105 protein-coding genes, 1 pseudogene and 3 riboswitches (1 of these 109 running past the window's edge) are annotated in these 115,343 nt (G+C 35.6%); of the genes and pseudogenes, 32 read left to right on the forward strand and 74 right to left on the reverse strand.

The features are described from left to right. Positions 1 to 45: 45 nt before the first annotated feature. The 3 genes from JMM81_RS14465 to JMM81_RS14475 all read right to left on the reverse strand — a co-directional run bounded on the left by JMM81_RS14465 (position 46) and on the right by JMM81_RS14475 (position 1,853). Positions 46 to 546 carry an endolytic transglycosylase MltG gene (locus JMM81_RS14465; protein WP_256242269.1) on the reverse strand — a complete coding sequence of 167 codons (501 nt, stop codon included), beginning with the start codon at positions 544 to 546 and terminating at the stop codon, positions 46 to 48. Next, positions 536 to 919, reverse strand: coding sequence for a hypothetical protein (locus JMM81_RS14470; RefSeq protein WP_256242376.1), 384 nt, complete (start codon positions 917 to 919; stop codon positions 536 to 538). The genes JMM81_RS14465 and JMM81_RS14470 overlap by 11 nt, the downstream gene beginning before the upstream one ends. Positions 920 to 1,271: 352 nt before the next feature. Further along, positions 1,272 to 1,853, reverse strand: a complete 582-nt coding sequence (locus tag JMM81_RS14475; protein WP_256242270.1) for a DUF1836 domain-containing protein — start codon at positions 1,851 to 1,853, stop codon at positions 1,272 to 1,274. A 132-nt stretch (positions 1,854 to 1,985) separates the two neighbouring features. On the opposite strand from JMM81_RS14475, the gene trhA reads away from it, so the two are divergent. The 5 genes from trhA to JMM81_RS14500 all read left to right on the forward strand — a co-directional run bounded on the left by trhA (position 1,986) and on the right by JMM81_RS14500 (position 7,011). Then, positions 1,986 to 2,633, forward strand: a complete 648-nt coding sequence (trhA, locus tag JMM81_RS14480; RefSeq protein WP_256242271.1) for a PAQR family membrane homeostasis protein TrhA — start codon at positions 1,986 to 1,988, stop codon at positions 2,631 to 2,633. Between the two features lie 272 nt (positions 2,634 to 2,905). After that, positions 2,906 to 3,523, forward strand: a complete 618-nt coding sequence (locus JMM81_RS14485) for a YitT family protein (protein ID WP_256242272.1) — start codon at positions 2,906 to 2,908, stop codon at positions 3,521 to 3,523. Positions 3,524 to 3,676: 153 nt separating this feature from the next. Next, the gene (locus tag JMM81_RS14490; protein ID WP_256242377.1) at positions 3,677 to 4,897 is read left to right on the forward strand and encodes an MFS transporter; all 1,221 of its coding nucleotides are present in this window, start codon (positions 3,677 to 3,679) and stop codon (positions 4,895 to 4,897) included. A 14-nt stretch (positions 4,898 to 4,911) separates the two neighbouring features. Beyond that, entirely contained in the window at positions 4,912 to 5,199 is a 288-nt protein-coding gene (locus tag JMM81_RS14495; protein WP_256242273.1) for a hypothetical protein, read from the forward strand. Between the two features lie 330 nt (positions 5,200 to 5,529). Next, positions 5,530 to 7,011, forward strand: a complete 1,482-nt coding sequence (locus JMM81_RS14500) for a spore germination protein (RefSeq protein ID WP_256242274.1) — start codon at positions 5,530 to 5,532, stop codon at positions 7,009 to 7,011. A 75-nt stretch (positions 7,012 to 7,086) separates the two neighbouring features. On the opposite strand, the gene JMM81_RS14505 is transcribed toward JMM81_RS14500, so the two are convergent. From JMM81_RS14505 to JMM81_RS14515, 3 genes are all read right to left on the reverse strand, one after another. Next, on the reverse strand, positions 7,087 to 7,362 hold the full coding sequence (locus JMM81_RS14505) for a YqhV family protein (RefSeq protein WP_256242275.1): 276 nt from the start codon (positions 7,360 to 7,362) through the stop codon (positions 7,087 to 7,089). Positions 7,363 to 7,806: 444 nt separating this feature from the next. Beyond that, the gene (locus JMM81_RS14510) at positions 7,807 to 8,349 is read right to left on the reverse strand and encodes a histidine phosphatase family protein (protein WP_256242276.1); all 543 of its coding nucleotides are present in this window, start codon (positions 8,347 to 8,349) and stop codon (positions 7,807 to 7,809) included. Beyond that, entirely contained in the window at positions 8,331 to 9,101 is a 771-nt protein-coding gene (locus JMM81_RS14515; RefSeq protein ID WP_256242277.1) for a phosphosulfolactate synthase, read from the reverse strand. Before JMM81_RS14515 ends, JMM81_RS14510 begins: the two co-directional genes overlap by 19 nt. A 652-nt stretch (positions 9,102 to 9,753) precedes the next feature. Here JMM81_RS14515 and JMM81_RS14525 point away from each other — a divergent pair. Next, positions 9,754 to 9,873: a DUF4023 domain-containing protein gene (locus tag JMM81_RS14525; RefSeq protein WP_256242278.1), complete on the forward strand. Its 120-nt coding sequence runs from the start codon at positions 9,754 to 9,756 to the stop codon at positions 9,871 to 9,873. A 148-nt stretch (positions 9,874 to 10,021) separates the two neighbouring features. On the opposite strand, the gene JMM81_RS14530 is transcribed toward JMM81_RS14525, so the two are convergent. From JMM81_RS14530 to zupT, 4 genes are all read right to left on the reverse strand, one after another. Beyond that, entirely contained in the window at positions 10,022 to 10,177 is a 156-nt protein-coding gene (locus JMM81_RS14530) for a hypothetical protein (protein WP_256242279.1), read from the reverse strand. A gap of 18 nt (positions 10,178 to 10,195) precedes the next feature. Beyond that, the gene (locus JMM81_RS14535; protein WP_256242280.1) at positions 10,196 to 10,708 is read right to left on the reverse strand and encodes a DUF3231 family protein; all 513 of its coding nucleotides are present in this window, start codon (positions 10,706 to 10,708) and stop codon (positions 10,196 to 10,198) included. Between the two features lie 291 nt (positions 10,709 to 10,999). Further along, on the reverse strand, positions 11,000 to 11,554 hold the full coding sequence (locus JMM81_RS14540) for a polymer-forming cytoskeletal protein (protein ID WP_256242281.1): 555 nt from the start codon (positions 11,552 to 11,554) through the stop codon (positions 11,000 to 11,002). A gap of 396 nt (positions 11,555 to 11,950) precedes the next feature. After that, complete coding sequence (gene zupT / locus JMM81_RS14545) at positions 11,951 to 12,760, reverse strand: zinc transporter ZupT (RefSeq protein WP_256242282.1); 810 nt, start codon at positions 12,758 to 12,760, stop codon at positions 11,951 to 11,953. Positions 12,761 to 13,261: 501 nt separating this feature from the next. On the opposite strand from zupT, the gene JMM81_RS14550 reads away from it, so the two are divergent. Beyond that, complete coding sequence (locus tag JMM81_RS14550) at positions 13,262 to 14,155, forward strand: LysR family transcriptional regulator (protein WP_256242283.1); 894 nt, start codon at positions 13,262 to 13,264, stop codon at positions 14,153 to 14,155. Positions 14,156 to 14,912: 757 nt separating this feature from the next. On the opposite strand, the gene JMM81_RS14555 is transcribed toward JMM81_RS14550, so the two are convergent. Together JMM81_RS14555 and JMM81_RS14560 are read right to left on the reverse strand one after the other, a co-directional pair. Then, a complete protein-coding gene (locus JMM81_RS14555; protein ID WP_256242284.1) occupies positions 14,913 to 15,950 on the reverse strand; it encodes an amidohydrolase family protein in 1,038 nt (345 codons plus the stop codon). 55 nt (positions 15,951 to 16,005) lie between these two features. Further along, positions 16,006 to 16,920, reverse strand: a complete 915-nt coding sequence (locus JMM81_RS14560; RefSeq protein WP_256242285.1) for a VOC family protein — start codon at positions 16,918 to 16,920, stop codon at positions 16,006 to 16,008. 319 nt (positions 16,921 to 17,239) lie between these two features. Here JMM81_RS14560 and JMM81_RS14565 point away from each other — a divergent pair, with 319 nt between their 5' ends. After that, positions 17,240 to 18,796, forward strand: a complete 1,557-nt coding sequence (locus JMM81_RS14565) for an ABC-F family ATP-binding cassette domain-containing protein (protein ID WP_256242286.1) — start codon at positions 17,240 to 17,242, stop codon at positions 18,794 to 18,796. 190 nt (positions 18,797 to 18,986) lie between these two features. Here JMM81_RS14565 and helD read toward each other — a convergent pair whose 3' ends face one another. The 9 genes from helD to JMM81_RS14610 all read right to left on the reverse strand — a co-directional run bounded on the left by helD (position 18,987) and on the right by JMM81_RS14610 (position 30,790). Beyond that, positions 18,987 to 21,332 carry an RNA polymerase recycling motor HelD gene (gene helD, locus JMM81_RS14570; RefSeq protein WP_256242287.1) on the reverse strand — a complete coding sequence of 782 codons (2,346 nt, stop codon included), beginning with the start codon at positions 21,330 to 21,332 and terminating at the stop codon, positions 18,987 to 18,989. 107 nt (positions 21,333 to 21,439) lie between these two features. Then, positions 21,440 to 21,673 carry a group-specific protein gene (locus JMM81_RS14575; RefSeq protein WP_256242288.1) on the reverse strand — a complete coding sequence of 78 codons (234 nt, stop codon included), beginning with the start codon at positions 21,671 to 21,673 and terminating at the stop codon, positions 21,440 to 21,442. A 204-nt stretch (positions 21,674 to 21,877) separates the two neighbouring features. Beyond that, on the reverse strand, positions 21,878 to 22,147 hold the full coding sequence (locus tag JMM81_RS14580; RefSeq protein WP_256242289.1) for a C40 family peptidase: 270 nt from the start codon (positions 22,145 to 22,147) through the stop codon (positions 21,878 to 21,880). Positions 22,148 to 22,303: 156 nt separating this feature from the next. Further along, positions 22,304 to 24,184: a selenocysteine-specific translation elongation factor gene (selB, locus tag JMM81_RS14585; protein WP_256242290.1), complete on the reverse strand. Its 1,881-nt coding sequence runs from the start codon at positions 24,182 to 24,184 to the stop codon at positions 22,304 to 22,306. 205 nt (positions 24,185 to 24,389) lie between these two features. Further along, positions 24,390 to 27,530: an SbcC/MukB-like Walker B domain-containing protein gene (locus JMM81_RS14590; protein WP_256242291.1), complete on the reverse strand. Its 3,141-nt coding sequence runs from the start codon at positions 27,528 to 27,530 to the stop codon at positions 24,390 to 24,392. Continuing rightward, positions 27,527 to 28,672: an exonuclease SbcCD subunit D gene (locus JMM81_RS14595; protein ID WP_256242292.1), complete on the reverse strand. Its 1,146-nt coding sequence runs from the start codon at positions 28,670 to 28,672 to the stop codon at positions 27,527 to 27,529. The genes JMM81_RS14590 and JMM81_RS14595 overlap by 4 nt, the downstream gene beginning before the upstream one ends. A gap of 137 nt (positions 28,673 to 28,809) precedes the next feature. Further along, complete coding sequence (locus JMM81_RS14600) at positions 28,810 to 29,010, reverse strand: cold-shock protein (protein ID WP_256242293.1); 201 nt, start codon at positions 29,008 to 29,010, stop codon at positions 28,810 to 28,812. A gap of 204 nt (positions 29,011 to 29,214) precedes the next feature. After that, complete coding sequence (locus JMM81_RS14605; protein ID WP_256242295.1) at positions 29,215 to 29,586, reverse strand: hypothetical protein; 372 nt, start codon at positions 29,584 to 29,586, stop codon at positions 29,215 to 29,217. Positions 29,587 to 29,599: 13 nt separating this feature from the next. Then, complete coding sequence (locus tag JMM81_RS14610; protein ID WP_256242296.1) at positions 29,600 to 30,790, reverse strand: ParM/StbA family protein; 1,191 nt, start codon at positions 30,788 to 30,790, stop codon at positions 29,600 to 29,602. Between the two features lie 192 nt (positions 30,791 to 30,982). Between JMM81_RS14610 and JMM81_RS14615 the strand changes: the two genes are divergently transcribed. From JMM81_RS14615 to JMM81_RS14625, 3 genes are all read left to right on the forward strand, one after another. Then, positions 30,983 to 31,807, forward strand: coding sequence for a CsxC family protein (locus tag JMM81_RS14615; protein WP_256242297.1), 825 nt, complete (start codon positions 30,983 to 30,985; stop codon positions 31,805 to 31,807). A 343-nt stretch (positions 31,808 to 32,150) separates the two neighbouring features. Next, entirely contained in the window at positions 32,151 to 32,924 is a 774-nt protein-coding gene (locus tag JMM81_RS14620; protein ID WP_256242298.1) for a CsxC family protein, read from the forward strand. 184 nt (positions 32,925 to 33,108) lie between these two features. Then, entirely contained in the window at positions 33,109 to 34,530 is a 1,422-nt protein-coding gene (locus JMM81_RS14625) for a hypothetical protein (RefSeq protein WP_256242299.1), read from the forward strand. A gap of 194 nt (positions 34,531 to 34,724) precedes the next feature. On the opposite strand, the gene JMM81_RS14630 is transcribed toward JMM81_RS14625, so the two are convergent. The 3 genes from JMM81_RS14630 to megL form a co-directional block, all read right to left on the reverse strand. Beyond that, positions 34,725 to 35,483 (reverse strand): CsxC family protein, encoded by a 759-nt coding sequence (locus JMM81_RS14630; protein ID WP_256242300.1) that lies wholly within the window; start codon positions 35,481 to 35,483, stop codon positions 34,725 to 34,727. Positions 35,484 to 35,695: 212 nt separating this feature from the next. Then, positions 35,696 to 36,181 carry a nitroreductase family protein gene (locus tag JMM81_RS14635; protein ID WP_256242302.1) on the reverse strand — a complete coding sequence of 162 codons (486 nt, stop codon included), beginning with the start codon at positions 36,179 to 36,181 and terminating at the stop codon, positions 35,696 to 35,698. Between the two features lie 264 nt (positions 36,182 to 36,445). Next, the gene (gene megL, locus JMM81_RS14640) at positions 36,446 to 37,630 is read right to left on the reverse strand and encodes a methionine gamma-lyase (protein ID WP_256242304.1); all 1,185 of its coding nucleotides are present in this window, start codon (positions 37,628 to 37,630) and stop codon (positions 36,446 to 36,448) included. A gap of 205 nt (positions 37,631 to 37,835) precedes the next feature. Between megL and JMM81_RS14645 the strand changes: the two genes are divergently transcribed. Next, positions 37,836 to 38,204 (forward strand): cytochrome-c oxidase, encoded by a 369-nt coding sequence (locus tag JMM81_RS14645; RefSeq protein ID WP_256242305.1) that lies wholly within the window; start codon positions 37,836 to 37,838, stop codon positions 38,202 to 38,204. A 203-nt stretch (positions 38,205 to 38,407) separates the two neighbouring features. After that, a complete protein-coding gene (locus JMM81_RS14650) occupies positions 38,408 to 40,690 on the forward strand; it encodes a nitric-oxide reductase large subunit (protein ID WP_256242306.1) in 2,283 nt (760 codons plus the stop codon). 161 nt (positions 40,691 to 40,851) lie between these two features. On the opposite strand, the gene JMM81_RS14655 is transcribed toward JMM81_RS14650, so the two are convergent. The 15 genes and pseudogenes from JMM81_RS14655 to JMM81_RS14725 all read right to left on the reverse strand — a co-directional run bounded on the left by JMM81_RS14655 (position 40,852) and on the right by JMM81_RS14725 (position 53,684). Next, positions 40,852 to 41,178 (reverse strand): AzlD domain-containing protein, encoded by a 327-nt coding sequence (locus tag JMM81_RS14655; RefSeq protein ID WP_256242307.1) that lies wholly within the window; start codon positions 41,176 to 41,178, stop codon positions 40,852 to 40,854. Next, positions 41,169 to 41,393, reverse strand: a complete 225-nt coding sequence (locus tag JMM81_RS14660) for a hypothetical protein (RefSeq protein ID WP_256242308.1) — start codon at positions 41,391 to 41,393, stop codon at positions 41,169 to 41,171. Before JMM81_RS14660 ends, JMM81_RS14655 begins: the two co-directional genes overlap by 10 nt. A 207-nt stretch (positions 41,394 to 41,600) precedes the next feature. Then, complete coding sequence (locus JMM81_RS14665) at positions 41,601 to 43,496, reverse strand: XylR N-terminal domain-containing protein (RefSeq protein WP_256242309.1); 1,896 nt, start codon at positions 43,494 to 43,496, stop codon at positions 41,601 to 41,603. Positions 43,497 to 43,511: 15 nt separating this feature from the next. Then, entirely contained in the window at positions 43,512 to 43,778 is a 267-nt protein-coding gene (locus JMM81_RS14670; RefSeq protein ID WP_256242310.1) for a 2Fe-2S iron-sulfur cluster-binding protein, read from the reverse strand. Positions 43,779 to 44,046: 268 nt separating this feature from the next. Further along, a complete protein-coding gene (locus JMM81_RS14675; RefSeq protein WP_256242311.1) occupies positions 44,047 to 44,967 on the reverse strand; it encodes a catechol 2,3-dioxygenase in 921 nt (306 codons plus the stop codon). 561 nt (positions 44,968 to 45,528) lie between these two features. Further along, entirely contained in the window at positions 45,529 to 46,179 is a 651-nt protein-coding gene (thiE, locus tag JMM81_RS14680; protein ID WP_375162392.1) for a thiamine phosphate synthase, read from the reverse strand. 5 nt (positions 46,180 to 46,184) lie between these two features. After that, positions 46,185 to 46,991, reverse strand: coding sequence for a bifunctional hydroxymethylpyrimidine kinase/phosphomethylpyrimidine kinase (thiD, locus tag JMM81_RS14685; protein ID WP_256242313.1), 807 nt, complete (start codon positions 46,989 to 46,991; stop codon positions 46,185 to 46,187). 16 nt (positions 46,992 to 47,007) lie between these two features. Continuing rightward, positions 47,008 to 47,814, reverse strand: coding sequence for a hydroxyethylthiazole kinase (thiM, locus tag JMM81_RS14690; RefSeq protein WP_256242314.1), 807 nt, complete (start codon positions 47,812 to 47,814; stop codon positions 47,008 to 47,010). A 123-nt stretch (positions 47,815 to 47,937) separates the two neighbouring features. Then, positions 47,938 to 48,048: riboswitch (TPP riboswitch) on the reverse strand. 53 nt (positions 48,049 to 48,101) lie between these two features. Continuing rightward, a complete protein-coding gene (locus tag JMM81_RS14695; RefSeq protein WP_256242315.1) occupies positions 48,102 to 48,530 on the reverse strand; it encodes a cell wall hydrolase in 429 nt (142 codons plus the stop codon). Positions 48,531 to 48,687: 157 nt separating this feature from the next. Next, positions 48,688 to 49,083, reverse strand: a pseudogene (locus JMM81_RS14700) (DsbA family oxidoreductase); the annotation flags it as partial. 184 nt (positions 49,084 to 49,267) lie between these two features. After that, positions 49,268 to 49,900 (reverse strand): branched-chain amino acid aminotransferase, encoded by a 633-nt coding sequence (locus JMM81_RS14705; RefSeq protein ID WP_256242316.1) that lies wholly within the window; start codon positions 49,898 to 49,900, stop codon positions 49,268 to 49,270. A gap of 316 nt (positions 49,901 to 50,216) precedes the next feature. After that, entirely contained in the window at positions 50,217 to 50,408 is a 192-nt protein-coding gene (locus tag JMM81_RS14710; protein WP_256242317.1) for a 4-oxalocrotonate tautomerase, read from the reverse strand. Between the two features lie 61 nt (positions 50,409 to 50,469). Beyond that, the gene (locus JMM81_RS14715; RefSeq protein WP_256242318.1) at positions 50,470 to 51,252 is read right to left on the reverse strand and encodes a 2-keto-4-pentenoate hydratase; all 783 of its coding nucleotides are present in this window, start codon (positions 51,250 to 51,252) and stop codon (positions 50,470 to 50,472) included. A gap of 48 nt (positions 51,253 to 51,300) precedes the next feature. Continuing rightward, positions 51,301 to 52,080 carry a 2-keto-4-pentenoate hydratase gene (locus JMM81_RS14720; RefSeq protein WP_256242319.1) on the reverse strand — a complete coding sequence of 260 codons (780 nt, stop codon included), beginning with the start codon at positions 52,078 to 52,080 and terminating at the stop codon, positions 51,301 to 51,303. A 119-nt stretch (positions 52,081 to 52,199) separates the two neighbouring features. Next, entirely contained in the window at positions 52,200 to 53,684 is a 1,485-nt protein-coding gene (locus tag JMM81_RS14725) for an aldehyde dehydrogenase (protein ID WP_256242320.1), read from the reverse strand. A 283-nt stretch (positions 53,685 to 53,967) separates the two neighbouring features. Here JMM81_RS14725 and JMM81_RS14730 point away from each other — a divergent pair, with 283 nt between their 5' ends. After that, complete coding sequence (locus JMM81_RS14730; protein WP_256242321.1) at positions 53,968 to 54,744, forward strand: IclR family transcriptional regulator; 777 nt, start codon at positions 53,968 to 53,970, stop codon at positions 54,742 to 54,744. Between the two features lie 390 nt (positions 54,745 to 55,134). Here the strand turns inward: JMM81_RS14730 and JMM81_RS14735 are convergent, their stop codons facing one another. The 9 genes from JMM81_RS14735 to JMM81_RS14775 form a co-directional block, all read right to left on the reverse strand. Continuing rightward, positions 55,135 to 55,479, reverse strand: a complete 345-nt coding sequence (locus tag JMM81_RS14735; protein ID WP_256242322.1) for a metal-sulfur cluster assembly factor — start codon at positions 55,477 to 55,479, stop codon at positions 55,135 to 55,137. A gap of 190 nt (positions 55,480 to 55,669) precedes the next feature. Next, positions 55,670 to 58,228 carry a DEAD/DEAH box helicase gene (locus JMM81_RS14740; protein ID WP_256242323.1) on the reverse strand — a complete coding sequence of 853 codons (2,559 nt, stop codon included), beginning with the start codon at positions 58,226 to 58,228 and terminating at the stop codon, positions 55,670 to 55,672. A 191-nt stretch (positions 58,229 to 58,419) separates the two neighbouring features. Continuing rightward, positions 58,420 to 59,172 (reverse strand): exodeoxyribonuclease III, encoded by a 753-nt coding sequence (locus JMM81_RS14745; RefSeq protein WP_256242324.1) that lies wholly within the window; start codon positions 59,170 to 59,172, stop codon positions 58,420 to 58,422. 187 nt (positions 59,173 to 59,359) lie between these two features. Then, the gene (locus JMM81_RS14750) at positions 59,360 to 59,869 is read right to left on the reverse strand and encodes a dUTP diphosphatase (RefSeq protein ID WP_256242325.1); all 510 of its coding nucleotides are present in this window, start codon (positions 59,867 to 59,869) and stop codon (positions 59,360 to 59,362) included. Between the two features lie 83 nt (positions 59,870 to 59,952). Beyond that, positions 59,953 to 60,948 carry a zinc-dependent alcohol dehydrogenase family protein gene (locus JMM81_RS14755; protein WP_256242326.1) on the reverse strand — a complete coding sequence of 332 codons (996 nt, stop codon included), beginning with the start codon at positions 60,946 to 60,948 and terminating at the stop codon, positions 59,953 to 59,955. A 93-nt stretch (positions 60,949 to 61,041) separates the two neighbouring features. Further along, positions 61,042 to 63,711, reverse strand: a complete 2,670-nt coding sequence (gene ppdK / locus JMM81_RS14760; RefSeq protein ID WP_256242327.1) for a pyruvate, phosphate dikinase — start codon at positions 63,709 to 63,711, stop codon at positions 61,042 to 61,044. 2 nt (positions 63,712 to 63,713) lie between these two features. Beyond that, on the reverse strand, positions 63,714 to 64,532 hold the full coding sequence (locus JMM81_RS14765) for a pyruvate, water dikinase regulatory protein (protein WP_375162393.1): 819 nt from the start codon (positions 64,530 to 64,532) through the stop codon (positions 63,714 to 63,716). Between the two features lie 418 nt (positions 64,533 to 64,950). Continuing rightward, a complete protein-coding gene (locus tag JMM81_RS14770) occupies positions 64,951 to 65,406 on the reverse strand; it encodes an SRPBCC family protein (RefSeq protein WP_256242329.1) in 456 nt (151 codons plus the stop codon). A 181-nt stretch (positions 65,407 to 65,587) separates the two neighbouring features. Further along, positions 65,588 to 66,103 carry an HD domain-containing protein gene (locus JMM81_RS14775; protein WP_256242330.1) on the reverse strand — a complete coding sequence of 172 codons (516 nt, stop codon included), beginning with the start codon at positions 66,101 to 66,103 and terminating at the stop codon, positions 65,588 to 65,590. Between the two features lie 349 nt (positions 66,104 to 66,452). Between JMM81_RS14775 and JMM81_RS14780 the strand changes: the two genes are divergently transcribed. Next, complete coding sequence (locus tag JMM81_RS14780) at positions 66,453 to 67,385, forward strand: manganese-dependent inorganic pyrophosphatase (protein WP_256242331.1); 933 nt, start codon at positions 66,453 to 66,455, stop codon at positions 67,383 to 67,385. Between the two features lie 47 nt (positions 67,386 to 67,432). On the opposite strand, the gene JMM81_RS14785 is transcribed toward JMM81_RS14780, so the two are convergent. From JMM81_RS14785 to JMM81_RS14810, 6 genes are all read right to left on the reverse strand, one after another. Further along, positions 67,433 to 67,906 (reverse strand): N-acetyltransferase, encoded by a 474-nt coding sequence (locus tag JMM81_RS14785; RefSeq protein ID WP_256242332.1) that lies wholly within the window; start codon positions 67,904 to 67,906, stop codon positions 67,433 to 67,435. A 204-nt stretch (positions 67,907 to 68,110) separates the two neighbouring features. After that, the gene (locus JMM81_RS14790; protein WP_256242333.1) at positions 68,111 to 68,548 is read right to left on the reverse strand and encodes a peptidylprolyl isomerase; all 438 of its coding nucleotides are present in this window, start codon (positions 68,546 to 68,548) and stop codon (positions 68,111 to 68,113) included. Positions 68,549 to 68,629: 81 nt separating this feature from the next. Next, complete coding sequence (locus JMM81_RS14795; RefSeq protein ID WP_256242334.1) at positions 68,630 to 69,451, reverse strand: uroporphyrinogen-III synthase; 822 nt, start codon at positions 69,449 to 69,451, stop codon at positions 68,630 to 68,632. Positions 69,452 to 69,611: 160 nt separating this feature from the next. Continuing rightward, positions 69,612 to 70,412, reverse strand: coding sequence for an HAD family hydrolase (locus JMM81_RS14800; protein WP_256242335.1), 801 nt, complete (start codon positions 70,410 to 70,412; stop codon positions 69,612 to 69,614). Positions 70,413 to 70,444: 32 nt separating this feature from the next. Next, positions 70,445 to 71,536, reverse strand: a complete 1,092-nt coding sequence (locus JMM81_RS14805) for a branched-chain amino acid aminotransferase (RefSeq protein WP_256242336.1) — start codon at positions 71,534 to 71,536, stop codon at positions 70,445 to 70,447. A gap of 140 nt (positions 71,537 to 71,676) precedes the next feature. Beyond that, positions 71,677 to 73,842: a transglycosylase domain-containing protein gene (locus tag JMM81_RS14810; RefSeq protein WP_256242337.1), complete on the reverse strand. Its 2,166-nt coding sequence runs from the start codon at positions 73,840 to 73,842 to the stop codon at positions 71,677 to 71,679. Positions 73,843 to 74,181: 339 nt separating this feature from the next. Here JMM81_RS14810 and yhfH point away from each other — a divergent pair, with 339 nt between their 5' ends. Continuing rightward, entirely contained in the window at positions 74,182 to 74,316 is a 135-nt protein-coding gene (gene yhfH / locus JMM81_RS14815) for a protein YhfH (RefSeq protein ID WP_256242338.1), read from the forward strand. Between the two features lie 489 nt (positions 74,317 to 74,805). Here the strand turns inward: yhfH and JMM81_RS14820 are convergent, their stop codons facing one another. Both JMM81_RS14820 and JMM81_RS14825 read right to left on the reverse strand, forming a co-directional pair. Next, the gene (locus JMM81_RS14820; protein WP_309143501.1) at positions 74,806 to 74,997 is read right to left on the reverse strand and encodes a cold-inducible protein YdjO-related protein; all 192 of its coding nucleotides are present in this window, start codon (positions 74,995 to 74,997) and stop codon (positions 74,806 to 74,808) included. A gap of 440 nt (positions 74,998 to 75,437) precedes the next feature. Then, positions 75,438 to 75,632 carry a hypothetical protein gene (locus JMM81_RS14825; protein WP_256242339.1) on the reverse strand — a complete coding sequence of 65 codons (195 nt, stop codon included), beginning with the start codon at positions 75,630 to 75,632 and terminating at the stop codon, positions 75,438 to 75,440. 342 nt (positions 75,633 to 75,974) lie between these two features. On the opposite strand from JMM81_RS14825, the gene JMM81_RS14830 reads away from it, so the two are divergent. Next, positions 75,975 to 77,597 (forward strand): ABC-F family ATP-binding cassette domain-containing protein, encoded by a 1,623-nt coding sequence (locus JMM81_RS14830; RefSeq protein WP_256242340.1) that lies wholly within the window; start codon positions 75,975 to 75,977, stop codon positions 77,595 to 77,597. Between the two features lie 43 nt (positions 77,598 to 77,640). On the opposite strand, the gene JMM81_RS14835 is transcribed toward JMM81_RS14830, so the two are convergent. Both JMM81_RS14835 and JMM81_RS14840 read right to left on the reverse strand, forming a co-directional pair. Then, the gene (locus JMM81_RS14835) at positions 77,641 to 77,772 is read right to left on the reverse strand and encodes a YuzL family protein (RefSeq protein WP_256242341.1); all 132 of its coding nucleotides are present in this window, start codon (positions 77,770 to 77,772) and stop codon (positions 77,641 to 77,643) included. A gap of 116 nt (positions 77,773 to 77,888) precedes the next feature. After that, positions 77,889 to 79,073 carry a DHH family phosphoesterase gene (locus tag JMM81_RS14840; protein WP_256242342.1) on the reverse strand — a complete coding sequence of 395 codons (1,185 nt, stop codon included), beginning with the start codon at positions 79,071 to 79,073 and terminating at the stop codon, positions 77,889 to 77,891. A gap of 358 nt (positions 79,074 to 79,431) precedes the next feature. On the opposite strand from JMM81_RS14840, the gene JMM81_RS14845 reads away from it, so the two are divergent. The 3 genes from JMM81_RS14845 to pflA all read left to right on the forward strand — a co-directional run bounded on the left by JMM81_RS14845 (position 79,432) and on the right by pflA (position 83,346). After that, positions 79,432 to 79,887, forward strand: coding sequence for a cupredoxin domain-containing protein (locus JMM81_RS14845; RefSeq protein WP_256242343.1), 456 nt, complete (start codon positions 79,432 to 79,434; stop codon positions 79,885 to 79,887). A 338-nt stretch (positions 79,888 to 80,225) separates the two neighbouring features. Then, positions 80,226 to 82,502 (forward strand): formate C-acetyltransferase, encoded by a 2,277-nt coding sequence (gene pflB / locus JMM81_RS14850; protein WP_256242344.1) that lies wholly within the window; start codon positions 80,226 to 80,228, stop codon positions 82,500 to 82,502. A 103-nt stretch (positions 82,503 to 82,605) separates the two neighbouring features. Then, on the forward strand, positions 82,606 to 83,346 hold the full coding sequence (gene pflA / locus JMM81_RS14855; RefSeq protein WP_256242345.1) for a pyruvate formate-lyase-activating protein: 741 nt from the start codon (positions 82,606 to 82,608) through the stop codon (positions 83,344 to 83,346). A 52-nt stretch (positions 83,347 to 83,398) separates the two neighbouring features. Here pflA and nadE read toward each other — a convergent pair whose 3' ends face one another. Then, the gene (gene nadE / locus JMM81_RS14860; RefSeq protein WP_256242346.1) at positions 83,399 to 84,220 is read right to left on the reverse strand and encodes an ammonia-dependent NAD(+) synthetase; all 822 of its coding nucleotides are present in this window, start codon (positions 84,218 to 84,220) and stop codon (positions 83,399 to 83,401) included. A 36-nt stretch (positions 84,221 to 84,256) separates the two neighbouring features. Beyond that, positions 84,257 to 85,732 (reverse strand): nicotinate phosphoribosyltransferase, encoded by a 1,476-nt coding sequence (locus tag JMM81_RS14865; protein ID WP_256242347.1) that lies wholly within the window; start codon positions 85,730 to 85,732, stop codon positions 84,257 to 84,259. 583 nt (positions 85,733 to 86,315) lie between these two features. Between JMM81_RS14865 and yidC the strand changes: the two genes are divergently transcribed. Together yidC and JMM81_RS14875 are read left to right on the forward strand one after the other, a co-directional pair. Then, on the forward strand, positions 86,316 to 87,101 hold the full coding sequence (gene yidC, locus JMM81_RS14870; protein ID WP_256242348.1) for a membrane protein insertase YidC: 786 nt from the start codon (positions 86,316 to 86,318) through the stop codon (positions 87,099 to 87,101). A gap of 222 nt (positions 87,102 to 87,323) precedes the next feature. Then, positions 87,324 to 87,926, forward strand: a complete 603-nt coding sequence (locus JMM81_RS14875; RefSeq protein ID WP_256242349.1) for a YhcN/YlaJ family sporulation lipoprotein — start codon at positions 87,324 to 87,326, stop codon at positions 87,924 to 87,926. A gap of 84 nt (positions 87,927 to 88,010) precedes the next feature. On the opposite strand, the gene JMM81_RS14880 is transcribed toward JMM81_RS14875, so the two are convergent. After that, positions 88,011 to 88,214: a DUF6501 family protein gene (locus JMM81_RS14880; protein WP_256242350.1), complete on the reverse strand. Its 204-nt coding sequence runs from the start codon at positions 88,212 to 88,214 to the stop codon at positions 88,011 to 88,013. A 270-nt stretch (positions 88,215 to 88,484) separates the two neighbouring features. On the opposite strand from JMM81_RS14880, the gene sda reads away from it, so the two are divergent. After that, positions 88,485 to 88,616, forward strand: a complete 132-nt coding sequence (gene sda, locus JMM81_RS14885) for a sporulation histidine kinase inhibitor Sda (protein ID WP_256242351.1) — start codon at positions 88,485 to 88,487, stop codon at positions 88,614 to 88,616. Positions 88,617 to 88,838: 222 nt separating this feature from the next. Here sda and sucB read toward each other — a convergent pair whose 3' ends face one another. Both sucB and JMM81_RS14895 read right to left on the reverse strand, forming a co-directional pair. Continuing rightward, entirely contained in the window at positions 88,839 to 90,107 is a 1,269-nt protein-coding gene (gene sucB / locus JMM81_RS14890) for a dihydrolipoyllysine-residue succinyltransferase (protein WP_256242352.1), read from the reverse strand. Between the two features lies 1 nt (position 90,108). Beyond that, positions 90,109 to 92,934 carry a 2-oxoglutarate dehydrogenase E1 component gene (locus tag JMM81_RS14895; RefSeq protein ID WP_256242353.1) on the reverse strand — a complete coding sequence of 942 codons (2,826 nt, stop codon included), beginning with the start codon at positions 92,932 to 92,934 and terminating at the stop codon, positions 90,109 to 90,111. A 470-nt stretch (positions 92,935 to 93,404) separates the two neighbouring features. Further along, positions 93,405 to 93,519: riboswitch (SAM riboswitch) on the forward strand. 160 nt (positions 93,520 to 93,679) lie between these two features. Here JMM81_RS14895 and JMM81_RS14900 point away from each other — a divergent pair. Genes JMM81_RS14900 through metH form a run of 4 tightly spaced genes read left to right on the forward strand, consistent with a single transcriptional unit; the run spans position 93,680 to position 101,269 of the window. Then, positions 93,680 to 94,798: a methionine biosynthesis PLP-dependent protein gene (locus tag JMM81_RS14900; protein ID WP_256242354.1), complete on the forward strand. Its 1,119-nt coding sequence runs from the start codon at positions 93,680 to 93,682 to the stop codon at positions 94,796 to 94,798. Further along, entirely contained in the window at positions 94,791 to 95,972 is a 1,182-nt protein-coding gene (metC, locus tag JMM81_RS14905) for a cystathionine beta-lyase (RefSeq protein WP_256242355.1), read from the forward strand. Before JMM81_RS14900 ends, metC begins: the two co-directional genes overlap by 8 nt. A gap of 4 nt (positions 95,973 to 95,976) precedes the next feature. Beyond that, a complete protein-coding gene (locus tag JMM81_RS14910; RefSeq protein ID WP_256242356.1) occupies positions 95,977 to 97,848 on the forward strand; it encodes a bifunctional homocysteine S-methyltransferase/methylenetetrahydrofolate reductase in 1,872 nt (623 codons plus the stop codon). Then, positions 97,826 to 101,269, forward strand: a complete 3,444-nt coding sequence (gene metH, locus JMM81_RS14915) for a methionine synthase (RefSeq protein ID WP_256242357.1) — start codon at positions 97,826 to 97,828, stop codon at positions 101,267 to 101,269. Before JMM81_RS14910 ends, metH begins: the two co-directional genes overlap by 23 nt. A gap of 77 nt (positions 101,270 to 101,346) precedes the next feature. Here metH and JMM81_RS14920 read toward each other — a convergent pair whose 3' ends face one another. From JMM81_RS14920 to JMM81_RS14935, 4 genes are all read right to left on the reverse strand, one after another. Further along, on the reverse strand, positions 101,347 to 101,532 hold the full coding sequence (locus tag JMM81_RS14920; RefSeq protein WP_256242358.1) for a hypothetical protein: 186 nt from the start codon (positions 101,530 to 101,532) through the stop codon (positions 101,347 to 101,349). Between the two features lie 149 nt (positions 101,533 to 101,681). Continuing rightward, positions 101,682 to 102,758, reverse strand: a complete 1,077-nt coding sequence (gene mnmH / locus JMM81_RS14925) for a tRNA 2-selenouridine(34) synthase MnmH (RefSeq protein ID WP_256242359.1) — start codon at positions 102,756 to 102,758, stop codon at positions 101,682 to 101,684. 128 nt (positions 102,759 to 102,886) lie between these two features. Then, positions 102,887 to 103,162 carry a hypothetical protein gene (locus JMM81_RS14930; protein WP_256242360.1) on the reverse strand — a complete coding sequence of 92 codons (276 nt, stop codon included), beginning with the start codon at positions 103,160 to 103,162 and terminating at the stop codon, positions 102,887 to 102,889. 531 nt (positions 103,163 to 103,693) lie between these two features. Further along, positions 103,694 to 103,975 (reverse strand): late competence development ComFB family protein, encoded by a 282-nt coding sequence (locus tag JMM81_RS14935; protein ID WP_256242361.1) that lies wholly within the window; start codon positions 103,973 to 103,975, stop codon positions 103,694 to 103,696. Positions 103,976 to 104,271: 296 nt separating this feature from the next. On the opposite strand from JMM81_RS14935, the gene JMM81_RS14940 reads away from it, so the two are divergent. Then, entirely contained in the window at positions 104,272 to 104,427 is a 156-nt protein-coding gene (locus tag JMM81_RS14940; RefSeq protein ID WP_256242362.1) for a YpzG family protein, read from the forward strand. 142 nt (positions 104,428 to 104,569) lie between these two features. On the opposite strand, the gene JMM81_RS14945 is transcribed toward JMM81_RS14940, so the two are convergent. Beyond that, the gene (locus JMM81_RS14945; RefSeq protein ID WP_256242363.1) at positions 104,570 to 105,727 is read right to left on the reverse strand and encodes an acyl-CoA dehydrogenase family protein; all 1,158 of its coding nucleotides are present in this window, start codon (positions 105,725 to 105,727) and stop codon (positions 104,570 to 104,572) included. 405 nt (positions 105,728 to 106,132) lie between these two features. Between JMM81_RS14945 and JMM81_RS14950 the strand changes: the two genes are divergently transcribed. Continuing rightward, a complete protein-coding gene (locus tag JMM81_RS14950) occupies positions 106,133 to 106,342 on the forward strand; it encodes an aspartyl-phosphate phosphatase Spo0E family protein (protein WP_256242364.1) in 210 nt (69 codons plus the stop codon). Positions 106,343 to 106,404: 62 nt separating this feature from the next. Here JMM81_RS14950 and JMM81_RS14955 read toward each other — a convergent pair whose 3' ends face one another. The 4 genes from JMM81_RS14955 to JMM81_RS14970 form a co-directional block, all read right to left on the reverse strand. Beyond that, complete coding sequence (locus JMM81_RS14955; RefSeq protein WP_256242365.1) at positions 106,405 to 107,193, reverse strand: N-acetylmuramoyl-L-alanine amidase; 789 nt, start codon at positions 107,191 to 107,193, stop codon at positions 106,405 to 106,407. Positions 107,194 to 107,445: 252 nt separating this feature from the next. Beyond that, a complete protein-coding gene (gene yknW / locus JMM81_RS14960) occupies positions 107,446 to 108,111 on the reverse strand; it encodes a YknW family membrane protein (RefSeq protein WP_256242366.1) in 666 nt (221 codons plus the stop codon). A 116-nt stretch (positions 108,112 to 108,227) separates the two neighbouring features. Beyond that, positions 108,228 to 109,043: an alpha/beta hydrolase gene (locus JMM81_RS14965; protein WP_256242367.1), complete on the reverse strand. Its 816-nt coding sequence runs from the start codon at positions 109,041 to 109,043 to the stop codon at positions 108,228 to 108,230. Between the two features lie 305 nt (positions 109,044 to 109,348). Further along, the gene (locus JMM81_RS14970) at positions 109,349 to 109,774 is read right to left on the reverse strand and encodes a hypothetical protein (RefSeq protein ID WP_256242368.1); all 426 of its coding nucleotides are present in this window, start codon (positions 109,772 to 109,774) and stop codon (positions 109,349 to 109,351) included. Between the two features lie 468 nt (positions 109,775 to 110,242). Between JMM81_RS14970 and JMM81_RS14975 the strand changes: the two genes are divergently transcribed. Further along, positions 110,243 to 110,584, forward strand: a complete 342-nt coding sequence (locus JMM81_RS14975; RefSeq protein ID WP_256242369.1) for a cupin domain-containing protein — start codon at positions 110,243 to 110,245, stop codon at positions 110,582 to 110,584. 97 nt (positions 110,585 to 110,681) lie between these two features. Here the strand turns inward: JMM81_RS14975 and JMM81_RS14980 are convergent, their stop codons facing one another. Together JMM81_RS14980 and proB are read right to left on the reverse strand one after the other, a co-directional pair. Continuing rightward, positions 110,682 to 111,926 carry a glutamate-5-semialdehyde dehydrogenase gene (locus JMM81_RS14980; RefSeq protein WP_256242370.1) on the reverse strand — a complete coding sequence of 415 codons (1,245 nt, stop codon included), beginning with the start codon at positions 111,924 to 111,926 and terminating at the stop codon, positions 110,682 to 110,684. 14 nt (positions 111,927 to 111,940) lie between these two features. After that, complete coding sequence (gene proB, locus JMM81_RS14985; protein WP_256242371.1) at positions 111,941 to 113,047, reverse strand: glutamate 5-kinase; 1,107 nt, start codon at positions 113,045 to 113,047, stop codon at positions 111,941 to 111,943. Between the two features lie 578 nt (positions 113,048 to 113,625). Further along, a riboswitch (glycine riboswitch) is annotated at positions 113,626 to 113,701 on the forward strand. Between the two features lie 224 nt (positions 113,702 to 113,925). On the opposite strand from proB, the gene JMM81_RS14990 reads away from it, so the two are divergent. After that, on the forward strand, positions 113,926 to 114,201 hold the full coding sequence (locus JMM81_RS14990; protein ID WP_256242372.1) for an ACT domain-containing protein: 276 nt from the start codon (positions 113,926 to 113,928) through the stop codon (positions 114,199 to 114,201). A 22-nt stretch (positions 114,202 to 114,223) separates the two neighbouring features. After that, a protein-coding gene (locus JMM81_RS14995; RefSeq protein ID WP_256242373.1) for a PFL family protein crosses the window boundary here: on the forward strand, positions 114,224 to 115,343 show its 5' portion. 245 nt of this gene lie beyond the right edge of the window; only the first 1,120 of its 1,365 coding nucleotides appear in the window; the start codon lies at positions 114,224 to 114,226; its stop codon lies beyond the right edge, outside the window.

Here is a 115,343-nt window from a genome sequence, read left to right on the forward strand (position 1 = left end):
TTGTAGCCACCAAGCGTTCGATATCAAACGATATTTACTTATTCACTATTGAAAAATAACTGAAATAACTTCATCTAATGACATTCCGCTCTCAACTTCAAACATACCAGGACGTAATTTATTTGCTATTCCCCGTTTATCAATTTCTTGTGAAAAAGCAAATGCATCATCAATGATATTGGTCTGCTCAAGCGCTCTCCCAACATCAATACTTGTCATACCTGAAGAAACAGACAACATCGTGTGGTATACAACCTTTTCTTCTGTTTCCTTTTGCTCTTTATTTTCATTATTAGCTGTTTCAGCAGCAGAAAGTTGTTCACTCCACTCTTCTTCTGTATGAATGACATAGCCTTCAGCAGAAAGAAGGGTTTTCATTTCATCTACTGAAACTTTTTCGATAGTTTCAGTGGTTTCTGTAGACTCTTTCGTCTCTGTGGTATCTATACTCTTTGCTTCACCTGAACCAAAGAAATATACAGCACCGCAAATACTTGCTGCAACGATAAGTCCTCCGGCAAAGCTGCGCATTGAATTAGAGGTCATTTGCAACTTTACTCCCTTCATCTTTGACCTTAATATAAGGAGTAAGCAACTGCTCCACTTCATACTTTGTTAGCTGTGTTTTCGTAGCAATGCTTTCAAAGGAATACTTACGCTTATACAAATCAAGCACATCACGTAATAAATGTCGGTGTTTAGAAGAGTTTGCCAATAAATTTGCTTCTGTTACAGTAATTTCAGCATCTAGTTCAATATTCCGAATTTGCTGTTGTAGTTTATTCAATTCATCCGTAAATGTAAAAGAAACCTCTTCTATTTGTTGTTCTACTTTTTTCGATGATTGCTTCGTTTTAATAAACGATAAAATGAGAAGCAAAACTGCTGCACCAAACAAAATGGCTAATGCCCATTCCATCACTTGATAATCCTCCCTAACCTAAATCTATTTTTCTTGCATTCTCTTATTATACATTGATCCCTACAAGAATTCGATTTAAAACGATAAAATACCACAAAAGTCGTGTTTTTATGGCAAATAAAACCTAAAAGAGGAATTCCATTAAATTATCGCCAAGTGCCATTACATCTTTCATCTGGATTCGCACTTTTCATAAGGTCTGCCTGTAACTACAACAAATTGGATCCTGAGACCCATTGTTTTTTTAATCGCTTGTGCATTTTCCTTACTTCCCCTTCTTCATTTAAAAGTATTCCATCTAAATCTGTCGCTATGAGCTTCATTTTTTTGCCTCCCCCATTCATTGTTGTTATTCTTGTCGCTCTTCAAGTATGATTTGATCGACTAACTTTTCTGCAGCTTTTCGATATAAATTGCTCTGATTTACAAGTGAAGTAATGAGTAAAACATTCTCCAAATAAGCAGTATTTTCATCTTCTAATTTCTCCACTTCTTCATGTACACCCTTTTCCTTCGCCTGAACATCCTCCTTAAACTGCGCTATATTTTGATCAGCTAGATGGAGATAACTGTTATAAAAAAGAGCTAAATTAAAATTTCCCTCGGCTACCTTTTTGTTTACTCCATCTAATACAGCCTTAATATCATTAATGGAAAGAGCTCCTTTTAACTGATAAATCAGACTAATTAATAAAAGGTGCTCCTTGGAGTATTTCTTATTTTTAATCGGTATAAATAACTTTCCCTTAGCATAATTGTTTACCATTGTTTTTGTTAAAACTTTTTCATTTTCGTTTCTTTTCATATTCTTATACTTATTTTCAAATAATTGAATGACTTGATCCATATACAAATCTATATCAGGGATATCCTCTAATGTTATATTGTTTTCAGGACCAAATTGTCTAATAATACTCTCCATATTTTCCATTCCAAACCTCTATTATCATTTTTTATTCATTTTAACCGAAAACCTTATAAAAGTAAACGTTGACTACTTATTATAGTTCATATAATATTATAAGTAGTTATAAAAACTATGTATTGCAATAGGAGGATTAAAATGAATCAATATATTAGAGAGCCGATTAATGGACTCACACACTTAGCTGGTGCCATTCTTTCTTTTGGCGCATTGCTTGCTATGGTAATCAAAGTTGCACTTTCAAATGGTTCCGCACTTGCCATTACAGCAGTCATCATTTTTGGAATTAGCATGATCCTATTGTATTCAGCATCGGCCACATATCATATGGTCAAAGCAAAAGATAAAGTCATCTCCTTTTTAAGGAAACTAGATCATTCCATGATATTCATACTAATTGCCGGAACTTACACCCCTTTTTGTCTTATCAGCTTAAATGGTGTGACAGGTTGGACATTGTTTACGATTATTACAATCATTGCTTTATGCGGGGTTATTTTTAAAATGGTTTGGTTTAATTGTCCTAGATGGTTATCAACAGCTCTCTACATTGCAATGGGCTGGATGGTCGTCTTTGTTGTTCCACAATTATCTCAAAATATAAATGCTATCGGATTATTTTTGTTAATCCTTGGAGGATTATTCTATACAATTGGAGGCATGATTTACGGTGTAAAGCCTAAATTTCTTGAGTTTAAACATTTAGGTTTCCATGAAATTTTTCATATTTTTATACTTCTTGGTAGCTTAGCACATTTCTTATCTGTATTTTTATATGTGATTTAGAATGATATTAACTGATACATCCAATAATAAGGGCATTACTCCCTACGAATGTTGGATGTATTTTTAAAAGAACTTGTCCTTATTCGACTCTCTCATACATAGTAATAAAGAAAGAATTCTTTTTTAGTTGGATGGAGTCCGAATGGTAAAAAGTCCAAGCCTTTATAACTTGTAGATATGAATAAAACTTTGAAAAAACATAAGAATCTAGAAGATAGGAAGGGAAGAAGGATTTATATGGAGATGTATTTCAGGGATGATTCTAATAAACGATGAATAACTCGCTATTAACTTATTTTTATTTACTATTTGGAGCCCTTTTACAAGGATTATCAATGTCATTATTCTTATTTCCACACTCCATCCCCTCTGGAGGAGCTGCAGGCATAGCGATCTTGTTGAATCATTGGTTCGGTCTATCCCTCGGTTTTTCCTTATGGTTGGCAAATATTGTTTTTTTATTTTTTGCCTTAAATTATTTTGGGTTTACCTGGACCTTTCGTACGATCATTTCAGTTGGAACGACCTCTACTACGGTTACCATCTTGACCTCTCAAGTTTCTCTTCCGCATGTACATATCTTTCTAGATATTTTGGGAGGTAGCATTCTATTTGGGATTGGGGTAGGCTTACTCATTCGAATGGGTGCTTCAAGTGGTGGGATGGTTATTCCAGCATTGATGATTGCCTCTTATAAAAATTGGAGTCCTGGGAAAGTCATGATGGGAATTAATTTTTTCATTTTCTTATTAACCTCCCTTGTTATCGATTATAAAATTGTTGTATATGCGATTATTTGTCAATTTGTCTCAACCACTATCATTGATTTTATTTATCATTTTAAGTTTCAAACAATAAGTATACTATCCTCTAGCTGGCGAAGAAGGTGAGAAATTCCTAATCATAGGATCTACTCACCTTTTTCTTATGAAAAATAGGTCATTGACCTTGTATAAACTAACACTCACATTCAAACAATAATAGCGGATTTATATTCTAACAGTCAGGGGTGTACTTAATTGTCAAAGCAAAAACATAAAGGCATGACCATTGTGGCAATTGGATCCATTCCACTTATTCTTGTCTTAGGAAATTCAATGTTAATCCCCATTCTTCCGAAAATGAAAGCAGAACTGGATATATCTCAATTTCAGACTAGCTTAATTATTTCTGTATTTTCCATTTCTGCTGCGATCATGATTCCGCTATTAGGTTATTTATCTGACCGGTTTTCTCGAAAAGCAGTCGTGATCCCTGCTCTTATTTTATATGGAGCCGGTGGGATTTTGGCAGGTGCTGCAGCTGCTTGGTTTTCCAATGCCTATACATGGATTATTGCAGGAAGGGTTATGCAGGGTATTGGTGCTGCAGGAACTACATCAATGGCGATGGCTCTATCAGGGGATTTATTTAAAGGAGGAGAACAGAGCAAGGTTTTAGGATTAGTTGAGGCATCGAATGGCTTTGGAAAGGTCATTAGCCCAATTATAGGATCTTTATTAGCCCTAATTTTCTGGTATGCAGCATTTTTTGCTTTTCCCATTTTTTGTCTTGTTTCCATCCTTTTAACCATCTTTTTTATCAAGGAAAAGAAAAAGAAAAAAGAGCCTCCTTCTTTGGGTAAATATGTAAAAGGTCTCATATCTGTTTTTAAAACAGAAGGACGTTGGCTATTTGTTGCTTATTTAGCAGGGGCTACATGTTTATTTACTTTATTTGGGATCTTATTTTATATTTCGGATATTCTCGAAAAAGATTATCAAATTGATGGTATATTAAAAGGAAGTATTTTGGCGATCCCCCTATTATTTATGACAACGACATCCTATATAACTGGAAGTAAAATTGGGAAAAATATGAAACTCATGAAAAAGTTAATTATATTAGGATTATTGCTTATGACCATTTCTTTTTCATCACTGATTTTTTTTACAAAATTAGTTCCTTTTTTTGCCGTACTAGCCTTTAGCAGTATTGGAACAGGTCTTGCTCTACCATGTATTAATAGCTTTATTACAGGTTCTGTTTCAGCAGGACAAAGAGGGTTCGTGACTTCCCTATATGGGTCTGTTCGCTTTTTAGGCGTTGCCATCGGGCCACCTGTTTACGGTGCATTAATGGCATGGTCACGCACAGGCATGTTTTTATCAACTGCTGGTTTGACCTTGTTTGTTGGATTTTTGTGCCTAGTGTTTATTCATGTAAGCAAAAAAGAACCTTCAAAAGACAGTGACACACTGTTTGAAAAATTGCAGTTTACTTAAAGGAGTAGATCGATTTGCAAATTTATTTTTCACCTGAGGTCATAACCCCAGAGTTTCAAGTATTAAATGTAGTGGATTCTGATAGTAAGGCTGTTGGAAATGTTGCGTTTTTATTTGACGAAAAAAAACTTTATGTATATGGGATATTAGAGGAAGAAGGCGTAAGTGCTGATTTTAAAGACTTAGTCACTCCCTATATAAAAGGGTTAGCAAAAGCAAAGCCAGGTTTAGATATTTTTTCTTGCCTATACGTAGGTTGTAAAAAAATAAATCTGAAAGAAGAAGAAAAAGAAAAAAAGTAGAGCTATAATTATTCCTATCGCCCTATTCCATCTTAATTATCATGAAGGTAATGCAAGTCCAGCTAGTAAATGCTGGGCTTTTCTTTATGTTTAGCCATAGGTATGCTTAAAAAGATGGATTAATTGGAGACAAAGAATGATTAATCTTGAAGGTAAAATTGGTATAAACAACGGATTGGACTTCAACATTGTTTTCTCGTTTATAACAACAAATGATCCTCTACAACAAAAATTCCAGAATCAAGTATGATTTTTCTTCTTAATGTCTATTATGGAGATAGCCTAATAGAAATAAAAGAAAATATGAACTGGTTATTTTTGAGGTGAATTATGGAAAAAGCAGAAGAAAAAGAAAAAGCAATGGATAAAGAAAAAGTAAAAACCAGTATAGAAAAAAATGTGGCCTATTTGCGTGAAGAATTGGGTGTTGGCAAAAGTTTTGATGTTATTCATTTGGATGTTGAATATGCCGAAAAGAAAATAGCTCTGTTTCTCGTAGATGGTTTAGTAAAAGATGATATCCTCCATCTCTTAATGAAGTTTTTAGCAAACGTAAAGAAAGAAGAGCTCGAGAAGGATGTATTAAAAAGTCTCCTTAAAACATACATCCCTTATGTTGAAATCGATACAACAGATGATTTAAATAAAGTTGTTGATACCGTATTGTCGGGTCCGACAGCTTTTGTCGTAGATGGTATTGATGAAGTCATTTTAATTGATGCACGGACATACCCTGTCCGGGGACCAGAAGAACCGGATACAGAGAGGGTTGTCAGAGGCTCTAGAGATGGCTTTGTCGAAACCATCGTCTTTAATACCGCTTTAACTAGGAGAAGAGTAAGAGACCGTACACTAAGAATGGAATTCATGCAGCTTGGCCGTCGTTCAAAAACGGATATTGTTATTTCTTATATTGAGGATATTGCAGACCTTTCAATGATAAAAGAACTAAAAGAAAAACTATCCAAGATCGACACGGACGGTCTGCCGATGGCCGACAAAACTATCGAGGAATACATTTCCGGAAGCTTTTGGAATCCTTTTCCGGTTGTTAGATATACTGAACGTCCTGATACTGTGGCAACCCACCTATTTGAAGGGCATGTAATCATTTTTGTTGATGGTTCGCCATCTGCCATGATTACACCTGTAACTTTTTGGCATCACCTGCAGCACGCTGAAGAGTATCGGAACAAACCATTAACTGGAACTTACCTTAAATTTGTTCGTTATATGGCAGTCTTTGCTTCCATTTTTCTAATGCCTCTGTGGTTTTTGTTTAATCTTGAACCTGATCTTTTGCCCAACCAGTTCGATTTTATCGGTCCGAATACAGAAGGACAAGTCCCTTTGCTCGTACAGTTCTTATTAATTGAAGTTGGATTGGACATGCTGCGAATGGCAGCTATTCATACACCCACTTCGCTTGCAACAGCCCTAGGTCTTGTTGCAGCGTTAATGATTGGTCAGGTTGCTGTTGAGGTCGGACTGTTTACCAATGAAGTCATCTTATACTTTTCGATTGCAGCAATAGGTACGTTCGCTACACCAAGTTATGAATTAAGCTTAGCAAATCGGCTGATTCGTATTGCTCTTTTACTATCAACTGCCTTATTCCACACATATGGTTATGTTATTGGCGTTGTATTGTTTATTATCATGTTAGCCCGGATACAATCTTTCGGGGTCCCGTATTTGTGGCCGCTGATTCCGTTTAATCCCCGTGCATTTCGTGATGCTTTGATACGTGCACCGATTCCATTAAAAAATCGGCGCCCACGTATTCTAAATCCGCAAGATCCTGATCGGTAAGATCAAGCGCCAAAAGGCGCTTTTTTTATGCACGAAACAATTTTACGCTCATCCCCCTTTAAACTTCCTTATATTTTAATTGCTTTTTACGCCGTAGATGATGCATGCTACCCCGCCAAAGATCCACATTAACTTTGTATAAGATACTTTTTCGGAAATTCCCAATAAACCAATGGAAGTAGTAATAATTAATATCAGAGGACCGATAACAGCAAGAGAGCTATTCACGACAAGGGCTTTTTCAACATCATTATATTTTAAAATCAAAAAAGCAACAAAAATTTCTATGCTACCTGAAAGGATTCGTAATAACGCCATTCCCATAATAGCTTTTTCAAATAATTGAAACATTATGAACTGTCCCTCCTAAACATTTTGCTGTCTTAAATATATGCACTAAATGGTTCAAGAAGGACAAGTTATTTATATTTCTATAAAAAAACAAAAATACAAATGAAAGAAGGGTAAAAGCAAATACTAGAAATCGTCATTTAAAAAGAGAGTAGTCACCGGAGTAAGTATGGGCCCCAGCCCCACCCTATGGCAATAGCATCTAAATCATCTAGACTTTCTTTATGCGAGTTGTGGGAGGGACATTAAGAGAAACCGTTTCAGCTTTTGTATTACTTCACTCTTATTCTGCAAGAGATAAATGAATGAATCATTCTTTGGAATTAGTTAAGCAAGCAGTAAGTAATGGTTTTAAAAAGATAAAAGTAAAATCAATAGGGAATATCTTCTAAAGCCTCCGTTTGATAATGTAAATTTGTTGACTGATTAAGAGTATATTTTTTATTAGTTCATTCTAGGATTCAATGATAATGTGAGATATTCATTGTTTCTGAAGCTCACTTTATTCATATTGTTTATATGACCATATTGTGAATACGAAATTATGGCCCTGATCCACGAACCATGTCCAAATACTAATATATTGGCTGATTCCTTATATTTATCTAAAAACAAAATAATTCGTTCTTCTAAATCATTAATGCTCTCCCCTAAAACTAATTCTATTGGATTTTCTATCCAAACCTCTCCATATGTTTCCATAAGCTTTTCCTTTGGAAGACCTTCATATGGACCAAAGTCCAATTCGTCTAACAAATGTTCTGTTTCAGCTTGATAACCATATAGCTGTGCTGTCTGATGAGTACGTTTTAGGGTACTAGCCAAAGTAAAATCAAATGGAGAATCTTTTACAAGGAGCTTCTGGTTATAGGCAATCTCTCTTGCAACAATATCTGTAATAGGAGAAATTCCGATATCTCGTTTTCCTTGTAGCCAAGTTTTTTTGTTCCACTCCGTTGGGAGATGTCTTATGAGAGTAAGTTGCATTCAGGAGCCTCCAAATAAAAAGTTTCACTTCTTAATCCACGCCTCTGAGCCTCTAAAAGTAATACATCGTTTAGTTTCACATTGCCTAAATTCACATTCGTCCCAAATTCATTAATAAAAAACATTTGATGTTTAGCAGTAGGTGCTTCAAATATCACCTTTTTACTATCAATATCTTTCACTAATTGACTAATCAAATTAGATTTAAGATTACCATCTTTTTCATATATACCAGAAGTACCAGAATCTCTCCCTTCTGTAATCACATATTCACAACCCGATTCAAGTAACGCCTTTATTTCGCTCTTCCATTCCGAAATAGGCATTTCATGATTAGAATCTTTTGAACCAACCTCTGCTATCACATGAAAATCATCTTTTATTTGAGAAATAATTTTGAGACGTTCTTGAAGTGAAATATTTAGTGTTCCATTTGAAACTTCAACCCATTCAATTCCTAAATTGTTTAAACTCGTTAGAAATGGAGAAAGTTTATTTTGTTGATAACATTTTTCAAAAAAGGTTCCCCCACAATAAGGTTTAATATGATATTCCTTATAAATTCGAACTTTTTCCTTTAAATTTGGAGACACATAAGCCGTTCCCATTCCAACTTTGGCAATATCAATAATATGATGATAATCATTTAATATATTTTTCAATTCTCCTATAGGAGTTCCTAAATCAATAATCGAAGTCAGTCCATAAGTTCTATTTCCTGTTGTCCTTTTTGGTAGTTCTAAAAATTCCATTAGGAATACGCCTCCTCTATTCTCTAGGATAGACTATTCAGAAATTGGGTGATGGTGTAAATAATGGGCTTTTCCCTTCTGAAATAGATATTGAACCTTGACTAAAGATCATCATCATTATATTTATTTAGCACAAGTGAAATAAAACAATAACTTCTTTACTATTAAATTCTTTTCTCTAGTACATATTATAATAAAAAGATTATGTATTTTTTATGTAAAGGGGATATTTATTTTGGAGAAATTATTACTCTTTGTTTTATTAATTGTGTTCATTGGTTCCATTAGTACCTATCCATTCATAAGCATGGGGTGGTTATAACTGGAATGATATAGGCAAGAAATATTAAAACGGTCAAAGCTTATTACACTAAATTCAACAACAGAAACGGAAAGCACAACCAATCATCCAAGTAATTTAACAAGTTCAAATTCTGAATCCTTTCAAAACTGCACGGAATTACGGAAAGTATATCCAAATGGCGTCCCGTCCCTTCTGATCATCCTGCATATGCATTAAAGCACGACCTTGATAAAGACAATTGGGCATGCGACAGATAATCTTTAGTCTAAACCCCATAAACGTTTGTACATTTTTTACTGTGAATTGGTTACAGTAACAACTATCACCTTAAAAAGGAGGGATCTATAAATGAAAAATACGCATGAGTTTGTGGAGAAACTACATGAAAAGCAAAAAAAAGACGAACAAAACCGAAAACGCCAAGGTAAAGGCAATGCTAGTAATAAACTACCAAATAAATATCATTAATAAAATCATCTGTTTTTTTACAATAGAAACGCTTGGAGTATCCAAGCGTTTCCATTGTAAAAATCTACCGATCATTCAACTTATTAATAATTCAGAAAGTATCTTCTTCTATCTTTCAACGCACCTATTTCTGATCCTTTAAATTTTATTAAAGATCAGACCTTTTGCCCGATTCTTCCTTCCCCCCAGTTTGGTTACCAGTTGTAGATGTATAACCAACACGATAGTGGAAGTCTTTTTTTTGCTTAAGCGCTTCCGGCATTAAATATTGCTCCTTGTTCTGGAATTCACCCTTTTGTGACATCTTTACTCTCTCCCCCTTCTAACATTCCGATTTATCGACATGTAATGGTGGAGGAACAAGCCAGCCTTTTTCCTTTAGTAGTTTTAAGGTTTTAGCCGCAAATTGAGCTTTCTTCATATGAAATTGCCCATACATCATAGCGATATCTTCACGAATACACTGACCCATTACCGCACTGCAGCTTACAAGTCCTGCTGCAAGGTCAGTGCCTAGCATTGTAGCAATTTCTGGATCCGTGAATCTAGCACCTGCTGGAATGTTTTCCAAACACGCTTTTGGGCGTTCTGGTGGTGTAGGTGGTAATCCAACACCATTTTCTTTCAATAGTGCTTCAATTTCTTCGATTTCAGGCTTTGAACCATTTTCGATAACATCTTCAATTAACTTTTTTAAATCGTCATCACCTGTATGATTAAGCAATGTTTCAAAGCTAGCAACAAATGCTTTAGCTGTGTTTAAATGTATCCATGTTGCGTAGACTTCACCATAATGCATTGGTTCCTCTTTTGGATTTCCACTAAGTATACCCATCAATATCCCCCTTAAATTGTACATAACATTGCCCTTTTTAGTGGCAATACTTATTGTTCCATCTTATGAAAGGATCATGAATGGGAATTGTGACCATAATAAAGATAAAAACAAGCGCTACCTTAATGCCCTCATACACTCAAGACAATTCTTCAACCGTATGATGAACAGAACCAAAAGAAAAAGTAATAATGCCTCCAAAAAAGCCAGTCATCTATTGAATACAGATGACTGGCTTTTTTGGATTGTTCAAACGATTTGATCCGTTCAGACTAACTATTTATATAATCTTTATTTAACTTCTTGAGTTCCTGTTACTGTGCCCTCAATAACTGCAGATTCTTTTACTTCTTCACTTGCAAAGGTAAGATTTCCATCAATTGTAGTGTCTTCAGTAAGAGTAAATCCGTTTGCTTCTACGTGAACATCACCTTTTACTGTACCATTTTGGATTTTAAAGTTTTCACTTTGTACAGTCATTTTTGGTATTGTTAGTGTGAAAGTCCCAGTTACGTTCTTGTCATCATCTTGTGTATAAAGAGCAAGTTTACGATAAATAGCTTCGCTTGCATCATCTTTATTATGGAATTGTCCAGCCACAACTAATTCTTTTTCAATTGTCATATCATTAAGTGCTGCTACAATCCATGTTCCTTCTTCACCTAATGCTGCTACAAATACGTCTTCATCACCTGTAATAGATGCTGCTGTTACGACATCTGTTTCTTCTGTCTCTGTTTGAGTAGTGTCAGTTGTTTGATCTTCAGCCGCTTGATCGTCGTCTGCACCACATCCAGCTAACAATCCTGCTACCAATGTTGATACGAATAATACTTTAAATTTCATGCTGTTAACCCCCAAATTTCTTTTGTATGATTGTTTACATTTAAACTTTATCATAAATTTTATCTATGCCTATATGTAAAGTATGTATATTTTATGAAATGACTATCACCATATACCCATCAATATTGATGGGTATATGGTGATAGTCATTCTCTGAATATTTAATTTATCACGTCTTTATTTAGATGATTTCTTTTAAAAAACGAATAAAACTGAAACTCTATGCTAAGACGCTCTCCTTTTTAAACAGGATTTAGGCATCACTCACAATAAGTCAAAGAGAAATTGAAAAATGATTCCCTTTCACCTTGCATCTCACATCTAGTTAAAATAAAAAAGGTACAACTCTGTATAATTAAGTTGCACCTCGTTATTTTAAACCATTTATAAAGAATCTTATATAAACAGCAATAAGCTAAGTGCCATGACTGCCATTCCAGCGATTAGTCCATAGATTGATGTATGGGCCTCATCATATTTTTTAGCAGCTGGCAATAACTCATCAAGTGATATAAACACCATAATCCCGGCTACAGCTGCGAAAATAACTCCAAACATAACATCGTTTAAGAATGGCATTAAAATCAAATAAGCAAATAAAGCCCCCACTGGCTCTGATAATCCAGATAAAAAAGAAAGCTTAAATGCTTTTTTCTTACTTCCTGTAGCAAAATAAACAGGCACTGATACAGCAATTCCCTCAGGAATATTATGAATAGCGATGGCTGTTGCTATTGCTATTCCAAGTGCTGGGTCCTGCAAAGCAGAAGTAAATGTCGCAATCCCTTCAGGAAAGTTATGAATCCCAATGGCCAATGCAGTGAATGTACCCATTTTTAATAATGCTGCATCCTGTGCTACGTTTACTGGTTTCTTCATCTCTTCAACTCTCTTTAATTCATGGGGATTTCCCTGCTTTGGGATAAATTTATCAATCAAAGCGATTAAAATCATACCGCCGAAAAACCCTCCAACAGTGGCCCAGTTTCCAAGACCTACTCCCATTGCCCCAATAAGTGCATCTTGTGACTTCACAAAAATTTCTATCATCGACACATAAATCATAACACCTGCTGAAAATCCAAGTGCTAATGATAAAAACTTCGTATTAGTAGTTGAGGTAAAAAAAGCTAATATACTCCCAATCCCTGTAGCTAAACCAGCAAATAAAGTTAGCGCAAGGGCAAATAATACATTTTCATCCATCTATTTTTCCACTCCTTTTTAAACCGCTTAAAAAATCACTTGTCGCAAATAGCCGTTGCCATTCAAAAGTCCCATCATCGAATGAGTTAAGGAAATACCCTCCTTTTGAACTAGTATAAAAAAGTTGTATAAAAGCAACTTTTATTTTTAAATTTTTTACTAGTTCAACATATGCAAAGATAAATAAATGTTTCCTATGGTAAACATTTTAATCTAAAGTAAACATATTGTACAATCATTTAGCTTCTCAAATTTTAAAAATACTACTGTTGTAAAATACTCTTAATTAATACCATCGAAAAAAAGCAAACTTCGGTTTATCATTACGACTAAAAAATTATAAAAATTGAAAGTTATGTAGTTAAATACTATTATTATTAATGATAAAGAATTTGCTTTACTTAATAAATGACTATTAAGGAAAAGCACGATTCCAAGTTAAAGATTTTCAATAAAAGAACAAATAAAAGCCGAAGTAACGACTATCTAGGAGGAAACAACTTGGATAATGAACAACTTTTAACGTTTATGACCGTCCATGAATTTAACAATTACTCACGAACTGCAGAACAATTGAATTTAACGCAACCAGCCGTCACAGCAAGAATTCAGAAATTAGAAATGGAATTAAATTGTAAGTTATTTTATCGAGATGGAAAAAAAATCTTATTAACAGAAGAAGGAAATGCCTTACTTCCTTTTGCTCGAAAAATCGTTAACTATATGAATGAAGCAAAACAAACCATTGACCTTTTAAAAACACCATCCTTAAAAATCGGATTATCTCCTGCTATTTCTTCATTTGTTGTCTTACAAGTACTATCTTTACTACGAGAAAAACATAAGTTATCGGTTGATATTATAGAAGCTGATGATTCATTTGAAATTGCTAAAATGATCTTTGAAGGCATGATCGATATTGGTATCGTAAGGGATGTGATTCCCTTTACAAATGTACAATCCGAATATCTTTTTGTCGAAAAACTTGTGTTTATCGCAGGAAAAGATCATCCATTAGCCACAAAATCCGAGGTTAAAAAAGACGATTTAATTGGCCAAACAATGGTATGCTATCGCCGTGAAACACCTATTGCTCAAACAATTGATGAGAGATTGGTAGGAGTAGAAAATTTACATCGTATTGAGGTCGGTAGTTTTGAAATGATCAAGTTAATGGTTAAAAATAATTGGGGCTTTAGCATCTTACCCGAACTGGCATTGGGAAATGAAACAACCACTCCTCAGGAAGACTTTTGCATCATACCTTTTGCTGAAATTGAAAACCTTACTTTTAATTTGACAGGAATTCACAAAAAAGATTCACCGAAATTAGAAAACCTTCAGTTGTTTTTACAGTATTTTGAAAACACTTTGAAAACGATTAAATTCATTTAAAATAAAGAAGCTATTAAATCATAGTGTTGATGGTCTAATACCTTTGGTGTATATGCTCATTAAGTGATTCATACTGAATCAAACACAGCACTACATACATCAAAGGTCATTTATCAACATAAAAAGTAATGAAATTCTATTTAAGAGGTTCATTTTGCTAGCTTTCCAGCAAACAGTTACCTTTTTCGTTATCTATCACTGTGAAAATGATCCTTTTTTGACTAGTTTTGTCGGAAGCCTTGATTTATATAGGGGATATATTAAAATAATAGAAATTAAATGTAAATATAGTGTAAATATTCCATTGAATAGATTGATAGATTAAGGAGGTATGCATTATGAAAGTATCAGAATATTGTGGTATAATGGAGTTTTCTATACTACAATTTGTCTTTTCCCTCACAGATGACATTCGCGAGAAAATAACACAAAAAAAATTATTTTATAAAGAACAAATCATACGCTATATACAAAAGAAAATCGATTTTTTCTTCAGACCGCATCATTTAAAAAGTTCGGTTCTACACAGTTACAAATACGAGGTGTACAATACAATTATGTTTAAACTAAAAGGCACTCTAAAGGAGAATCATATCTTCCAATGTGTATAAACACTTCAATCCCATAAAAAGAGAACTTTCCTTTCTATTAATGAATAGTAACAAGAAAAGTTCTCTTTTTCATTTGTATCTATTAGTCATTCTACTACAGTGTAAAACAAAAAAAGATCCTCCAAGATAGGAGAATCTTTTTTACTTTATTTAACTGTTTCTTTTACATAATCTAACTTATTTAATCCTAAAAACTGAATTGCGTTTTCACCAAGCATTAATTCCTTGTCTTCGTCCGAAACATTTTCTAAAATATCTACAACTTTTCCAGATGGAACTTCACGCAATACGAACGGATAATCAGACCCTGCCATTAATTTCTCTGCACCAAATTTATCAATCATAAATTGGAGGTTTTTAGGATCATAAACAAGCGTATCAAAATAAAGTTTTTGAGCATAATAACTAGGTTTTTCTTCCGTTTTACGAATGTGCGGCCATGATTCCCAAGCTTGATCGATTCGAGCCAATACATAAGGGAATGATCCTCCACCGTGAGAAAAACATATTTTTAAATTCGGGTGTTTCTCTAAAATACCGCTAAAGATTAAGCTAGCTGCCGCAAGTGCTGTCTCTGATGGCATACCAATTGAATACATAAAGTTATGTCTTGGCATTCTTTCCACACCAACAGTAGCCCATGGATGAACAAAAATAGGCACATCCATTTTTGCAGCTGCTTCTAAGAATCTTAAAATCTCAGGATCATCAAGAGTTTTACCGTTTGCATTACTTCCGATTTCAATCCCTTTTAGCCCTAATTCGTTAATCGCTCTTTCCATTTCAGCAATGGCTAAATCCGTATCTTGTAAAGGAACCGTTCCTAAGCCAACAAAACGATTAGGATATTCTGCTACTACAGAAGCAATAAAATCATTTTGTGCTTTAGATAGCTCTAAACATTTTTCTCCATCTGCCCAGTAAGTAAACGTAACTGGAATCGGAGATAAGACTTGAACATCTACACCCTCAGCATCCATTTGTGCAATACGTTTTTTTGGATCCCAAGCATTATCTTCGATTGCTCGGAATGACTTACCATCTTTATAAATTTCCGCACCACAATCACAAGTGTGTTTTAAAGTTGGAAAACGGTTGTCACCATATTTCTCTTCTAAATCAGGAAAATTTTCAGGAATAATATGTGCATGAAAATCTACACGAAAGACTTTTTCTTTTGACACCTTTTTGCCTCCTCTTAGCTGATTCCTCGTTTATGAGAATCTCTTTACTATTCTATTATTGATTAACCTTTTCAAGATCTTCAGTGACTAACTTACCATGCTTACCAAAACCAGGCTTTGGAGATCCGCCCCATTCATCAATAGTGTCTTGACTTGGCTCTAAGCGACGTGGTTCCCTTGCTCCTTCTTCAGGGAATTCTTCCATTCCTTGGCTGTACTCAACAGTAAATCCATCTGGATCTGCAAAGTATAAGAAAATACTTCCAGAAGGATGATGTTTTCCTGGTCCAAATAGAATCGGAACATTTGCATCGTTTAATCGATTCACTTGAATACCAACATCGTCAACTCTTTCAGCTTGGTAGGCGATATGATTCAATTTATTTTCTGGACCTTTTGTAATGGCAAAGTCATGGTGATATGGTGAAGGGAACGCTCTTAACCATGCCCATGCGTCTTCTCTACCTGCAGTATCCGATACTTTGAAGTTTAATGTGTTAGTAAAGAAATCTAACATCTCCTCAAATTGATTTGTTTCATATACAACATGAAGGAATCTTGTAATTCTAGCTTTCTTCGGAACAAATGGTAATCCCATTTGCATCATTCCAACATAGAATTCATACGTTACACCTAAAATTGGATCTTTAAAGCGTAATGTTCTACCTTGAGCTAAATCTTGAGTTTCTTTCACACTCAATTCTACCGGATTTAAGCCTTGTTCTGTTAAATAATCGAAAACACCTTGGAATTGCTCGATTTTTTCAAGTTCATAAGCAACTCTTACCAAACCTGCTTCAGGAGCTTGTTCAAGAATCAAGTTGTGATGGTCTCTACTGCTTCTTAAGAATACGGTTTCATTTACGCGTTCAACAAATTGCATTCCGACAATATTTTCATAAAAATCAACTGATTTATCAAGATCTGTTACATTTAAAACAACATAACCTAATTTTTTATAACGAATCATTTCAATTCCCCCTTATTTATTGTTTCTATAACTAATTGAATATACTCTAAATTTACATTAATTGTAGAAAAATGTCTAATCACATATTTTTGGGATATAATCAACTAATTGAAGATTTATTTTTGATTTTATCTGATTTATCATTTTTTACAAAAATTCTATTTATATGAGCTCTATCCTACTACGATAAAGTTTAATTCTAATTTCCAATATGATGGTAACTAACACCAATTAAAATGTTTAACAAATACTAGTTTTCTAGCGAAAAATCTTGTAAGATGATGCAATGAGTAATTTTTTAAAAGTGAGGAAATGTTAAATGAGCTTATTAACCGTAGATAAATTAAGTCATACATTCGGAGATCGAACATTATTTAAAGATGTGTCCTTCCGATTGCTGGCTGAAGACCACGTAGGATTAGTCGGAGCCAACGGGGTTGGAAAATCAACCTTAATGAATATTATGACAAAACAATTAATTCATGATGCGGGGAAAGTTGAATGGACACCAAACGTTCATTACGGATATCTTGACCAGCATACCGTCTTGACACCAGGAAAAACAATGCGGGATGTATTAAAAGATGCCTTTCTCCCATTATATGAACAAGAAACTGAACTCAATGCAATAACAGCCAAAATGGCAGATGCAACACCAGAAGAATTAGAAAAACTACTTGAGCAAATGGGAGAAATTCAAAATAAACTTGATGCAGGCGGATTTTACACACTTGACATGAAAATTGAGGAAGCAGCACGAGGTCTTGGTTTAGATGCCATTGGACTTGATCGTGATGTAGCAGCATTAAGTGGTGGGCAGCGCACAAAGGTTTTATTAGCAAAATTGCTATTAGAGCAACCACAAGTTCTGCTTTTAGATGAACCCACCAACCACTTGGACGAAGAACATATTCGCTGGTTAACCTCCTATCTTAAAGACTATCCTTATGCTTTTATTTTGATCTCTCATGACACAGAATTTATGAATCAAGTGTCCAATGTGATCTTTCACCTTGAGTTTTCAAAGCTCACACGCTATACGGCTAGCTACGAGAAATTTCTCGAACTTGCTGAACTCAATAAGAATCAACATATTAACGCATACGAGAAACAAAAGGATTTCATTAAAAAACAAGAGGACTTTATTGCTAAAAATAAAGCACGTTATTCGACGACAGGTCGAGCTAAATCACGTCAAAAACAACTTGATCGAATTGAGCGAATTGATCGTCCAGAAACAGCTTTAAAGCCAACCTTTGACTTTAAAGAAGCACGAGGAAGTAGTCGATATGTTTTCGAAGGGAAAGACTTTGAAATTGGTTACACCCACCCACTTCTTCCAAAAATGTCAATTACAATTGAGCGCGGTGAAAAAATTGCCATTGTTGGCTGTAATGGTGTCGGGAAATCAACCTTGTTAAAAACCATGCTCGGTACTGTCCAACCGATCAGTGGGAAAATTGAGCGTGGTGATTTCCTGTATCCTTCTTACTTTGAACAGGAAGTGAAAGCAGAAAATATAACACCAATTGAAGCTGTATGGAATGAGTTTCCTAGTCTTGATCAGCATCAAGTTAGAGCTGCTCTTGCTCGTTGCGGGCTAAAAAACGAACATATTTCTCGCCCACTTAGTCAATTAAGTGGTGGAGAGCAAGCGAAGGTACGTTTATGTACACTGTTAATGAACGAAAGTAATTGGCTTCTATTTGACGAACCCACCAACCATCTTGATGTTACCGCAAAAGAAGAATTACAACGAGCATTAAAAGTATATAAAGGAACAGTTATTCTTGTTTGTCATGAGCCTGAGTTTTACGATGGATGGATTACAAAAGTTTGGAATGTAGAAGAATGGTCAGAAAACCTCAATAAATAATCCATAAACATCTTTGCTGATTTTTTATCCAATCTTCCATATTAAGAATTAGAGTCATCTATTTTAATCTCAACCAGGGTCTGTTTGCTAAGGTGTCAAACACCTTAGCAAACAGACCCTTTTTACTCTGACCGACAGACAGAAAAAGTTCACTCACATCTAGTCAGCAATCGACTTTTTTCCATATCCATTAAAAGGACTGCTCTTCTTTTAAAACCTCATAAGTCTCTTTAGGCTGTCTAGAGATAAACATACTTTCCTCACCAAGAGAAAACAAATGCAACTCATGCATCGCTCTCGTACAGGCTGTATAAAATAGTTCACGTTCCAGTTCACGTCCAAAATTTTGCTGTGAAGCATTGTACATGATTACCGCATCAAACTCTATTCCTTTTGCTAAATAGGCCGGAATAAAAACAATCCCTTTTTCATAATGAATGGAACCTTTTTCCATTAAAAACCCATCAATTTCGTCGGATAACATTTCAAATGCAAACTTCGTTTCACTTGCTGTCTTTCCAATTATAGCAATGGTTTGATAACCAAATTCTCGAAGTTCTCGAATTCTCTTTTGTACTTTCTTCTTCCATTCCACTGCATTGTTTACTCTTGTTAACGTCGGTTTTTTTCCATCGCGATTAAACGGTTCAATTCTTTCACCAGCAATGGTCAATCCTCTCGTGAATTCCACAATTTGTTTCGTTGATCGATAGCTTCTTGTCAATACGATAGTTTCTTTTTCCTTCTCAGAATCCACTTCAAAAATACTCACCATTTCCTTTGAATGTAAAAAAATCGCTTGATTCATATCGCCAAGCAACGTCATTTTACTGTAAGGAAAGAGTTCCTTCAGGTAAGCAAACTGAAAGGGAGAATAATCCTGAGCCTCATCAATAAATACATAACGCAAACTTAAGTTTGCCTTCTTCCCTTCAATCCGATCTTTTAAATACAATAACGGTGTCGCATCCTCGTAAGGAAGAATATTTTTTTCCAATGCGGTCAGTGATATTTGACAAATTCTCGACCATTCTAGAGGATCGTTATAACCCTTATCTGGTTTTTCGGCAAATAATTGCCGATAGATCTTTTTCAAATCAATAAACCGAAGACGCTTTACACTTTTAATAAGTGGCTTCATTTCTCGATTCACAACTTGCTTCATAAGGAATTTCTGTTCTTGTTCAAAATCATCGAAAGTTTCATTCTGATGTTCATATTTTTTCTTATGTGCATTGTAAGCTTCTAAATAATCTTCTTTCTCTAAAAATTGGATTTCTTCCTCAACCCAACTCTTCCTCAGTTCTTTTTTCGCCTGTCTCCTTAATTGCTTAATGATCCAATCCTGCACCATTTGGATTCGATTTGGAATCGAAAAAGAAGAGTCTAGCTGATAAAATTGATCAAGAATATCCATTTTTGAAACAATGACAGTAGAACGAAAAATAATATCTTTAAAATAAAGGCCACCTAAATCAATTGAATCAAGAAATTGATCAATATAAGATTTAAATTGAAGACTGCCTTTAAAACGAATACTGGCCATTCTAGTACGATAATAAATCGATTTTTCTTCTTCGTTTAATAAAAACTCCAATTGTGAAAAAGGATCTTCCACTTTATATTGAGCTCCTAGTTGACGATCTAAATATTCCTGAAAAGTCGTCTGTTTCATGTTTTCTTCTCCTAATTCGGGAAGCACTGTTGACACATAGCTATTAAATAACGAATTTGGCGAAAATAACATGATATTCTCAGATGACAATGTATGACGATTGCGATAGAGCAAATAAGCCACCCGTTGCAAAGCAGCTGATGTCTTTCCACTGCCGGCCACGCCTTGAACAACAAGTAATTTACTTTTTTCATTGCGAATAATTTGATTTTGCTCTCTTTGAATTGTAGCAACAATACTTTTCATTTGTGTACTCGCATTGTGCCCAAGCACTTCTTGAAGTAACTCATCCCCAATTGTAATTCCTGTATCAAACATGCTGACAATATTTCCATTTCGGATAATATATTGTCGCTTAAGCTCCATTTTACCTGAAATTTCCCCTTCAGGTGTCCCATAAGCAGCCGGACCAGGAGGAAAATCATAATAAAGACTTGAGATTGGGGCCCGCCAATCATATATCAGAAACTGCTCCTCATTACGATCCATTACCGAGGCAATTCCTAAATAGATAGATTCAGCTACTTTTTCTCCTTGTTCTTTAAAATCAATTCGACCAAAGTAAGGAGATTCTTTTAATTTTGTTAATATTTTTAATTGAGTATGAATTTGCCCATGGCTCCGTTCGCGCTCGGATAATAGCTCAGCCTGTTGTTTAATACTTGTAAAAGTTTCGACCACATCATCTGGTTCATCCAAGTTGACCGTTACATCCTGCCAAAATGTCTTTCTTAATTCAAGCGTATCTGATTTCACGCCTTTTCCATGTATTTGTAAACGTTTCATTATGTGATCGATTTCAACAATCACTCTATCAATCCGTTGTTGTTCTTCGTTTATGTTCTTCTGTTCTTCACCCATGAGACCACTCCTACGAAACAACCGTTGCTAAAAGTTAAAGATATGTATACGCAACATCTACTTTGAATAAAAGTCAGGCTTAAAACAACGGTTGTATAATCTGTCTATTAGAGATTCTTTAATAGAAGCATCATTTGCTTATATCGTTCCTCTTTTTCTTCATCTGATGCTAAATCGTATTTTTTGAGTAAATGAAACATTTCATTTAATACATTTTGTGTATGTTCCTTTGAAAAAAACTGTTCAAATAAAGGAATCATCTGCTCTGATAGAAACGGAAGTTGTGATTCATATTTTTTCTTTACATCTTCATGACTATGATCTAATTTACAAGTGCTCATTATACGATTCCCCTTTATTCCTATTTAGTATTGGTTATACCTTTACTATTCTTATACTATTCAAATTATATCCATCTTTTATGTGAGTATCAAATTAAAACACAACTGATATCAGGCCCTTGTTTAGATATTTGTCTTTAGAAAAAAGACAAACACTTTAATGAATATAATAAAAGCGTGTTCTTGCGCTAAGTATTTTGTTTTCTAATAAGATAAGTTCATGTCAGTAATCGTAACACCTGTTGATGTTCCGGCATGTATGAATTGATTCTTTCCAAGATAGATTCCAGCATGTGATGACCCATTTCCACTCGTATTATAAAATATGATATCACCAACCTTTGGCGAAGAAACTAATTTTGTAGCATTCCAGATTGTAGCAACCGTTCGTGGGATTGAAATACCCGTATTATTGTAAACATAGTTTAAATATCCACTGCAATCAAATGCAGCAGAGGAGTACTTCCAGCCCATTGATAAGGTACGCCATTATATTTTTTCGCTTCAGTTATTAATGAAGGCTCTTTTCGTAAACTTTGTTGCTTTTCATACTATAAAATGAAAAAAGAAGCCTACGTTAGTAAGCTTCTTTTTAACAAGATATAATGGTCAACCCATTTTTCTCAATGGTTACTTCCAAACCCGTTTATTTTCTACACGTTTTGTCAACTGCGCTCGATCAAGCTTTTCAAGAAACGGTATCATCAGTTTTCGTGATAAACCAAGAATATGCTTCGCTTCCCCTATATCAAACTCAGTTCCTGTTCTAGATCTGAGTTTACTTACAGCTTCGCGAAAAACATCCCCATACCAGTAGTATTGTCCATCGAGTGAAACAATTTGTTCCTGATCTTCAAGAAATTTTTTTAAATCATTCATTAAATACTCTGGAATGCCATCACTTTTAAAATAATCTGCCATATAGCGGACCACAAATCCATCATTCTTTAATTTCTCTAACATATTTTCCGTCTTTTTCGACCAACTACTTGGCACATGTGGTACGAACTCATCTAATGCAATATATTGATCCTTTTTCCTTAACACACTACTTTCCATTGATTGTTCAACTACGTATTCCAACAACGATTTAGGGAACTCCTTTTCTAATGAATGAAAAAGCTCTGCTTTATTAATCCCTGCCTTCATTGGATGTTGAGTGTGATAAAAGGATATACGATCACTAAAATCCTCTTGAATCGTCTCAATAACAGAACGAAGAGTATACTCCTTCTTATCATAAAACACAAACTCATCACTTATGATTTCCGTTAAGATTAATTCTTTATCTAATGAAGTCCGTTTAATTAATTCAGGCAATGATAAACTTTTCGATTCTACCAGAACAGCCGTAAGCCTTTCCTTAGGAGTACCTACCTTTTTCTTTTCCAATTGTTCGATCGTCCGATAACCAAATTTGTATTTTTCCCCACGTGGTTCAATAACCCAACCACCACCTATTGTTTCTTGTGGACTTGGTCGACGTAAAATAAAACGGTCCCCACGTTTCGTGACGATTTCCTCATCAAGCCGTAGCTGGCAAAGAATTTCATCACTTTCTGTTTCTAGTTCATTTCGATCAAAAAAGACGATCCTTCCCATTACTTCCGCTGTTCCAATATGACATTTAATAGGCATTCGCTGCTTTACCATATAATCTAAATCACTGACAATGTGGACTGCTACATCAATCGTTTTTGTGACAATAAAATGCTCGGATGAAACAAGCACATCACCACGTTCAAGTTCCTCCTTTGACACACCCGAAAGATTGATTGCTGCACGTTGCCCAGCAAACGCCTGATTTGCCGACTGATGATGAACTTGAATTTGTCTTGCTCTAACTTCTAGACCTTTTGGCATGACTTTTAATGGCTGTCCTTCTTCAACCGATCCTTCGTATACCGTTCCCCTCACAACAGTACCTTGACCCTTTACCGTAAACACTTGATCGACCGGTAAACGAAAAGCACCACGAATATCACGCATTTCCTGTTCCTTTAATCTTTCAATGATCATTGTCTTTAATTCTTCAATTCCTTTATGGGAAATACTATCTACAAGAACATACGAGGCTTTTTCAAACACGGTGTTTTGCAGTTCGTCAAAAATATCCTCTTTTACAAGTTCAACAAATTCTTCCTCTACACGATCTATTTTTGTAATGGCCACCATTCCACTCTTGACCCCTAAAAATTTCAATATCTCTAAATGCTCTCTTGTTTGTGGCATAACACCTTCATCTGCTGCTACAACTAGTACAACCAGATCGATTCCAGCAACACCCGCGATCATTTGCCGAATAAACCGTTCATGCCCTGGAACATCGATAACCGATATTTGGATATCTTCATCCTCATATAAAGGAGCAAAGCCAAGCTCAATAGATATATTCCGTTCCTTTTCTTCCTTTAATCGATCGGTATCGACATTGGTTAGTGCTTTCGTTAGCGTTGTTTTACCATGATCAATATGACCTGCCATTCCGATTGTAAAATAACGTTTACTCATTGATACCACCTACTTTTCCGTACAATTTTGCTTCTATTATAGCATATTGACTAAACTCCAATAGTTCGTCTGATAGAACTAATATTCTTATGTATCAAATCTTATCTTTTATTATCCTAATACCAACAACACTAAATGGCATACAAGGATGGAAAAAGGTGCCCACTCCTTGTATGCACGAATGCTTCAGAATCAAAATAAAACTTTATTCATTCAAAAATTGAAACTCTGTCCAACTGCCGCTTTGGGTGGCTACAACTTCAAGTCTAGCATCAATTCGTTCCTTTAATTCTGGCACATGGGAAATGATGCCGACAAGTCGACCACTGGATTGGATATCAATCAGAGATTCAATCGATTGATCTAAAGATTCAGGGTCAAGGGTCCCAAACCCTTCATCAATAAACATCGTTTCTAATGATACCCCTCCTGCATATTGCTGAACAATATCGGCCAACCCGAGGGCTAAAGAAAGGGCTGCTTTAAAGCTTTCACCACCAGAAAGTGTTTTTACATGTCGTTCTTGTCCTGTATATTGGTCAAAAACAAGTAATTCCAATCCACTTTGTACATTTCCTTTTGAACGATCGGCTTTTCGGCGTAACGCATAACGTCCACTCGTCATTTTCGCTAAACGCCCATTGGCCTCTCGTAAAATATCATCGAGAAAAGCAGCTAGTACATACCTTTCAAACGTAATTCGATACGTATTCTGTCCCTTCGTCATTTCAGATAAATGACCAATCAACTCATATTTTTCTTCTAATGATTTTATTTCATTGTTAATATGCTCAATTTTGATAGCTGTTTGTTCATTTTCATTTTTTCGAACAAAAAGATTTGTATAACGATCTTGTAATATTTGAATGTCATTCTTTATTTCCTCAAAAGCAGAGTTCAAACCCGAAATGTCTGGTTCTTTCATTCCAGTAAGGTATTTTGTTAATTCTTCAAAGCGATCACATACAGAACGATATCCTTCATGATAGGAACGAACTTCCTGTTGAAGTCTATGAATCTCTTCATCTGATTTTTTTGATTCTTGATAGGAAGCATATTCTTTAAATCCTTGTTCCACCATTTTGGTCATAAATGCTTCCCATTCAACCTTTACCTTCATATCTAATGATTTTACTTGTTTTTCTGCCTCCTCATGACGTACTTTTTCCGTAACAAGCCTGTCATTTATCTCTCGATAACGCTCCCCAGCCTGCTCCAAATTCTTCACTAACGTTTCATAGTGACGTACAGCCATTTGAAGTTCATTTTCATAAGCTGCGATCGACTGTAATCTTTCAGGAATTTTTTCAACCATTTGTAACAACAAAGTATTTTTCTTTGTAAATTGAATGGTTAAATCGTTTACCACTTCTCTTATTTGAGACAATTGATCCGATTGTAAACGACTTTCTTTCTCGTATTTTTCTACATCGTTTATAAGGGTAACAAGTTTCTCCTTTTGCTTTTGTAAATGACCTTGTGTTGTTTGAAGAATTTGTTTTTCTTCCCAAACAGAACTTTTTACCCTATCAAGTTCGTCCGCAACAAAATGAAGCTGATGCTTAACAATCCGGTTCAACAACTCAGTCATGCCTTCTTCTAATGCCTTTTCTATTGACTGTGCTTTAAAAAGGGCTGATTCAGCAGAGCTTTTTTCCGTTTCTAATAGGGTAGCTTGTTGTTTAGCTGCTTTTAAATCCTCTTCATTTGGTATATCTTCTCCCACACTCACTGCCCGATTCGGATGATGCGTTGAACCGCAAACTGGACACGATTCACCGTCTTGCAACTGATTCGCTAAAATTGCTGCTTGACCATGAAGCCATTTTTGCTCTATTTCTACCACGAGTGCCTTAGAATCCTCAAAACGGGCTAAGGAATGCTGAAAATAGTCTAACTTACTCTGCACATCTACAACAGCCTGCTTATAACTTTTATGCTGTTTTTCGTATTGAATAAGCTGGTCATATTCACGTTCCAACTTGTCCATCTTTCGTTCATTCTCGTAAAAGGCAAGCTGATCTTTTTCAATTTGCTGTCTTTCTTCATTTCGTTTTCGAATTTCTTGATCTAAAGCTTTCATCCGTTCTTCGATTCTTTTTTTATCCGTTGATTTCTCCTGTAATTGCTTATCCAACCCTTCCACTTCGAGACGAACCAAAGAAAGCGAACGGACACCCTCTTCCATATTCTTTAAACGATTGATTTGGTCTAATGCTTCATTTCTCTCCGTTTCTCGCTCTTTTTCCTTATTCAACACATTTTCACATTCCGAGTGAATCTTCGTTAGGGACGTCATTTCCGTTGCAATTGCTCCTAAATTCTCCTTTGCATCGCCAAGTTCTCTTTTCAAACGATCGCATAACTCCTCTTGGTTCGTCAGTAATGCAGCTTTCTGGGCACGAATACTCCTTTGTTCCTTTTCTTCTATGATCGGTTTCTGTCCTTCGAGATATGCCTTTTTAGACTGGAGTTCTTCTCTTGACTTGAGCTGTTTCATGATCACTTCCGCTTCAAACAATTGTTGTTGGAGCCTTTCTCGCTCAGCTTCCTTTACTTCCGTTTCTTTTTTCAACTTCAGTAGTTCAGCAGCCGATCGATTTATTTCTTCTTTTAATAATGGAAGGATGACCGTATCATTCGTACTTCCCTCATCTAAAACATTTTTTAATTCATCATGAAAAAAGGCCTGAATATGTCGGATCGCTTGATCTCGATCATTCGTTTGCATTTCTACTAGGTTTTTAAGATCCGTTGCTTCTTTTTTTAGTTTATCCTCAACCCTTTTGTAAATTTCTGTGTGAAACAAACGTTGAAGAATGACTTCCTTGTCTTTGCTATCCGATGTAAGGAGCTTTCGAAACTCTCCTTGAGGAATCATCAGGATTTGCCGAAATTGATTACTATCAATTAGCATAATTTCTTTTATTTTTATATCAACATCACGAACATTGGCCGCAAGCAATTGCTGATTTCCTTCTTCATCGTATAGATAAAGCTCTGCCTTTGCCCCTACAGTTGTAAAGCCTTCCCCACGATCTTTCTTCTTTTCTTGTTGCGGGGAGCGCTTAATATAGTATCTTTTATTTCGCAAACTAAACTCGAGAGCTACTTCAGTTGGAAGCCCCTCCTCAGCAAACTGACTCCGTAAATCAGATCCATTACGATCCTCTCCACTTGCCTTTCCGTATATGGCATAGCTAATTCCATCAAAAATCGTCGTCTTACCTGCACCTGTTTTTCCTGAAATGACAAACATTGTTCGTGAGCCAAGACGAGTGAAATCGATCTCCTCTTTGGAAGCATATGGACCAAATGCCTGCATCATTAATTTTAACGGCCTCATTTCGCTACATCCTCCTTTAATACTTTTCCAATCACTTCACTCATAACTTTCCGCTTATCATCGGTGAATTCTAATGTTGTCATGTCTGTATAAAACTGTTCAAATAACTCTAGCTCCGATTTTTTCTCATCCTGAAATAATCCTATCTGTTGTTTTTCCTTCATATCTGTTACATGTATTTTTTTTTCTAAATGAAGCACATTAGGATATACTTGGCGGAGTTTACCCATTGGATCAAGTAATGCTCCCTCATCAAGCAAGGTTATTTTTAAATAATCATCTCGTTTTTCTTCTTCATAGTATTGCGGATCGAGCAATTCTTCCATATAGCCTTCCATTTCACGCATATCACGTTTCGGAGTAAGGGAACGGTAGCGTAAGTCAAACTGACCTTTTTCATCCATTTCAATAATCGAGACTGATTTATTTTGCTTCGCCTCAGAAAAAGAATATTTTAGTAACGAACCTGAGTATTTCACCGTATTATGTCGAATCGCTTGAGGGCTATGCAAATGACCGAGACCTGTGTATGAAAAAGCATCAAAAAGATCAGCAGAAACACAGCCCGAACCACCAACTGACAACGTTCGTTCTGAATCACTTGTCGTTCCACCTAACACAAAAGCATGTCCAACAAAAACATTTGGTTCATTTACATTTAATGTTTGTTCAATGTTACCAATTATAGCTTTCATTGCATCTTGATGTGTGTGTATCGAATCATCAGCCAATAAATGACGCACAATTCCCGGCTCAGCAAAAGGGACCTGATAAAAATTCACTCCATTGATATGAACCGGACGAATTTCTTTTTCTAGCTTCCCCGTTAAATAAAATTGACTGTGCCGATACCATGCGCTACCAAAAGAAAGACGTTCTGCACTATCATGATTACCAGAAATCGCTACAATCGGAACTTTTAATTCAACGTTTATTTGAAATAAAATATCATCTAAGAGTTCCACAGCATCTGTGGGTGGAACTGAGCGATCATATAAATCACCAGCAATAATAACTGCATCCGGCTTTTCTTCTTCAACAAGATGGACAAACTGCCCCAGAAGAAAACGCTGATCTTCCGTCATATAAACACCATGTACCAATTTTCCTAAATGCCAATCTGCTGTATGGATAAATTTCATTCTTGTCACCCCTATTTTTCTGACTAATAACGATTCTCCTATTATAGCAAATAAGAAAATCAGTAAGGGAGCCTAATTTTGGTGGAAATATAAAAAGCTCAACCATTGGCTGAGCTTTTTATGTTTTGATTATAAAATTATAATTTTGTCACGTTAGCTGCTTGTGGGCCACGAGCTCCGTCTACAATTTCAAAGGATACTTCTTGACCTTCTTCTAAGGTTTTAAAACCTTCCGTTTGGATTGCTGAGTAATGTACAAATACATCATTTCCATCTTCAGTTTCAATGAATCCGAAACCTTTTTCTGAGTTAAACCATTTTACTTTACCATTTTTCATGTAAAAAAATCCTCCTATGGGCCATAGAGCCCTCTGAAATTTACCATTTACAACGTTGATCGCAGTCCATTACTCATCCAATCTAAGATTAAACCTTCGAATAAGCAGCATGCAAAATTCTAACACGATGCATAACGGTTAATTAAATTTTATCAGTTTTAGTTAATAATGTAAAGATTTAGAATATACAATTAATTATATATTCTACCCTCCAAAAGCATCTAAAATTTCTTCTAATTCTTTTATATCCACGTCGACTGGTACTTTTATTTGCTCATGTTGATCCATGAATAAAGGAGCGTCAGTTGTTAAAGTTGGCATTTGTTGCATCATTCTTTTTATTTCGGATAACTCATACAGGATTTCCTCTGTTCCTCCATTCACCTTTTTCGGATGAAGGTAATGAGTAAGAGCTGACATAACAAAATGAATAAGCGTATTGTTTTGTGTATGATAGTCTATTTGATCTTGAACTTTCTGTGATACTGGATGAGACTCTCCTGTTTTAACATCAATGAATTTCTCAGGAATCGTAATCGCTACTTTATTAACGTAATCAGTAAAGATTCTAGACATCACTGTTCACCTTCTAGCCTTCTACTGCTGCATAATCGATTATATTCATTTGATCTTTTTTGATTTGATTCATTTTTGCGAGGGTCATCAATCCAAGAACATTCAACTTTTCCATATCTTCCGGGAAAAGGAGCTGAATCGGGCGCCCTCTTTCAGCCCATTTTACGGCTGCCTCTTGTATTTGTCGTTTAGCTAATTTTGCAGCTCCACCGACAGCGATATACTTAGTGGCACCTTTAATTTCATTTGAACTACTACGGATACGATCAAAATATTCAAGATATTTAATCGCCATTGCTTTTAATTGAGGAATAATGTATTTACTAATATCTTTTTTGACTCCTGCAAAAGGCTCTACGTACCATTCCGATTGTCCCGCTACTAATTTCTCTTCCAATTCAGAACGAGAATCAAATTTATACATTTCATGTTTACTAACTTTTTGAATAATATGATCAAGGAACTGATTAATTCCAAATGACTCTCCCTCAATAGAAGCAACAGGTTTATTATTTTTTATGCCAACAAAATCCACGGAATCTCCACCAAGATCACCAATGATAATCCCTTTTAATGAATCCATTACGATTGCCTCATCTTTAATACCTAACGTTTCCTGATCTCGTGTTAAACCAAGATACGCACAAGCCCCTTCAGCACCAACCACAACATCCTGTACATGGAGCTTAACAACTAATTCTTTTGGTTCTGATAATCCGGGTACTTTATGAAAGATAACAGTATGTGTACCGATTAAGCGCTGTTTAAGTCGATCTTTCTTTTCTTTATATTGTGTAGTAGGCAACGAAACAGCTAATTGATCAATATGGTAATGAACTTCTAACTCTTCAGGGTTTGCTAGGACTGCATGATAGGCTGCGAGCCCAAACAAAAGTACAAAAGTACGATCTTCATCAACCTTCTGATTATTAAAAGAGGTTAAGCTAACATCCCTCTGTTTTGCTGCACCTTTTCCTATATAAAATATTTCTCTTTTATCTACGAGAGCATGACTTTTTATTTCAACGATTAAATTTTCTTCGAAGACTACATCATCATCATCATACGGTTTCTCAAAATATTCTTCATCAAACAAAGCTAATGCATTAGGAATTTGATATTCACTATTGAACCCTTTATCAGAAGCAATCGCTTTATACCAGCTGTTTCCAATATCTACAGCAAGAAAATGTTGGTTATTCATCGGTATCAACCTCCTTTTGAATCTTATGCAAGATAGGCGCTCCCTTGTGCAAGTACCCATTTTTTCTTAAAGTAACAAGTAATTCAATTCAATTCATTATAAATTCCACGTTTGTACTGATTCATATATCTAAGCGGAGACACAAAGATTGCATACGATAAATGGAACATGAAAATAAAAGGAGGAAAAACAGTGACTAAAGATCATAAAAAAGAATGTCTAGATGTAAATGTTTCTGCAACGCTACCAGAAGTTGCTAGTGAAGAAGTCGATACAGAAGACCTTTCGGTAACACCAGGGGGAGATCTACCAGCGACAACAGCAGGAAATGTCATCATGCGAGTTCCTATTACACTTGCAGAAAGAACAATTAGTACGAGTCTAAGTGCTAATATTCATTTTGATGACCCTGTTTTGGAAATCAAAGATGTGAAGAAGAGAGTGAAAATTATACAATGCAGCCTGATGTTAGATCCAGTTACTGATCCTGATGATGTTTTTTCAGATACACCTGGACGCTTATTTATAAGAGGGTTTGTTCGAAAGAATTTCCAATACGCATCACCTACTCATGATTCTTCAGACTCATGTGTGACTTCAGTGATGAAATCCCATACCGTTGATATACCGTTTGAATTTGTAACGATCATTCCAGCGGATGACTTTATCTCGCCTCCAGAGCGTCCATTGTTAAATACTCGTGCAGAATTTGACTTCTTTACGTCACAACCTTTAGGAAAAGGATTCCCTGAAAAGGATCATCTCCTTTCAAGCGATCTATCCCAATTCCATCAAACGAGCACTCAATTTTATAATCAATTCCCTTTCTGTGAGATTATCTCAAGTAATATTACCGAATGGGATGAGGCTATTGACCGTCGACCACTCCATGGTGATGCACCATTTGAAGAAGGTTTTTTCCATAATATGGTTGAAAAAATATTTTTAACGCTTACGATTAAAGTATTACAAAATCAACAAGCTATCGTAAATGTGATGACACCTAATGGAGATTAATAAGTAACTGAAGGAAATTTCCATATAGAATTTAACCTTAAAAGCTCGCTCGTTATTCTAACGGCAATATCAGAAAGTCTTTCATAAAAGACATGATAATGCCGTTATTTTATTAGCTAATAAATATATGAATAATTCATTTATATTTTATTAGATTAAATGTGACACTAAAAATTAGAATTTTTTAATTTAAAAAATTCTCGATCAGAGAAATACATAGAGAAATCGTAAACCGAGACATTTTTCAATTTTTTGCTCCCTTTGTCCCTGGGCGTTTACCCATACACCGTCATTTGTACTGCATAGGATACATTATTCTGAGCCCTGTAGGAGGAGAAAAAATATGTCTGATTCTAAAAAAAATCAAAAACACTATCATAATTGTGATGATCATTGCGATTGCGAAAAAAAGAAACACCATCCCCAAGTGTCAATTGGAAAAATAGTAACAAAGGTACCAGTAGTATTAGCAGAACTAGATTTACAAGTAAGTGTGGATGCACCTATCGTTTTCCCTGAACAAGTTTTGGAGATTAAAGATATTAAAAAAAGATTAAAAATAACGCAATGTCGTCTTTTACTTCCAACAAATAAATTATTTGTAAAAGGATTTGTCCGCAAAAATATCCAATATGCAACACCAAGTATGGAAATTTCAGAAAACACTTCCACTTCCATTTCATCCGATTTACATTCATATACAGTGGATATTCCTTTCCAGACGGTAACCGAAATTAAACATTTTGTTTCAAACCCCGTGATGCCAGAAATGAATAATCGTCATGAATTTGATTTCTTTATTTCAAAACCATTACCTTCTGGCTATCCTGAAAAAGATGAGTTATTATCAAGTGACCTATCTCAATTCCATCAAGAAAGCACTCAATTTTATAATGAACTTCCTTACTGTGAATTGATTTCAAGTAAAATCATTGAATGGGATGAAGCAATTGATCGAGTACTTATTCCAAACTCTCCACTAGATGAAGGATATTTTACAACAATCGAAGAAAAGATGGTTATTGATTTTTCAATAAAGGTTCTTCAAAATCAACAAATTCGAGTATCCTCTACAACCAATGACCCTGATTGGGATCATGACACGGATTGTGATTAATCATGTAAACTAAACAAAAACAAAGGAATTATACTGTCATTGCAGTATAATTCCTTTTCCTAATATAAGGATTCTTATATCCTGTTAAATAAAACGGATAAAACCTGAGAAACCATAACGTTTTTCAAAAAACAAAAAGGAGGTGTACGGAACGGAGGCTAATAAGCAGTCCTTCCTTTATAAAATGAAAAGAGAGCGAAAAAACGCAATCTATCCTCCATATCAATTTCAGCCATTTTCTTCTCCATACAACCAGCCAAGGATGGATTATAAAGGTTACGAATATGCAATCAATCATCAACGGAATGCACACAAGTCTAGAAAACATTCTGAACAAAATAATATAAAACACCATGAATCTTTTTCCTCGGAAAATATTGAGGAGAAGAAATTATCAAAACGACCTTCTAATCCAGTACTATATGTTCCTCCTATCGTAAACGATCATGAGCTCCGCCATACGGAATCAAAAAATCAAAATCCAACTCATAACAATGATCAGAAAAACAAGCTTCAACAGGAAAACCAAAATCATTCAAATAAGTTTGGCGAACTATTCACAACACAAGAACCGGAACGAATAGTTGAAGAAGAAGAAAGAAGAAATATGAAAAGACAGGAAATGAAAGAAGGCTCTTCTTTTGATCGAAACGAAAAGTCGTCACTTCCTTTTACTGAATTAAATACTAAGAATGATGACCATAAAAACGATGAGTCCATTAAGGATGAATCTTCTTCTTTTAAAGATGAATCCTCTATGGATGAAGAATTATCGAGAAAACACATTGCTATGCTGGATGAATCTTCTTCTACAGAAGGAGAAACCTTTTTTCTTTATGATGAGTCATCTTCATATGAAGATGAGTCTTCTCTATTTACGCTATCTAATTCCATGAACGATAAACCTTATTTACTGGAAGAATCTCCTCTATTTGAGGAATCTTCTTCATCTGAGGAATCCTCCTCCTGCTACAATGAGTCTTCTTCATTTGAGGAATCTTCCTGTAACCTTTGTGAATCATCATCCATGGATGGATGTTTAGATTCTGTTTCCAGAGAGACTTCTCTCCCAATAGTCAAGCTCCCGGTTCTACTTGCAGAAATGGAAATTGATATTGATGTATTTGACACATTTGTTCTTCCATGTCCCGTATCAAATGTTTCGAAAATTGATTGGAGTGTTCACTCGCTAGACTGTAAAGTTCTTCTGCCTTCACCAAATGTACTTTTAAAAGGAATACTAATGGCTACTATTGAATATATAGAAGAGAATGCAACAGCTTCTCTCCATACGATAAAAATAAAGGTTCCTTGGGAAAAAGTAAAAGTAGTTGATTGGAATTTTACGCCTAAATTACCAAGTAGTCATCAGGCAGAATATATGTATCAAGGAAATAACAAAATGGATGTTCAACTTCATCGTGAGTCTATAGAACAATATGCAGAACCAATTCAGTCAGATCTAGAGCATATCCATTACATTTGGCATGATGAATTGATTTCAAAAGATGAAATGAAAGAACTTAACATTCAAGGAGGAGTTTCTTTACAGATTCAGCTGAAGCAGTCCAAATATATAGATTTAAATACTCTTAAATGGTTATGAAACACAATCAAATTTCAATTACCTACACTTAAACAGCCACTTGCTTTTTGCAGGTGGTTTTACTTGTATGTACCTAGCATCTCTAAAAAAGTCTCCCTATAGTAAACAGTCAAATCCCTTTTTACCGTCTATTATAAGGAGTACTTTATATGAGGTTATATCCTACATTTTAATTCCTAAAAATTTGTTAACCATTAGTCACGATGGTTGTGATCTGGTTTTGGATCGAAGACAACTTTTTGCATTTGCGATAAGCGAAGGAATAATCTGATTTCTGCTTTCTCTGTAATCGTACTGAATCTTCCCCAATTGTCAAAGTTTTTGAATAAATCAATTTCTCTGATTTTTGTACCCAGAAGTTTACATTCAATCGGCTCATTGAAAGTCTCAAATGTTTCAGATCCACTGATACAAGGATTTGCTCCATGTTCATCTTTAGCAAGTTCACGATATTCAGAAACGGATGCTTTTTGACTGAATTCAATATCATAATGACCAAATGGATTCACGTATGGATTGGCAAGTTCTACTCTTTTAATTGTTGTAAAAGTAATATCTGTACTATGATCCCTTACAAAACCACTGCATTCCTCAACATATTGAATATTTTTATGAAGAATTCCCGTAATAAATAATTTGACAACTTTAGCTGATTGAGAGGAAGGAAGTGCTTTACATTGTTTCAAAGTAACATTTTTTCTGATTGATTTGATTTCTCTTGCAGGTGTCGGAAGGCACACATCTGCTTCCACATCAACTTCTAACTCAAAATCCGCAAGAGGCACTTGTGCATCGAGAAACGGATGCTCAAGTTTAGTTGAACCTTTCCATGGTGGAATTGGGCAAAGATCAGAATCCACAGATTTTGCTTTTACTTGATCGCAAGAAGATTGCGGGGGACAATGACCATGACCTCTATATCCATAACTATCGCAGCTCGTATTTTTTTTCATATCATTCACTCCTTTTTATGATTATCAAGAGAATGTAGAAAATTTATCCTGTAACGGATCATCTTCTATTTCCTTGACTTAGTATTATATATGCTATCTCGTTATCACCTGTATGGACGAGTGTCGCTAGTTCTATATATTTTTCAATAAAAAACAATCCCCAATGCAGATAATCTTCCTGCACTGGGGATTGCCCAAAACACAACTAGTAATTACGAAAGTTCTCTTATTTTCTTCTCAATTGCTGTCCGCGGTTTAACCTCAGGAATTTCTTCTGGATATCCAACAGCTAATACACCAACGACATCATAATCTTCAGATACCTGTATAATTTCACGATTTTTTGGCGTGATACCAACGGAAGACCAGAATGTTCCAACGCCCTCTGCCCATGCAATAAGCATGAAGTTTTGAATAAAACAGGAAGTAGCTGCCATATTTTCTTCCCTTTCTACATTCGTTTTTCCATGTTTAGATAAAACAGCAAACACAACTGGGGCATTTCCAAAATTCGTCTTATGATTTACTTTCTCTCTCGTTTCCGGACCAATCAAAACAACTTCCCATGGCTCGGTCATTTTATGATTTGGCGCCATCGTAGCCGCCTCTAACCATGAGTTGACGGCCTCACGATTAATTGGATCGGTTTTAAACTTTTTTATAGTACGGCGTGATTTAATGATATCAATGATCTTCATTTCATTGTTTCTCCCTTCCAATTTACCTCTTTTGTTTGAATTTATTAATTTTGTCATTCAGATTGTACAAACGATTCCTTTCCAACCTGTTTTTTGAATCGTACCCTTCCGCTCTTTCACCGGATTGACCTTCTATTGTTATTTTCTGATAATCCATATCATTTATTCTATGCTATCTTGCTTATTAATCGCAAAGAATTGATCCTACAATTCGTTTTCTTATCAAATGAAAGTGAGAAAGAATATACTTTTTCATGCTTTTTGCTATATTTTCTCAAACGCCTGCTCAAGGTCTTCCTTTATATCCTCCCAAGCTTCAAGCCCAACGGACAAACGCAATAAATTATCTTCGATTCCCATTTTTCTTCGTTCCTTCACAGGAATAACGGAATGGGTCATTGTATTGGGATGCTGAATTAGCGTTTCCGCATCACCAAGACTAACAGCTATTTTAATCAGTTTTAATTGATTCATAAACAACTGGGCTGTTTTCTTCGTTCCCTTTACAGAAAAAGAAATAAGTCCACCTGGGTTTTTCATTTGTTTTTTCATAATCGGGTAATCTATGTCTGTTTGATTTCCTGGATAAAAAATATGTTCTATTTTTGGGTGATGGTGTAAAAAGTCAAATAACTTTTTAGCATTTTCACAATGCCGATCCATTCTAATGGGTAACGTTTTTAATCCTCTCAATAACAGCCAAGCATCAAACGGTGAAATGATGCCACCGAAATCTTTTTGAGTTGTACGAGAAACGATTTGAATAAACTCTTTACTTCCAATAACTAATCCGGCAATCACGTCACCATGACCACCAATAAATTTGGTTGCACTATGAATCACCACATCACAACCAAGCGTTAATGGGGTTTGTAAATAAGGAGTGCAAAAAGTATTATCAACTACAACGGGAATTCCTTTTTTATTAGCAATTTCAGCAACCATCTTTAAGTCAACTAGCTTCATTGTGGGATTAATCGGAGTTTCAATATAGATGCACGTAGTGTTTGGCTGTATAGCCTGCTCTATTGCTTGTTTAGAGTCCATCAGTGAAAAGTCGTGATCTATTTTATACTTATCATGTAATATCTGCATTAGACTAAAGGTACAACCATACACTCCTTTCGAGCAGAGAATATGATCACCTGTTTTCGTTAAAGCGACTAATACAGCCGAAACGGCCGCCATACCTGAGGAAAAGGCTAAAGCTGCCTCCCCTTTTTCTAGTGTTGCTATTCGTTCTTCCAGTACCTTTACCGTTGGATTTCCTAACCTTGAATAAACAAAACCTTCTTCCATTCCAGAAAATCTATTTTCACCTTGTTCAGCACTTTCAAATGTAAAAGTTGAAGTTTGATAGATAGGAGGAACTAAACTTCCTAAAGTTTCTTCTGATTCATAATCTGTATGAATCACCGCTGTTTCAAAACGTAGCTGTTTTTCCTTCATTTATAAACCCCTCTTTTATTTTCTCTTTTTTATGCGTTTACCTATATCTTATGCTAGAAGCTTATTTTTGAAAGGTTGACACCCAAAAAAGAGCTATCTCAAAAGTACGGTGATTAATGAAATAATATATAGAAAGGACACGTCTTCTTTCCCACCATCCTGCATATAGTTAAGTGTAATGATTATAACCAAAGGGGGCTATCAGATGGGGGTTCGTTTCATTAAGATTTCGGTTATTTATTTTGCTATTGGTGTCTGTCTTGGTTTGTATATGTCCATTGCTCACGACTATGCACTTACTAGTGTCCATACCCACATTAATTTATTAGGTTGGGTATCATTGGCACTTGTAGGAATGATCTATGCTCTTTTCCCTACTCTTGCTTCAACAAAACTAGCAAAAACTCATTTTTGGCTCCACAATATCTCACTGCCAATTATGATGATCGGACTCTCCTTTATTATGTACGGTCAGAGTGCATTAACACCAGTTGTCGCAGCCTCTGGAACCGTTTTCGTTCTTGCTATTATTTTATTTACTATCAATATATTAAAGAATTTAAAATCAAAATAATCAATTCTCCAATAAAGATTGCTCTTTGACCACTTTTATTGAAGTGGTCTTTTTTGTAAACATCATTTTTCAATAACATGTATATTTCATACTCTTTTTTTAAAAAATGAATAATGTTCCACCATTTGGAAAATATATGAAATACTGTTTGTTACAGTAAATATATAAATGGATCATTTCCATTTGATTTGAGGTGGAGTGCTATGAATTATCGTCGTTTATGGGTTGCATTAAGTCTTGTTATCATTATTTCTTTTGCTATCCTAGGGTACTATGGTGGCCGAATTTACCAAGTTATGCCCCCTATCCCAGATCGAGTTGTCACCGAAGATGGGACCGAACTAATCACAGGTCAAGAGATTAAAGATGGACAAAATGTTTGGCAATCCATTGGTGGACAAGAAGTCGGAAGTATTTGGGGACACGGGGCATATGTAGCACCTGACTGGAATGCGGATTGGCTTCATCGTGAATCATTATTTCTTCTAAACAAATGGGGAAATGCCGAGTTTGGTAGTAGTTACGAAGAACTAAATGAAGAACAACAAGCACAGCTTAAGGCTCGATTGACAAAAGAAATGCGTACCAATACGTATAATAAAGAAACTAAAGAACTCATCATTTCGAATGAGAGGGTAGATGCTTACCGAACTCTAAGCAATTATTATGCAGGTTTATTTATGGATGACCCAAACTTCTCCGAGCTGAGAGATGATTATGCTATCCCAATCAATACGATAAAAGATTCCGGACGAATGAGTGATATGAACACCTTTTTCTTTTGGAGTACTTGGGCTACAGCAACAAATCGTCCTGGGAGTGATATAACGTATACGAATAACTGGCCGAATGAAGATTTAATTGAAAATAAACCAACCGGTGAAATGGTGGTTTGGTCGGTCGTCAGTTTTGTGATGCTCCTTGCAGCCGTCGGTGCTCTTGCTTGGTATTATGCTGTTCAGCGACATAATGAACCACATATTGAGGAAGTGTATCCAGAAAAAGATCCGTTGCTTGCTTTATCACCCACACCGTCGATGAAAGCAACGCTAAAGTATTTCTGGATCGTTACCGCTCTCATTGTCGTGCAAGTTGTGCTTGGTGCCATTACGGCTCACTATGCTGTAGAGGGTTCAGGTTTTTATGGAATTCCGATACAAGAATGGATTCCTTATTCCGTTGTCAGAACATGGCATACACAATTAGGTATTTTATGGATTGCGACAGCATGGTTAGCAACGGGATTATTTATGGCACCTGCTGTTTCTGGATACGAACCAAAATTCCAACGAGCGCTCGTTAATTTCTTATTTATTTGTTTATTAATTATCGTTGTTGGATCGATGATTGGACAATGGATGGGTGTATTCCAAAAGTTTGATAACCAAACGAATTTCTGGTTTGGGCATCAAGGTTATGAATATGTTGATTTAGGCCGTTTCTGGCAAATCTTCTTAACGATTGGTCTTTTCCTCTGGTTGTTCTTAATGGGAAGAGCTTTGTTACCAGCGTTTAAAAAGTCAACGGAAGATCGTCACTTACTGATGATGTTTCTGATTGCAGCAACTGCTATTCCTCTATTTTACGTACCTGGTTTAATGTGGGGTCAGCAAACCCATTTGGCAATGGCTGAATATTGGCGTTGGTGGGTTGTACATCTCTGGGTAGAAGGATTTTTCGAAGTATTTGCGACTGTCGTCATAGCTTTCTTATTCACGAGAATGGGGCTTTTACGAACATCTACCGCTACTGCAGCTGTCTTGTTTTCAACCATCATCTTCTTATTTGGTGGGATCATCGGAACGTTCCATCATTTATATTTTAGTGGAACACCGATGGGGGTACTTGCTTTTGGAGCCACATTCAGTGCATTAGAAGTTGTCCCACTTGTCTTGATCGGCTTTGAAGCATATGAAAATCTCACACTTAGCCGTTCTAAACCTTGGGTAAAGGCCTACAAGTGGCCCATTTATTGTTTCGTGTCGGTGGCATTTTGGAATTTAGTTGGAGCTGGATTATTTGGATTCTTTATTAATCCACCAATTGCACTTTACTATATGCAAGGCTTGAATACGACTGCTGTTCATGGACATACGGCCCTTTTTGGCGTATATGGTATGCTTGGAATCGGACTTATGTTGTTCTGTCTGAAAGGCTTAACAGGGCAAAAAAAATGGAAAACGAAAGTGCTTAGCTTTGCATTTTGGGCCATTAATATTGGACTTGCTTTAATGGTTCTATTAAGTTTACTACCCGTTGGACTTATGCAAACATGGGCAAGTGTGGAAAATGGCATGTGGTATGCAAGAAGTGCTGAATTCTTGCAACAAGGGATTGTTCAAACATTCGTTTGGTTAAGAATGATTGGTGATACTATTTTTGCTCTTGGTGTACTAGCACTTGGCTGGTTTGTGTTAGGTTTAAAAACAGGTTGGTCGATCAAAGATGAATCAAATGAACTAGAGAATTCAATCAGTAAAAATTAATCGTTTATTACTTGTACAAAAAACATCTGCCTTTATTGAGCAGATGTTTTTTGATGAGGTTGGTTGTTTTATGGAAAGCGATAAAGTGAATACTAAATTTAATCGCTTTCAGCCGAGATTGACTGCTGTCCAATCAACACTAATTTCTACAGGACTGAAGCTTAAAACATAAACCGGAAGATCATCATAGAGATAACACCTACCATCACAGTTCCTAGCAAGCTTTTTGTCAAAATAGCAATAACAAAGGCGGGGATTGCAGCTAATAATTTAAAAAAGTGAGCAGAAAGTGAAAATTGATTATCAGATAATAATAGCTCTTGTGCTAATAACGCATCCATCACAGCAACTGAGATATTTTTCAACCAATGAATCGCCCACTTCGGCAATTCCATTTGGCTAAGAACCATTAAAGGAAGAACACGCGGAATAAATATTACAGGGGTACAACCAATAATAATGAGTAAAATCGTCCATTTTACCTCCATCTTTCGATCACCATCCCAATGGTTGAAGCTAAAATTGTTGCTACCCTGACACCTGCACTTCCAGTAGAGAAAAAGCTAACAATAATGACGATAATAACAGCACTTAAGGCAACCATGATATCAACAAAGTATTTCTTCTGACTTAAAATTTGAATAACGAGAAGTCCAATAAACGTCCCTGGCAAAGCAAATTTTTTCATCAAAAAAACTTTCATAAACATCTACTCTCAACCCAGTATGTAAATGTCGGTTGACCTACTTTCAATGCTTATGTTTTACTACGTACATAAAGGCTTGTTCAAGTAAGCCAACCAACAGTTTATTTTTACATAGAAAAAGAAAAATAGTAGATTTCTTTAATGAAGTCCACTGCTTTTCTTTCTCGTACCTACGATTTTTTCATGAAATTCTAATAAACACTTTTACATAACCGGATCTTTTATATTTAATTCACCTAAAATAATTAAAGCTTGTATAGCCATCAAAAGTTGACAACTCATAATGGGACTTCGAATGTCTTTTTGTAATAACTCTTCAATTTTATTTACTCTATATCGCAAACCACTAATGGATAATGATAATTCATCTGCTGTTTTCTCCAAATTTCCACCATTTAATAGAAAAGAGTATAGAGTCCGAATTAAATCAATATCTTTTTGACAACTCATCTCTAAATTTCCTAATAACAATTTTGCCATTTTTCGAACATCATTTTCATTACGGTCGTTAATCAAACTTCCCACCATACCAAGAGTATCAAAGAAGATCATCTGTTTGTTTTGGGAAACCATCCTTTTAGCACCAAGTGCTTCTTTATAAGCATTAGGTACATCAAGAATTGAATTTGTTTTTTTACTAATACCCATATAAAAATGCGAACCTGGAAATCTAGAATATAAAAATTTTATCAACTCTTCGAAAAAGAAATCCCTATTTTCATTGTTCGAAAAATGATCGGTCACAAGTAAATGAATGTGATGATCATTTTGATTTATTAAAGTATGTTGATTTTGCTTAGTGAAGAAATATGAAATAGTAGCCATTACTTCACGACAAAATACTAGTTCACTGCGAAAGTCATTTGAATTGAAAGAGTAACCAATGATACTAAGGTAATAAGGCTTAGTTAAATCAAATTGAAATAAACCGGCCTTTGCAATCATTTCATCCTCTGAAGAAAAATGACCACTGATCATTTCTTCTAAAAAAAAGCTTTTCATCTGCTCAAATGAATCTAATTTTGTTTTTTCATAGAGGAAACAAAGTGAGCAAACAGATGCCACTGTTTCAATGATCATATGTAATAACTCTTGATTATGCACCTCATGATTTTTAAAGATAAATGAGCAATACCCCATTCGTTTTTCTTGTATATAAATAGGATGAGTCATCAAAAAATAAGATTCATGATGACCATTTATCGTCTGAAATGTTTGAGAAATTGTATTTTTTGTCATACTTTTATTAATATATTGAAATAAACCGTTTGGAGTTAAGGTCCTTGATAAGGCAGTAACTCCAGCAGCTGTAAGGGGATGTCCATGAACATTATGAATAACAACAGGAAATCCACATAATTTATATAATTCTTGAATAATAGAATCCAGACTACTTCCTTTTACAACTTCTTCCGTTAATCTTTTTTGAATATCATTTGCCTTTGTTAATTGATCACGCTCTTCTAATAACTTTTCATATGTTAACTCTAACTCGTCAAAAATGGGAGTCTCTTCTAAATAATAAAGCTCATCCTTTATTTCATTTCCCCATAAATCTTGAGTTTTTCCGATAGCTCTACATTCTTTGCTCCCAGTCCCACGACAACACATTTCTTTAAAAATAACCTTTTGACCACAAACTTCTGTTACAAATCCGCTTGCATAACCAGAAAGTGTATAACAAATGGGTGAAGAACTGGTTCCAATTTGCTCAAGATGTTCATCTGCTTCAAATGAATGTTTCCAAGTACTCTCCATTTGCAAGGAAATTCCGTCATTTACCTGTTTATATTCTAACTTAAGCGTCTTAGATTCAACATATCCTTTCATCGAATGCATCATAGGACCATACTCAATCAATTCATCAATCGTGTTATATTTTTTCTTCTTACACTCCCTTGCATCCTGCACGCCCATATTCCATCCATAACGAAACAAAAATCCCTTTGTTCTTTCTAACCCTATATTGTGAATCAAGTCTTTTCTAAAGGATCCAAATGCATGCGAATCAACAATAATAGATCGATTTTGAAAGAGATAACGGTTTAATTCTCTCATCTCTGAACCCATATCATCTATAGTCGGTATTGTTGTATGCATCCAAATCACCTCTTTCTAGATATCTAATTCGATTTGTAGATCACTTAAAGGATATGTCTTACAAAGAAGAGCATAGCCATTATCTACTTCTTCTTCTGTTATAGCGCTTTTTGCATATCTTTCCATTTTATATTGTCCAGTTTTTACTTTCCCTTTACAAAATCCACATCCACCACCACAACAAGCAGCTGGAACTTTCACCATATGTGAGCGAGCAGCTTGTATGATCGTATTCTCTGTTGAACATAGAAAGGTTTGATTATTAATATTTATTCGAAACATCTATATTCACTTCCTTCTATATTATTAAAAATAGGTAACTTTCCTCTCTAATTGTTACTAAAATGTGACAGAATTCCATTTACTATAGAAAAAGAGACTGTTTTGCCTTTTAGCATAAACAATCCCATTAGCTCACGGATCCTTATTTCATTTATGGTAATATATACCTATCCAGTACTCATGAATATTATACCTTTTATAACAATTACTTGGCACTTAAAATAAGGTTCATTTAGCAATCTCTTCTATACTATATTCAAACGATCGATTAAGAGAACACAGTCCCAAACGCTTCGTTTAATTGACGAGCATGATAAAAAATACCTTGTCCAAGCTTGTCTTCAGTCCAAGTAATGGTTGGGAAGTCTGAATAAACCGCATATCCACCAGTAAATACTTCGTTACGATTACCAGATGGATCATAGAAATAAATCGTTTGACCTCTTGTAATACCATGACGAGTAGGTGTTACTTCAATTTCACATTCATTACGTGAAAGAATATCAGATGCTTTTAATATATCATTCCAATTTTCTAAATAGAAACCGACATGATGAAGTTTTGCATCTGGTCCTTTAATGAAGGCAATATCATGTCCTGACATGGTTGTTGTAAGCCAAGATGCGATTGTGTTTTCACCATCAATCGTCACAACTTTTTCAGTTTGGACAAACCCTAATGATTCCGTAAATAACCTTACAGTACTTTTAATGTCATCTCCAGATAATAAAGCATGATCAAGACGGTGTGGCGCAATCCCTCTTAGCCCATCTGGCCACGGATGCGGATTTACCCTTCCCATAGGTACACCTACATATTCGATGTCATTATAAAATTCAAAAGAATGTCCTGTTGGAAGAATAAAACGAATGGCTTCGCCTTCTCCAACACGAGATCGATTAGAAACTCGTGATACAGTGCATCCAAACTGTTCAACTTTGCGTTCTAGTTTGGATAACTCATCATTACTTGTCACTTTAAACGCAATGTGATCAATCCCAGCTGAATCTGATCTTTCTAAAATAACGCTGTGATGATCCCACTCGTCCCAAGCTTTTAAATAGACTCTATTTTCATCACGGGCAGTTATATCTAAACCAACAACATTTGTGTAATAATCTACTGATTTATCAAAATCATGCACTCTAAGTTGGATACGTCCTACTCTTTCAATACCATTCCCATTCATCAACAACACACCCCTTAATTAATTTACTAGAGTTTTTCAATTAATTTCATAGCTATCACCTGTGCCATTTCTAATCCAAACAACCAATTAGATTCACTGCATCAAAAACAGTATATCCTCCCAAACATATCTAATTTTCGATGTGAATAACCTTAAATTCAAGACTATTGAGTAGACAAATCAAATGATTTAAATTGATATTTCGATAACTATATTGACATCGTACTACCATTGATAGATATTCAACAACTATGAAATTAATCTTCCCCCTTAATATTGAATATTAAGTTTATAATCATATGATAACGCTTACATAATTATTAAACAATGACACTAACTGTTTGAAAAATTATTTAAATCAAACATAAATTGTTAGTTTTTGTCGCATTTTGATAGAATTCACCTAAAGAAACATTTATATTTCATTGTGATCATACGATGTCATCGTTCTTTTTGTTTAATCATCTTGTTACAACTAAAAAACTGTAGCGTGAGTAGGGTCAGTTTCTTACATTAAAAAACTGTCCCAGCACGCTACAGGCCTCTGCATATATACGTTTCTTAACTGGTTAACATCACTTTTTCTTTAAGGGTGGCTGCTGCCTTTTGGGGATTTTCATCTTGACTAATTGCACTTATAACCGATACGCCATCCGCACCACCTTCGATAACAATAGCAGCATTCTTCGACGTAATCCCACCTATACCAACAATTGGAATCATCATCCCCTTAGCACGTAGTTCCTGGATAATTTTCACTCCTTGAACTTCCTTTGCATCTGCTTTTGTTTTAGTTGGAAAAATGGGACCTACCCCAAAATAATCCGCTCCCGCTTTCATGGCCATTGTTGCTTCCTCAAAATTATGAACAGATACACCTAGAATTTTATCTTTTATTTTTTCCTTCACCATAAGAGCAGGTTCATCTTCTTGACCAATGTGAACACCATCCGCATTGATGGCAAGTGCTAAATCAATGTCATCATTCACAATAAAGGGGATTTTTGCCTGCCGACAAAGAAATTGAAGTTCTTCTGCTAGTGCATATTTTTCTTTTCCACTTAAAGTATCTTTGCTCTTTTCTCGAAATTGAAAACACGTAATTCCCCCTACTATTGCTTCTGACAAAACCTCACTCGGTTTATTCTGGCAATTTGAGGATCCCATAATAAAATAAACTTTCAAAGCGTCTCTCAATTCATTAACGCTCATAATTCTCATATGGATACCCTTCCTTTTCTTTTATACGCCCAATGGTTTGTAGGACCATGTCCATTTCCTATTTGCAAATCTTCTTCAATAGCCATAGAAATAAATCTTTTTGCTACAGACACAGCATCAAAAACGGATGCCCCTTTCGCTAGCTCTGCTGTCATCGCAGCAGAAAAAGTACAACCCGTTCCATGTGTATTTTTCGTAGCGATTCTTTTACTTTTAAAAGTAAAATGATCACCTTCGCTAAAGAGTAGATCAACAGATTCATTTGAATCTTGATCATGTCCACCCTTTATAACGACATGTTTTACTCCTAAATCAATGAATTTCTTTGCAGCCTCAATCTTGTCGCTATCTGTTTGGATGCGCATCCCTGTTATTTCTTCCGCCTCAGGAATATTCGGTGTTACAACATAGGCAAGTGGAAGCAAACGGTTTTTGAGGGCTGTGATCGCTTCTTGTTGTAGTAATGCCGAGCCACCTTTTGCGATCATAACCGGGTCAACCACAACTTTTCCCCAACCATATTTCTTTATTTTTTCAGCAACCACTTCGATTATCTCTGTTGAAAACAACATTCCCGTTTTTAATGCATCAACACCAATATCTTGTGAAACTGCATCGATTTGTGCAGCAACAAGCTCAGGTGGAATAGCATGTACCCCATGAACGCCTAATGTATTTTGCGCCGTAACAGCTGTTATTGCAGACATTCCAAATACATCTAATTCTTGAAATGTTTTTAAATCAGCTTGAATCCCAGCACCACCGCCACTATCTGATCCTGCTATTGTCAATGCTTTATTCATTGTTGTCAATTCCTCCTTATAGTTGTTTAAATGAAGCATATAAATCTATTTCTGATGAAGAAACTAAAGAAAGTTGATTCAAAAATTCTATTTGGAAACTGCCTGGACCTTTTTCTTCCGTTTTATTTGCGGCAAGTTCTGCAGCAACTCCATAAAATACAAGAGCAGAAGTCACCGCTTCTAAATCATTTTTCCCCACCGAGGCAAACGCTCCAACAACAGCTGATAACAGACAGCCAGTTCCAGTTACTTTCGTTAATATGGGGTGACCATTATGAACGACATAGGTCGTTGTACCATCGGAGATAATATCTTCTTTTCCTGTCACGACTACAACTGTATCAAGCTTTTTCGCAGCCAAAGTCGTGAGCTCAATGACATTTCCTCCACTACTTCCTACGTCTACCCCTTTAATAGCCCAATGTTCGCCTATCAGATTAGCGATTTCTGCTGCGTTTCCACGAATAACCGCAAACTTTATTTCTTGAATCAATTTCTGTGAGACTTTCGTACGAAAAGACGTTGCCCCGACGCCAACAGGATCTAAAATAACAGGAATATTATGCTCATTTGCTGATTTCCCAGCTATCATCATCGCCTCAACAGTCTCCCGATTTAGTGTTCCCATATTTAACACAACCGCATTGGCTACCTTTGCCATCTCAGATACTTCCTCCACAGCATCTGCCATGACAGGAGATGCCCCTAGTGCTAACAAACCATTAGCTGAAAAATTGGCCACAACAATATTGGTAATATTATGTATGAGTGGATTTATGTCCCTTACTTTTTTTATTAGCACAGATACTTTTGACTTTTCCATTTCTTTTCCTCCTTTACTGGTTAAAGGAAACTGCATAACGAGAGCAGCTCTATTGTCATTTTTTATTTCAAAATAAAAAATCAGATCCTATATAGGACCTGACTATGTTAGCAAGAAGAAAAGCGAGTAACTGCCCTACTTTCCTACGCCGGTATAATCCGGATCAGGTCCAGAGGGTTAAAAAACTGACTGTTTTTTTCTCAGCCCGATAACCGGACACCCCTAGTAGATTGATACATATTCTCTAATTATCATAGTTCTATTATGAAACATTGTAAAGAGAAAAGTCAAAAGGTATTGTATATATTTTCACATTCTTCTCCCGTTGGTTCATAAAAACAGTGCAGTTTATAACGTCCTGTATGTGGTTGGTCATACCAAGTAGGTGGGCAATCACCTTCTGGACGGAAATACCACAAACTAAATTTCGCAGGCCATAATCTTTCTCCACTAATAGCTCGGCGAGCTAAACGTCTTTCACTTTCTCTTGCTCGTTGATAAAAATACCCTTTTATCGTCGCTTCAAATGCATGTGGTTGATGAACCATTTGAGGGATGGTCCGAAGGCCTTTGAAATCTGAACAATTGGACCTTATACGATTAATTCCTACATTGCCTACCATGAGCATGCCTTGTTGCCCTTCTCCTTCGGCCTCTGCTCTAAGCAATCTTGCTAAAAGATCAATATCTGCACTGGATGCTTTTACAACTGCCATGATGTCACCTCCACTATATGTTCTCTTCTATCATAATGCCATTTTCTGTCCTATATGCCTAAGCTCATGAAATTAGCTAGTCTATCTTCTATTATTATTTAGTTCCAACGAAAAGCCTCGCTCTTAAGAGAGGAGCGAGGCTTTTCATTCGAATATCCTATTCATCTTTACTTGAAATGACACAATTCTCATCCGTACAAAGGGCATCTTCTGATTCTTCTGTAGTACGGCTTTGTAAAACCTTTGTTGGATTTTCCTCTTGCCATACTTTTTCGAGCGCGTTCAAAAATGTTTCAACTAGTTGAGCACCAGAAATCGTATATTTTTGATTGATGACAAAGAATGGTACACCACTAATACCATATTGCTTTGCAACACCTTGATCCATTCGAACATCATTCGCATAAGCATTCTTATCATGAAGGACGTTAAGTGCATCTTGACGATCCATTCCAACTGATTCAGCAATCGTAGCTAACGTTTCAACATCACCTAGATGCTTCGATTCTGTAAAATACCCAAACAGGGGCTTTTCTGTCAATTCGCGATCTTTATGGACAAACTTAATCAGACCATACCTCAATTTTCATTCATATACACCTCGTTCTTGTTCATGATTACCCTCCTACCATAGATAACAATAAAGGTATGCTCTGCCTTGTTTAAAACGGTTTATCAGTTTCACTTTAATTTGTACCGTTCTAAAAACATATTGTATGACCTAAGGGCCTTTACTTTTATTTCATTTCTTCGACCGCTTCCACTAATCGAAATAAAAAACGATAAATAGCACTATACGCTTCTTGTATCGTCCACTTTTCATTGTATTCATTTAAATCGTTCAAAGAAAAATTAAAATCCCACAGGCCATCATTTGGACTGAACATAAGATCAAAGGTTCCATCTTCTTTATGTAATTCACTTGTTAAAAACGTTTTCAAAGAAGCTTCTGCCTTTTTGGGCACCTTTAATCCTAACATGACATCATACGTTCCAAAGACACTATCTGCTTCAAAAGAAATGGCATCAACACCGATAATGTCGAACCATTTTGATTCCAAGTACATGAATTCGTTAATGTTATTTTTAAAATAATGAATGGATTGATCTAAAAAAGCAGACATTTCTTCTGCTAATAACTCTTCTGATTCCTTATCACATCGTTCAATATAAACATCTGTGAAACGAGAATGTGACTCCTTTTCCATAAATGACACATTTGCTTTTACATCTTCTGCAAGCAAATGATGTTTTTCAATATAGTCCTTCTCTTCTTTATAAATCTCTAATTGGAGCTGATCAGATTTCTGAATTTCTTTTTGATCTGCTAAGAGTTTCTCTGTGTATTGAATCATTTGTTTTTTTAACATTGTTTTAATCATCCTTCATTTATGTATTCACTAGTAATAGTATAACAAAAAGAGACAAAACGAAACTTGAATCTCGTTTTGTCTCTTTTATTTACTCATTCTTATCGAACTTTCTATTTTTCAATTCGATTAACATCATACTATTTTATTAATATTGCCTCTATTCTTTCTCATTAATTAATTCAACTGTAGCGACAAATATAAAATCGCTTGAATTACAGGTATAAAAAAACTCCACTTCCTCCATAAATATGGTAAGAGAAGTGGAATTTTATTTTTACTTTTTATTAAATTGTACAATTACAAATAATAATGATTATTTTCTAGTTTCAGATGCTGGAACACCAGCAATTCCCCAATGTGTTTTAGGCATCTCAGTAACCAATACTCGAACATTTTGTTTCGGTGCACCTAATGTTTCTGAAACAGTATCTGTAACATTACTGATTAATTCCTTAATTTTTTCAGGCGGTCTGCCTTCCATAATATTTACTTGTATTAGTGGCATTGTTATACCCCCCTTTCGATCATTTATAGTTCAAAGAATGACAGAATCATTTCATTTTGAATTATTCACCCATAGTGAATGTAACTTCACCTAGACCATCAAATTTACCAGTTACAAAATCACCTGAATTTAACAAAATAGCACCTGTTAATGCACCAGATAAAATAAGATCGCCCTTCTTAATTTTTTGTCCTTTTCTAGCAAGCATGTTAGCAAGTACAGCGATTGCATTAGCTGGATGTCCTAATACTGCAGCACCAGCTCCTAGGTCTTTAATTTGACCATTAATAGATAATGTTGCTCCTACTAAATCAAGATCAAGCTCACTTGGTTTTTTAAGCGTGTTACCAAATACAACTCTTGAAGTTGATGCATTATCAGCAATAACATCTGTTAATGTAAAGTTAAAGTTTTCATAGCGGCTGTCAATGATTTCAAGTGCAGGTAAAACATATTCTGTTTTCGCTAATACTTGAGCACCTGTAATTCCAGGACCTTCGATATCTTCACCGATAAGGAAAGCAATTTCAGCTTCTACTTTCGGATGGATTTGAAAAGGAACTACTCCACCGTTATCGACCAACATATAATCAAACACATAACCGTAGATAGGCTCATCCACACCCATTTGATCCCATTTTGCTTTACTTGTTAAGCCCATTTTAGGACCAACAATTTTGCGGCCTTCATCTAATTTTGTTTGGACAAGTAACTCTTGTGCTTGGTATGCTTCTTCAACCGTTAAATCAGGTTTGATTGTTGAAGTTACTTTAACCACTTCACGCTTTTCAACTTCTGCTGCTACTAAATAGTCTTTAATTTGTTTAATGATTTCGTTAGACATTCTTTTTCCTCCTTGATTGTTTCCATTCTATTTTCAAATCATGTACGATTATTTAAAATTAACGCTTACTTGTCCTAAATGAGCAAATCTTGCAGTGAAAGAATCTCCTGGGTTAGCAACTACCATTCCAGAAAGTGCACCAGAAAGAATGACTTCTCCTGCTTTTAGAGTAATATCATAATCAGCTAAACGATTGGCTAACCAGGCAACACATGTAGCAGGATTTCCTAAAGCTGCAGCGCCCACACCTGTATTTACCATTTCACCATTTTGTGATAGCACCATACCAACTAACTCAAGATCAATATCTTCAATCTTTGTTGGTTTTCCACCTAAAACATATAAGCCTGATGAAGCGTTATCTGCTACTGTATCTTGAAGTTTGATTTTCCAATCTTGCACACGGCTATCAACAATTTCCAAAGCAGGTAAAACATAATCTGTTGCTTGAATAACATCAACAGCTGTCACATTTGGTCCTTTTAGATCTTTTTTCAAAATAAATGCGATTTCTCCTTCAATTTTCGGTTGAAGCATTGTTTTGCAGTCGATTGTTCCACCATTTTCAACGACCATGCTGTCTAATAGGTGACCATAGTCTGGTTCATCAACACCTAACATTTTTTGTACAGCAATAGAAGTTAAGCCAATTTTCTTTCCTACAACTTTTTGTCCTTCACTTAATTTCTTTTTAATGTTTTCTAACTGAATGTAATAAGCCTCATCAACAGTAATTTCTGAATCTGTTACTGTTAGTGGATCGATCCCTACTTGAGTGGCTTCAGCTTCTAATAATTGAGCTGCAAACTTTTCAATTTTACTAGTCAATTGAATTCATCCTTTCTTTTCCACTATGTATTTTTTCGTAATCAAGCATACGAATTTTTAAATATGTTGCACGGTTAGCCCGTTTAACCGTGCAACATATAAAGTTAATGTAACTGATCTTATAGTTTAACGCAAATGTTAGTTAATTCTGTGTAGAATTCCCAGCTATGAACACCACCGACACGACCTAGTCCACTATCTTTCGTACCGCCAAATGGAGTTCTTAAATCACGTACGAACCAGCAGTTGATATAAGATAATCCAGATTCAATTGATTGTGCTACACGGTGTGCACGACGGATGTCATTAGTCCAAATTGTATTGCTTAAGCCCAAACGAGTATCGTTTGCTGCCGCAATCACTTCTTCTTCTGTGTCGAATGGAATGACTGTAACAACTGGTCCAAAGATTTCTTCGCGAACACAACGAGAGCTGTCATCTAAACCAGTAATAATAGTTGGTTCTATGAAATACCCTTTATCCAACCCTTCAGGACGTTTACCGCCTGTAACGAAAGTACCGCCTTCTTCTTCAGCAACTTTTAGGTAGCTCATTACTTTATCATAGTGTACTTTAGCAACTAATGCGCCTTGATCGTTGTCCAGATCAAATGGGTTACCAACTTTTAACTCTCTTGTTTTTGCTGCGAATTTTTCTACGAATTCATCAAAAATTGGGCGTTCAACATAAATTCTTGAACCGCATACACAAACTTCCCCTTGGTTTGTGAAACTTGATCTAACTGTAGTTGCAACTACTTCATCAATATCCACATCTGCAAAGATGATGTTAGGGTTTTTACCACCTAATTCAAAGGAAAGTTTTTTCAATGTTGGAGCAGCTTCCTCCATGATCTTAATACCTGTGCTTACTTGTCCGATAAAGCCGATACCTGCAATGTCAGGGTGTTTGTTGATTGCACTTCCAGCACCAGGTCCAAAACCGTGAACCATGTTCACAACACCATTAGGAACGCCAGCTTCTTCAAGAATCTCCATTAATAATGTTGCTGTCATTGGAGTTAATTCAGATGGCTTAATAACTACTGTACATCCTGCAGCTAAAGCTGGAGCTAATTTCCAAGTTAATAAGAATAATGGAAGATTCCATGGCTGGATTAATCCAACTACACCAATTGGACGGCGATATCCGTAGTTAATCGCATTATGAGTATCATCTTGGAATGATTCTGTTCCTACAGAAAGCATGTAGTCAGCAAAGAAATGGAAGTTTGCTGCTGCACGAGGAGCATCCACGTGACGTGAGAATTTAAGATGTTTACCATTATCTAATGATTCTAATTGTGCAATTTCTTCTTGTCTTGCTTCAAGAATGTCCCCAACTTTGCGGATAATTTTTGAACGTTCCTTTGTGCTCATTTTTCCCCATGGTCCTTCTTCAAAAGCACGTTTAGCAGCTTTAACCGCTAAATCAATATCTGCTGCGCTTCCTTCGGCAACTGTACCATAAACTTCTTCAGTTACAGGGTTAACATTATTAAAAGTTTTCTTATTAAGTGATTCTACATATTGTCCATCAATATAATGTAAACAGTCAAATGCTTTTACTATAGGTTCAACAATCGTTTTTGTTTCTACAGCCATTTTTTATTGCCTCCTTATATTTAAAAACTATTGAATTACTTTTCATAAACTCATGATAACGGTTGCGCGTTTCATATACAACTACCTAGTTGCTTTATATGAAATAAAATCAATTAATTAATTAAATATTTTTTCTTTTTGTTCCTAAACTGCGTCTATCATATGTACTCTTAAAAATTTTCATATTATTTCTTTTCATTACCCTCTTTTTCTGCTATATTTTTTCATATATAGCAACACTGTTTATTCATATGAAAAAATATAGCGTACAGGAGGATTAGTTATGGAACAAAATCATAAAGGTGACAATTACCTTTCGTCTGTAAAAAATGCTTTACGAATCTTAAATAGTTTTACAATGGATGAACCCGAGAAGAAGGTAAGCGATATTTCTTCTTCTCTAGGGTTAAACAAAAGTACCGTAAGTAGAACGATGGCAACGCTTGCAAGTGAAGGATTTGTATTCAAAGACCCCGAAACAAAAAAATACCGTTTAGGGTTCTCAATCCTTACCTTGAGTGGAATTATTAACAACAACATGGATATCGTTCGTGAGTCACAGCCCATTCTGAATAAATTAGTAGAAAGTATAGGTGAAACCGCTCACATTTCCATCTTCGACTATTTAGACGTTGTTTATTTACAAAAAGTAGAATGCAATCACCCTGTTAGATTTTTAACACATGTTGGGAAAAGAAATCCTCCCTATTGTACAAGTTCAGGTAAAGTACTCATGGCTTACTCAAGTCCAGATATAATTGAAAGCATCATCAATCAAGGATTGAAGCGATATACGAAAAATACCATTACAAACCCAGATCATTTGCGATCCCATCTAAATGAAATAAGAGAAAATGGCTATGCCTATAGCGTTGAGGAATTTTCTGAAGGGGGAGTTACCATTGCAGCCCCCATTTATGACTATACTGGAAAAGTAATTGCTGCACTTTCTGTCGTTGGGCCAAAACAGCGAATTCAGCAGCACAAAATTCCATCATTCGCTAAAAAGGTGATCAGTGCAAGTATGGAAATCTCTCGAAATATGGGCTATATACATTAAATGTAGTAGTGATACATCGGCTCAAAAGTATATGGAATCATTTACTACTACACTATTATCCTATCAAATATCTGAACTTGAGTAAAGTTTCGAATGTAGATATTTGTCATAAAAGAACGAAAATAAAGAATTCTATCGAAAAGGTGGAATTATTATTTAAATTACGGCACTCTACCCACCCAATATTTTGATGAAATAACAAATTCAAAATAAAAAGAGGCAATTTCTAATCGATTGAAGTCACTGAAAAAGTCCGTTTAAATAAAAGAAGTTAAATACCTATAGGTATTTAACTTCTTTTATTTACTGTATGTTGATGAAAATACCTATTAATTATTCAAAGTGAACACTTTTTAAGTTCCTTTAATTAGTTCAACTTTTTATTCATTGTTAATCACGTACACCGAGGGCAATTTTTGCATAGCGAGACATACGCTCTTTCCCCCAAGGTGGATTCCACACTATATCTATTTGGATATTTGTTAATTCTTTTATATTCATAGACAGTTTCATTTTAGAATCCGCTAAAATCTGACCAGCCATCGGGCATCCCATTGAAGTCATCGTCATTTTAATAAATGCTTGTTTTTCTTCATCCACCTCTACTTCATAAACAAGTCCTAAATTAACAATATCAATTCCAAGTTCAGGATCCATAACTTCTTCTAGAACTTCATATATTCGATCTACTAATTCTTTACTCACTGTATTCACCTCTTGATATTTTTTCACCATCTATTTTCCTCATCTTTTAGAATGATAATATTTCTCAATAAGAATATATCATACAAAAAGTAAAGAACTTGTGATGTATATCATACAAGAGGTATTATTTAAGACTACGATAGGATTACCTATTAAGCATACATGAAATAGGGCCCCATTTCTCTACTGTTTTATTGAAACCATCATTCTAATATATTTTTTAATAATAATGATTATGATTTCGATACCTTTGTTCATGACATGAATCACATATTTGGTAACGATGGTCCCATGATAATTTTTTGTTGCATTTTCTGCATCTTTTTTTGATATCCTTCACATCCGTTTTTAGCTTTTCATGAACGGCATCACTAATTTCTTCACGAATTCTTTCCCAATAAACGGCATCTGTTCGTTTATTTAAACGATACAAAAATAACAGATGAAGTCCGATCGCTTTATATGAAAGTTCTAGATTTTCTAAAGTTCGCTTTTTTATTTTAGGATCTGGTGGTTCTTTTCCCGCTACAATGGATTCAACTGACTGTTTCCACTGCCTTATTAAATCAGACTCTCTTGTAGAGAACGGCAAATGCAATAAACCATATAGATCCATGAGTGAAAGTCGTGCTTCCAGTTCAGTTCCTCTAATTAACTCATATAACTCCCGTTCCTCTAAGAGTGACGCTTTCTTTGTTCCTTTAGGACTTTTAAATTTATGCCACAGTTCAAAAAAAGTTCCCAAGTCTCGATAGTATTTTTGGAACCTTTCAAATACACTATTAGTTGGGGCAATGGCAAATGTATGAATGAGTTCATCCTCTTGTGTAAGAAGCTCTTCCATTTTTTTAATATTTTCAGTGAAGGCAACTTTTCCAATAGGATAAAGGCCTTTTCTACCTGCACGACCTGCAATTTGTTTCACTTCTTGTGAGGTAAGACGACGCCTCGACGTCCCATCAAATTTACTGTTTTCTAAAAAGATAATTCGGTGAATGGGTAGGTTTAACCCCATTCCAATGGCATCTGTGGAAACAACGATGCTTGTTTCCCCTTTAATAAAGCGTTCAACCTGCTTCTTTCTTGTTTCTGGAGGCATACTCCCGTAAATCATACTAACAGAATGTCCATCATTCTGAAGTCGAGAGGCTGTTTCCAGAACCCTCTTCCTCGAAAAGCAAATTAAGGCGTCCCCTTTTTTCACATGTTTAATTTTAAATTCTTTTTTCTCTACTTCAAGTGGCGTTTCTCTTCTATATTCAGTGATCTCCATTTCCGAGTCACCCAAAAGCTGAACGAGCATCTCTTTTGCATTGCGACTTGCTATAATATGGACTTCTTTTGCCTGTACTTTTGTAATCGCTTTATACCAAGAGAAACCGCGATCCTTATCAGAAATCATTTGTGATTCATCTATAACGACCACTTCATAAAAATCTTTTTCGTGAAACATCTCAACGGTAGATGAAATATGGCTGGCATGAGAAATTATTTTTTCCTCTTCCCCTGTTTTTAATGAACATGGTGTCCCTTGTGCATTTAAGAAATCAAATACTTCTAGCGCTAGTAAACGCAAGGGGGCTAAGTATATTCCACTTTCAGCTTGCATCAACCGTTGGAGTGCATGATACGTTTTCCCCGTATTTGTCTCACCAATATGCAGAACGTAACGAACATCTCTACCCTTTGGTGGATTATACTCCCGTTCAAAAATATCATTTAAAATGCGAGCTTCTTCTTCTTTTTTTCGCTGAATTTCAGCTCTTTCCTCTGCTTTTCTTTGCTCTCGCAACTGTACATCCTGGATAAATAATTTCTCATGTTCTTCTAATTCAAAAGAAATATCTGCAAGCCTCATTAAATCCGCAATATATTCATCTTCAATATAAGTCATGATTCTATCACTTATTTGATCCATCATGTTATCGATGCAATCGTCCAAAGCTGAATTCACTACAGAATCTTCATAACTAGAAGTCAAATCAGGAGAAAGAATTTGGTGAATATGTTCTCGTACAATATCGAAAAGATACTGATAAATAACAATTTGATATGTATCAAAGTAGGTCTCATATTCATAATCATACCGATCCCAGTGTGAGACCTTTTGAATTTCACCTGTTAACTCAGTGAAAAAATCCCCTACTGTTGAATAATCCGATGTTTCAAAAGTTCCTTGGGGCACTAGCCTTTCTCCTATTGCAAATGGGTCAATCGACTGATATCTTATTTTCGATTGAAAATCACCTTTTATTCGATCAGCAACAAATTTTCTTGTTCGCAAATAAAAAAAATGTTGATATTCACTCATTAACCGCTCAACTTCTGTTTCAATCATTTCAGTGAATTGTTTCTTTGCAGCTACAGCTGCCTGCTCTGCTAAGCGCTTTTTATAGTTCATCCTTGCCATTTCATACAATTCAGACCAATATTCATCCTGTTCAGCAAACATTTCTTGAACCCAATCTTTAATAGGAAATGGTTGATAGGTTTTTATTTTAGAACGAAATAATTTATTGATTATTTTCCGGTCAACACCTTCAACCTCATATCCCTTTGTACTTAAATACTGTTTTTTTTCTACACGAGGAACTTGATTTGAAGCGCGATTCATCCATACATTTATCCAAATTTGCTCAATATAATGTTTTCTCTCGTTCACATACTCATCAAAGGTAGGGATCTTCTCTTTATCTTGCAAAAAAAAGATAATATCATCACGTACCTTTTGTTTTGTATGCTCTACCGCCTCAGGATATACGGAAGCTAATCTTTTCATATGATGACCTCCTTCTCAAATAAATCCTTAAATAACCTCTAATTTTGTAAGTATCTATCTATATTTTAGAACATTTGTTTCTAATTGTCGAATTATTCTATCCTTATTATTAGTCTAATAACCAAAAAGCTTTCACAAATTAATCAAATTAAAAAAGTGGTATGGGCTTTGCCATACCACTTCAAAAAAAGTTAAATGGTTTCTAACATAATTGGACAGTGATCGCTGCCTAAAATATCACTATGGATATCGGCATCCTTTAAGCTGTCCGCCATTCTTTCTGATACAAGAAAATAGTCTATCCGCCAACCAATATTACGCTCACGAACTTTACTCATATAAGACCACCATGTATAAGAATCCATTTGGTCTGGATAAAAGTAACGGAAACTATCTATAAATCCCGCTGCTAATAAAAGGGACATTTTATTTCTTTCTTCGTCTGTAAAACCTGAATTCCCTATATTCGGTTTTGGATTTCTAAGGTCAATTTCATTATGAGCCACATTTAAATCTCCACAAAAAATAACTGGTTTATGTTCATTTAGTTTGATTAAATGCTCTCTCATCCCATCTTCCCAAATTAAGCGGTACTCCAATCTTGTTAAATCACGTTTTGAATTTGGCGTATACACATTCACTACATAATAAGTTTCAAATTCTAATGTAATCACTCGACCTTCTCGATCAGGCTCTTCTAACTCAATCCCATATGTAACAGAAATTGGTTCCTTTTTTGAAAAAATAGCTGTTCCAGAATATCCTTTTCTTTCAGCATAATTCCAAAACTGATGGTAACCTTCTAACTCAAGAGAAATTTGATTTTCTTGTAACTTTGTTTCCTGTATACAAAAAATATCTGCATCTACTTGTTGAAAATAATCCAAAAATCCTTTACGTACACACGCCCTAATTCCATTCACATTCCATGAGACTAATTTCATTACATTTTCCCCTTGTTGTCTTTAAGTTTACAGATACATCCTTTTTATTAATGGCTGTGTTAAATAATAATGTTGACGGTCGAATGTCCTTTGATATACGCGTCCATTAAGTTATTTATTCTGAATAAAACACATGGCCACATACACCAAAGACCATTTATCAACAATAACCTTTAATACAGCCTTATCAATAACCATTATCTTGACGTTTATGATTAATTTCATTTTTCCTCATATAGGCTTGTTCGATTTGATCCCAATTGAACCCAAGCATTTTTCCAAGATTTAAATAAGTTGCAAAAGCGTCAATGTAATGGAAACCGTCTTGGTTTATTTCCATTTTAAGTATTTTTCCCATATTTACTTTAAAAGCTGTAACAAGTGATACTTGTTTTGTAGAAAGATTAAAATCATTTACATATAGCTCGTACAATCGGTCAACATCGTATTGATAATAGTTTGCGATACTTAAGAAAAAGTGTAGCGAGTCAACATATTCTTCTAAAAGAACATTTTCCTCACTCGGCCCTTTTGTACTCCAATGTTTAAAGCAACGCGTTTCATTAGCCAATTCACTTATTTCAACCAACAAAGCGAGAATTTTGTTTTCTTCTAAATCTTTACCTTCTAATTGATGCTCTTTAATGATTCGATCATCGAGTACTTTTTGCATTTTACATAACTTTTTAACATTCATTCATTCTTCATCCTCTATCATCATCTTATCTCTCAGTTATTATGAGCCTAACATCAGAATAACAAGTCAAACCTCTAATTATATTACCATTTATTTACTAATACTATTTTTCCAATCGCTTTATTGGATTCTAAATATTGATGAGCTTTAGACACTTCATCAAATGTAAATCGTTTTTGATCAATTAATGGACGTAGTTTTCCGTTCTCAATAATTGAAGTAATATTCTTTAGAATATCCCCATTTTGCTTACGATGATCTTCATTTAAAATATGTAGAAGCATAAAAACAACATGAAAAGATAAGGCTTTTGAATGAAGTGGGGTCAAATCATGTGTCGATCTTGCTGCAATTGCTACAACTGTCCCATGTAGGGCTGCAGCTTGAAAAGATCGATCGAGATTTTCACCACCAACCGTATCAAAAATATACTTAAAACCTTGTCCATTCGTATACTGATCAACATAATCTTTCACAGATGTTTCCTTATAATTAATTACCGCATCTGCTCCAAGTTCTTTTGCTATCTGACGCTTTTCTGGTGTAGAAGCTGTTGTATATACTTTGGCTCCGGCCCACTTCGCTAACTGAATCGCTACATGCCCAACCCCACCAGTTGCTCCATGAATTAAAATGTCATCACCAGCTGTTATTTTCGCACGATCGAACAGTGCCTCCCATGCCGTTATAGCAACAAGTGGAATCGCTGCTGCTTCTTCCATGGATAAGTTTTTCGGTTTGCGAGCAAGTAATCTAGCATCAGCAAGCATATACTCGGCTAGTGCACCACCTGTCCCCTTAAATCCACCTGCACAACTATATACTTCATCACCTTTCTTAAATTCCGAAACACCTTCTCCAACTTCCGTTACAATTCCTGCAACATCCCCATGTAATATAGCAGGTAACACAGGGGAAACAGCAGGTACTACGCCACTACGAACTTTCGTATCTATCGGGTTCACACTCGTGGCCTTCACTTGAATGAGGACATGACCTGGCCTGACAAGAGGGATGTCCACTTCTTCTAATTGAAATGCAGAGACATCTCCGTATGAATGAATAACTTGTGCTTTCAAATGAATCGCTCCCATTATCTTATTTATTAAAATTCCTTCTCTATTGTATCATGAAAAAGAGAGCACCATTAACGGTGCTCCCTCATTAATCTTTTATTTTGCAGCTACCGCTACTTCTTCTTTTTTTTCATGACGAATCGTTGCTTGTGCAGCAGCAAGACGTGCTAATGGTACACGGTATGGTGAACAGCTGACATAATCTAATCCTGCTTTGTAACAGAATTCAATAGAGCTTTTTTCACCGCCATGCTCCCCACAAATACCTGTTTTCAACTTCGGCTTAACAGAACGGCCAAGCTTGACTCCTGTTTCAACTAGTTTACCAACTCCTTGTTGATCAAGAACAGCAAATGGATTTTCCGGAAGAACTTTTTGCTCTGTATATGCTTGTAAAAACTTTCCTTCTGCATCATCACGGCTATAGCCAAAGGTTGTCTGCGTTAAGTCATTTGTTCCAAATGAGAAAAAGTCAGCTTCTTCTGCAATTTCATCAGCGGTTAAAGCAGCACGTGGAATTTCAATCATCGTTCCTACTAAATAATCAAAACCAATACCGTTCTCTTCCTTCACTTTATCCGCTGTCTCATTAACAAGTTGACGCATACGTTTTAGCTCATTTACATGACCTACTAATGGAATCATGATTTCTGGTTTCACTAGTAATCCTTTTTCCGTTAACGTTACAACCGCATTAAAGATTGCTCTTGCTTGCATTTCATAAATTTCTGGGAATATCATACCTAAACGACAACCACGATGTCCAAGCATTGGATTAAACTCTGCTAATTGATTGACCTTTTTCAAAAGAAACTCTTTTTCCTTCAATTCTGCTGAATCAGGAGCTGTCAGTTGAAGCGTCGTCACTTCTACTAAAAGTTCTTCTTTATCTGGTAAAAATTCATGCATTGGAGGATCAAGTAAGCGAATCGTAACCGGATGACCTTCCATGGCTTCAAAAATGCCTTCAAAATCACCTTGTTGCATTGGCAAAAGTTTTTCAAGTGCTATCATACGTTCATCATAATTTTCTGCTAGAATCATTTCCTGAACAATCGGAATCCGTTTTGGGTCCATGAACATATGCTCTGTACGACATAAACCAATTCCACCCGCACCGAATTCTAATGCTTTTTTAGCATCTTCTGGATTATCAGCATTTGCACGAACACCTAAGAATCTAGCTTCGTCTGCCCAAGAGAGTAAAAGTTGGAATTCATCAGAAAGTTGTGGATCAATCATTGGGATTTCACCTAACATAATTTCCCCTGTTGAGCCGTCAATCGTAATAATATCTCCATATTGAACAACCGTGTCCCCTACAGAAAATTTCTTAGCATTCAAATCAATTTTTAATGTTTCACAACCACAAATACAAGCTTTTCCCATTCCGCGTGCTACTACAGCAGCGTGACTTGTCATTCCACCACGACTTGTCACAATGGCTTGTGCAGCTACAATGCCATGTATATCATCTGGAGTTGTTTCTGGACGTACGAGAATCACTTTTTTACCTTCATTGCCTAATTGCTCTGCTTCATCTGCATCGAATACAACTGCCCCTGTTGCCGCACCAGGTGATGCAGGTAATCCTTTTGCCAATTGTTTACGTTCAAACGAATCATCAATACGACGATGAAGCAATTGATCCAATTGCTCTGGATCTACACGAAGTAACGCAGTCTTTTTATCAATAATCCCTTCTTTTACCATTTCAACAGCAATCCGGATAGCCGCTTGTGCTGTACGCTTTCCAGTTCGAGTTTGCAAAATATAAAGTTCTCCACGTTCAACCGTAAATTCAATATCTTGCATATCTTGATAATGCTGTTCAAGCAGTTGACATGTATCTGTAAATTTCTTAAATACATTTGGCATATCCTGTTCAAGTATATGAATCGGTTGTGGTGTGCGAATTCCTGCAACTACATCTTCCCCTTGAGCATTAATTAAATATTCTCCATAAAGGATATGTTCTCCGGTTGAAGGATTACGTGTAAAAGCAACACCTGTTCCAGAATCGTTCCCCATATTACCAAAGACCATACTTTGAATGTTAACAGCGGTTCCCAGATGATCAGGTATTTTGTTTAGGCGACGATAAATAATAGCCCGTTGATTATTCCAAGAATCAAAGACAGAATTAATGGATAAAAACATTTGTTGTTTTGGATCTTGTGGAAAATCATTTTTCGTATGCTTTTTAACAATTCCCTTATAACCTTCAATAACTTCCTTCCAATCTTCAGCTGTTAATTCAGGATCCGTTGTATAACCCTTTTTCTCTCTTATTTCTTCTAAATATTGTTCAAAGTAAAAAACATCAATACTTAAAACTACATTACTAAACATTTGAATAAAACGACGGTAAGAATCATAGGCAAAACGAGCGTTTCCTGTTAAGTGAGCCACGCCTTTAACTGTTTCGTCGTTCATTCCTAGGTTCAAAACGGTATCCATCATTCCAGGCATAGAGAAAACGGATCCTGATCGAACAGAGACAAGCAATGGATTCGTTGGATCACCTAGCTTCTTACCTGTTTTTTCTTCAAGGGTTTGAAGTGCCGATAATATTTGAACTTCTACAGGTTCTGATATTTTCTTTCCCGCTTCGTAGTAATCATTACAAGCTTGCGTTGAAATAGTAAAACCAAAAGGAACAGGAAGACCAATTTTTGTCATTTCTGCTAGATTAGCTCCTTTTCCACCAAGTAAATCTTTCATTTCACTATTTCCTTCATTAAATAGGTAAACAAATTTATTCATCATCATTGACCCCTTCCACTTTTCAACACGTCAGTAATTAATCCTGCTGTCTCTTCAACAGCTTTATTCGAAACATTAATGATCGGGCATCCAACCCGTTTCATAATTTTTTCAGCATATTCCAATTCTTCAAGAATTCTTTCAAAACTTGCATAATTTGCTTCTGATTTTAACCCCATTGAAATGAGACGTTCTTTTCGAATTTCATTTAATTTATCTGGTGTAATAATCAATCCAACACATTTATTTCGTCGAACACGAAAAAGCTCGTCAGGAGGTGAAACTTCAGGAACTAACGGGACATTCGCCACCTTATACCCTTGATGGGCAAGATACATCGAGAGCGGTGTTTTGGATGTACGAGAAACACCAATTAATACAATATCAGCACGTATCACCCCACGTGGGTCACGACCATCATCATATTTAACGGCAAATTCAATCGCTTCCACCCTTCTAAAATAATCATCATCTAGCTTTCTCAATAATTTAGGTTGATGATTAGGCTCCTTTTTAAACTGTTTCTTAAAGGCACCCATTAGCGGATTCAATAAATCAACAGCCATAATCCCCTCTTCATTTGCACGCTGATCTAAATATGCCTTCAATTCAGGGATAACAATCGTATAAGCAATAATAGAATTACTCTGCATGGCTATTTGAATAACTGCTTCAATATCTTCCGTATCCTCAGCGTAGGAATGGCGGCGAATATCCACCTGACCCCCATTAAACTGAGTAGCCACCGCTTTTACAACAAACTCAGCGGTTTCCCCAACTGAATCTGAAACTACGTAAACAACTTCTTTTTCTGAAAATATAATGTTCACACCCTTTTCTTCGATGAGGGATTTTAGAAACCTATTAGAGCTGGATTTTCTTCAATCATCCATATATAAAATGTATTATTTTCCCAGATAAAAAGTAACTCTTTTAAAGGAACTCTTTAATATCTTGCTCAAACCCACCACCACTAATAAATTATTTATTATTTTTAAATAGGTTATACTTTTTATGAATATAGCATAACACATTAAAAAAAACTCGTGTACTATTTTTTGTGAAAAAATAAACATTTTTTTAGAAAGTAAGCACTTTCAAATTTATTATATTACAAAAAAAGATAGATAAGTAGACTTCGAAAGCTACTTTTATCTATCTTTTCTCTTATTTATTTATTTTAAACATCATTATAGTTATACATGCTTGATCAACCTGTTTAATTATTCCTTCACATATTCAATAAAGTTCTCTCGCGACTTCCTCTATTTTTTGCCCGACAGCAATCGTAAACTCTTCTGTCATTTCTGGTATACTTGATTTTAAAATAGGATTGACTATTTTGGCTAACGTTCCTTCTGCAGTAATATCAAGATAACCGGTCATGCTTGTTTTATTCTTTGTAAGTATCGTTGCCTCAAAGTAACCACTCCCTATAAACTTTTCATTCAAACCGATAAGAATAAAATTCACCTTTTCTGGTTCAACCCAATCCGTTATTTCTACTTTTAAATGAATTTTTTTCTTCATAACCCCTAGATTACTTTTAAACTTCCAAGTTGATTCTCTTTCATTGAGAATCTCGTGTTCTATATAGCCTGGAACAAGCGGAGCCCAATGATCCATTGAATGAACAAACTTCCAAACTGTATGAATAGGTACATTAACGACCATTTTGTGTAAATGAGAAGACATAAAAACACCTCCTTTATTGTCGCTGTTCATGGTATAGTCATATTCCATGTTACTTCGTAATATTCATTTTTTATAAAAACAAAGATAGTGAAGTAGGATACAAAAGTAAACAGATCTCAAATCTATAGTTTCTAGAATAAAGTCAAAAAAGTGTTCCTTTGTGAAGGAACACTCATGAAAGCTAATCAATAAGCTCTTTATCAATTTTTTGATCTAAACGCTGTAATAAACGGTATGCACGATGTTGTTCAATTTTTCTGTAATGATGACTTCCCCCGGGCTCCTCATCTTTTTCATCCGCTTTTTTAATAATTGCTTGTAACGGTGTCCTGACAATTTCACCACCAGGAAAATAAGAATCTGTATGAAATAAAATTGCTAAAGCGATTTCCTTTGCTTTTATTGGATTTTCTCCAAGTCGAATCAATAATTTATGGGCTCTTTCTGCCCCTTTTATCGCATGAATATCATTTTGCCGGTACAAGTCGTAGTCCCATTTCCCATTTTTGTACCAAGTGTAATGTCCAATATCATGTAAAAAGCCCGCTTTAGCAGCACTATCTACATCAACATTATTCTTCTTAGCGTATTGAAAGGCATGATAAGATACAGCAATGGCATGAGCTAAACCAGATCGTTTCACATATTTTTGGGCAATTCGATGGTTAAAAATATCTATTAACGAAACATCTCTCATATATTCTCCCTCCATTAAATAAGTCACTGACCATCTTATCTAAGAAAACGAGCAAAATAATATTTTATCTATATTACTCTTTTTTCCATTAGGATGACAACTAATTTATCTTTTTCCTATTATATTTTTCATTATATAAATGGTCACTTTATGAAGTTTTATTAATATGGAATGATTTTATCGGAAATCTTCTATTTCTGACTAATTGAATGGGAAATAGATAAAAATATGAATAAAATAGACTTTTTTTTTTCAAAAATGTGTTAATATATTCTTTGAATGAAGATTTATATTGCTATATGGATAAAAATCTTCACAAATAATTATCTCTATAATAAGGAGCACAAAAATGGAAAAAACACTTATTTTCGGACATAAAAACCCAGATACAGACACGATTTGTTCAGCCATTGCATATGCACATTTAAAATCAGCAATTGGCATAAATGCTGAGCCTGTCCGTCTTGGCGAAATTAATGGAGAAACACAATATGCACTAGATTACTTTCAGGTGAATGTACCACGTTTAGTCGAAAAGGTAGCTTCTGAAGCAAGTCAAGTCATATTGGTAGATCACAATGAGCGTCAGCAAAGTGCTGATGATATTGATGAAGTTCGTGTACTTGAGGTTATTGATCATCATCGTATTGCAAATTTTCAAACGAGCGACCCCCTTTACTATCGTGCAGAACCAGTTGGCTGTACAACAACAATTTTAAACAAAATTTACAAAGAGCATGGAGTTGAAATAAAAAAAGAAATCGCTGGTTTAATGCTTTCAGCAATCATTTCTGATTCTTTATTATTTAAATCTCCCACATGCACAGAACAAGATATTGCTGCAGCGCATGAATTAGCTGAAATCGCTGGCGTTGACGCAGAAAAGTATGGCTTAGAGATGTTAAAAGCCGGTGCCGATTTAAGTGATAAGACGATAGAACAATTAATTACACTTGATGCAAAAGAATTTGACATGGGGAATTACAAAGTTATGATCGCTCAAGTCAATGCAGTAGACACGAAAGATGTTCTTTCCCGTCAAAAAGAAATTGAAGAAGCCATTTCAACGTTGATTGCAGATAAAAAGCTTGATTTATTCTTATTTGTTGTCACAGATATCTTGACAAATGATTCAGTTGGACTTGCGCTTGGTACAATGACAAATGCAGTTGAAAAAGCGTTTAATACGAAGCTTGATAATAATACTGCCCTATTAGAAGGTGTCGTATCCCGCAAAAAACAAATTGTGCCTGTATTAACAGATACACTAAAATCTCTATAGAATAATAAAAAGCATGGATTGATATCCATGCTTTTTATTATTCCTTTTTACACTAGTACTCTGTCGTTGACATACATAATCATGGCAATTTCATCACAATGATGTAACTTCGGACAGTGAATGCAATCTTTCCATACCTTTTGTGGCATATTGTCTTTAACAGTTACTTCAAATCCACACTTTTGAAAAAACTCAACTTGATACGTAAGTGAAATTAACTTATCAATTCCTAATCTTTTTGTTTCTTCTATGATCGTTTCCACTAATAACTTTCCGATTCCTGCTTTTTTCATTGAAGAATCCACAACCAGCGAACGAATTTCTGCTAATTGTTTATCTAAAATGGTCAAACTTGCAGACCCTACCACTTTTCCATCAACAATCGCCACAAAAATAGAAAAAACATTCTGATATAACGACTCTTTTGTTCGAGGTAAAACGATCTCTTTGTCTGAATAAATATTGATTAAATCATATAATGTATCTATATCCGAAATGTTCGCTCTTCTAATCTCAATCATTGTTGTCCTCACCTTTATCTAATTATCTTTAATTGCTTTTATCATACTTCATTTTCAGAAAAAGTCAATAATTAATCACAAAAATGTATAAATATAAAAAATATTTTATTAATCGTTTCATCTTATGAAGGATAAAAGATAAAGATACAAATAAAAAACAGCCAAGTGTGAAATAACTTAGCTGTTTTTTTAATGACTTACTTTTTAAGCTTCTACCATTTCTACTTTTTCCATGACATCGCCATTTTTCATAGCAAGTACCGTTTCCATACCTGATGTTACTTTTCCAAAAACCGTATGAACACCATTTAAATGTGGTTGTGGTTCATGAACGATGAAAAATTGGCTTCCACCTGTATCTCTACCTGCATGTGCCATCGATAAGGATCCTGCTTCATGTTTATGTGGATTTCCTTCTGTTTCACATTTGATCGTATACCCTGGGCCACCAGTACCATTTCCATTTGGATCTCCACCTTGACTCACAAAACTAGGGATGACTCGGTGAAAAGTAAGCCCATTATAAAAACCTTCATTAATAAGCTTTTCAAAGTTTGCCACTGTTTCAGGTGCTTCATTAGGAAATAAATCAAATTCAATCTTTTCCCCATTTTGCATCAGTATGTATCCTTTTTTCGCCATTATCAACATCTCCTTTTGGTTAATCAAAACACAATTAATCATATCATTATTTCGATCATATCACAAAGAAAAGGGCATACTTCATTTTCTTGTGTTTTCCGACTCAAAATAATGAGCCAATTCCAGGATCATTGCACCCATCCGTTCATGCTCAGGTACAACAATACGTGAGATCTCCTCTTCTCTTAATGCTTCAGCTGTCACCTTTCCTACTGCTGTGGCAATGGTTTTATCTGCAAAAGCTGCTTTTATCTCATTCAAATACCCTTTTTGGCTTGCATATTCAAATAACGAGTGAACTTGAATGGCTGTTGTAAAGCAAACAGCATCTATAGATCCTGCCATTAATTCTTGGCATAGAGTTTCAACTGTTTCTTGTAATGGTGGAATATGCTGATAAGGAAGTAATTGAGTTGTGGCCGCACCCTTCGTTTCTAAAAACTGCATTAATTTTGGTGCTTTTTCACCGTGGAGCTGGACAACAACTCTTTGTGCTGAAAAATCAATATCCTCTAGCTGTCGAATAAGACTCTGCGTTGTACCATTATCATCTGATGCAACAGGTTGAATCTGCCATTTCCTTAATGCGGCAGCCGTTTTATAACCTCTTGAGGCCACTTTCGCTTGCTCTACTTGTTTGATGAAATCTGCTTTAACACCTAGATCTTCCGCTTGTTCTAGCAATACTTGAAAACCAATTCCTGTTGTAAAGATGACCCAATCAGCACCCTCTGCCACAAATGTTCTTAAATCACGTTTCACTTCCTCTTCTGCTTTAAAAACCGTTCCTTGCAATGAACGAACACTCGCTTTTCCACCTTGTTTCTCAATTAACGTCGACATTTCTTCTGTTTTACGTGATGCACCTAATACGATATGCTTTCCTACCAAGGATTTTCCCATTACCAACACCTCTTCCAAAAAGTTATATATCTGTTGCCATTTTTACATAGAATCCAGTATTTTACTAGTAATTTTTAAATCAAAAAACCCTCGATCACTACAGGGACCGAGGTTTTTTATAATTAAGCATTAAAGATATCCTCCACTGATGGGGGGTTCTTTATCGAGTTTCTTTTACCTTTAAACTGTCCAAAATCGTAAACAGTTCCTCTAAGCGACTAATTTCGTAATCTGGAACCACTTCGTTTCGTTCTTTTTCGTGACGATTAATCCAAACCGATTTTATTCCAGCACGTTTTGCACCAAGAATATCAGTCATAAGATTATCGCCAACCATTAGTACTTGATTTTTTTCGAGATTTAGTAATGAAAGAGCATGTTCAAAAATCATTGGATCAGGTTTTCCCCTTCCAAAAGCACCTGAGATGACAATTTGATCAAAATAAGGAACCAATTCAGGTGTAATCTCCAGCTTTGTATTTTGCAAATCTGGAGATCCATTTGTCAATAACAAAAGTTTGTATTTTCCCTTTAACTGATCCAATATGTTATAGCTATCTTCATATACAAATGGTTTACGTCGTCTCTCTTCTGGAAATCGTTCCGCTAAAATAGTAGCAAAGTCATCGTCATCGACACCATGAACCTGCAAACCTCTTTTCCATGCTTCCTTACGATATTCTGGTACAATTTCTTTCATTTTTCGAAATTGATCATGGTCATCAAGAAAGTTTCCCCATAAGCCTTCAAACGGATTAATTCCGATCATTTGTGTAAATGGGTATGTTTCATAGCTAGAGTAAAGTTTTCTCGCTTCTTCTCGAACAGATTCCTCAAGCTTTTCAGGATGGAGATCATATTTTTCAGCGGCTACTACACAAGTAGCAACAAATGCTTCCTTTACACTTTTTTGATCCCACAGCAACGTATCATCAAGATCAAAAAAAATCGCTTCAATCATACTAGAATCCCTCTTCCTTTGAAAAATTCAAATTATTTATTTGTCACTTCTTGCTCAACTTCTACAACCCAACCAAATGGATCAGGCTCACTTCCAAGTTGAATAGCTGTTAATGTATTGTATAATTTCATTGAAAGTTCTCCAGTTTTCCCACCATTAACGGTTAACTTTTCATTATTCCAAAATAATTCACCAACTGGAGAAATAACGGCAGCCGTTCCAGTTCCAAAAACTTCTTCCAACACACCAGCTTTATACGCTTGGTATACCTCATCCATTGATATTCTTCGTTCAACAGCTGGAATATTCCAATGTTTTAATAATCGTAAGATTGAGTTTCTTGTAACCCCTTCTAAAATACTTCCATTTAATTCAGGAGTCACAATTTCTCCATTTATTTTAAAGAAAATATTCATACTGCCTACTTCTTCAACATATTTTCTTTCTACTCCATCCAGCCATAAAACTTGAGAATAACCACTCTCTTCAGCTACTTCTTGTGCCTTCAAGCTTGAAGCATAGTTTCCTGCTGTTTTAGCTTGCCCCGTTCCACCTGCTACGGCACGAACATAATGGCTTTCAACAGAAATTTTAATGGGATGAATCCCTTCTTTATAGTAGGATCCAACAGGAGACATGATAATCATAAATTTATATGATGCTGCAGGATGAACGCCAAGAGACGGTTCAGTTGAGATAATAAATGGACGAATATATAAAGAAGTCCCTGGCGCCTTTGGTACCCAGTCACTATCAACTTTAACGAGTTCTTTTAAAGCGCTGATCGCTAAGTTTTCATCGATTTCCGGAATACAAAGTCGATCGTTTGACTGATTTAACCTTTGCATATTCCGATCAGGTCTAAACAACAATACTTTTCCATCTTTTGAATGATAAGCTTTTAAACCTTCGAATACCGTCTGTCCGTAATGAAAGATCATCGCTGATGGATCAATCGTAATCGGTTGATAAGGAATAATTCGTGCATCATGCCATCCTTGATCTAAGGAATAATCCATCACAAACATATGATCCGTAAATACTTTACCGAATTCAAGATGTTCAACATCTGGTTTTTGTTTGCGATCTGTAGTTAATGTGATACTAATATTTTCGTTTGACATGATTTTCGTCTCCAATCTAAATATATAAAACTAAATATGAAAAATCTGATAGTAATACTTTATCACAAAAAATAAATTTTTAAAGATAAATTATTTTGAAAAATGCCCAATTTAATTGAATTAAATCGATTCTTTCATTACTATTCCACAATACTTTCTATTTTATCTTTCAGTTTTTTCGCCTTTTCTTTCGCATCTTCAATCTCTTGATCCCATTTTCCTTTCCATTTTGGTACCTCTTCTTTGATTTTTTCTTTTATTTTATCTGTTTGGTCTTTAAACGACTGTTTTTGCTGCTGTTTCTGCTTCCTTTCCTTTATTTGTTTTTCAACTTCCCTTAGCTCCGCTTGTACAGACCTTGTTTTAAATTCTTCATGCTCAATATAAGGCTTAACCTTCTCCATTATCGTCCTAAAAATAGGAACTACCGTTTTAGAGCTGCTTGAAGCTAAATAATGTTGCCGGTCTGTTTGATCATACCCCAGCCAAACTGCACCAACGAGATTTGGGGTGTAACCAACAAACCATTGATCTTTCGTTCCATTAATATCATGATATGGAAGCTGAGTGGAACCCGTTTTTCCCGCTAGTTCTATCCCTGAAATTTGTGTTCCTTTCGCTGTCCCTTCCTCTACAACCCCCAATAACATTGATGTCATTTCTTCTGCTACTTTTTTCGATATTATTTTTTTTGTATTATTTTCATATTCAGCAATCACATTTCCTGTTGGCCCAACAATTTTTGTTATCAGATGACCTTCTTCTTGATTTCCATCATTGGCAAAAACAGAGTATGCTTCGGCTAACTGCAAAGGAGAAATCCCTTTATTCATCCCTCCCAGTGCAATACCGAGGTGACGGTCTTCCTTTTCTAGTGGAATACCAAATTCCCCCAAAGAAGTAATGCCTTTATCCAAGCTAATTTCATTTAACAACCATACTGTGGGCATATTTAATGACTGTGCCACTGCTTCATACATCGGAACTTCCCCTTGAAAAGTACGAGAGAAATTTTCAGGGGCATAGTCGCCAAAAGTCATCCTTTCATCTTTTAAAATAGAAGTCGGTGTATACCCTTCTTCAAGTGCAGGTGTATACACCGCAAGTGGCTTCAACGTGGATCCAGGCTGTGCTTTAATATGTGTTGCTCGGTTAAAACCACGAAACACATAATTCCCTCTACCACCAACAAGACCACGAACTCCAGCTGTTTTAGGATCAAGGAAAACAGCTCCACTTTGGACAAGCATTTCATCCCTACTAGCAGGAAAAAGCGAATCTTCTCTGTATACTTCTTCTAATACTGACTGTATATTTTGATCCATTTCCGTATATATATGATAACCTCTGGTCATAATTTCCTCTTGTGTTAAACCATATTGAGAAATCGCTTCATCTAATACGGCATCTACATAATAAGGATAATCACGCTTTATATAGCTCCCGCCACCATCTTCAAGAATGATTTTTTCTTTTTTAGCCTCTTGATATTCATGATCTGTAATCATTCCTAATTCCTTCATACTCCCTAATACAACATCTCGTCTATCCACTGCACGTTCATAATGATTAAATGGATCAAGAGCTGATGGAGCTTGCAATAATCCAGCAAGCATAGCGGCTTCGCTTATCGTAACGGTGCTAATATCTTTATGAAAATATTTCTGTGCGGCTTGGTCAATACCCCAAGCACCACTTCCAAAGTAAACTTGATTTAAGTACATGTTCAATATCTCGTCTTTTGTATAATGCTTTTCAATTTCAACCGCTAGAAATAATTCTTCTACTTTTCGTCGATATGTTTGTTCATGAGAAAGCAACGCATTTTTTGTGAGTTGCTGTGTAATTGTGCTGCCACCACCTGTAATCCTTCCTGAAAACAGATTATTGAAGAACGCTCTTGAAATACCTTTTATATCAAAGCCATTATGTTCCATAAAACGACGATCTTCAATGGCTATGACTGCATTAGACACATAGTCAGGCAATTTTTTGATATTCACACCTGTTGCTCGGTTCATATCAACTTTTGCGGCTATTTCTCCATCTTTATCATAAATAATAGTGGTTTGACTTAGGCCATCTTGAAGGGATTGAACATTCACCTTTGAAGCCATAAAAGCAAAAAATAAGATGCTTAGTAAAACAAATGATAATCCGACTAATAATAATATTTGCGTCAGGTGTTTCTTTTTCCAAAAACGGCTAGTTACCTCTAATCCTCTTTGAAAAAAGGACAGAATGGGAAGACTAAACCTTTTCCACAATTGTTTAAATAACACCCAAACAAGTTGTAATCTTTTCATTATTTCTCCTTTTATCTTTTAAAAAAGTACATCCTAATTGATCTAATAATAGCTTAAAACAAATAAATTTGGAAAGAAATATAGTCTTTTTGATCGAATTAAAGAGGATACCATACTGCGAATTGAACACCTATTACTGCAAAAAACAGATATAACCATTTTACATCCATCTGCAAATAATTAAATGGCGTGAATTAACTTCACAACCATTATTTTTTGTTTTTTAAAATTTTTCTGATTTTTTTGAAAAAAAGGTGTTCAAGTAATAGGAAATTATATATACTGTATTATAACAACTCGTAATAAAAAAATCTGTACTATAAGAAAGGGATGGATAAAATGACAACAAAACAAAATCAATCTACTCTTAACTTATCAAAAAAAATATGCCCAGAGTGCGGTCAAATGATGAAGGAACAAATTGAATCATATTTAATGGAGTGCGATCGTTGCCTATCAAAAAAACCGGAATAGTATCCTACTCGACGACATGGATTTATTAAAAAAATCTTGGCACCAAAATAAAAAGCCCTTATTCAAGAGGGCTTTTTATTTTAGCAATGAACACTTTTGGGGACCCAACCATTATCATTAGCCGATCTGCGAACACTTTCATTTTAAATATAGTGAATTCATCTCACTCTATTTTAGCTATCTAGCCAATGTGTGTTTGTTTCGCAAGCATTTTTACTTTAATTATCTTATCAATTTTCCCGATCGATAATGGGTACTAATTTTAAGTGGCTTTTTGAATTCCAATCACATACCTAATAGTAAAACATTTATTCTACTATTACTGGATACAATGATCTTAGGGCCTAGAGCTTTCCATAAACGTACAGCTATTGGAAATGTATCAAAATGCTTTTTACACTTTTACTAATTTTCAATGAACTTACTTGTTTTTCATATCTTATTTTGATGATAAAATGAGTAAAAATAAAAACTACACATAAGTGTAGTTTAAATCTTGGGCAGTTCCCGGATCTCTACTGTCATTTCGTGACCACATAGCGGACATTTTAAATCTTCAGATGCAAATTCTTTTCTCATCCAACCGTTACAAGAAGTATCATTACAAGAATACACTTCTACATCCGTCATAATGTTTTCTAATTTATCATCTTGACCCTTTCTGTTAAAAAAAATCGGAATCGCCCCCTAAGTTTTTATGAAAAGTTCGTTCTATTTCCCAGTTCAAAGGGTTTTGAAAAACTTATCATGTACAGTCTCCCCATTTTCTTATATAATGGGTAAAAAATTTGATCATTATTAGTATGATCATAATGAAAAAATTTAACAGAAAAAGAAAAAATAATGATGTACCTACTTTTGAATCCATAAGGTTGAACTTTTTTCTGTTTCATCTCTAAAATGATTAGAGTTCCTATGAAACGGATAAAAATAAACAAGTCCATTTCACAGTATATGCTTTTTTATTTTTTTCATGCAAATACAATTGCAACTCTTATTATACCATAATCCATTTAAAATGAGAGCAAACCAAACTTTTTTAAGATTTAAAAGAGAAAAATACAGAGGTATTTCTAAAAAAGAACGGACAAGCATGCTGTAGCATGTTTGTCCGTAATCGATTAAATAAACTTAAGCATCGTCCGATTTCTTTTTCTCTTGCTGTTCTGCTGAAACGAGTTGTCTTCATTTTCTAGTTGTAAATCTGGTTTTTCTTGTAAATATATCGAGATTTTTGAACGTGGCTCTGTAAAGCTAATCTGAATCCCTGACTTTTTTAACCGATTCACTAAATCAACGAGTTGTTTGCTAGGCATAAGAAAAACTCCTTTAATGTTCTCTTTGATTCTACCTTACAGCATAAATATGAATAAATTATGAATGAACTTTTTAATGATGTTATTGCTTCTTCCTTATTTAATACGAGTTTATTTTACTATTCCCCTGCAATAATTTAAAACTTTCATAAAATTTATTTTTTCATTCACGCGCTCGCTCCTATTAATGATGAAAACACTTTATATGATCTCACTTTCGAGAATCTTTCCAATATCTAGTCGTTTCTCCTGCGTTACAATGCTCAAAAATAAATGAAGTCGCCCTTCTTCATGTAAAATGGTATAATCATATCATATTGTGTTTTGGAGGAATTGACATAGATGATTACTGTTAGCAATGTAGGTCTTCGTTTTGGAGATCGCAAGTTATTTGAAGATGTAAATATTAAATTCACACCTGGAAATTGTTATGGGTTAATCGGTGCAAACGGTGCTGGAAAATCAACCTTTTTAAAAATTTTATCAGGTGATCTTGAACCACAATCAGGTTCTGTCCAATTAGGTCCTGGTGAGCGACTTGCCGTATTGAAGCAAAACCATTTTGAATTTGAAGATGAAGAGGTATTAAAAGTCGTCATTATGGGTCACAGCCGCCTTTATGAGGTCATGCAGGAAAAAGATGCTATTTATATGAAAGCTGATTTTACTGACGAAGATGGGATGAAAGCAGCCGAACTAGAAGGAGAATTTGCCGAGTTAAATGGTTGGGAAGCTGAATCCGAGGCAGCGATTCTATTGAAAGGCCTTGGGGTTGAAGAAGACCTCCATACGAAGAAAATGGTTGAATTAACAGGTGGAGAAAAAGTCAAAGTTTTACTTGCACAAGCACTTTTTGGCAAACCTGATGTACTCTTACTTGATGAGCCTACAAACCATCTCGATATTAAAGCGATTCAGTGGTTAGAAGAATTTTTAATCAACTTTGAAAATACCGTTATCGTTGTTTCCCATGACAGACATTTCTTAAATAAAGTTTGTACGCAAATTGCTGATCTCGACTTTGGAAAAATTCAACTTTATGTTGGGAACTATGATTTCTGGTATGAATCAAGTCAGCTAGCTACGAAAATGGCGCAAGATACAAATAAGAAAAAAGAAGAAAAAATTAAAGAGCTACAAAACTTCATTGCTCGTTTTAGTGCCAATGCTTCAAAATCTAAACAAGCTACCTCACGAAAAAAAATGCTTGATAAAATTACATTGGATGATATCCGACCATCTTCACGTCGCTATCCATATGTTGGCTTCACACCTGATCGTGAAATCGGCAATGATTTATTACGAGTGGATGGAATTTCAAAAACTATTGATGGGGTTAAAGTTTTAGATAATATTAGCTTTATCATGAATAAGGACGATAAAATCGCTCTCGTTGGCACCGACGAAACAGCTAAAACGACGCTTTTCAAAATATTAATGGGTGAATTGGAAGCTGATAGTGGTACTTTCAAGTGGGGCGTTACCACTTCACAAGCTTATTTTCCAAAAGATAACTCACGCTACTTTGAAAATAGTGATGTAAATCTTGTTGATTGGCTGCGTCAATTTTCTCCTCAAGATGACAGCGAAAGCTTTTTAAGAGGTTTCTTAGGCAGAATGCTATTTTCTGGTGAAGAAGTATTAAAAAAAGCTAGTGTCCTTTCTGGTGGCGAAAAGGTTCGTTGTATGCTTTCTAAAATGATGTTGAGTGGTGCCAATGTATTACTGTTAGATGAGCCAACAAACCATCTCGATCTTGAATCGATTACTGCTTTAAATAATGGTCTCATCAACTTTAAAGGTTCATTAATCTTCTCCTCACATGACCACCAGTTTATTCAAACGATCGCTAATCGAATTATTGAATTAACACCAAGTGGACTAGTTGATAAACAAATGGCGTATGATGAATATTTAAATGATAGTGAATTACAAAAGCAAATCGCTCAAATGTATCAAAATTAAAGTCTAAATCAAAAAAACGCAAAGGGAAGCCCTTTGCGTTTTTTTATGAACGTTTTTGTTTGTTTCGTGAAGAGGAGGCTTCTCTCATACCTGTCTCCTCTGTCGTTGTGCCTTGCCCTTTTACGTCTGCAGAGCTTAAGCCAGCTTTAGATGGATCTTGTTTACGTTTTCCCATTATTGTCACACCTCCACCCTTATGTTTCCACCACTCTTCGTATTTATTCTATTAAAAAAGGTGTCAGGCACCGTAAAAAGACAATCGTCTTTTTACGGTGCCTGACACCTAATGCCTTATTTTCGTTTTGAGTTCTTCATATATTCTGCATATTGATCATCTCTCGCTAATGCAGCAATATATTGCCTTTTAACAAAGTGTTCAGCTTCAGTAAAGTCATTAAAGGTAAGTGGCAGTGTTTTTTTATCGTGTTCAATAATCCAAGATTTATTATGTTGCTTAATCAACCACTTTTCCCTATTTTGATTTTCATACAGTGCACCTTCAGGGTTATTTTTCACATTATGCTGATTTTTAGGTGCGTCAATTCTAGATGAATCCAGCGGGAATACTTCATGAACGAAAAGCTTATAAGCTGTTTCAGTCATGGTGCATCCAGAGGCTTTTGCATGACCTCCCCCACCAAATTTCCCTGCCACCGCTGAGACATCGATATGATCATGAATCGTCCGGAAGCTCACTTTTTTACCACCCATGTTCAAAATGACAATATAATCTAAATGGCTATTTTCTTTACCGAGCTCATTTCCTAATTCAGAATGATACATTTCAGCATGAACAATCCCAACACAGTGTTCTTCAATAAAAGTTTGCACGAGTTCACGGTTTTTCTTTCGAATATAACGATTAATTTTTATCTCTTCCATACTTAATAGTTGCTGTTCAAACTCATTAAATGAAAAAGGTTCATCAGACTTTAATCGTTCGATCATTTTTCCTTCAAAATCATCAAGTGAAAGCAATGAAAACAAATCATTAAGCTGCTTGGCTTTTACAAGATTGTTTCTTTCCCAATCCCAAGTATCATACTGGCGAATTAATTCAACAAATTCTTCTATAGAAGACTTAGGTGTAATCCACTGATTATCTAACAAATAATCATAAAATAAAGAGGTTGCCGATGTTAGCCTTCCATCTTCATATTCAACTATAACCTTTGCCCAACTATAATCATTTAGATGCAAGGCTGTTTTATGATGATCAATAAACTGAGCTTTCCCACCTTCTTTGACAAACTGCGCAATTCTTTTACTATTTGCTTCATTGACAGTAAGATCTGTAATCAATAAAGTTTCTTCTTTTAGTTGACTAGATTTGATCGTTTCAAAATAACGTTCAACTTGTGAGTTTAGTCTAGCAACAGAATTATAGTGTACCACTACACCCTCGCCAAAAGCCATTTTTGCTAAAATACCACAACCAAGACCGTCCAAATCATTATGAGTATATAAATGAATCAATATAACCCACCTCTCCTATTTTAAATTGTATGTAAAAGTAAAAACGTAAGAACTTTCACACTTCGGAATGTAGATTAATCCATCCACATCATTATATGTATTTCTTCCTTATCTAAACATTTTAGAATGTCTTATAAGAACATTATAACTTTACCTACCTATTGTCAAAAGGAAATAGTCATTTCCAGCAAAATAACTTATGTTTTGATCAAAATAAGGAATTCAAAAAATTAAAGTCCTTATCAATATTTTTGTACATAATTTGATTTCACTGACAAGTTCACCACCCTTGTCCGCATATAGTAACAGAAGTAAGAAAACTTTGAGATGAAATTATTTTCTTTTAGGAGGAGAAACCGTGAAGTTACTGATCATTAAGAAACGATTTGTATTGTTTAGCTTTATTCTCATTATTTTATTAGCATCTGCAGGAGGATGGTTTTTAATCAATCAAGAAAGTGAAGTCGTATTTGGACAAATAGATAATGATAAAAAAGCACGAGAAATTCATCTTGTGACTGGAGAGTTTTCTTCTAGGTTACCAGACGGAACAAAAATAGAAGGCTACCGCTGGGATCCGGGCACCATTTTCGTTCAAGCAGGAGAAAAAATCAATTTAAATATTTTGGGGATTAATGGAAAAGAACATCCCTTTGTCATAGAAAACACAAATATAAAAGGAATAGTAAACAAAGGAAAAGAAACAGTGATTCCATTACAATTTAACAAAGAAGGAGTATATAGGCTCATCTGTCTTACACATGCAGACAAGGAAAGTGAAGGTCCGATGATTGCCTATATTGTAGTGGATTAATAAAGGATAAAAAACAACTTTATAATATTCATCACAAAAGGAAACTATTAAGATGTAAACAGCTAAATAATACTATTTACGACTCCATTAGTTTTATACAACAGAACCTCTAAATTTTTTTATAATACAGTTTGATAAATAGATGAAATTATTTAAACTATCTAATTTTATAAATCCCATAAAACCTTTATTTATCAACCTTTTTTAACCTTCACAAAAAGTTCAATTATAATGTGATAACTTTCACAATTGTCCTGTTATACTAATGATATAGAAGTTTTGTAACAACTGTTATATCTTTTTTAAAAATCCATTATAACTTATGAGGTGACTAGAAAATGGAACAATGGAACGGCTTTACAAATGGAGTATGGAATAAAGAAGTGAATGTACGTGACTTTATCTTAAAAAACTTTACTGAATATACTGGAAAAGATACTTTTTTAGAAGAACCAACTGAAGCAACAAAGCAACTTTGGGATCAAGTAATGGACTTATCTAAGCAAGAACGTGAAAAAGGTGGCGTTCTTGATATGGATACAGACATCGTTTCAACGATTACTTCACATGGCCCTGGTTATTTAAATCAAGATTTAGAAAAAGTTGTCGGTGTTCAAACAGACAAACCTTTTAAACGTTCATTCCAACCATTTGGTGGTATCCGAATGGCTATGCAAGCTTGTGAAACAAATGGTTTTGAAGCAAATAAAGAATTAGATAAATTCTTTACAGAATATCGCAAAACTCATAATCAAGGTGTATTTGATGCTTACACAGATGAAATGAAACTCGCTCGTAAAACGGCAATTATTACCGGTCTTCCTGATGCATATGGCCGTGGACGTATTATTGGTGACTATCGACGTATCACACTATACGGAATTGACTTCCTTATTGAAGAAAAGAAAAAGGATCTACAAGGCACAAGCAGTGTAATGAGTGAAGATACCATTCGCCTTCGCGAGGAACTTTCAGAACAAATTCGTGCATTAAAAGAAATTAAACAATTAAGTGCAGGCTATGGTTTTGATATTTCAAAACCAGCAACGAATGCAAAAGAAGCATTCCAATGGTTATACTTTGGCTACCTTGCTGCTGTTAAAGAACAAAACGGTGCAGCCATGAGCTTAGGTCGTACATCTACATTCCTTGACATTTATATTGAAAGAGACCTTCAAACTGGTGCCTTAACAGAACAAGAAGCACAAGAATTAGTTGACCATTTTATTATGAAACTTCGCTTAGTTAAATTTGCTCGTACACCTGAATATAATGATTTATTCAGTGGTGACCCTACTTGGGTAACAGAATCAATTGGTGGTATGACTATAGATGGACGTTCTCTTGTTACGAAGAACTCTTTCCGCTTCCTTCATACATTACAAAATCTTGGACCTGCACCAGAACCAAACTTAACTGTTCTTTGGTCTAAAAAGCTTCCTGAGAACTTTAAAATATTCTGTGCAAAAATGTCTATTCTATCAAGTGCGATCCAATATGAAAATGACGACATTATGCTTCCGCATTATGGGGATGACTACGGTATTGCTTGTTGTGTATCAGCGATGAGAATTGGTAAACAAATGCAATTCTTCGGTGCACGTGCAAACCTTGCCAAAACATTACTATATGCGATCAATGGTGGTGTAGATGAAAGATTAAAAATACAAGTAGGTCCTAAATTTGCTCCCATTACAGATGAATATTTAGACTATGATGATGTAATTGAAAAATACGAGCAAATGATGGAATGGCTTGCCGGGTTATATATTAACACATTAAACGTCATTCATTATATGCATGATAAATATAGCTATGAACGTAGTGAAATGGCTCTTCATGATACAGAAATCATTCGTACAATGGCTGCTGGTATTGCAGGACTTAGTGTTGCAGCTGACTCTTTAAGTGCAATTAAATATGCAAAAGTAAAAGTAATCCGTGATGAAGATGGTCTTGCTGTAGATTTTGAAACAGAAGGAGAATCCCCTAAATATGGTAATAATGATGATCGTGTAGACAGTATGGCGGTTAATCTTGTTGAAAGCTTTATGACAAAGCTTCGTAAACATACAACTTACCGTAATTCTATCCATACTCAATCAATCTTAACCATCACATCAAATGTTGTGTACGGTAAGAAAACAGGTAATACACCTGATGGACGTCGTAGTGGCGAACCGTTTGCTCCAGGAGCAAACCCAATGCACGGACGTGACACAAAAGGTGCACTTGCTTCTTTAGCATCAGTAGCAAAAATCCCTTATGAGTCTTCGTTAGATGGTATTTCAAATACCTTCTCTATCGTACCAAAAGCATTAGGAAAAGATGCTGACTCTCGTCATAAAAATCTAGTTTCTATTCTTGATGGTTATTCTATTAAAAAAGGCCATCATCTAAATATTAATGTATTTGATCGTGAAACCTTATTAGATGCCATGGATCACCCAGAAAATTATCCGCAACTTACGATTCGTGTATCTGGATACGCTGTAAACTTTATTAAATTAACAAAAGAACAACAATTAGATGTTATCAACCGTACTTTCCATGATAGCTTATCTAATGTTGGTCCTGCACCTGTTGAAAATCATGAAGTTGTTTCAGCACAGTAAACTATTATTCAAAAATTAGTGATCGGGGTCACCCTTATCACTAATTTTTCACAAACTTCCCCTTTAGTTGTGATGATTCAAAAATTTGAAGGGAGCTTTCAAAATGATCGGAAATATTCATTCAATTGAAACATTTGGAACTGTGGATGGCCCAGGTATTAGATATGTCATTTTTACGCAAGGCTGCCTTCTTCGCTGTCAATTCTGCCATAATGCAGACACTTGGGAGATCGGAACTGGAAAACAAATGTCTGTAGCTGAAATTATCGAAGATTTAACTTCCTATCTTCCTTTTATTGAATCGTCAGGTGGAGGTATTACAGTTAGTGGTGGCGAGCCCTTGTTACAAATTCCCTTCCTTATTGAGTTATTTAAGGAGTGTAAAAAATTAGGTATTCATACAGCAATTGATTCTTCAGGTGGTTGTTATTCAACAGCACCCCTTTTTCAAGAACAATTAAGCGAGCTATTAACATACACAGACTTAATTTTATTGGATGTAAAACATATTAATCGAAAAAAACATATTACATTAACAGGGATGGCAAATGATCATATTATCGAATTTGCTCGTCTTCTCTCAGAACGTAAAATTCCAGTTTGGATTCGCCATGTTCTTGTTCCTACCATTTCTGATGATGAGCAAGATTTAAATGAACTTGGTGATTTTATAAGTACATTAAAAAATGTCAAGAAGCTTGAAATCCTCCCTTATCATAAGCTCGGTGTTTATAAATGGGAAGCTCTTGGTTTAGATTATCCTCTGAAAGATATAGAACCGCCAAGTGATGAAAAAGTGGAAAAAGCCTATCAAATATTAACAAAAAAACTCACCTTTATATAGAAAAGATCGCTATCCTGAATGAAGGATAGCGATCTTTTCTATATTGATTGACTTACTTCCACCATTCGTCAAACATGGTTGTTGGCATTTCCCTTTTATGTTGAGTAGTCGAATATCTTTTTTCAATTTTTTCTGCTATTTTTGATGAGACGTCTTTACCCTCTAAGTAATCATCGAGTTCATCATAAGTTATTCCCAGTTCCGTCTCATCTGCCTGTCCCGGTTTCCCATCTAGTAAATCAGCTGTTGGAACTTTTAAATATATACTCTCCGCTGCACCAAGTTCTTTTAATAGTCTCCTGCCTTGTCTTTTCGTCAAGCCTGATAATGGAAGAATATCAGCTCCTCCATCACCATATTTTGTGTAAAATCCTGTAACAGCCTCAGCCGCATGATCTGTTCCAATCACAAGCAATCCCTCTTGGCCACCTATTGCGTATTGAGCAATCATGCGCATTCTAGCCTTTACATTCCCTTTATGATAATCTCTTAAAGGATCTCCACTTGTTTGTTTATTATATTCAGTTTGAACTGCATCAACTGCTGCCGCAATATTAAATATAAATTCTTGATCTGCCTGAATAAATCGAAGAGCTTTCTTAGCATCATTTTCATCCTGTTGTACCCCATATGGCAACCGAACAGCAATAAATTTCACATCATGTCCTTCTATTCTTAATTCTTCAACTGCTAACTGGGCAAGTCTCCCTGCTAGCGAAGAATCTTGACCACCGCTAACTCCAAGAACAAATCCTTTTGCATTCGTTTTAAGAACATACTCTTTTAAAAACTGAATTCTTTTTCGTATTTCCATCTTTGGATCAATATCTGACTGAATATGTAGTTCCTTTATTATTTTCTTTTGTATGTTCAAACTACATGCCACTCCTTCCTATTTTCTTATCAACCATTACTTTGCATCATCTATATTTGTACTTACTTTATCACTAACAAGTTCAATATTTCGTCGTTTATTTTCCCAACATTTTGGACTTAAATCGACTGGATATTCCTCCGGATTTAATGATCGCTTATATTCATCCCATAGGTAATTTAAATTTTGGTGGCAAAAGGCCTGTATCCTAGCAAGCGTCGGTAGATCATAGACAACTTCCCCATTAATAAAAATATCATAATGAAGATCTCGGGCTTCAAAATTAGTAACATCTTTTTTAATATATGTATGGACAGGATGAAACATTTGCAAATATCTTTCTTCATTTGGATTTTCATCATCCAAAGTAATATAATCCCCCTCAGATTTTTGATTGGCTAAATTAATGATTCGGTAGACCTTCTTTAAGCCTGGTGTAGACACCTTTTCTGGATTTCCACTAATTTTAATTGTATCAACCATGTTCCCTTGTTCATTTTCAATGGAAACGATTTTATAAACAGCTCCTAAAGCAGGTTCATCATAGCCAGTAATCAACTTCGTACCAACTCCCCAAGTATCAATTTTTGCACCTTGGGATTTTAAGTTCATAATCGTATATTCATCAAGATCATTTGAAGCGATGATTTTTGCATTTAGAAAACCGGCATCATCCAGCATTTTTCGTGCTTCCTTTGATAAATAGGCAAGGTCTCCACTATCAAGACGGATACCAATAAAGTTGATCGAATCACCTAATTCCTTTGCGACTTTAATCGCATTAGGCACTCCTGAACGCAATGTATCATATGTATCAACTAAAAACACGCAATCTTTATGACGACGTGCATATTTATGAAAAGCAGTGTATTCGTCGATATAGGCTTGAATAAGTGAATGTGCATGTGTTCCAGAAACAGGTATTCCAAATATCTTTCCTGCACGGACATTGGATGTTGCACTAAAACCACCAATATAGGCAGCCCGGGTCCCCCATATCGCTGCATCCATTTCTTGTGCCCTTCTTGTTCCAAATTCCATTGCTATCTCATTGCCAATGACATATTTAATTCTCGCGGCTTTCGTCGCAATTAAGGTTTGATAGTTCACAATATTCAAGATTGCGGTTTCAATTAATTGTGCTTCTGCAAGGGTTGCCTCAATTCGCATAAGAGGTTCATTGGCGAATACAATTTCACCTTCAGCCATTGAACGAACGGTCCCTGTAAAACGTAGGTTTTTCAAATAATCAAGAAAGTCATCTTGATACCCTAATTCATTTCGTAGATAATTGATATCACTATCCGTAAATTGTAGTTTATTTAAAAAATCAACTACCTTTTCTAAACCAGCAAAAACCGCATAACCGTTACCAAAAGGTAATTTCCGGAAATAGACCTCAAAAACCGCTTTTCGGTTATGCATTCCGTCTTCCCAATACGTTTCCATCATATTAATTTGATATAAATCAGTATGTAAAGCAAAACTGTCATCCAAAAATCTTTCTCCCATGGCTAAACCTCCAATAATTCCACTCATCTCATTTAATACCAAGTAAAAGTAATCCATTTATCATAAATTGTTTTTTTACGTTATTTTTATTATAACTTTAAATAATGAATTGTCTACTTGACAAATAGCACTTACTTCTATGTCATTCCGTTTATTAATTAAAAAGTACCGTCGCATTGCTTAAATATGAAAAATCTTATATACTTGCAAAAAAATACTTAACTATATGATCTACTGATCCGAGGTGACGATGTTGTTTGAATTTATATTGGATACCACCAATTCACAAGTGGATTATACCTTATATTGCGCTATTCTATTAGGACTTACAGTCAAATTTTTCTGGATATGGAATATCGAATTTGAATTTGTTCATTCCATTAATACTTCCTCTGACTCGGACATGCACATCAAAGCAAAAAGTCTATTATTACAAATCGAACGTCAAATGCATAGCCATTCTCGACTTATCTGGATTGTTACATATATAAGAAGAAAAGAAAGTCCCGATGATGAACCAGACAATGCTATCTCCTCAACACTTTTGTTAATTTAAATCATAACATTGGAGGAAATAGTAAGCATGAAAATAAAGAAAATCATTTTAATGATTACCCTACTAACATTTACTACAACCTTTTTATCTGCTTGTTCAACAGACAGTGGGCAGAATTCTGATTTTTTCCACACCTATTTTGTCGAACCGTTTACAGCCTTAATTCTTGGGACTGCTCATATTTTTAATGATAATTATGGTATGGGTATTATTTTAGTTACCTTACTTGTACGCATTACCTTACTACCGTTACTGCTAAAACAGTATAAAACACAGGCAAACATGAAAGAAAAAATGGATTTAATAAAACCCGAAATGGATGAGATACAGAAAAAATTAAAAGGGGAAAAAGACTCTAAGGAACAACAAAAGCTACAAAAGGAAATGATGGGTTTATACCAAAAACATGGAGTCAATCCATTGAATATGGGGTGTTTACCTTTACTCATTCAAATGCCGATCTTAATGGCCTTTTATTATGCTATTCGTGACTCATATGAAATAGCAACCCATTCATTTTTATGGTTTAATCTTGGTCAGCCTGATATTTGGCTAACAGCCCTTGCAGGTGTCGTTTATTATTTCCAATTTAAAATTTCTCAATCAAACATGCCTATACAGCAGCAAGAACAAATGAAATACATGGGCCTACTTTCTCCTATCATGATTGTATTTGTTTCATTTAATGCTCCTGCAGCCCTTCCTCTTTATTGGGTAGTTGGTGGTATCTTTCTCATTTTCCAAACATACTTAGGACGAAAAATATACCAAACTCCTAAGCCTATAACAAACGCAAGCATACAAAAGGGATAAGGACAAAAGCAATTAGGCTAACTTATAAGTTATACACCATTCTCAAAGCTATTGTTTCCTATAGATTTAAACCTGTCAGCGAATTGCTGGCAGGTTTTCTTCATTGTTAGCCCTTTATAAAATCCTACTGTAACTATTTATTAAATTGGAAATTTCCTAAACGGATAATTAATAGTAAGCGTGTAAAACTAAACACGTACAATTATTTAAGGAGGTTTTAAAATGAAGTGGAGAGCTTTACTAACTGCTGCTTCCCTATCGTCACTACTCCTCGGTGCTTGTGGGACAAACAATGATATGGATGATACTGCCCTACGAAACCAAGATAACCCTGAATTGAGAAATGTCGGATATAATACAAACGATAATATGGGTCTCAATAACAACACATATGGCACTGTTAATAACGCCAATAATTACAATGCTACAACAAATTTGAATGATCGAACCAACACAATGCACAACATCAATAATAATAATGAGAATCGGAATCGGATAGATGTAGCAGATAAAGCTGCTGACAAAATTGTAGAAATGCGTGAAGTAGATCGAGCAAATGTTATTGTTACAGACAATAATGCATACGTAGCCGCAAAATTGGCAGATAATGCTAGTAAGAAACTATCTAAAGATGTTGAGAAGAAAATTTCTGATCTTGTGAAATCAACAAATCGAGATATTGATCATGTGTATGTATCCATAAATCCTGATTTTTATAATCGAACGACGTCCTATGCAAATGATATTCGAGACGGACGACCTATTGATGGATTTTTTAATGAGTTCGGTGAATTAGTGCGTCGAGTTTTCCCAACTGAAAGATAAATATAGTGAGGGTTATGATTGTCCGTTAGTTATGTTATGTAATCTAATCTAACTAGCAGTAATCATTCCCCCTCATTGTTTTATTTATACGTTCTCGAAATAGTCTTTGTAGAACCCACCAACTTTTCCTGTATTATCAACAATGAAATAAAATTCCTCTGTTTCATTTTTTACATCATATGTATTACCAGGTGTTAATACATGATTGACAATATATTTCTTTGCATTAGTGTGTACACACTTTACTTTTTTAACCGTTTTTCGTTCATGCCAGTCTAAATGAATCATTTTGATTGCTCCTTCATATCGATTTACTTTTTAGTATATATAATTCCCCCTCTTCAAGGCAACCACATATTAACTCAACATTTTCTTTTATCTATATGATTAAAAATCACACATCTAATTCTAAGGGATTACAGTGACGACTTTTATTTGATCAACTTAAGAATAATGACAATTTCATTAAAGTTTTACTAAATTATTTTCAATTCTTCATAAAATATTTAAAATAGAATAATATTGAATATTCTATCCTTTAGCTTGGAGGTATGCTCAATGAAGATTATGAGTAATGAACAATTGATCGTCTCTTATCGTGATGCATTAAAGTCAGGTGAAGAAAAAGAGTGGATTAGGGTATTGCAAGGAGAAATAAAGAAACGTGGTTTGAACCCGACAATCTGTTAATAAAAAGAAACAAAGGGACCCTTTGCTTCTTTTTCAGGCTGTTGAGAAAGTTTTTTTCTCAACAGCTTTTTTTGAGTTTAAGTGAGTTCTTGCCTGTCAAGACTGCTATTTGCTAATTATTGAAGTTTATGATTTCTTTTCATTTATTTTATTCAGCTACAACGCCTAGCCACTCGAGGTCTTAAGCTTGGCGCGGCTGATCAAGGCGTCTTCGCTTTTATTTTAAGCTTCGAACAGTAATGATTCTGGATCTTCTATTAAATCCTTTATATGCTTTAAGAACGTAACTGCTTCTTTTCCATCAACAATTCTATGATCGTATGATAAAGCAATATACATCATTGGACGATTTTCCATTTTTTCAGCATCAATTGCAACAGGACGAAGCTGAATCGAATGCATTCCCAGAATGGCTACTTGTGGTCCATTTAAAATAGGTGTAGATAGCAATGAACCAAATACTCCACCATTTGTGATGGTAAACGTTCCACCTTGTAAATCGTGCAACCCTAATTTATTATCACGAGCTTTTTCAGCTAAATCCAATATTTCCTTTTCAATTTCCGCAAAATTCTTCCGATCTGCATCACGAACAACTGGAACTACTAAGCCTTCATTAGCAGACACAGCAATACCGATATCATAATACTTCTTTAAAAGGATTTCATCTCCTTGAATTTCAGCATTAATTAATGGCCATTTTTTCAATGCGGCTACAGCTGCTTTTGTAAAGAAAGACATAAAGCCCAGCTTCACATCATTTTCAGCAAAAAATTGATCTTTTCGACGTTTCCGCAAATTCATTACATTCATCATATCAATCTCATTAAAGGTTGTAAGCATGGCAGCTGTCTGCTGTACTTCAACTAATCGTTTTGCAATCGTTTGACGCCGCCGTGTCATACGAACTCTTTCAACCGGTTTATCACGATCCTCAAAAAACAAAGCCTTCTCAGTCGACTTTTGTGAAGACGCTGGTACAGATGTAACAATTTCTTTAGTTGTATCATAACTTGAAACGTCTTGAGGACGCACTCTGCCAAGAGGATCAACCGTTGGAACTTGAGTAAGATCGATCCCTTTTTCACGAGCTAATTTTCTTGCTGCTGGAGATGCAATTGGACGTTGTTTTTTTTCTACATTAGATAGAGTAAACGTTGATTGATCCTCCTGATTATTTGATGAATGAACTGATCTTTCAACAATATCTTTTTCTTCAACCAATGTAGCATCTGATCCAGAGTTAGTTGAGGCTACTGAATCTTTTACAACTGCAATCGTTTCTCCAACTTTAACGGTGTCCCCTTCCTTAGCTTTTAAATCAGATAATATTCCGCTGTATTCAGAAATGATTTCCACATTTACTTTGTCCGTCTCAAGTTCAACGATATAATCGCCTTTGTTCACAGTGTCTCCAATTTTTTTTAACCATTGTGCCACTGTACCTTCCGTAATCGATTCAGCTAGTTCTGGTACTTTGATTTCAGCCATCTTAATATCCCCCTTTTGTTAATGCTGCTGTAATGATCCGTGCTTGATCTTTTTTATGAACATTCGGATCCCCTTCTGCAGGACTTGATCTACGACGTCGACCTAAATAAGATACAATCGTATTACTAGAGGAATACGTTCTTAAGAATGGTTCTACAAAATGCCAAGCTCCCATATTTTTTGGTTCTTCCTGAACCCAAACGATTTCTTTCACATGAGGATATCGTTTAATAATTCGTTCAATCTCACTCTCTGGGAATGGATAAATTTCTTCAATTCGTACAAGGTGAAGCCAATCTGTTTCACTCTCAGTATTTAATTTTTCTGCTAAATCAATGGCCACCTTTCCAGTAGAAAATACAATCCTTTGGACTTTTTCTATTTTTTCTAAAAGATCAGGCTGCTCAATAACAGATTGGAATTCACCCTCACTTAGCTCTAACCCATTTGATGCTACTAATGGATTACGAAGCAAGCTCTTTGGCGTCATAATGACAAGTGGGCGAACTTCTTCTCTATTTAAAATCATCGCTTGACGTCTTAAGATATGGAAATATTGGGCTGCATTCGTTAAATTGGCCACTGTCCAGTTGTTTTCCGCTGCGAGTAAAAGAAAACGTTCGAGCCTTCCACTTGAATGCTCTGGCCCCTGTCCTTCATAACCATGCGGAAGCAGCATGACTAGGCCAGATTTTTGTCCCCATTTTGCTCGACCTGCAGCAATAAACTGATCAAAAATCACTTGAGCTGAATTGGCAAAATCACCGTATTGAGCTTCCCATAGCACGAGCGTTTCAGGAGCAAATACATTATAACCATATTCAAATCCAAGGACAGACCCTTCTGAAAGAGGGCTGTTATGAATAGCAAAGGAAGCCTTTGCCGTTGATAATACATGAAGAGGAGAAAATCCTTTTCCTGTACTGCTATCATGAAGAACTAAATTTCTTTGTGCAAAGGTCCCTCTTTCTGAGTCTTGTCCCGTGATTCGAATAGGCGTCCCATCTGATAAGATCGTTGCAAATGCAAGTGTTTCTGCTAGACCCCAATCTACTTTCCCATCACCTTCCAATGCATTTCGTCTACGTTGGAGTATTTTTTCAAGTTTATTAAATACTTGAACTGACTCTGGCCAGGCTAATAACTCTTGATTAATCTGCTGTAATTGTTCTAGCGGAACAGCCGTTTTTACTTTTCCAAAACCTTTTTCAATCTTTTCAGGCGGATTTTTAATCATCGCTTCTTGCTTCTTATCTGTAACTTGTTCATATGCTTTTTGCAACTTTGTACCAACACCCGTTTCAATGCTCTGTTTCAGTTCTTCTGTTAAAATGCCCTCTTCTAATAATTTATTTCCATATATTTCTTTAACAGTTGGGTGTTGATGAATGATCCTATACATAAGAGGATTTGTTGTCATTGGCTCATCCATTTCGTTATGACCAAATCGGCGGTAGCCAATTAAATCAATCAAAAAGTCTTTATGAAACATTTCACGATATTCACAAGCGAGTATCGCTGCCTCGATACAACTTTCAGGGTCATCTGCATTGACATGAACAATTGGAACTTCAAACCCTTTAGCCAAATCACTTGCATATCTAGTTGAACGCGAGTCACTAGATTCAGTTGTAAATCCAATCATGTTATTAGCAATGATATGAATGGACCCTCCTGTACGATATCCTTTCAAATTACCAAGGTTCAAGGTTTCAGCCACAATCCCTTGTCCTGGAAAAGCGGCATCACCATGAATGATAATAGAAAGAGCTAATGCCGGATTTTCCTTCGGATAACCTGCTTCGTCTCGATTATCTTGTGCAGCTCGTGTAAATCCTTCTACGATAGCACCAACAAACTCTAAATGACTTGGATTATTAGCTAAGTTTAAATGCACATTTTGTGTACTTTCTTTTTTCATTTGTCGTTCCAGACCCAAATGATATTTCACATCGCCCGTCCAGCCAAAATTAATTCCGATTGAACCTTCTGATGGAACTAATTTTTTATTTGGTGCATGCTGAAATTCAGCAAAAATAATTTCATATGGCTTACCCAGTATGTGGGCAAGAACATTTAAACGACCACGGTGAGCCATCCCCATATTAATCGTAGTTGCACCTCCCATGACCGATCCTGTAATCAGTTCATCTAGTAAAGGTATCATAGCGTCAAGACCTTCAATGGAAAACCGTTTCTGACCTACGTATGTGCGATGAAGAAACCTTTCGAACTCTTCTACTTCTGTTAATCGCTTAAACAAATTTATTTTATTTTCCTTTTTTAATGTAGAAAGTAACGACCCTTTTTCAACTTTTTGCTGTAACCACTTTTTTTCTTCAATATTACTTACATGATGAAATTCAAAAGCTAACTTACCTGTATAGACTTGTTTTAAATAGTCAAATGCTTCATACCCATTTTGAGTCGTTTCCGGCACATCTGGACATAGAATCTCTGCTGGTATCGCCTCTAAATCAGCTTTACTTAATCCGTAATGAGCGGGATCCAAGTGGCTGATTTCCGGAATATGATCATGTAAAGGATAGATATCTGCTGCTAAATGTCCATAATCACGTGTTTTATCAGCTAATTTAAGGACTGCCTTTACCTTTTGATACCATTCATTTGACAAGTTTTCCTTCATTCCTAGTAGACTAGTCTTCGGTTTCTCTCGTGATCCCCATTCATGAAAATACTGTCTCATTTCCTCATCAACCGACTGCGGATCTTCTAAATATTTTTCATACAACTCCATCACATAGCCAAGGTTAGGGCCATGAAATTGTTCTTGAAGGAGACTTAACCCCTTGTTTCGCTTACTCATCAAAAAAAGACCTCCACCTTCGTTTTATAAAAGGATCAAGTACATCTATCCTCTTTGTTCTCAAAAATAAAAAAATTCATTTAAAAAATATATATTTAATTAATTCAGAATATAAACTATTTTGTTAATATTTTAACATCATTACTTTCATGCTACAAAATTTTTAAACTTTTTCATCTAACTTATATACATAAGACTTCCATCAGCGGGGATTTTACTGCCCGTTAAGAGTGGGATAAAATAAATGCGATATTTTTTTCTAAAATAAAAAAACCAGGTTACACCCGGTTTTTTTAGAAATTATCAATTTAATAGTTTCTATAAAAGGAAGTAAACCACACATCCTCTTCTTTGCATCGCATATTTATCATTATTCTATAATTGTTTTTATATCAGCAATTATTGACAAATTTCGAAAAAAGAATTGCATGTTTTCATTTTTTATAGTAAAGTTTAATAAATTAATGTTTTTCTTATCAAGAGAGGTAGAGGGTATGGCCCAAGGACACCTCAGCAACCTTCAATGGCATCACATTGAAAAGGTGCTAATTCCAGCAAGTTTCTGATAAACTTGAAAGATAAGAAGAAGTCCTGTTTATTCATTTAAACGAAAGTCTTCTTCTCCAAGAAGACTTTTTTTATTTATAAAAAGCGATCTTCTTAACCCAGTATACTAATAGGATAAATCAATATATTAAAGTGGTTAGGGACACTAGTTCCCCCCTTTTTTTAAGGAGTGTTTTACATGTATAAAACAGATACAAAATTAGCGCAAATCGGTAATCGAAGCGAACAAACAACAGGAGCAGTCAATATGCCCGTCTATTTTTCAACTGCATATCGCCACGAGGGAATCGGTCAATCAACCGGATTTGATTATAGTCGAACAGGTAATCCCACAAGACAAACCCTTGAAAAAGCGATTGCTGATTTAGAAGGCGGAGATCAAGGATATGCTTGTAGCTCTGGAATGGCAGCAATCTTCACCGTTCTTTCTCTATTTCAATCAGGTGATGAATGGGTTGTCTCAAAAGATTTATATGGAGGTACTTATCGTCTACTTGAAGAAGGATTTCAAAAATGGGGATTACGATGTCGATATACAAATACAAGTAATGTGCAAAACATTGAAAATGAAATCACTCCCCAAACAAAAGCGATTTTTCTTGAAACTCCGACAAATCCTCTTATGGAGAAAACGGATATTTCAGAAGCAGCACGCATTGCTAAAAAACACAATGTATTGCTCATTGTCGACAATACATTTTATACCCCTGTTCTTCAACAGCCGATTGAATTAGGAGCAGATATTGTTATTCATAGTGCGACAAAATATTTAGGTGGTCACAATGATGTTCTTGCTGGGTTAATCGTTGCCAAAGGAGAAGAGCTTTGCCAAGAAATCGCTAAATATCACAATGCAGCAGGAGCTGTTTTAAGCCCGTTTGATTCATGGCTCTTAATGCGCGGCATGAAAACACTCTCATTAAGAATGGAACGTCATGAGAAAAATGCTCGTGAAATCGTTCAATTTTTGGAAAAGCACGATGGGATTACAGACGTTTTATATCCAGGAAATGGCGGAATGGTCTCTTTTCGCATTTTAGATGAAACATGGGTAAACCCTTTCTTACAACAATTAAAATTAATTAGTTTTGCTGAAAGTCTAGGTGGCGTGGAAAGCCTTATTACCTACCCTGCAACACAAACACATGCCGATATACCTGAGGAAATCCGTAATGAAACAGGGGTCGATAATCGTTTATTACGTTTTTCCGTAGGCATTGAAGATGTTCAGGATTTAATCCAGGATTTAACAGAAGCACTCGCTACAGTAAAAAAGGAGGTCACTATTCATGAGTAATTCATATTCTTTTCAAACCAATTTACTTCATAATAAACATAAATTAGATCCAGCTACAGGAGCGGTTAGTGTGCCGATTCAGCATGCTTCTACCTTTCATCAATCAGATATTGACTCATTTGGGAAATACGATTATAGCCGAAGCGCTAATCCAACAAGAGAAGCACTAGAAGAAGTAATTGCTGAATTAGAAGAAGGTTGCAGAGGTTTTGCCTTTTCTTCTGGGATGGCTGCGATTTCGACTGCATTTCTATTGCTTTCCAAGGACGATCATGTCGTGATTACAGAAGATGTCTATGGTGGAACATTCCGAATGGTATCCCAAGTTCTTACTCGTTTCGGAATCAGCCATACGTTTGTTGATATGACAAACCTTGAAGAGGTAAGAAATGCGATTCGTCCAAATACAAAACTCTTTTATGTCGAGACTCCTTCTAATCCGACATTAAAAGTAACGGATATTAAGGCAGTTAGTAAACTAGCGAAAGAACATCATGCATTAACATTCGTCGATAATACGTTTTTAACACCAGCTTTGCAAAAACCACTTACGCTTGGAGCAGACATTGTTTTGCATAGTGCCACAAAATTCTTATCCGGACATAGTGATGTTGTCGCAGGTCTTGCCGTTGTGAAAGACCCAGCTCTAGCCGATAAACTTGCCTTTTTACAAAATTCATTTGGTGCAGTTCTAGGTGTTCAAGATGCATGGCTTGTCCTTCGTGGGTTAAAGACCTTACATGTTCGCCTAGAACATTCCGTTCAAGCAGCAGAAAAACTAGCAAGATTTTTCCAAGAACATCCACTTGTCAATAAAGTGTACTATCCTGGGCTTAGTGATCATCCGCAATATGATATACAAAATTCTCAAGCAACATCAGCCGGCGCCGTTTTTTCCTTTGATTTGAAAAATGAGGCTGTGATGAGAACTTTTGTTGAAAATGTAACGATTCCTGTTTTTGCGGTAAGTCTTGGTGCAGTAGAATCAATCCTTTCTTATCCAGCAAAAATGTCTCATGCCGCTATGCCTGAAAGCGAACGCACACAGCGTGGAATTACGAACAGCTTGCTACGTCTTTCTGTTGGACTAGAAAATCCAGACGATTTGATTCAAGACTTTTCAAATGCTCTTGAAAAAGCCAATCAATCAAATTTAATTTATGATCGAGGTTAATAAAATGAACTTTTTAAAAAAAATGGAAAAAGAAATATTAATTGCTGATGGCGCCATGGGTACTCTTCTCTACTCTTATGGAAAAGATAATTGTTTGGAACAATTAAATCTATCACATTCTGAGCAGATCATTAGAATTCATCAAGCGTATTTAGATGCCGGTGCTGACATCATCCAAACAAATACCTATGCGGCTAACGCCTTAAAGCTTAGCCGCTATGGATTAGAAGACTCAGTAAAGGAAATTAACAGTGCCGCTGCTAAGAATGCCAAACAAGCCCTAACAGCAGCACAAACAGACGCATACATCATTGGAAGTATGGGCGGAAATCGAGGAATTAATCCTCAAACTGTTTCAATTGACGAAATTAAAAGAAGTTTTCATGAACAATTGTCCTATCTATTATTAGAAGGTATAGATGGTATTTTACTAGAAACATATTATGATTTAGAAGAATTAGAAACCGTACTATCGATTGCGAGAAAAGAAACCGATTTGCCAATTATTGCTCAAGTATCGATGCAGGAAGTAGGTTTTCTGCAAAACCATATGCCAATTGCTGATGCCATACAGCGATTAGAAAGTTTGGGCGCAGATATTGTAGGAATAAACTGCCGATTTGGCCCACATCATATGCTCATGGCATTAGAACAAGCACCTATTCCATCTAAAGCATACTTATCCGCTTATCCAAATGCGGGTCTTCCTTCTTATACAGATGGTGTTTTTCATTATGATGGGAACGCAGACTATTTCCGAAAATCAGCTCAGTCTTTCCGTGAACAAGGCGTGCGATTACTCGGCGGTTGCTGCGGAACAACACCTGAGCATATTCATGCATTCGCTACTGAACTTAAAGGAACTGCACCGATTCACGAGAAAAATCTAAAAATCAAAGAAGAAAAAATCGTCGTTACATCTAAGACCGTAGCACGTGAGCTCCCGCCTCTTCAAGACATTGTAAAAGAACGACCGTCTGTTATTGTCGAGTTAGACCCACCTAGAAAACTTGATACAACAAAGTTTTTTGAAGGGGCAAAAGCATTGAAAGAAAAAGGGATTGATGCAATTACTTTAGCTGATAATTCCCTTGCCTCACCGAGGATCTCTAACTCTGCTTTAGGGCATTTAGTCAAAACAAAAATAGGATTAAGACCACTTATTCATTTAACCTGTCGAGATCGTAATATGATTGGTTTGCAATCACATTTAATGGGATTACACACTCTGGGTTTAAATGATCTGTTAGCAATTACAGGTGATCCTGCGAGAGTTGGTGATTTCCCTGGGGCCTCATCTGTTTATGATGTATCTTCATTTGAACTCATTCAAATGATTAAGCAATTAAATGAAGGGTTATCACTTTCTGGAAAAGACTTAGGCCAAAAAACATCTTTCTCTGTTGCAGCTGCCTTTAATCCAAATGTTCGCCAAGTTGATAAAGCTGTAAAAAGACTCGAGAAAAAAATCTCATTTGGAGCAGATTATTTTATTACTCAGCCTGTCTATTCCGAAGAAAAACTCATTCGTATTCACGAAGAAACGAAACATTTAGATACCCCTATTTATATAGGTCTAATGCCACTAACAAGCAGTAAAAATGCAGAATTTCTTCATCATGAAGTACCAGGAATCAAAATTGCTGATTCGATTAGAGACTCCATGGCGTCCTTAAAAGATGATCCTATTCAGTCAGCAATGGAAGGAATTAAGATTACAAAATCGTTAATCGATGTAGCTGCAGAATTATTCAATGGAATTTATTTGATAACTCCTTTTATGAGATATGAAATGTCTGTAGAATTATCCGAATATGCTCGTTTAGCAACTGAGAAATTTAGGAGGAACCATCATGTCAAAAGCATCAATAACTGAACAAATGAATAAAAAGATTCTCATTATGGATGGGGCCATGGGAACGATGCTCCAAGAAGCTAACCTCTCAGCAGATGACTTTGGTGGAGAACAATTGGAAGGCTGTAATGAAAATTTAACCCTCACACGACCTGACGTAATTGAGTCGATTCATCGGCAATATTTAGAAGCAGGTGCTGATATCATTGAAACGAATACGTTTGGGGCAACTCAAATTGTGCTTGATGAATATGGACTTGGTACAAAAGCTTATGAGATTAATAAAGTGGCTGCCGAGATTGCGCGAAGTGTAGCGGACAGCCTCTCTACCCCTTCTTGGCCTCGGTTTGTTGCTGGTTCAATGGGACCGACAACAAAAACGTTGAGCGTCACAGGTGGGGCGACATTTGAAGAGTTGATTCAGAACTATGAAGAACAAGCTCGTGGTCTAATCGATGGGGATGTTGATGTTCTCTTATTAGAAACCAGTCAAGATTTATTAAATGTAAAAGCAGGATTTATCGGCATACAACAAGCCTATGAAAAAACTGGAATCACTCTACCGCTTATGATTTCCGGCACAATTGAACCAATGGGGACAACTTTAGCAGGACAATCAATTGAAGCGTTCTACATTTCAATTGAACATATGAACCCAATTGCGGTTGGATTAAACTGTGCAACAGGTCCAGAATTCATGCAAGACCATATTCGTTCGCTTTCAGGTCTTTCTACCATTGCGGTTAGCTGTTATCCGAATGCTGGGCTACCCGACGAAGAAGGTCATTATCATGAAACGCCTGAATCATTAGCGCAAAAATTGTCTGGATTTGCCGAAGAAGGCTGGCTTAACATCGTCGGTGGGTGCTGTGGAACGACTCCTGGGCATATTCAAGCCCTTGCAAATACCATGCAGAAGTTCCAACCAAGACAACGTAAAGATCATCATCTTCACATGGTATCGGGTATTGAACCGTTCATTTATGACGATCCCACTCTCCGCCCGATCATGGTTGGTGAACGAACAAATGTCATTGGATCTAGAAAGTTTAAACGTCTCATTGCAGAAGGTAAATTTGAAGAAGCAGCTGAAATTGCGCGAGCTCAAGTAAGAAAAGGAGCCCATGTCATTGATGTTTGTCTTGCAGACCCTGACCGTGATGAAATCACAGACATGGAAAGCTTTATTAAAGAAGCGGTCAAGAAAGTAAAGGTTCCACTTGTCATCGATTCAACCGATGATGCGGTAATTGAAAAGGCCCTCTCCTACTCACAAGGAAAAGCCATTATCAATTCGATCAACCTTGAAGACGGAGAAGAACGCTTTGAAGCTATTGCTCCCCTTGTTCATAAGTATGGTGCTGCTGTTGTGGTTGGTACGATTGATGAAAAAGGAATGGGTGTTAGTGCAGATAACAAACTAGAAATTGCTGAGCGATCGTATCAATTATTAGTCGAGAAATACGGTATCCCTCCTCAAGATATTATTTTTGACCCACTTGTATTTCCAGTAGGAACAGGGGATGAACAGTATATTGGTTCCGCCAAAGCAACTGTAGAAGGAATCCGTTTGATTAAAGAAAAATTTCCTGAAGTGCAAACGATTCTTGGGGTAAGCAATGTTTCATTTGGTCTCCCACCAGTTGGCCGTGAAATTTTAAATTCAATCTTTTTATATCATTGCACACTAGCAGGACTTGATTATGCGATTGTTAATACAGAAAAACTAGAACGATTTGCATCGATTTCAAAAGAAGAAGTAGCACTCGCTGAAAAACTTCTTTTTGAAACAACTGATGAATCATTGGCAATATTTACTGAGTACTACCGCGGTAAGAAAAAAGAAACAAAAAGTGGTCTCCCAGATATGACTTTAAGGGAAAGGCTCGCCTACTATGTGATTGAAGGAACAAAGGAAGGCTTAATTCCTGATTTGGAGCTGGCTTTGAAAGAGTATCCAGCACCACTTGATATTATTAACGGACCGTTAATGGATGGAATGAAAGAAGTCGGTCGCCTTTTTAATGAAAACCAACTAATTGTTGCGGAAGTACTACAAAGTGCAGAAGTCATGAAAGCATCTGTTGCCTATTTAGAGCCTTTTATGGAAAGTAATGATACTTCTGCGGCAAAGGGGACCATTATATTAGCGACCGTTAAAGGTGATGTCCATGATATTGGGAAAAACCTTGTTGAGATTATTTTAAGTAATAATGGCTATAAAGTGGTGGATCTTGGGATAAAAGTGGCTCCCGCTGATTTAGTTGAAGCCGTCAAAAGAGAAAAACCAGATATCGTTGGACTATCAGGATTACTCGTAAAATCAGCTCAACAAATGGTTTTAACTGCCCATGATATGAAGCAAGCTGGGATTGATGTACCTATTTTAGTCGGTGGAGCTGCCCTATCACGGAAGTTCACAGATAATAAAATTTCAAAGGAATATGAGGGCCTCGTTCTTTATGCAAAGGATGCTATGGTTGGGCTATCTCTAGCAAACCAGCTACAAGACCCGGTTGAAGTCGAAAAATTAGTACAGGAGAAAATAGAAAAGGAAAATGCTGCACCTCTTCCTGCTTACGAGAGACCAACAAGTTCTGTTGCTGTAAAAGTACGGAAAAAGGTAAATACAGATGCCCCTGTATTTGTCCCACAAGATACAAAACGGCATTTGTTAAAATCCTATTCCTTTTCCCATGTTGAACCGTATATAAACAAGCAGACATTAATTGGTCATCATCTCGGTTTAAAAGGGAAACTTGAAAAGCTTCTTCAAGAAGGTGATGAAAAAGCAGTTAAATTAAATGATATGATCAATGGATTAATACAGGATGCTATACAAAATGGCTGGATTTCTCCCGCTGCTGTGTATCAGTTTTTCCCTGCACAATCTGACGGAGATCGTGTTTTAATCTATGATCCAGAACATCCTGGAAAAGTGATTGAAACGTTCGAATTTCCAAGACAAGAATCTGAACCTTATCTATGCTTAGCCGACTTTTTAAAGCCTGTTGACAGCGGACAAATGGATTATGTATCTTTCTTCGCAGTCACTGCAGGAAAAGGAATTCGACAAGTAGCAGAAAAATTAAAAAGCGAAGGACGTTTTCTAGAAAATCATGCTCTACAGGCATTAGCACTAGAAACAGCAGAAGGATTGGCAGAACTGATACATCGTCAAGTACGTGATCGTTGGGGTTTCCCAGATCCGGTGAACTTTACGATGAAAGAACGTTTTGCTGCTAAATATCAAGGGCAACGCTTTTCATTTGGCTACCCTGCTTGTCCGGATCTTGAAGATCAGAAAAAGCTATTTAAACTTATTTCACCTGAGGATATTGGTATTGAACTAACAGAAGGCTTCATGATGGAACCCGAAGCAAGTGTAACAGCGCTTGTGTTCGCCCATCCCGAAGCAAGATATTTTAATGTATTAAGATAAGAGAAAAAGAAATCGGCGAATTCGCCGATTTCTTTATTTTACTTATAGCCTATTTAAATTTTTTTCATTTTTTAAAGCTATAGGTTTTCAGTTTGTTGTTTAATTTCACTCTCACTAAAGATAAGATTGGCTTCTTCAAGTAATTTATGTTCATCTACTGAATCTCCAGCCATATTTTTTGAATTAGGAAAGTTATTTTCATTTTCAATTATCGTTTCCTTCTTTTTTGGAGCAGTTGTAAGATAATCTTCTTTTTTTGCCATTTTCACCATCTCCTTCTTAAAGGTGATCCTTATCGATAAAGGTGTATGCTTGCCTATATCCATTCAAGATGGAAATACTTTATCCAAATATCTATTCCTTGTGTACACACTAGAACAACCTATCATCCGACAAGATGATAGGTTACTTTTTAGTATAGGGTTGATTCCCGCTTTAGTATACCAGCTTTCCTGATATAGGTTTCAATTTCCTTTATTGCTAATTCTAGGTTATCTGCATTGATCGTTGTAAAGTCATTTTTGTATTCGTTCAACTTATAGGAGTAACGCGGATCATAGTAATATTCAAGTAAGATCTGCGTAACTTCATGATATTGTTCGTTCTGAGTATATTCAATTAAGGAATGATAGATTTCATCATTCTTCAATCGTTTTTTTAACATCATCACTTTCTCAAGAAATATCTCCTGAAACCACAATTCACCTAAGAATGGTTCAAAATATTCCTTGTAAATCCGATTGGTTCTAGTCTGAAGCGATGATTGTAAATATAAATTTATTCCATTTAACTTTTTTTCATATAATTCATCAGGCTGTCCCACTTTTCCGATTCTTTTGCTTTCCGCTTCAACGATAAAGTAAGAAGATTCCTTCATTTGTCGAAGGCTTTCGAACAATAAGCCATCAAATGTTTTTTGATTATTTCCATCATGCTTAAAGCCCAGCGTACCAAATAATGAACCTCTATGGGCAGCCATTTCCTCGAGATCAAGGACAGGGTAACCTCTTTTTCTTAATTCAACTAAAATTTCCGTTTTACCTGTCCCTGTCATACCATGTAATACAACGGCTTGATTTGGAATAAGTTGAGGAATCTCCTCTAAAATATACTGCCGGTATGCTCTATACCCTCCAGATAATCGAATAGAAGAAAGACCTGAGAAATCTACGAAAGTAGTCATAGCACCACTTCTCATACCACCACGCCAACAATAAAAAATAGGTTGTTTATTTCCTTCTTCTATTTTTTTTATGGTGTCTAAAATTTGTGACACTTTCGGTAAAAAGATTTCCATTCCTCTCCACTTTGCTTGTGCAGGTCCTATTTGTTTATAAATGGTCCCGACTTCTTTTCTTTCTTCATTTGTAAAAACGGGGATATTGACTGCTCCTGGAATACACGCCTCCTCAAATTCACCAGGAGATCTCACATCTATCACTACAACATCTTCCATATGGAGAAGTTGTTCTACTGTTATCTCTTTCAATATAAATGCCTCCATTAATCAAATTACTTTTTATGAAAACGTTGAAAAAGGATATTAGCTTTTCCTAATATCCACTCCGTTCATCCTGAGAATAATGGTTTCCTATTGCAGTTTTTTGAAAACGTATCTCAAGTAAACGTTCTTCCTGTTAACTTCGTAAGCTCACAACAAAACTTGGACCATTCCTTAGGAAAGGATTGTAGACCTGCACTTCTAAATATGTTAGCTCTCGTTTCTAAACGAATAGACCAACATATGCCATCTAAAATAATTCCATCTTGTTCATAATTTGAATCCCAGCCCCAAACCTTCAAACGATACAATTGCTGCTTAAATTCATCCGTACTACCAGGTTCAACAAGTTTGTATTCAAGACGTTTGGATGGATCTAAATTGATCTCCAAAAAGATAAAAGTTTTTTTATAAAATCAACTTTCACTTTTAACAAGGGACTTCGACATTCTCCAACCTCAACTGTTAAGGAAATAAAGTGCTTTTCGGGAAGTAACGAAACAACATCATTATGGACTGAAAAGAGATCGTTTTTCGACTAATAACCGATTTGACTTGTGCCTGCTGAACAGGCCTATCTCTTTCTTTCATAAAAACAGGGTCTTGATTTACTTGCTGACATATCTAAGGGATGCTCGCCGGTCCTTTTTGATCAAGAATGGAAAGAATAATTTCGTACATATTCATTATTTCTGGTTCCTCCGGGAAATTTCCTTTCATGACTTTTTTCATTTTATGAATTCTCCCTTCAATCCATTTATAGAAGGAAAAAATAACTCCTTACTAAAACTAGCCCAATGATATAAAATGCCAAAGTCGCTACCTTTAGTATAAAGAAAAAACAATTAGCGCGCTGTAACAATTGACACTATTTATTTCCTGATTAGAAGGAGTAACGAAAAAGTACTAAGTTCTTTATTCAATTATTGGTTATGTTTTGGATATTTACCAATTACATGAATAGATTGAATAATTCGTTTGTTTATCCACTTCCTATTTTCTTCTCTATTTAATTGATCGAAAATAACTTTTCTTGCTTCTTGTGTTGTAACATAATGACTGGGAAGTTTATTTAAGCTTAATGCAGTAATATCGTTTCTACACTTCTCACAATGACAGAAAGTTTGATATTCAGGACTCATCATGAAAGTATTAACAAGTATACTCACAATTTCTTCCATTACATTCATTAACCCTTTATCCATCTATTCGTCCCATCTCTAAGTTGTTTTCAATATAACTAGGTTGTATTCTTGAGCCCTGTCTTATTAATCATATCACTAATACATGTAGTTGAATATGAGAATACTTTCTAGTTAAAAATAGAAAATACCCTTACTGGAGTTCATTAGATTAATCATTTATTGTTTTCAATCACATTCGTTTAGACTCAAGTTGTTCATATACATATTAATAACCAATTAGCATCATACTAAAACAGATAACCCAATGGGTTTTCAATCATTCAGCCATCAACAAGACCAAAAGAAGAGGTGATTTGATGAGTTACAGAGACCAATTAGATCAACACTCTAAACTTTTTCACCATACGAATACAAGGCGAAAGCATACAAATGCTCAAGTAAATGGAGAAACTCAAGTAACACAAAATACGATTATCGCAAGAGGTAATGCAAAGGCTCATCGGTTTAAATGATGCTGATATGAACCAAAGGGGGAACTGACTCATTAGATTCAGTTCCCCCTTTTCTAAACCTAAAAAACCGCAATTAATATAGAAAGGACGAAGTTAAAATCACTTATCCAATAAAATTACAGGCTTCTTTTAATCACAATATTCAGTTTTGATTTTGTTCCCGCTCAATGACACTTCTTGATAATAGTTGGATCGTTATATCATCCATTGGAGGATTATGTAGACCTGCTCTCACATCACGATAATAACGTTGTAAAGGGCTCTTTTGTGATAAACTTCTTGCACCCATTATCCGCATAGCCAAATCAACAACCGAAAGTGCACTATTCGTTACAGCCATTTTGGCCGCACCTAATTCTGGTAAAAGATCTTCCTTCTCTTCTTGATCTGCTTCATCCCATCTTTTTGCAACAGAATATAAAAAATGACGAGCTCTTAAAAGTTCAAACTCTATTTCACCCATTTTTTGCTGTACATTAGGTAAATGAATAATTGTCCCGGTAATACTATTGGGTGCGTAGGAACGAGCAAAACGAATAGCTTCATTCTGAGCTGCTTGAGCAATACCTAGATAGCATGCAGGGATATGTAACAGAGATCCGTTCGCTTTCTTTTTGTTCGGAAGACTTTCAACATAGTATTTTTCGTCAATCACAACATCCTTTAAAATTAAATCATGGCTTCCTGTTCCACGCATAGCAATACTATCCCATGTTTCTTTAATTGAGATCCCAGGCTGAGTCCTCGGAATTAAAAAGTTTCCTATCTCATCACTTTCTATAATCCCTGCACTCACAATAAAATAATCTAACATTGGAGACATAGTGGTAAAACTTTTACGCCCATTAATGGTCCATTGATTACCACTTTTCTCAGCTATTGTTTGCGGCCTCCCCCCACGAGTTGGGCTGCCGGTTTGCAACTCAGATGCGGCAGAATTAACGAGTGAACCTTTTAGTACATTCGTACAAAGTTCTCGAAAAATAGACTCCTCCCAATTTAACTTTTCCCCTAAATGTTTGATTATCCCCATATGCCAACCGATTGCTAGAGCTGTGGAACCATCACCCACTGCTATCTTCTCCTGTAGTTGTACAAGCTCAAGTAAGGTAATCTCCTTCCCTCCATACTCAGATGGTACAGTTAAAGTTGTATAGCCTGCTTTGATTAATTCACGTATATTTTCAAACGGAAAAGAACCCGATTCATCTACTTCTGCGGCCCTTAAAGCAAAATTAGTAGAAAGTTTTTTCATCAAGTCCAATCGATCCTGTTGTGTATATAATTCATTAAATCCCATATGTATACAAGCCTCCAAATTTTCTTTTTAAATATCTATGTCACGATACTAAAAATAATCATTACGATTTACAGCGGAAGTTGTAATCCGATGATTCAGGTCTGTAAAATATTCTTTATATATTATTATGATGGAAAATCATGAAAGCAGCAAATATTTCTTACCTGAATAGAATTCATTTTTCTTGGAAATAAATAGAATGATGAAATAGAGAAACCCTACTAACAAAAGCCTTCTTTATCGTTTCTATATTTATATATTAATTTGAAAGTTGATTAATACATAAATTATTTACTTTTATGTTAAAATATTTACAATAGCGTTATTCTAGTGTTAAATATCACATAAAAATCATCGAAATATTGTTACAATAAATTCTAACATATTATTTAAGTATGGAGGGATATGATGGGTTTCGTAAATACCGATCGTCCAATAATAAAGACCACATTGTTGCAGCATATACAGTCACTTAGAGAGCAACTCATTCATACTGGAATCCATGAAGGCTTAAGTCATGAAAAAACAATCCGTCTTAGTCAAAAGCTAGACGAGTATATTTTCTTATATCAGTCATTTGAAAAACAAAACGTCGATAATCTTCTCCATCAATAATTCGAAAAAAAATTGATTAGATATAGGAAAAAGACAGCCCACTAGCTGTCTTTTTCCTATATCTAATTAATTATAATCGTTGCATCAAAACCAGCAGCTTTCGCTCTATTCATTAATTCGTCTGCATTTTCTCTTTCTGAGAAAGCCCCGATTTGTACCTTATACAGGTTGCCTTCTTGTCTCAAATAAGTTTGAAACCCTTTTGCGTTTGCCCTACTAACCAATTGATCTACATTTGTTTTATTCCTAAAAGCACCGATTTGCACCCTGAATAACCCATTTGTTGGTGGTTCTGACGGGGGAGTAGCAGCTTTTTTCGTTAATCGAAATGCCGCTGCAATTCCATTTACATGGCCCCTTGCTAAACTTTCTAAGAAACTCGATTCCTTCAGTTTTGATGCATCTACTCTATGATCTATAAAACCATTTTCTGTTAAAACAGCTGGCATATTGCTTTCACGCAGAACATGATATCCTGCTTGCTTTAAACCACGATTTGTATATTGCACTTGTTCAAGAATTTTTTTGTGGATATTTTCTTGGTAAGTTACTGTAGGTCTACCTACTCCTGGATAAACAAAGCTTTCAAACCCCGTCCCTCCACCTGCATTAATGTGGACAGAAAGGTAGACGTCAGCCCCCCAATTATTTGCAGCGTTTGTACGGGCACTTAAACTGACCGTTTGATCTTCTGTTCGACTCATTCGAATTGACACATTATTATACTCTGACGTTAACATTTTCTGAATATGAGTCGCAATGGTTAGAGTGATATTTTTTTCTTGAAGACCATTAGCAGTCGCCCCTGGATCAGCTCCACCATGACCGGGATCAATAAATATTTTTACCATTTTTATCACCTCACTTCTTTTATATGCCCATTCCCTTAAATTTGACTGTACAATTTGAAATCAGAAAGAAAAAGGAACCTATAAACTGCTTAAAACACCCATTCCACAATAGAAAACTAGTCACTTTTGTCTTTTTTAGATATTAGACACTAAAAAACAGGCACACCACCTAAATGCCTGTTTTTTCAGATATATATTAGTTTTATTCTAAAAAATATACTAACTCCACTCATAATTCACATTCCTTTTACATTACAGCCCCGCTAACCCCGAAAGGACAGAACCTAAAGCAGCGATACCTAAACTGAATAAGAAAAAAAGAATGACAATAATAATAGATGTAGCTTTTGAGAGCTGTCCAACTTTATGTAAACCAATTGCTGTTAGAATGGATTGCCAGATGCTAAACAGTTCAAACGTTCCTAAAACGCTAGACTGGCTATTAAATAAGCCTGCTAAACTTGTAAAAGTGGTCCCTGTTCTACTCTCACCAGTCGCAGCAATAATCAAATAATTAAGTAAAATACCGACTGCCCCAATCATGATAATATATGTATTCATTGAAAATAATTGCTTAAATGTTGTATCTTTTTTTGCAATTTTGACAATGATTAAGTAAATAATAGATGAAATCAAAATAGTAAGTATCGGGGCAAAAAAACCAGATACAGCTGTTGTTACCTTTGAAATTGCCACTACCATTTCCGCTTCTGCTAACGTCATTCCTGGAAGCATCAAATCCTCAGCTTTTAATGACATAGCCAAAATAGTATAAGCAACTATGTAGAGAATCGTGACAATCATGAGCGGTATCCAAATTAGTGGCTTCTGACGAATCCTCTCAAATTGTTCCCCCGGACTCCAAAACATGCCGAGAAGACTAGGGTTTGGATTTTTGTCTAACACTTCTTTTTCCATAAAAAACACTCCCGATTAATAAATAATTCATTCCTGCTATTCATACGAATTACACGATAAAAAGTTTCATCCTGGAAATACACTCCAAAAACGAGAATGATTAAAAACAAATGACATCATTTATGATAAAACGATGAGAACCTGCAATGATATAATGTATTTTCTATCCAACTTCGAGTAACCCCTATAAGCTCTGAAAAATGGTCAAATCTTGAAAAAGTATGATTTGCACCGTCTACTTCATATCTTAAGACCGTCCCTGAAAACCGCTTAGCTAGGACTTTTTCATATTCTTTCGCATAGCTTGTGGGAATATCTTCATCTCCTGTGCCATGCACAATAAGTACATCACCAGAAAACTCTACGACAGCTTGCATTGGTTGATAGCCTGTTAACGAATCAAAAAAAGATTTTGTGAGAGGATATCCTAAATAATCAATCGTCATATCCTTCTGCAAAGCTTGTACTTTTTCTCTACCTACTATGCGTTTAATATCTTCATATGGGTAGGCAACAGACGACCAAAGAATTAACCTTTTAATCCTATGATCTTGAGCGGCTGTTAAAGCAGCCGTGGCCCCACCTAAACTATGTCCAAGTAGAGTGATCTGACTTTGATCAACTTGTTGAAGTTGATGGGCAAAATCGATTACCGTTCGGGTTTGATCAATCAAATCGTGTAATCCCGTATTTCCATAATCACCACTACTTTCTCCACAACCGGAATAATCGAATCGCAACACAATATATTGGTCTTGATTTAATTGTTGTGCAGTTTTAACAAAAAGCCTATCGACACCCATTTTACTACCAATAAAACCGTGACAAATAATAAAAAGAGAATATTTCCTCCCTAACTGAATATTCTCTGGATAATCGATTACGGCAGCTAGTTTTTCCTTTTTCCATGTAATGAACAATGATTCTTTCATTTGAAACCTTCCTCTCTTTTCATCTGACATTTACTGTACTTTCATTTATATCACTTTTCTAATATATCATATAGGTTTACTTGGTTTTTAATTAAAAAAATTACTCTAATTCTCTTTTGACTTATTCTTTCAGCTTAAAAATAAAGAAATGTATTATTTCACACTCTCGTTTTTAAACTGAAAGAATCATTAGTACTAAATTTAGAAACAGTCTAACTTCAAAGAAAAACCTTTTCTGCATTTTCATTAATCATATAAGGCTTATTGGAATAATTGTAAGTGTTTTTTTTAGCATTGTCAATTCATTATGATTGATCTAGATTTGAAAGAAGTGCCTGTTCAAAGGGTGCATAGAATTTCCCTCTTGGTGCGATAATATCCGAATCCGAAACTATTTTCTTCCCTTCAACTTCGTATTCTCCTTCTGGAAAAAAGTCAAATAAACCACTATTTATATGCATGTCGATAAACTCATCATAAAGTTCATACATTAACTTTCGATAATCATCATAATCCAAAATTTCTCCAAATTCATCTAGCTCAAAATTCTCTTTAATTGCATGGTGAAATTCAAAATGATTAGATGTGGCAACTTCTAAATCCACATCACTACATTCCAGACAAAGAAGTATTTCTTCACCATTTATTTCCTCATATGATTTTTCAATAATGTCCTGTAAAATCTTAATAATTATTTCCTCATTTACTAACTGTTTCGTTGTCTTTAGCATTTTTTTCACCCCATAACTATACTTTCTATTTTACGATGGGAAATATTTTTTTCAAGTAAGATGCAATATGTATTATTTTTCCATCGAAAAAGAGGATTCAGCTTAACCTAACCATCGTAATATGACAGTATTTTTATTATTTCATAAAAAATACACAAACCGACAATTCATTAACAGGAAATGTCTATTCTTGCGGTTTCCCGAGAAATAATAAGAAATAGAAGCACTACTTTTCCATTAGGCTGCTCACCTATTCTTTATGACAACTATATTAAAATCATTATACCTTCTTTAAAGAAAACTTCCATCAATGGGGTTTTACTACCCGTTAAGAGTGGGATAAAAATAATTTAATTACATGATTTTTCACTATTTGGAAAAAATCTTATAGGAGGGTTGATGTACATCACTTCTGTTCAGTGATCAATGGTATAAAATGTATCTAACATGATATAGGAGGTTTTTATTATGGAAAAGAAATCAATTTTAGAAGCCGTTGAATATAATGATAGTCGTTTTACAAAGCGAATACTTTTTAATGAAGCAGGAAATACGGTATTTGTCCTTAACTTTAATCCGGGGCAGGAACTTCCAACTCATACACACCCAGGTTCTGAGTTATTTTTAAGTATTATTCAAGGTAAAGGAACATTGCTTATTAATGGCAACGAAACAGAGATAGCTACAAATGATATTATTCATGCTACAGGTGATGAAGAGTTCGCCTTCAAAAATTCCAGTGACGAACCTGTTAGTTTGTATGTAACGTTATGTAAAATCCCAAGTGAACAATACGCAAAAAATATTTAAATACTTTGTTCATACACAAAAAGAAGGATAGCAAAAATCTGCTGTCCTTCTTTTATGCCCAAACCAATAATTATACTCCTACCCATGAATAAAATGTTTACTTGATTTGACCTTCACCGCGAATAAAATATTTACTTGATGTTAATGCTTTCAATCCCATAGGACCACGAGCGTGTAATTTTTGAGTACTAATACCAATTTCCGCACCAAAACCAAATTCAAAGCCATCTGTGAATCTTGTAGATGCATTGTGATACACTGCCGCTGCATCTACAAAGGTTAAAAATGTTGTTGCGTGCTCTTTATCTTCTGTGATGATAGCTTCTGAGTGCTTGGTTCCGTACTCATTTATATGTGTAATGGCTTCTTCAAGGTTTGAAACCACTTTTATACCAACCGTTAACGATAAGTACTCGGTGTACCAATCCTCTTCAGTAGCTAACTTCGCAGAGGATAATGCTTGACAAACCGTTTCATCCCCAATCACTTCAACATCTTTTGCCTGTAATGCAGCTAATAGTTGCTCTCCATTTTGCTTAAACCAGTTTTCATGAATTAAAATCTTTTCAATTGCATTGCAAACAGATGGTCGTTGTGTTTTACCATTTATAGCAACCTCGACAGCCATTTCCGGTTTAGCACTTTCATCAATATAAATATGACAGTTTCCGGCACCCGTTTCGATAACAGGTACAGTCGATTCATTGACAACTGTTTCAATGAGTTTCTTTCCACCACGTGGAATTAACACATCCAAATATTCTTTAAGATGGAATAATTCTTTTGCTGTTTCTCTACTCGTATCCACAATTGATTGTACAGCATCTTTTGGAAGATTCGTTTTCTCAAGAGCTCGGTGAATGGATTGAGTTAATACTTGATTTGAAAATTGTGCAGATGAACTACCTCTGAGAATCATCGCATTACCTGTTTTTAGTGCTAATGTTGCGGCATCAATCGTAACGTTTGGTCTTGCTTCGTAAATCATGCCGATCACACCGATAGGTACTCTTCTGCTTTCAATTTGCAAACCATTTTCCTTTTGAATCGTTTCAAGCGTCTCACCAGTTGGATCCTCTAAATCAATTAATTGCCCAATGGCAGCTGCCATATCTTGGATACGCTTTTCATTAAGCATAATTCGATCTAAAACTGAGTCGGATAATCCTTTTTGTTTCCCATTCTGTAAGTCTTTCTCGTTTTCTATTAATATCTCTTTTTGGTCCATAATAAGCTGTTCAGCAATACGAGCTAAAGCTTCATTTTTTTCTGTTGTTGTTTTTCCAATTAACTGGAAACTTGCTTTTTTGGCTGCTTTTCCTTTTTCTACAATTTCACTCATTATCTATTCTCCTCCTAATTTTGTGCTTTTACCCACTTATCACGATGGATCACTTCTACTCCTGCAACTACCATCTCTTTTTTTACTTCTTCACTTCGTTTACCCATTACTTTTCTTAATTCTTCAGCTGAATAGAGCACTTCGCCTTTTCCAATTAATCCCTTTTCTCCGAAAACCTCCACGACATCCCCTTTTTTGAAAGATCCTGTGATATCAAATACGCCTGCTGGCAGTAAGCTTCTTCCCTCAGAAGTCAATGCCAATTCAGCACCTTCATCAATATAAATTTTTCCAGATACTTGAGAATGGAGAGCAATCCACTGTTTCGGGTTGTTCACTGATGTCAGCCTGTCATCACCAATATAGGTGCCATCCCCGTTTCCATCTAGGATTTCGAGTAATTTCTGACTGCCCTTACCCTTTCCAATAAATACTTTCACCCCAAGGGATAATGCCGTTTTTGCTGCTTGTAACTTGGATTTCATCCCACCCGTCCCTACCTTTGATCCTGTGTCCCCCGCTACATCCATAATTTCATCTGTAATATCTTTCAGATGAGTCCACTTTTTCGCTTTTGGGTTAGTTAATGGATTCGAATCATAAAGACCATTAATATCTGTTAATATGATGAGCTGTTCAGCATGAACAAGACCACTGACAAGAGCTGAGAGCATATCATTATCACCGAAAGTTAATTCTTGAACAGAAACCGTATCATTTTCATTAATGATCGGTAAAATTCCTCTTTCCAATAATTCTGTGATGGTCTGAAAAGCATTACGATAACGGTCCTTTTTAGAAAAATCATTTCTTGTTAGTAAAATTTGTGCAGGAATGAGATTAAACTTGCTAAACTGCTCCATATAAGATTGAACTAAGAGACTTTGACCAACAGCTGCTGCTGCCTGTTTACCTTTTAAAGTGACAGGCCTTGATGGATAACCTAAACGAGAAAATCCTGCTGCTACTGCCCCTGAAGATACTAGTAGGACTTCATGGCCTTTCTCCCTTAGCGCGGCAACTGCTTCAATATGATCAATAAACTTTTCTTGATCAATTTCTCCTTTTGAATTCGTCAATGAACTGCTACCAATTTTTACAACAATACGTTTTTTCTCCATTCTTCAACCCTCTACTCTTATTCATTTTAACAGATTCATTCTAAATATTCAGTTTGTAACCTTAATTATTATTCATTCTACACTATTTTCTATAAATCCATGTTAACGTAAAAAGGCCCTTCTCATCCTATTGTAAAGGACGAAAAGGGCTCTTATTTCCGTGGTACCACCTTCATTGGATGCCAAATAAACACACATCCCACTTAACATGATAACGCTTTGAAAAGCGCCTATGCTTAAACCATAGGACTCGGATGGCAGGTTCTGAGTCTTTCTTTGTGGTGAGGTCTTCCAGCTACAAACCACACTCTCTGGCACATAAAGGATCTCATACTAATCCATCGTTAACGTTCATTTTTTTACTATTATGCACATGAAACTTATATATGTCAAGAATTCTGGAAGTATCTCTTAATTAAGGTTATACTATAAAATAGAATATTCTATGGCTATTTTTAAGAACATTCCTTAAAACTCTTTATTGACCAAGTAGAAAAATATTGATATTATTTTATATTATTCTACAATACGAATAGAATGCTATGAATGCTATGAATGTTATGGATAACACTATAACAAGAGCAGCTTCTGGAGAGACCATTTATGTGGCGCCGAAGGATTCACAATCTCAGGTAAAAGGACAGAAGAGTAACAGAAACATCTGTTATTCTAGCGCCTTCTGAGATTGGAAAAAAAAACCAATCTCTTTTTGTTTATTCCAAGGCGATTCTGCTTTTATTTTATCCAGCTGCATCGCCTAGTCGCTCGAGGTCTTAAGCTCTGCTGATGAGAAGGCTCATCACCCCGTCTTAAGCTTGTCGCGGCTGACCAAGGCGATTCTGCTTTTATTTTACCCAATAATTTCTGAGGTGAGGAAAATGAAACAAAGACGTGCGATTGTAAGTGTAGTTGGCAAGGACCAAGTAGGAATCATTGCAAGAGTAACAACCGTTTTGGCTGAAAACCAAGTGAACATTTTAGACATTAGTCAAACCATTCTACAAGATTTTTTCACGATGATGATGCTCGTAGATGTTACCGATCATCAAAATCTCGAATCACTACAAAAAGAATTATCCAAAATCGGCCATTCACTAGGTATGAATATTTCACTACAGCTTGAGGAAATCTTCCAAGCTATGCACCGTGTATAAAACAGAAGGAGGGAAATACAAAATGAATATTGCTATGAATGAACTGATGGAAACGATTCGCATGGTGCAAGTGGAAAATTTGGATATCCGTACTGTAACGATGGGAATCAGTCTTCGTGATTGTGCTGATTCTGATTTTGATAAAATGAACCAAAGTGTTTATGAGAAAATAACTTCTTATGCAAAGAATTTAAAGGAAGTAGCCGAAAAAGCAGAAAAGGAATTTGGCATCCCAATCATTAATAAACGAATATCCATTACACCAATTTCTGAAATATTAGGAAATGCAACAAAAGAACAAGCAGTAGAATTAGCAAAAACATTAGACCGGGCAGCTGTTACACTTGGTGTTGATTTTATAGGCGGCTTCTCCGCTCTCGTACATAAGGGCGTTTCAAAAGGGGATCAAACATTACTTGATGCTCTTCCTGAAGCATTAAGTGTCACAGAACGTGTTTGTGCTTCTGTCTCGGTTGCTACAACGAGATCCGGTATTAATATGGATGCTGTCAGACAAATGGGTGTCATTATGAAAGAAGCCGCCGAATTAACGAAGCATGAAAATGGATTAGCTTGCGCAAAACTTGTTGTGTTCTGTAACCCAGTAGAAGACAATCCATTCATGGCTGGAGCTTTTCATGGTGCTGGCGAAGGTGAAGTCGTATTGAATGTGGGTGTCAGCGGACCTGGTGTCGTATTAAACGCATTAAAGAGGTATCCTGATGCTGCTGATCTCGGTGAAGTGGCCGATATCATTAAAAAAACAGCCTTTAAAATCACCCGTGCCGGAGAATTAATAGGACGTGTTGTAGCTGAACGACTTTCCGTTCCATTTGGAATTATGGACTTATCACTGGCCCCGACAAATGCACAGAACGACAGTGTAGCAGAGATTCTTGAAGAAATTGGCTTAGAACGAGTTGGAACACATGGAACTATTGCAGCACTCGCTTTAATGAATGACGCTGTAAAGAAAGGTGGAGCCATGGCGAGCTCCTACGTTGGCGGTTTAAGTGGTGCCTTCATTCCTGTTAGTGAAGACAACGGCATGATTCGTGGAATTACCGACAACTCTCTCTCACTTTCAAAACTTGAAGCTATGACCTGTGTGTGTTCAGTTGGTCTCGATATGATTGCGTTGA

The organism is Bacillus sp. V3B (genome assembly GCF_024494465.1).
GTDB lineage: Bacteria > Bacillota > Bacilli > Bacillales > Cytobacillaceae > Bacillus_BD.

Excerpts from the sequence above, each read along its gene's own strand:
- JMM81_RS14510 (WP_256242276.1), bottom strand. The coding sequence starts at position 8,349 with ATGCAACTTACTCTCATAAGACATCTCCCAACGGAGTGGAACAAAAAA.
- pflA (WP_256242345.1), top strand. The coding sequence starts at position 82,606 with ATGATCGGAAATATTCATTCAATTGAAACATTTGGAACTGTGGATGGC.
- JMM81_RS14825 (WP_256242339.1), bottom strand. The coding sequence starts at position 75,632 with ATGCCTAGCAAACAACTCGTTGATTTAGTGAATCGGTTAAAAAAGTCA.
- JMM81_RS14705 (WP_256242316.1), bottom strand. The coding sequence starts at position 49,900 with ATGTTAAAAAAACAAATGATTCAATACACAGAGAAACTCTTAGCAGAT.
- JMM81_RS14500 (WP_256242274.1), top strand. The coding sequence starts at position 5,530 with ATGGAAAAAGCAGAAGAAAAAGAAAAAGCAATGGATAAAGAAAAAGTA.
- JMM81_RS14910 (WP_256242356.1), top strand. The coding sequence starts at position 95,977 with ATGAACTTTTTAAAAAAAATGGAAAAAGAAATATTAATTGCTGATGGC.
- thiD (WP_256242313.1), bottom strand. The coding sequence starts at position 46,991 with ATGAATAAAGCATTGACAATAGCAGGATCAGATAGTGGCGGTGGTGCT.
- JMM81_RS14735 (WP_256242322.1), bottom strand. The coding sequence starts at position 55,479 with ATGGTGAAAAAATATCAAGAGGTGAATACAGTGAGTAAAGAATTAGTA.
- JMM81_RS14465 (WP_256242269.1), bottom strand. The coding sequence starts at position 546 with ATGACCTCTAATTCAATGCGCAGCTTTGCCGGAGGACTTATCGTTGCA.
- JMM81_RS14730 (WP_256242321.1), top strand. The coding sequence starts at position 53,968 with ATGGAACAAAATCATAAAGGTGACAATTACCTTTCGTCTGTAAAAAAT.
- JMM81_RS14965 (WP_256242367.1), bottom strand. The coding sequence starts at position 109,043 with ATGAAAGAATCATTGTTCATTACATGGAAAAAGGAAAAACTAGCTGCC.
- selB (WP_256242290.1), bottom strand. The coding sequence starts at position 24,184 with ATGAGTAAACGTTATTTTACAATCGGAATGGCAGGTCATATTGATCAT.
- JMM81_RS14675 (WP_256242311.1), bottom strand. The coding sequence starts at position 44,967 with ATGAATGGGAATGGTATTGAAAGAGTAGGACGTATCCAACTTAGAGTG.
- JMM81_RS14645 (WP_256242305.1), top strand. The coding sequence starts at position 37,836 with ATGGGGGTTCGTTTCATTAAGATTTCGGTTATTTATTTTGCTATTGGT.
- JMM81_RS14895 (WP_256242353.1), bottom strand. The coding sequence starts at position 92,934 with ATGAGTAAGCGAAACAAGGGGTTAAGTCTCCTTCAAGAACAATTTCAT.
- JMM81_RS14785 (WP_256242332.1), bottom strand. The coding sequence starts at position 67,906 with ATGATTGAGATTAGAAGAGCGAACATTTCGGATATAGATACATTATAT.
- JMM81_RS14635 (WP_256242302.1), bottom strand. The coding sequence starts at position 36,181 with ATGAAGATCATTGATATCATTAAATCACGCCGTACTATAAAAAAGTTT.
- JMM81_RS14770 (WP_256242329.1), bottom strand. The coding sequence starts at position 65,406 with ATGTCTTCTCATTTACACAAAATGGTCGTTAATGTACCTATTCATACA.
- JMM81_RS14485 (WP_256242272.1), top strand. The coding sequence starts at position 2,906 with ATGAATAACTCGCTATTAACTTATTTTTATTTACTATTTGGAGCCCTT.
- JMM81_RS14740 (WP_256242323.1), bottom strand. The coding sequence starts at position 58,228 with ATGAAAAGATTAGCTTCCGTATATCCTGAGGCGGTAGAGCATACAAAA.
- proB (WP_256242371.1), bottom strand. The coding sequence starts at position 113,047 with ATGGAGAAAAAACGTATTGTTGTAAAAATTGGTAGCAGTTCATTGACG.
- yidC (WP_256242348.1), top strand. The coding sequence starts at position 86,316 with ATGAAAATAAAGAAAATCATTTTAATGATTACCCTACTAACATTTACT.
- metC (WP_256242355.1), top strand. The coding sequence starts at position 94,791 with ATGAGTAATTCATATTCTTTTCAAACCAATTTACTTCATAATAAACAT.
- JMM81_RS14540 (WP_256242281.1), bottom strand. The coding sequence starts at position 11,554 with ATGAAATTTAAAGTATTATTCGTATCAACATTGGTAGCAGGATTGTTA.
- trhA (WP_256242271.1), top strand. The coding sequence starts at position 1,986 with ATGAATCAATATATTAGAGAGCCGATTAATGGACTCACACACTTAGCT.
- JMM81_RS14710 (WP_256242317.1), bottom strand. The coding sequence starts at position 50,408 with ATGCCACTAATACAAGTAAATATTATGGAAGGCAGACCGCCTGAAAAA.
- JMM81_RS14695 (WP_256242315.1), bottom strand. The coding sequence starts at position 48,530 with ATGGCAGTTGTAAAAGCATCCAGTGCAGATATTGATCTTTTAGCAAGA.
- JMM81_RS14665 (WP_256242309.1), bottom strand. The coding sequence starts at position 43,496 with ATGCATACAACAATACCGACTATAGATGATATGGGTTCAGAGATGAGA.
- JMM81_RS14655 (WP_256242307.1), bottom strand. The coding sequence starts at position 41,178 with ATGGAGGTAAAATGGACGATTTTACTCATTATTATTGGTTGTACCCCT.
- JMM81_RS14725 (WP_256242320.1), bottom strand. The coding sequence starts at position 53,684 with ATGGCTGTAGAAACAAAAACGATTGTTGAACCTATAGTAAAAGCATTT.
- JMM81_RS14935 (WP_256242361.1), bottom strand. The coding sequence starts at position 103,975 with ATGGATAAAGGGTTAATGAATGTAATGGAAGAAATTGTGAGTATACTT.
- JMM81_RS14980 (WP_256242370.1), bottom strand. The coding sequence starts at position 111,926 with ATGAGTGAAATTGTAGAAAAAGGAAAAGCAGCCAAAAAAGCAAGTTTC.
- JMM81_RS14950 (WP_256242364.1), top strand. The coding sequence starts at position 106,133 with ATGATGGGTTTCGTAAATACCGATCGTCCAATAATAAAGACCACATTG.
- JMM81_RS14775 (WP_256242330.1), bottom strand. The coding sequence starts at position 66,103 with ATGAGAGATGTTTCGTTAATAGATATTTTTAACCATCGAATTGCCCAA.
- helD (WP_256242287.1), bottom strand. The coding sequence starts at position 21,332 with ATGGGTGAAGAACAGAAGAACATAAACGAAGAACAACAACGGATTGAT.
- JMM81_RS14590 (WP_256242291.1), bottom strand. The coding sequence starts at position 27,530 with ATGAGGCCGTTAAAATTAATGATGCAGGCATTTGGTCCATATGCTTCC.
- JMM81_RS14835 (WP_256242341.1), bottom strand. The coding sequence starts at position 77,772 with ATGGGAAAACGTAAACAAGATCCATCTAAAGCTGGCTTAAGCTCTGCA.
- JMM81_RS14565 (WP_256242286.1), top strand. The coding sequence starts at position 17,240 with ATGAGCTTATTAACCGTAGATAAATTAAGTCATACATTCGGAGATCGA.
- megL (WP_256242304.1), bottom strand. The coding sequence starts at position 37,630 with ATGAAGGAAAAACAGCTACGTTTTGAAACAGCGGTGATTCATACAGAT.
- JMM81_RS14970 (WP_256242368.1), bottom strand. The coding sequence starts at position 109,774 with ATGCTAAAGACAACGAAACAGTTAGTAAATGAGGAAATAATTATTAAG.
- JMM81_RS14475 (WP_256242270.1), bottom strand. The coding sequence starts at position 1,853 with ATGGAAAATATGGAGAGTATTATTAGACAATTTGGTCCTGAAAACAAT.
- JMM81_RS14560 (WP_256242285.1), bottom strand. The coding sequence starts at position 16,920 with ATGATTCGTTATAAAAAATTAGGTTATGTTGTTTTAAATGTAACAGAT.
- JMM81_RS14920 (WP_256242358.1), bottom strand. The coding sequence starts at position 101,532 with ATGGCAAAAAAAGAAGATTATCTTACAACTGCTCCAAAAAAGAAGGAA.
- JMM81_RS14600 (WP_256242293.1), bottom strand. The coding sequence starts at position 29,010 with ATGAAAAATGGTAAAGTAAAATGGTTTAACTCAGAAAAAGGTTTCGGA.
- JMM81_RS14975 (WP_256242369.1), top strand. The coding sequence starts at position 110,243 with ATGGAAAAGAAATCAATTTTAGAAGCCGTTGAATATAATGATAGTCGT.
- JMM81_RS14580 (WP_256242289.1), bottom strand. The coding sequence starts at position 22,147 with ATGGGCTGGAAGTACTCCTCTGCTGCATTTGATTGCAGTGGATATTTA.
- JMM81_RS14525 (WP_256242278.1), top strand. The coding sequence starts at position 9,754 with ATGAAAAATACGCATGAGTTTGTGGAGAAACTACATGAAAAGCAAAAA.
- JMM81_RS14470 (WP_256242376.1), bottom strand. The coding sequence starts at position 919 with ATGGAATGGGCATTAGCCATTTTGTTTGGTGCAGCAGTTTTGCTTCTC.
- JMM81_RS14990 (WP_256242372.1), top strand. The coding sequence starts at position 113,926 with ATGAAACAAAGACGTGCGATTGTAAGTGTAGTTGGCAAGGACCAAGTA.
- JMM81_RS14515 (WP_256242277.1), bottom strand. The coding sequence starts at position 9,101 with ATGGAATTTTTAGAACTACCAAAAAGGACAACAGGAAATAGAACTTAT.
- JMM81_RS14875 (WP_256242349.1), top strand. The coding sequence starts at position 87,324 with ATGAAGTGGAGAGCTTTACTAACTGCTGCTTCCCTATCGTCACTACTC.
- JMM81_RS14575 (WP_256242288.1), bottom strand. The coding sequence starts at position 21,673 with ATGAGCACTTGTAAATTAGATCATAGTCATGAAGATGTAAAGAAAAAA.
- thiE (WP_375162392.1), bottom strand. The coding sequence starts at position 46,179 with ATGAGCGTTAATGAATTGAGAGACGCTTTGAAAGTTTATTTTATTATG.
- ppdK (WP_256242327.1), bottom strand. The coding sequence starts at position 63,711 with ATGAATAAATTTGTTTACCTATTTAATGAAGGAAATAGTGAAATGAAA.
- JMM81_RS14940 (WP_256242362.1), top strand. The coding sequence starts at position 104,272 with ATGAGTTACAGAGACCAATTAGATCAACACTCTAAACTTTTTCACCAT.
- sucB (WP_256242352.1), bottom strand. The coding sequence starts at position 90,107 with ATGGCTGAAATCAAAGTACCAGAACTAGCTGAATCGATTACGGAAGGT.
- yknW (WP_256242366.1), bottom strand. The coding sequence starts at position 108,111 with ATGGAAAAAGAAGTGTTAGACAAAAATCCAAACCCTAGTCTTCTCGGC.
- JMM81_RS14865 (WP_256242347.1), bottom strand. The coding sequence starts at position 85,732 with ATGGGAGAAAGATTTTTGGATGACAGTTTTGCTTTACATACTGATTTA.
- JMM81_RS14670 (WP_256242310.1), bottom strand. The coding sequence starts at position 43,778 with ATGTTTCGAATAAATATTAATAATCAAACCTTTCTATGTTCAACAGAG.
- JMM81_RS14780 (WP_256242331.1), top strand. The coding sequence starts at position 66,453 with ATGGAAAAAACACTTATTTTCGGACATAAAAACCCAGATACAGACACG.
- JMM81_RS14505 (WP_256242275.1), bottom strand. The coding sequence starts at position 7,362 with ATGTTTCAATTATTTGAAAAAGCTATTATGGGAATGGCGTTATTACGA.
- zupT (WP_256242282.1), bottom strand. The coding sequence starts at position 12,760 with ATGGATGAAAATGTATTATTTGCCCTTGCGCTAACTTTATTTGCTGGT.
- JMM81_RS14900 (WP_256242354.1), top strand. The coding sequence starts at position 93,680 with ATGTATAAAACAGATACAAAATTAGCGCAAATCGGTAATCGAAGCGAA.
- pflB (WP_256242344.1), top strand. The coding sequence starts at position 80,226 with ATGGAACAATGGAACGGCTTTACAAATGGAGTATGGAATAAAGAAGTG.
- sda (WP_256242351.1), top strand. The coding sequence starts at position 88,485 with ATGAAGATTATGAGTAATGAACAATTGATCGTCTCTTATCGTGATGCA.
- JMM81_RS14795 (WP_256242334.1), bottom strand. The coding sequence starts at position 69,451 with ATGGGAAAATCCTTGGTAGGAAAGCATATCGTATTAGGTGCATCACGT.
- JMM81_RS14715 (WP_256242318.1), bottom strand. The coding sequence starts at position 51,252 with ATGTCTAACGAAATCATTAAACAAATTAAAGACTATTTAGTAGCAGCA.
- JMM81_RS14810 (WP_256242337.1), bottom strand. The coding sequence starts at position 73,842 with ATGAAAAGATTACAACTTGTTTGGGTGTTATTTAAACAATTGTGGAAA.
- JMM81_RS14490 (WP_256242377.1), top strand. The coding sequence starts at position 3,677 with ATGACCATTGTGGCAATTGGATCCATTCCACTTATTCTTGTCTTAGGA.
- JMM81_RS14830 (WP_256242340.1), top strand. The coding sequence starts at position 75,975 with ATGATTACTGTTAGCAATGTAGGTCTTCGTTTTGGAGATCGCAAGTTA.
- JMM81_RS14955 (WP_256242365.1), bottom strand. The coding sequence starts at position 107,193 with ATGGTAAAAATATTTATTGATCCCGGTCATGGTGGAGCTGATCCAGGG.
- yhfH (WP_256242338.1), top strand. The coding sequence starts at position 74,182 with ATGACAACAAAACAAAATCAATCTACTCTTAACTTATCAAAAAAAATA.
- JMM81_RS14745 (WP_256242324.1), bottom strand. The coding sequence starts at position 59,172 with ATGAAATTAGTCTCATGGAATGTGAATGGAATTAGGGCGTGTGTACGT.
- JMM81_RS14530 (WP_256242279.1), bottom strand. The coding sequence starts at position 10,177 with ATGTCACAAAAGGGTGAATTCCAGAACAAGGAGCAATATTTAATGCCG.
- JMM81_RS14800 (WP_256242335.1), bottom strand. The coding sequence starts at position 70,412 with ATGATTGAAGCGATTTTTTTTGATCTTGATGATACGTTGCTGTGGGAT.
- JMM81_RS14650 (WP_256242306.1), top strand. The coding sequence starts at position 38,408 with ATGAATTATCGTCGTTTATGGGTTGCATTAAGTCTTGTTATCATTATT.
- JMM81_RS14805 (WP_256242336.1), bottom strand. The coding sequence starts at position 71,536 with ATGTCAAACGAAAATATTAGTATCACATTAACTACAGATCGCAAACAA.
- JMM81_RS14945 (WP_256242363.1), bottom strand. The coding sequence starts at position 105,727 with ATGGGATTTAATGAATTATATACACAACAGGATCGATTGGACTTGATG.
- JMM81_RS14620 (WP_256242298.1), top strand. The coding sequence starts at position 32,151 with ATGTCTGATTCTAAAAAAAATCAAAAACACTATCATAATTGTGATGAT.
- metH (WP_256242357.1), top strand. The coding sequence starts at position 97,826 with ATGTCAAAAGCATCAATAACTGAACAAATGAATAAAAAGATTCTCATT.
- JMM81_RS14630 (WP_256242300.1), bottom strand. The coding sequence starts at position 35,483 with ATGAAAAAAAATACGAGCTGCGATAGTTATGGATATAGAGGTCATGGT.
- JMM81_RS14880 (WP_256242350.1), bottom strand. The coding sequence starts at position 88,214 with ATGATTCATTTAGACTGGCATGAACGAAAAACGGTTAAAAAAGTAAAG.
- JMM81_RS14610 (WP_256242296.1), bottom strand. The coding sequence starts at position 30,790 with ATGAATAACCAACATTTTCTTGCTGTAGATATTGGAAACAGCTGGTAT.
- JMM81_RS14750 (WP_256242325.1), bottom strand. The coding sequence starts at position 59,869 with ATGAATGTTAAAAAGTTATGTAAAATGCAAAAAGTACTCGATGATCGA.
- thiM (WP_256242314.1), bottom strand. The coding sequence starts at position 47,814 with ATGGAAAAGTCAAAAGTATCTGTGCTAATAAAAAAAGTAAGGGACATA.
- JMM81_RS14535 (WP_256242280.1), bottom strand. The coding sequence starts at position 10,708 with ATGGGTATACTTAGTGGAAATCCAAAAGAGGAACCAATGCATTATGGT.
- JMM81_RS14660 (WP_256242308.1), bottom strand. The coding sequence starts at position 41,393 with ATGAAAGTTTTTTTGATGAAAAAATTTGCTTTGCCAGGGACGTTTATT.
- JMM81_RS14595 (WP_256242292.1), bottom strand. The coding sequence starts at position 28,672 with ATGAAATTTATCCATACAGCAGATTGGCATTTAGGAAAATTGGTACAT.
- JMM81_RS14790 (WP_256242333.1), bottom strand. The coding sequence starts at position 68,548 with ATGGCGAAAAAAGGATACATACTGATGCAAAATGGGGAAAAGATTGAA.
- JMM81_RS14625 (WP_256242299.1), top strand. The coding sequence starts at position 33,109 with ATGAAAAGAGAGCGAAAAAACGCAATCTATCCTCCATATCAATTTCAG.
- JMM81_RS14605 (WP_256242295.1), bottom strand. The coding sequence starts at position 29,586 with ATGTCTAGAATCTTTACTGATTACGTTAATAAAGTAGCGATTACGATT.